This window comes from Pseudomonas sp. LPB4.O (assembly GCF_038383825.1).
GTDB classification, from domain to species: Bacteria; Pseudomonadota; Gammaproteobacteria; order Pseudomonadales; family Pseudomonadaceae; genus Aquipseudomonas; species Aquipseudomonas putida.
The window spans coordinates 4,094,531-4,209,637 of sequence record NZ_CP151298.1; the positions used below are offsets into that span (position 1 = coordinate 4,094,531).

98 protein-coding genes and 2 tRNA genes (2 of these 100 only partly in view) are annotated in these 115,107 nt (G+C 62.7%); 59 read left to right on the top strand and 41 right to left on the bottom strand.

Annotation, left to right across the window (positions count from 1 at the left end; genetic code table 11):
• Positions 1-172, top strand: the 3' end of a protein-coding gene (locus tag MRBLPB4O_RS18650) for an amidohydrolase family protein (RefSeq protein WP_341796228.1). It extends 1,046 nt beyond the left edge of the window; 172 of the gene's 1,218 nt are visible here — the last part of the coding sequence; the start codon falls outside the window, past its left edge; the stop codon is at positions 170-172.
• 188 nt (positions 173-360) lie between these two features.
• Here the strand turns inward: MRBLPB4O_RS18650 and MRBLPB4O_RS18655 are convergent, their stop codons facing one another.
• Both MRBLPB4O_RS18655 and MRBLPB4O_RS18660 read right to left on the bottom strand, forming a co-directional pair.
• Positions 361-1,239 (bottom strand): LysR family transcriptional regulator, encoded by an 879-nt coding sequence (locus MRBLPB4O_RS18655; protein WP_341796229.1) that lies wholly within the window; start codon positions 1,237-1,239, stop codon positions 361-363.
• 129 nt (positions 1,240-1,368) lie between these two features.
• Positions 1,369-3,534, bottom strand: coding sequence for a methyl-accepting chemotaxis protein (locus MRBLPB4O_RS18660; RefSeq protein WP_341796230.1), 2,166 nt, complete (start codon positions 3,532-3,534; stop codon positions 1,369-1,371).
• A 389-nt stretch (positions 3,535-3,923) separates the two neighbouring features.
• On the opposite strand from MRBLPB4O_RS18660, the gene MRBLPB4O_RS18665 reads away from it, so the two are divergent.
• Together MRBLPB4O_RS18665 and MRBLPB4O_RS18670 are read left to right on the top strand one after the other, a co-directional pair.
• A complete protein-coding gene (locus tag MRBLPB4O_RS18665; protein ID WP_010954768.1) occupies positions 3,924-4,619 on the top strand; it encodes a 3-oxoacid CoA-transferase subunit A in 696 nt (231 codons plus the stop codon).
• Between the two features lie 8 nt (positions 4,620-4,627).
• Entirely contained in the window at positions 4,628-5,269 is a 642-nt protein-coding gene (locus MRBLPB4O_RS18670; protein WP_003251131.1) for a 3-oxoacid CoA-transferase subunit B, read from the top strand.
• A 309-nt stretch (positions 5,270-5,578) separates the two neighbouring features.
• On the opposite strand, the gene MRBLPB4O_RS18675 is transcribed toward MRBLPB4O_RS18670, so the two are convergent.
• The 7 genes from MRBLPB4O_RS18675 to arfB all read right to left on the bottom strand — a co-directional run bounded on the left by MRBLPB4O_RS18675 (position 5,579) and on the right by arfB (position 14,739).
• Positions 5,579-6,304 (bottom strand): transporter substrate-binding domain-containing protein, encoded by a 726-nt coding sequence (locus MRBLPB4O_RS18675; RefSeq protein WP_341796231.1) that lies wholly within the window; start codon positions 6,302-6,304, stop codon positions 5,579-5,581.
• A gap of 20 nt (positions 6,305-6,324) precedes the next feature.
• Positions 6,325-7,578, bottom strand: coding sequence for an OprD family porin (locus tag MRBLPB4O_RS18680; protein ID WP_341796232.1), 1,254 nt, complete (start codon positions 7,576-7,578; stop codon positions 6,325-6,327).
• Positions 7,579-7,719: 141 nt separating this feature from the next.
• A complete protein-coding gene (locus MRBLPB4O_RS18685; protein ID WP_019472011.1) occupies positions 7,720-9,036 on the bottom strand; it encodes an MFS transporter in 1,317 nt (438 codons plus the stop codon).
• Between the two features lie 59 nt (positions 9,037-9,095).
• Complete coding sequence (locus MRBLPB4O_RS18690) at positions 9,096-10,148, bottom strand: lactonase family protein (protein ID WP_341798909.1); 1,053 nt, start codon at positions 10,146-10,148, stop codon at positions 9,096-9,098.
• Positions 10,149-10,403: 255 nt separating this feature from the next.
• Positions 10,404-13,082 (bottom strand): aconitate hydratase AcnA, encoded by a 2,679-nt coding sequence (gene acnA, locus MRBLPB4O_RS18695; protein ID WP_341796233.1) that lies wholly within the window; start codon positions 13,080-13,082, stop codon positions 10,404-10,406.
• Between the two features lie 150 nt (positions 13,083-13,232).
• Positions 13,233-14,120: a LysR substrate-binding domain-containing protein gene (locus tag MRBLPB4O_RS18700; protein ID WP_132841721.1), complete on the bottom strand. Its 888-nt coding sequence runs from the start codon at positions 14,118-14,120 to the stop codon at positions 13,233-13,235.
• A 205-nt stretch (positions 14,121-14,325) separates the two neighbouring features.
• Positions 14,326-14,739, bottom strand: coding sequence for an alternative ribosome rescue aminoacyl-tRNA hydrolase ArfB (gene arfB, locus MRBLPB4O_RS18705; protein WP_197898275.1), 414 nt, complete (start codon positions 14,737-14,739; stop codon positions 14,326-14,328).
• A gap of 404 nt (positions 14,740-15,143) precedes the next feature.
• Between arfB and MRBLPB4O_RS18710 the strand changes: the two genes are divergently transcribed.
• Positions 15,144-15,386: a hypothetical protein gene (locus MRBLPB4O_RS18710; protein ID WP_341796234.1), complete on the top strand. Its 243-nt coding sequence runs from the start codon at positions 15,144-15,146 to the stop codon at positions 15,384-15,386.
• Positions 15,387-15,407: 21 nt separating this feature from the next.
• Positions 15,408-15,677, top strand: coding sequence for a DUF3077 domain-containing protein (locus MRBLPB4O_RS18715; RefSeq protein WP_341796235.1), 270 nt, complete (start codon positions 15,408-15,410; stop codon positions 15,675-15,677).
• A gap of 93 nt (positions 15,678-15,770) precedes the next feature.
• On the opposite strand, the gene trbK is transcribed toward MRBLPB4O_RS18715, so the two are convergent.
• Positions 15,771-16,019, bottom strand: coding sequence for an entry exclusion lipoprotein TrbK (trbK, locus tag MRBLPB4O_RS18720; RefSeq protein ID WP_016498870.1), 249 nt, complete (start codon positions 16,017-16,019; stop codon positions 15,771-15,773).
• Between the two features lie 90 nt (positions 16,020-16,109).
• Positions 16,110-16,197: transfer RNA gene (locus MRBLPB4O_RS18725), tRNA-Ser, on the bottom strand.
• Between the two features lie 134 nt (positions 16,198-16,331).
• Between MRBLPB4O_RS18725 and MRBLPB4O_RS18730 the strand changes: the two genes are divergently transcribed.
• From MRBLPB4O_RS18730 to MRBLPB4O_RS18765, 8 genes are all read left to right on the top strand, one after another.
• Positions 16,332-17,003, top strand: coding sequence for a Bax inhibitor-1/YccA family protein (locus tag MRBLPB4O_RS18730; protein ID WP_019471940.1), 672 nt, complete (start codon positions 16,332-16,334; stop codon positions 17,001-17,003).
• A 325-nt stretch (positions 17,004-17,328) separates the two neighbouring features.
• Complete coding sequence (locus MRBLPB4O_RS18735) at positions 17,329-18,708, top strand: uracil-xanthine permease family protein (protein ID WP_061203131.1); 1,380 nt, start codon at positions 17,329-17,331, stop codon at positions 18,706-18,708.
• A gap of 175 nt (positions 18,709-18,883) precedes the next feature.
• Positions 18,884-19,276, top strand: a complete 393-nt coding sequence (tusD, locus tag MRBLPB4O_RS18740; RefSeq protein WP_016498868.1) for a sulfurtransferase complex subunit TusD — start codon at positions 18,884-18,886, stop codon at positions 19,274-19,276.
• A gap of 1 nt (position 19,277) precedes the next feature.
• Entirely contained in the window at positions 19,278-19,637 is a 360-nt protein-coding gene (gene tusC, locus MRBLPB4O_RS18745) for a sulfurtransferase complex subunit TusC (RefSeq protein ID WP_016498867.1), read from the top strand.
• Positions 19,637-19,933: a sulfurtransferase complex subunit TusB gene (gene tusB, locus MRBLPB4O_RS18750; protein ID WP_341796236.1), complete on the top strand. Its 297-nt coding sequence runs from the start codon at positions 19,637-19,639 to the stop codon at positions 19,931-19,933. The genes tusC and tusB overlap by 1 nt, the downstream gene beginning before the upstream one ends.
• Positions 19,930-20,265: a TusE/DsrC/DsvC family sulfur relay protein gene (locus MRBLPB4O_RS18755; RefSeq protein WP_016488112.1), complete on the top strand. Its 336-nt coding sequence runs from the start codon at positions 19,930-19,932 to the stop codon at positions 20,263-20,265. Before tusB ends, MRBLPB4O_RS18755 begins: the two co-directional genes overlap by 4 nt.
• 11 nt (positions 20,266-20,276) lie before the next feature.
• The gene (locus MRBLPB4O_RS18760; protein ID WP_341798910.1) at positions 20,277-21,278 is read left to right on the top strand and encodes a glycosyl transferase family protein; all 1,002 of its coding nucleotides are present in this window, start codon (positions 20,277-20,279) and stop codon (positions 21,276-21,278) included.
• A gap of 94 nt (positions 21,279-21,372) precedes the next feature.
• On the top strand, positions 21,373-22,332 hold the full coding sequence (locus tag MRBLPB4O_RS18765) for a glutathione S-transferase family protein (RefSeq protein ID WP_341796237.1): 960 nt from the start codon (positions 21,373-21,375) through the stop codon (positions 22,330-22,332).
• Positions 22,333-22,462: 130 nt separating this feature from the next.
• Here the strand turns inward: MRBLPB4O_RS18765 and cysG are convergent, their stop codons facing one another.
• From cysG to MRBLPB4O_RS18795, 6 genes are all read right to left on the bottom strand, one after another.
• On the bottom strand, positions 22,463-23,854 hold the full coding sequence (gene cysG, locus MRBLPB4O_RS18770) for a siroheme synthase CysG (RefSeq protein ID WP_341796238.1): 1,392 nt from the start codon (positions 23,852-23,854) through the stop codon (positions 22,463-22,465).
• Positions 23,855-25,135 carry a serine--tRNA ligase gene (gene serS / locus MRBLPB4O_RS18775; RefSeq protein WP_102689951.1) on the bottom strand — a complete coding sequence of 427 codons (1,281 nt, stop codon included), beginning with the start codon at positions 25,133-25,135 and terminating at the stop codon, positions 23,855-23,857. It lies immediately after the preceding gene.
• Positions 25,136-25,165: 30 nt separating this feature from the next.
• A complete protein-coding gene (gene crcB / locus MRBLPB4O_RS18780) occupies positions 25,166-25,540 on the bottom strand; it encodes a fluoride efflux transporter CrcB (RefSeq protein WP_016711494.1) in 375 nt (124 codons plus the stop codon).
• Positions 25,537-26,862, bottom strand: coding sequence for a replication-associated recombination protein A (locus MRBLPB4O_RS18785; RefSeq protein ID WP_341796239.1), 1,326 nt, complete (start codon positions 26,860-26,862; stop codon positions 25,537-25,539). Before MRBLPB4O_RS18785 ends, crcB begins: the two co-directional genes overlap by 4 nt.
• A gap of 12 nt (positions 26,863-26,874) precedes the next feature.
• Entirely contained in the window at positions 26,875-27,498 is a 624-nt protein-coding gene (lolA, locus tag MRBLPB4O_RS18790) for an outer membrane lipoprotein chaperone LolA (protein WP_341796240.1), read from the bottom strand.
• Between the two features lie 62 nt (positions 27,499-27,560).
• Positions 27,561-30,047: a DNA translocase FtsK 4TM domain-containing protein gene (locus MRBLPB4O_RS18795; RefSeq protein WP_341796241.1), complete on the bottom strand. Its 2,487-nt coding sequence runs from the start codon at positions 30,045-30,047 to the stop codon at positions 27,561-27,563.
• A gap of 479 nt (positions 30,048-30,526) precedes the next feature.
• Between MRBLPB4O_RS18795 and aat the strand changes: the two genes are divergently transcribed.
• The 3 genes from aat to infA all read left to right on the top strand — a co-directional run bounded on the left by aat (position 30,527) and on the right by infA (position 32,291).
• Positions 30,527-31,207, top strand: coding sequence for a leucyl/phenylalanyl-tRNA--protein transferase (aat, locus tag MRBLPB4O_RS18800; RefSeq protein ID WP_063422625.1), 681 nt, complete (start codon positions 30,527-30,529; stop codon positions 31,205-31,207).
• 56 nt (positions 31,208-31,263) lie between these two features.
• Positions 31,264-31,971 carry an arginyltransferase gene (locus MRBLPB4O_RS18805; RefSeq protein ID WP_341796242.1) on the top strand — a complete coding sequence of 236 codons (708 nt, stop codon included), beginning with the start codon at positions 31,264-31,266 and terminating at the stop codon, positions 31,969-31,971.
• 101 nt (positions 31,972-32,072) lie between these two features.
• Complete coding sequence (infA, locus tag MRBLPB4O_RS18810; protein WP_002553999.1) at positions 32,073-32,291, top strand: translation initiation factor IF-1; 219 nt, start codon at positions 32,073-32,075, stop codon at positions 32,289-32,291.
• A 145-nt stretch (positions 32,292-32,436) separates the two neighbouring features.
• Here the strand turns inward: infA and clpA are convergent, their stop codons facing one another.
• Both clpA and clpS read right to left on the bottom strand, forming a co-directional pair.
• Positions 32,437-34,707, bottom strand: coding sequence for an ATP-dependent Clp protease ATP-binding subunit ClpA (gene clpA, locus MRBLPB4O_RS18815; protein WP_049275337.1), 2,271 nt, complete (start codon positions 34,705-34,707; stop codon positions 32,437-32,439).
• Between the two features lie 30 nt (positions 34,708-34,737).
• The gene (gene clpS, locus MRBLPB4O_RS18820; RefSeq protein WP_016488124.1) at positions 34,738-35,100 is read right to left on the bottom strand and encodes an ATP-dependent Clp protease adapter ClpS; all 363 of its coding nucleotides are present in this window, start codon (positions 35,098-35,100) and stop codon (positions 34,738-34,740) included.
• A 230-nt stretch (positions 35,101-35,330) separates the two neighbouring features.
• On the opposite strand from clpS, the gene cspD reads away from it, so the two are divergent.
• Positions 35,331-35,597, top strand: coding sequence for a cold shock domain-containing protein CspD (cspD, locus tag MRBLPB4O_RS18825; protein ID WP_016498853.1), 267 nt, complete (start codon positions 35,331-35,333; stop codon positions 35,595-35,597).
• A gap of 70 nt (positions 35,598-35,667) precedes the next feature.
• On the opposite strand, the gene icd is transcribed toward cspD, so the two are convergent.
• A complete protein-coding gene (gene icd, locus MRBLPB4O_RS18830) occupies positions 35,668-36,924 on the bottom strand; it encodes an NADP-dependent isocitrate dehydrogenase (protein WP_341796243.1) in 1,257 nt (418 codons plus the stop codon).
• A 412-nt stretch (positions 36,925-37,336) separates the two neighbouring features.
• Between icd and MRBLPB4O_RS18835 the strand changes: the two genes are divergently transcribed.
• The 11 genes from MRBLPB4O_RS18835 (at position 37,337) to MRBLPB4O_RS18885 (ending at position 50,943) form a co-directional block, all read left to right on the top strand.
• Positions 37,337-39,562, top strand: a complete 2,226-nt coding sequence (locus MRBLPB4O_RS18835; RefSeq protein ID WP_341796244.1) for an NADP-dependent isocitrate dehydrogenase — start codon at positions 37,337-37,339, stop codon at positions 39,560-39,562.
• Between the two features lie 222 nt (positions 39,563-39,784).
• The gene (locus MRBLPB4O_RS18840; protein ID WP_341796245.1) at positions 39,785-40,225 is read left to right on the top strand and encodes an NUDIX hydrolase; all 441 of its coding nucleotides are present in this window, start codon (positions 39,785-39,787) and stop codon (positions 40,223-40,225) included.
• Between the two features lie 57 nt (positions 40,226-40,282).
• A complete protein-coding gene (mnmA, locus tag MRBLPB4O_RS18845) occupies positions 40,283-41,407 on the top strand; it encodes a tRNA 2-thiouridine(34) synthase MnmA (protein ID WP_341796246.1) in 1,125 nt (374 codons plus the stop codon).
• Positions 41,404-42,030, top strand: coding sequence for a high frequency lysogenization protein HflD (gene hflD / locus MRBLPB4O_RS18850; protein WP_063422621.1), 627 nt, complete (start codon positions 41,404-41,406; stop codon positions 42,028-42,030). Before mnmA ends, hflD begins: the two co-directional genes overlap by 4 nt.
• A 247-nt stretch (positions 42,031-42,277) precedes the next feature.
• Positions 42,278-43,648: an adenylosuccinate lyase gene (gene purB / locus MRBLPB4O_RS18855; protein ID WP_258908181.1), complete on the top strand. Its 1,371-nt coding sequence runs from the start codon at positions 42,278-42,280 to the stop codon at positions 43,646-43,648.
• Between the two features lie 81 nt (positions 43,649-43,729).
• Positions 43,730-44,896 carry a cupin domain-containing protein gene (locus tag MRBLPB4O_RS18860; RefSeq protein ID WP_341796247.1) on the top strand — a complete coding sequence of 389 codons (1,167 nt, stop codon included), beginning with the start codon at positions 43,730-43,732 and terminating at the stop codon, positions 44,894-44,896.
• A complete protein-coding gene (locus MRBLPB4O_RS18865; protein ID WP_016498845.1) occupies positions 44,889-45,317 on the top strand; it encodes a GNAT family N-acetyltransferase in 429 nt (142 codons plus the stop codon). Before MRBLPB4O_RS18860 ends, MRBLPB4O_RS18865 begins: the two co-directional genes overlap by 8 nt.
• A 201-nt stretch (positions 45,318-45,518) precedes the next feature.
• The gene (locus tag MRBLPB4O_RS18870) at positions 45,519-47,480 is read left to right on the top strand and encodes a DNA topoisomerase III (RefSeq protein ID WP_341798911.1); all 1,962 of its coding nucleotides are present in this window, start codon (positions 45,519-45,521) and stop codon (positions 47,478-47,480) included.
• A 280-nt stretch (positions 47,481-47,760) separates the two neighbouring features.
• Positions 47,761-49,050, top strand: a complete 1,290-nt coding sequence (locus tag MRBLPB4O_RS18875) for an FAD-binding oxidoreductase (RefSeq protein ID WP_341796248.1) — start codon at positions 47,761-47,763, stop codon at positions 49,048-49,050.
• A gap of 80 nt (positions 49,051-49,130) precedes the next feature.
• Positions 49,131-49,961, top strand: coding sequence for an alpha/beta hydrolase (locus tag MRBLPB4O_RS18880; RefSeq protein ID WP_341796249.1), 831 nt, complete (start codon positions 49,131-49,133; stop codon positions 49,959-49,961).
• Positions 49,962-50,163: 202 nt separating this feature from the next.
• A complete protein-coding gene (locus tag MRBLPB4O_RS18885; protein WP_016498840.1) occupies positions 50,164-50,943 on the top strand; it encodes a TSUP family transporter in 780 nt (259 codons plus the stop codon).
• Here the strand turns inward: MRBLPB4O_RS18885 and nudC are convergent.
• Positions 50,911-51,741 (bottom strand): NAD(+) diphosphatase, encoded by an 831-nt coding sequence (gene nudC / locus MRBLPB4O_RS18890; protein ID WP_341796250.1) that lies wholly within the window; start codon positions 51,739-51,741, stop codon positions 50,911-50,913. The two genes, MRBLPB4O_RS18885 and nudC, sit on opposite strands and share 33 nt — an antisense overlap.
• A 36-nt stretch (positions 51,742-51,777) precedes the next feature.
• Positions 51,778-52,590 (bottom strand): crotonase/enoyl-CoA hydratase family protein, encoded by an 813-nt coding sequence (locus MRBLPB4O_RS18895; RefSeq protein ID WP_341796251.1) that lies wholly within the window; start codon positions 52,588-52,590, stop codon positions 51,778-51,780.
• Between the two features lie 150 nt (positions 52,591-52,740).
• On the opposite strand from MRBLPB4O_RS18895, the gene nhaB reads away from it, so the two are divergent.
• The 6 genes from nhaB to MRBLPB4O_RS18925 all read left to right on the top strand — a co-directional run bounded on the left by nhaB (position 52,741) and on the right by MRBLPB4O_RS18925 (position 57,812).
• Positions 52,741-54,243 (top strand): sodium/proton antiporter NhaB, encoded by a 1,503-nt coding sequence (gene nhaB / locus MRBLPB4O_RS18900; RefSeq protein WP_016498837.1) that lies wholly within the window; start codon positions 52,741-52,743, stop codon positions 54,241-54,243.
• 258 nt (positions 54,244-54,501) lie between these two features.
• Positions 54,502-55,125, top strand: coding sequence for a dihydrofolate reductase family protein (locus MRBLPB4O_RS18905; RefSeq protein ID WP_341796252.1), 624 nt, complete (start codon positions 54,502-54,504; stop codon positions 55,123-55,125).
• 71 nt (positions 55,126-55,196) lie between these two features.
• Positions 55,197-55,742, top strand: coding sequence for a lipocalin family protein (locus tag MRBLPB4O_RS18910; protein WP_016498835.1), 546 nt, complete (start codon positions 55,197-55,199; stop codon positions 55,740-55,742).
• A 31-nt stretch (positions 55,743-55,773) separates the two neighbouring features.
• Positions 55,774-56,274, top strand: a complete 501-nt coding sequence (locus tag MRBLPB4O_RS18915; protein ID WP_241800954.1) for an NUDIX hydrolase — start codon at positions 55,774-55,776, stop codon at positions 56,272-56,274.
• A 16-nt stretch (positions 56,275-56,290) separates the two neighbouring features.
• Entirely contained in the window at positions 56,291-57,250 is a 960-nt protein-coding gene (locus MRBLPB4O_RS18920; protein ID WP_341796253.1) for a ribonuclease Z, read from the top strand.
• A 34-nt stretch (positions 57,251-57,284) separates the two neighbouring features.
• A complete protein-coding gene (locus MRBLPB4O_RS18925) occupies positions 57,285-57,812 on the top strand; it encodes an AAA family ATPase (protein ID WP_341796254.1) in 528 nt (175 codons plus the stop codon).
• 111 nt (positions 57,813-57,923) lie between these two features.
• Here the strand turns inward: MRBLPB4O_RS18925 and MRBLPB4O_RS18930 are convergent, their stop codons facing one another.
• Entirely contained in the window at positions 57,924-59,207 is a 1,284-nt protein-coding gene (locus MRBLPB4O_RS18930; RefSeq protein ID WP_341796255.1) for a Zn-dependent hydrolase, read from the bottom strand.
• A gap of 11 nt (positions 59,208-59,218) precedes the next feature.
• A complete protein-coding gene (locus MRBLPB4O_RS18935) occupies positions 59,219-60,724 on the bottom strand; it encodes an NCS1 family nucleobase:cation symporter-1 (RefSeq protein ID WP_341796256.1) in 1,506 nt (501 codons plus the stop codon).
• 344 nt (positions 60,725-61,068) lie between these two features.
• Here MRBLPB4O_RS18935 and hydA point away from each other — a divergent pair, with 344 nt between their 5' ends.
• The 3 genes from hydA (at position 61,069) to preA (ending at position 65,214) form a co-directional block, all read left to right on the top strand.
• The gene (gene hydA / locus MRBLPB4O_RS18940; protein ID WP_341796257.1) at positions 61,069-62,508 is read left to right on the top strand and encodes a dihydropyrimidinase; all 1,440 of its coding nucleotides are present in this window, start codon (positions 61,069-61,071) and stop codon (positions 62,506-62,508) included.
• 63 nt (positions 62,509-62,571) lie between these two features.
• On the top strand, positions 62,572-63,939 hold the full coding sequence (locus tag MRBLPB4O_RS18945; protein ID WP_341796258.1) for an NAD(P)-dependent oxidoreductase: 1,368 nt from the start codon (positions 62,572-62,574) through the stop codon (positions 63,937-63,939).
• On the top strand, positions 63,940-65,214 hold the full coding sequence (gene preA / locus MRBLPB4O_RS18950) for an NAD-dependent dihydropyrimidine dehydrogenase subunit PreA (RefSeq protein ID WP_049274900.1): 1,275 nt from the start codon (positions 63,940-63,942) through the stop codon (positions 65,212-65,214).
• A gap of 91 nt (positions 65,215-65,305) precedes the next feature.
• On the opposite strand, the gene MRBLPB4O_RS18955 is transcribed toward preA, so the two are convergent.
• The 5 genes from MRBLPB4O_RS18955 to gnd form a co-directional block, all read right to left on the bottom strand.
• Positions 65,306-65,926, bottom strand: a complete 621-nt coding sequence (locus MRBLPB4O_RS18955) for a TetR/AcrR family transcriptional regulator (protein ID WP_341796259.1) — start codon at positions 65,924-65,926, stop codon at positions 65,306-65,308.
• 154 nt (positions 65,927-66,080) lie between these two features.
• Positions 66,081-66,368 (bottom strand): HigA family addiction module antitoxin, encoded by a 288-nt coding sequence (locus tag MRBLPB4O_RS18960; protein ID WP_063422603.1) that lies wholly within the window; start codon positions 66,366-66,368, stop codon positions 66,081-66,083.
• 256 nt (positions 66,369-66,624) lie between these two features.
• A complete protein-coding gene (locus MRBLPB4O_RS18965) occupies positions 66,625-68,421 on the bottom strand; it encodes a glycoside hydrolase family 15 protein (RefSeq protein WP_341796260.1) in 1,797 nt (598 codons plus the stop codon).
• Between the two features lie 73 nt (positions 68,422-68,494).
• Complete coding sequence (gene zwf, locus MRBLPB4O_RS18970) at positions 68,495-70,000, bottom strand: glucose-6-phosphate dehydrogenase (RefSeq protein ID WP_341796261.1); 1,506 nt, start codon at positions 69,998-70,000, stop codon at positions 68,495-68,497.
• On the bottom strand, positions 69,997-70,980 hold the full coding sequence (gnd, locus tag MRBLPB4O_RS18975) for a phosphogluconate dehydrogenase (NAD(+)-dependent, decarboxylating) (RefSeq protein WP_341796262.1): 984 nt from the start codon (positions 70,978-70,980) through the stop codon (positions 69,997-69,999). Before gnd ends, zwf begins: the two co-directional genes overlap by 4 nt.
• 203 nt (positions 70,981-71,183) lie before the next feature.
• Here gnd and MRBLPB4O_RS18980 point away from each other — a divergent pair, with 203 nt between their 5' ends.
• The 9 genes from MRBLPB4O_RS18980 to MRBLPB4O_RS19020 all read left to right on the top strand — a co-directional run bounded on the left by MRBLPB4O_RS18980 (position 71,184) and on the right by MRBLPB4O_RS19020 (position 84,876).
• Entirely contained in the window at positions 71,184-71,351 is a 168-nt protein-coding gene (locus MRBLPB4O_RS18980) for a DUF6026 family protein (protein WP_341796263.1), read from the top strand.
• Between the two features lie 539 nt (positions 71,352-71,890).
• Complete coding sequence (gene glgA, locus MRBLPB4O_RS18985) at positions 71,891-73,450, top strand: glycogen synthase GlgA (RefSeq protein WP_341796264.1); 1,560 nt, start codon at positions 71,891-71,893, stop codon at positions 73,448-73,450.
• A gap of 14 nt (positions 73,451-73,464) precedes the next feature.
• Positions 73,465-75,207, top strand: a complete 1,743-nt coding sequence (gene treZ / locus MRBLPB4O_RS18990) for a malto-oligosyltrehalose trehalohydrolase (protein WP_341796265.1) — start codon at positions 73,465-73,467, stop codon at positions 75,205-75,207.
• On the top strand, positions 75,204-77,273 hold the full coding sequence (gene malQ, locus MRBLPB4O_RS18995; RefSeq protein WP_341796266.1) for a 4-alpha-glucanotransferase: 2,070 nt from the start codon (positions 75,204-75,206) through the stop codon (positions 77,271-77,273). Before treZ ends, malQ begins: the two co-directional genes overlap by 4 nt.
• On the top strand, positions 77,270-80,044 hold the full coding sequence (locus MRBLPB4O_RS19000; RefSeq protein WP_341796267.1) for a malto-oligosyltrehalose synthase: 2,775 nt from the start codon (positions 77,270-77,272) through the stop codon (positions 80,042-80,044). The genes malQ and MRBLPB4O_RS19000 overlap by 4 nt, the downstream gene beginning before the upstream one ends.
• A gap of 14 nt (positions 80,045-80,058) precedes the next feature.
• Positions 80,059-80,343 (top strand): DUF2934 domain-containing protein, encoded by a 285-nt coding sequence (locus MRBLPB4O_RS19005; protein ID WP_341796268.1) that lies wholly within the window; start codon positions 80,059-80,061, stop codon positions 80,341-80,343.
• A gap of 90 nt (positions 80,344-80,433) precedes the next feature.
• Positions 80,434-82,587, top strand: a complete 2,154-nt coding sequence (glgX, locus tag MRBLPB4O_RS19010; protein WP_341796269.1) for a glycogen debranching protein GlgX — start codon at positions 80,434-80,436, stop codon at positions 82,585-82,587.
• Between the two features lie 98 nt (positions 82,588-82,685).
• Positions 82,686-83,480, top strand: coding sequence for an endonuclease/exonuclease/phosphatase family protein (locus MRBLPB4O_RS19015; RefSeq protein WP_341796270.1), 795 nt, complete (start codon positions 82,686-82,688; stop codon positions 83,478-83,480).
• 319 nt (positions 83,481-83,799) lie between these two features.
• Positions 83,800-84,876 (top strand): autotransporter outer membrane beta-barrel domain-containing protein, encoded by a 1,077-nt coding sequence (locus tag MRBLPB4O_RS19020; protein ID WP_341796271.1) that lies wholly within the window; start codon positions 83,800-83,802, stop codon positions 84,874-84,876.
• Between the two features lie 101 nt (positions 84,877-84,977).
• Here the strand turns inward: MRBLPB4O_RS19020 and glgB are convergent, their stop codons facing one another.
• The 3 genes from glgB to MRBLPB4O_RS19035 all read right to left on the bottom strand — a co-directional run bounded on the left by glgB (position 84,978) and on the right by MRBLPB4O_RS19035 (position 92,686).
• On the bottom strand, positions 84,978-87,188 hold the full coding sequence (glgB, locus tag MRBLPB4O_RS19025; protein WP_341796272.1) for a 1,4-alpha-glucan branching protein GlgB: 2,211 nt from the start codon (positions 87,186-87,188) through the stop codon (positions 84,978-84,980).
• Positions 87,189-90,506, bottom strand: a complete 3,318-nt coding sequence (gene treS / locus MRBLPB4O_RS19030) for a maltose alpha-D-glucosyltransferase (protein ID WP_341796273.1) — start codon at positions 90,504-90,506, stop codon at positions 87,189-87,191.
• A 161-nt stretch (positions 90,507-90,667) separates the two neighbouring features.
• Entirely contained in the window at positions 90,668-92,686 is a 2,019-nt protein-coding gene (locus tag MRBLPB4O_RS19035; protein WP_341796274.1) for an alpha-1,4-glucan--maltose-1-phosphate maltosyltransferase, read from the bottom strand.
• Positions 92,687-92,825: 139 nt separating this feature from the next.
• Here MRBLPB4O_RS19035 and MRBLPB4O_RS19040 point away from each other — a divergent pair, with 139 nt between their 5' ends.
• Positions 92,826-92,987 (top strand): hypothetical protein, encoded by a 162-nt coding sequence (locus MRBLPB4O_RS19040; protein WP_162838450.1) that lies wholly within the window; start codon positions 92,826-92,828, stop codon positions 92,985-92,987.
• A gap of 98 nt (positions 92,988-93,085) precedes the next feature.
• The gene (locus tag MRBLPB4O_RS19045) at positions 93,086-93,322 is read left to right on the top strand and encodes a hypothetical protein (protein ID WP_341796275.1); all 237 of its coding nucleotides are present in this window, start codon (positions 93,086-93,088) and stop codon (positions 93,320-93,322) included.
• Positions 93,323-93,438: 116 nt separating this feature from the next.
• On the opposite strand, the gene MRBLPB4O_RS19050 is transcribed toward MRBLPB4O_RS19045, so the two are convergent.
• The gene (locus MRBLPB4O_RS19050) at positions 93,439-95,124 is read right to left on the bottom strand and encodes an AMP-binding protein (RefSeq protein WP_341796276.1); all 1,686 of its coding nucleotides are present in this window, start codon (positions 95,122-95,124) and stop codon (positions 93,439-93,441) included.
• Between the two features lie 236 nt (positions 95,125-95,360).
• Here MRBLPB4O_RS19050 and MRBLPB4O_RS19055 point away from each other — a divergent pair, with 236 nt between their 5' ends.
• Genes MRBLPB4O_RS19055 through MRBLPB4O_RS19070 form a run of 4 tightly spaced genes read left to right on the top strand, consistent with a single transcriptional unit; the run spans position 95,361 to position 100,919 of the window.
• Positions 95,361-96,524 carry an isovaleryl-CoA dehydrogenase gene (locus tag MRBLPB4O_RS19055; RefSeq protein ID WP_341796277.1) on the top strand — a complete coding sequence of 388 codons (1,164 nt, stop codon included), beginning with the start codon at positions 95,361-95,363 and terminating at the stop codon, positions 96,522-96,524.
• A gap of 19 nt (positions 96,525-96,543) precedes the next feature.
• A complete protein-coding gene (locus MRBLPB4O_RS19060) occupies positions 96,544-98,151 on the top strand; it encodes a carboxyl transferase domain-containing protein (RefSeq protein ID WP_016498805.1) in 1,608 nt (535 codons plus the stop codon).
• A 3-nt stretch (positions 98,152-98,154) separates the two neighbouring features.
• Entirely contained in the window at positions 98,155-98,970 is an 816-nt protein-coding gene (locus MRBLPB4O_RS19065) for a gamma-carboxygeranoyl-CoA hydratase (protein WP_341796278.1), read from the top strand.
• Complete coding sequence (locus MRBLPB4O_RS19070) at positions 98,967-100,919, top strand: acetyl/propionyl/methylcrotonyl-CoA carboxylase subunit alpha (protein WP_341796279.1); 1,953 nt, start codon at positions 98,967-98,969, stop codon at positions 100,917-100,919. The genes MRBLPB4O_RS19065 and MRBLPB4O_RS19070 overlap by 4 nt, the downstream gene beginning before the upstream one ends.
• Positions 100,920-101,237: 318 nt before the next feature.
• Here MRBLPB4O_RS19070 and MRBLPB4O_RS19075 read toward each other — a convergent pair whose 3' ends face one another.
• Positions 101,238-101,945: a LexA family transcriptional regulator gene (locus MRBLPB4O_RS19075; protein WP_341796280.1), complete on the bottom strand. Its 708-nt coding sequence runs from the start codon at positions 101,943-101,945 to the stop codon at positions 101,238-101,240.
• An 88-nt stretch (positions 101,946-102,033) separates the two neighbouring features.
• Between MRBLPB4O_RS19075 and MRBLPB4O_RS19080 the strand changes: the two genes are divergently transcribed.
• Both MRBLPB4O_RS19080 and MRBLPB4O_RS19085 read left to right on the top strand, forming a co-directional pair.
• Positions 102,034-102,345, top strand: a complete 312-nt coding sequence (locus tag MRBLPB4O_RS19080) for a hypothetical protein (RefSeq protein ID WP_341796281.1) — start codon at positions 102,034-102,036, stop codon at positions 102,343-102,345.
• A 430-nt stretch (positions 102,346-102,775) separates the two neighbouring features.
• The gene (locus tag MRBLPB4O_RS19085) at positions 102,776-103,291 is read left to right on the top strand and encodes a DUF4880 domain-containing protein (RefSeq protein WP_341796282.1); all 516 of its coding nucleotides are present in this window, start codon (positions 102,776-102,778) and stop codon (positions 103,289-103,291) included.
• A 797-nt stretch (positions 103,292-104,088) separates the two neighbouring features.
• Here MRBLPB4O_RS19085 and MRBLPB4O_RS19090 read toward each other — a convergent pair.
• Positions 104,089-104,295, bottom strand: coding sequence for a hypothetical protein (locus tag MRBLPB4O_RS19090; RefSeq protein ID WP_241799429.1), 207 nt, complete (start codon positions 104,293-104,295; stop codon positions 104,089-104,091).
• A gap of 366 nt (positions 104,296-104,661) precedes the next feature.
• Positions 104,662-105,639 (bottom strand): LysR family transcriptional regulator, encoded by a 978-nt coding sequence (locus MRBLPB4O_RS19095; protein ID WP_341796283.1) that lies wholly within the window; start codon positions 105,637-105,639, stop codon positions 104,662-104,664.
• A 155-nt stretch (positions 105,640-105,794) separates the two neighbouring features.
• Between MRBLPB4O_RS19095 and MRBLPB4O_RS19100 the strand changes: the two genes are divergently transcribed.
• The 5 genes from MRBLPB4O_RS19100 (at position 105,795) to MRBLPB4O_RS19120 (ending at position 111,374) form a co-directional block, all read left to right on the top strand.
• Positions 105,795-107,105: an MFS transporter gene (locus MRBLPB4O_RS19100; protein ID WP_341796284.1), complete on the top strand. Its 1,311-nt coding sequence runs from the start codon at positions 105,795-105,797 to the stop codon at positions 107,103-107,105.
• Positions 107,105-107,863 carry a class II aldolase/adducin family protein gene (locus MRBLPB4O_RS19105; RefSeq protein ID WP_174370010.1) on the top strand — a complete coding sequence of 253 codons (759 nt, stop codon included), beginning with the start codon at positions 107,105-107,107 and terminating at the stop codon, positions 107,861-107,863. The genes MRBLPB4O_RS19100 and MRBLPB4O_RS19105 overlap by 1 nt, the downstream gene beginning before the upstream one ends.
• A 1-nt stretch (position 107,864) precedes the next feature.
• Positions 107,865-108,797 (top strand): glyoxylate/hydroxypyruvate reductase A, encoded by a 933-nt coding sequence (locus MRBLPB4O_RS19110; protein ID WP_341796285.1) that lies wholly within the window; start codon positions 107,865-107,867, stop codon positions 108,795-108,797.
• A gap of 26 nt (positions 108,798-108,823) precedes the next feature.
• Complete coding sequence (locus tag MRBLPB4O_RS19115; protein WP_341796286.1) at positions 108,824-109,840, top strand: histone deacetylase family protein; 1,017 nt, start codon at positions 108,824-108,826, stop codon at positions 109,838-109,840.
• Between the two features lie 187 nt (positions 109,841-110,027).
• Entirely contained in the window at positions 110,028-111,374 is a 1,347-nt protein-coding gene (locus tag MRBLPB4O_RS19120; RefSeq protein ID WP_341796287.1) for an OprD family porin, read from the top strand.
• A 270-nt stretch (positions 111,375-111,644) separates the two neighbouring features.
• Here MRBLPB4O_RS19120 and MRBLPB4O_RS19125 read toward each other — a convergent pair.
• From MRBLPB4O_RS19125 to MRBLPB4O_RS19145, 5 genes are all read right to left on the bottom strand, one after another.
• Positions 111,645-111,720 (bottom strand) — tRNA-Gly (locus tag MRBLPB4O_RS19125).
• Positions 111,721-111,783: 63 nt separating this feature from the next.
• Positions 111,784-112,344 (bottom strand): CDP-diacylglycerol--glycerol-3-phosphate 3-phosphatidyltransferase, encoded by a 561-nt coding sequence (pgsA, locus tag MRBLPB4O_RS19130; RefSeq protein WP_016498771.1) that lies wholly within the window; start codon positions 112,342-112,344, stop codon positions 111,784-111,786.
• Between the two features lie 33 nt (positions 112,345-112,377).
• Entirely contained in the window at positions 112,378-114,201 is a 1,824-nt protein-coding gene (uvrC, locus tag MRBLPB4O_RS19135; protein WP_041167660.1) for an excinuclease ABC subunit UvrC, read from the bottom strand.
• Between the two features lie 6 nt (positions 114,202-114,207).
• Positions 114,208-114,846 carry a UvrY/SirA/GacA family response regulator transcription factor gene (uvrY, locus tag MRBLPB4O_RS19140; protein ID WP_023047491.1) on the bottom strand — a complete coding sequence of 213 codons (639 nt, stop codon included), beginning with the start codon at positions 114,844-114,846 and terminating at the stop codon, positions 114,208-114,210.
• A gap of 63 nt (positions 114,847-114,909) precedes the next feature.
• A protein-coding gene (locus MRBLPB4O_RS19145; RefSeq protein WP_049276675.1) for a helix-turn-helix transcriptional regulator crosses the window boundary here: on the bottom strand, positions 114,910-115,107 show its 3' portion. 192 nt of this gene lie beyond the right edge of the window; only the last 198 of its 390 coding nucleotides appear in the window; its start codon lies off the right edge, out of view; its stop codon occupies positions 114,910-114,912.

The following is a 115,107-nucleotide window of genomic DNA, read 5'->3' on the forward strand; positions in this document are numbered from 1 at the left end:
TTTGAAGGTTGGTAACGAGGCCAGCTTCGTTCTGTTCAAGGCACCCAATGCTGCTGCGGCGGTGGCGGCGGCCATTCATGAACGGGTGATCGTGCGCCACGGCGCGTTCTGGGGCGGGCCTGCGCAGTTGCAGTTGAAGGCAGTGCAGTTTGCTACCGAACTGCGCCGTTAACCTCAGGCGAAGTTCAGATCTCAGCCCTGCTCGGCCCCTGTGGGAGCGGGTTCACCCGCGAACACCGGCAGCGCCGGTGCCATACACCGCGATGTCTTCTTCGCGGGTAAACCCGCTCCCACAGGGTACGCGGCACGGTTTCGAGCTTTGTACGCTGAGCGAAGGCGCAGCCAATGGGCTGCGCAGGCTCAATCTTCCTCAGCCCGCAAGATCCCGATCAGAATTTCAGCCAGCGCCATGACCATAGGGTCCGCCGTAGGCCGATGAAAAATCGCCGCCTCAAACACCTTGATAGGCTTGAACCCCTGCTCCACCCCGAGCACTCGATGCCCACCCGTCACCACCCGCGACGGCAACAGGCTAACCCCCAACCCATTGGCCACCGCCTCCTGTATCCCCGCCAGGCTCGAACTGGTAAAAGCGATCCGCCAACTGCGCCCCATTGCCTCGACCGCACCGATCATGTCATCCCGGTACAACCCCCGCGGCGGAAAGGTCACCAGCGGAATAGGGTCTTGGGCAAAACACGGGTACTGCGCACTGTCGATCCACTCGATGCGCTCCGGCTGGCACGCATTGGCCTCCCGGCTATGGCGCCGCTGCTTGATCAGCACCAGGTCCAGTTCGCCACGGTCATACGTGCTCATCAAGTCCCGGCTAAGCCCACCGGTAATTTCCAGCTTCACCGTCGGGTTACGCCGGTTGAACGCCGCCAGCGCCTGCATCGTCTTGCCCGCGACAAAATCGTCCGGCAGGCCGATGCGCACGGTCACCGTCACCCCGCCCGACATGGCCTCGGTCAGCTGGCTGCTCACCGCCAGCAGGTGCCGCGCATACCCCAGCAGGGTTTCCCCCGCATCGGTCGGGTGCACCTCGCGGTTACTGCGGTCGAGCAGCTGCTGGCCGACCATTTCCTCCAGCCGGCGCACCTTCTGGCTGACCGTGGACTGGGTGGAGTGCAGGCGCGCGGCAGCGGTGGTGAAACTGCCGCAGTCGGCCACCATGACCACGGTGCGGAGCATGTCCAGGTCATAGATGGCACGGTTGGGTTTGATGGAGTCAGGCATCTGCGGGTTCAGCTTTTGTGGATGGGGCTGGGTACATGATGCCTGAAGCGGCAGTGCATGATGCAATGCCAGAGGGCAAGGCATACCTTGTATGCATGCACGAACCCTTTCGCGGATGCGGTCCTTTGCTCAAGCTGCAGCCGCCCCCTTCTCCTCGCCACTGACCTCGAACTGCCCCACCAGCTTCTGCAACTTGCCAGCATCCACCCGCACCTTCTGCGCGCTGCTCTGCAGCACCACCGCCGTCTGGCGCATCTCGCTGGAGGATTGGTTGACCTGGTCGATGGTCTTGCCGTATTCCACGCTACGCCGGTTGAGCTGCTGGATGATCGCGAACATGCCCTCCACGGCCTGGTGCAGCTGAACGTTCTCGGACGAGGCATCTTCGGCAAGGCGCAGGCTGTTGTCGACGTCCTGTACGCCCTGCTCCATGAAGCTGACGGCCTGGCGGGTTTCGCCCTGAAGGCTCTCGACCATGTGGCGAATGTCTTCGGCGGCGCGCGCGGTTCGCGCGGCCAGGCTGCGCACCTCGTCGGCCACCACCGCAAAGCCGCGGCCATGCTCGCCGGCACGCGCCGCCTCGATGGCAGCATTGAGCGCCAGCAGGTTGGTCTGGTTGGTGATGGCGCTGATCAACCCGGTGATGTTGTCGATCTCGACCATGCGGCTGTCGAGCCGCTGCACGCTGGAGGACGAGCGCGCCACCACATCGCGAATCGACTGGGTGCCTGCCTGCACCGCCAGAAACTGCTCGCGGGCACGGCTGACCACCTCGTCCATCGCCTGCTTCATCTGCTCGGCGCTGACCGAGGCCTGCTGCAGTTCACCAAGCTGCTCCTCCATGATGATCATCATGTGGTGCACGGCGTCCGCCACATCGGCAGAGCTCACACTCGCCTCCTGGCTGCGCCCGAGCATCATCTGGTTGGTGCTGCCGACCGTGCGACTGGCCTTCACCACCTGCCCCACTACCGCGTCCAGGCGGTCGATGAAGCTGTTGATCCAGCGCGCCATGTCGCCGCTCTCATCGTTGCCCAGGGTGCTGGTGTCCAGGCGCTGACGCAGGTTGCCTTCACCCTCGGCGATGGTGCGCAGCACGCCGCTCATGCCATTCAACCTGGCTGCCAGGCGCTTGGGCCCAAACACGCCGAACACCAGCGTGGCGCCGAGCATGCTCACGGCCAGAATCACGTCATTCAGCCCTTGCGGCAGGCCGGCATGGTGCTGCACCAGGTAGTTGCAGCCGAACAACCCGGCCATGGTCGCCACATAGGGTTTCATCAACCCATAGCTCAGCGAGCGGCGTCGGTAGACCTCCTCCAGGTCCGCCTCGCACATCATGCCCCAGCGGTCGGGCGAACCCGGTAACTGGAACGTTACGCCCTTGCCGACCACCGGCACGTGGCGGTAGTCCGAGTAGCCCGGGTAAGTCACGAACAGGTTGGCACCACGCCTGATGGTTTCCCTTACCCCCGGGTGCAGTTCGCGCGTGGAGGGGTCGGTGAAGCGCAGTTCCAGCTCGGTATGGCGCTGGACCTGCACGGTGGTCCAGGGCGTGTGCACACCACTTTTAAGGTTTTCGCCGTGGGTAAAGGTGCCGTCCTCGAAGCGCGAGCGCGACAGCGCAGTGCCGGGCTGGATGGACGGATCGAAACGCGACTGCGCCATGAACAGGTAGTTGTCGCCCGACTCGGCGAAGATATGCCCGGCCTCGCGCTGGATCAGGTCGCCCAGCACATCGTTGGGCACCCGGCCGCACAGGCAGCCGAGCACTTTGCCACCGGCCTTCACCGGCTGGTAGAACATCAGCGTTACTTCATCGTGGAAGCGTGAAGACGACGGGCCAATGCGCAGGGTCAGCGGGTCGCTGTAGGGGCCATGCAGAAACGGCGCCTTCAGGCCTTGGGCCAGCGCTGCAGTGTACTCGATACGTGGCGTACCACGTTGTGGCCAGGTGGAGGTGATGATGCTGCCGGCAGCATCGACGACAAACAACTCGGAAAAGTCTTCGGCCTGCGCCAGCTTGTCCCGCAGCAGCGTGTTGTCGGGTTGAGCGAACCCTTGCGCGAGTTGTTCCGCTAGTTCCGCCAAGTGCTCCCAGTGCTCGCACGCCCAATCATGCAACAACCGCACGCGGGTCTGGGCAATGGCTTCGAAAGTTTGCTCGATCTGCGGGTAATTTGCCCGGTTAAGGTGACATGCCCAGCCCATCCTGAGCTTTCCGGTTTTACCCAGCCAGGGCAGCCAGCCCTTTTCACTCGATGACAACTCCATGGACCCACTGGAAAGCGACATTATCTTCACCATACGCGACATCGGATGGCAATCTGATAGCAAGTCGCACGCCAACGGCGGGAGCGGTGATTAATGGGGAATTCAAGTCATTGAATGCACAGCACTTGTGCAAGAAAGGTTATGGGCAGGCCCTGAACGCACCAACGAGGCGCAAACCAGATGAAATCAGGCCCCTATCCGGAATGTGACAAATAGCCGCCAGAACTGCTCGCACATCGCACAACAGTTCGATAATCGCACAAATTCCGCTAAACCCCCTCTACTGTTGCCCTATCTTGCGGCACGCTATAGCGAAAGTCAGCAAACAATTTCAAGCGCTGACAGGCCTCATCGCTTAAACGCGCCGGCCAGCCCGACAACCATACTCCAGGAACAACCAGGAGCTCGCCTTGATCAATAAAACGTACGAGTCCATCGCCAGCGCGGTGGAAGGGATCACCGACGGTTCGACCATTATGGTCGGTGGCTTCGGCACAGCCGGCATGCCGTCCGAGCTGATCGATGGCCTGATCGCAACCGGTGCCCGCGACCTGACCATTATCAGCAACAACGCCGGCAACGGCGAGATCGGCCTGGCCGCCCTGCTCATGGCGGGCAGCGTGCGCAAGGTGGTGTGCTCGTTCCCGCGCCAGTCCGACTCCTACGTGTTCGACGAACTGTACCGCGCCGGCAAGATCGAGCTGGAAGTGGTGCCGCAAGGCAACCTGGCCGAGCGCATCCGCGCAGCGGGTTCGGGCATTGGTGCGTTCTTCTCGCCGACCGGCTACGGCACCCTGCTGGCCGAAGGCAAGGAAACCCGTGAAATCGACGGCCGCATGTACGTGCTGGAAATGCCGCTGCACGCCGACTTTGCGCTGATCAAGGCGCACAAGGGTGACCGTTGGGGCAACCTGACCTACCGCAAGGCCGCGCGCAACTTCGGCCCGATCATGGCCATGGCCGCCAAGACCGCCATCGCCCAGGTCGACCAGGTTGTCGAACTCGGTGAACTGGACCCGGAGCACATCATCACCCCGGGTATCTTCGTCCAGCGCGTGGTTGCCGTCACCGGCGCTGCCGCTTCTTCGATCGCCAAAGCTGTCTGAGGCCTGCCATGACCATCACCAAAAAGCTCTCCCGCACCGAGATGGCCCAACGCGTGGCCGCAGACATCCAGGAAGGCGCGTACGTAAACCTGGGCATTGGCGCACCGACCCTGGTGGCCAACTACCTGGGCGACAAGGAAGTATTCCTGCACAGCGAGAACGGCCTTCTGGGCATGGGCCCAAGCCCTGCGCCGGGGGAGGAAGACGATGACCTGATCAACGCCGGGAAACAGCACGTCACCCTGCTGACCGGTGGTGCCTTCTTCCACCACGCCGACTCGTTCTCGATGATGCGTGGCGGCCACCTGGACATCGCCGTATTGGGCGCCTTCCAGGTCTCGGTCAAGGGCGACCTGGCCAACTGGCACACCGGTGCCGAAGGTTCGATCCCGGCCGTAGGCGGCGCGATGGACCTCGCCACCGGCGCTCGCCAAGTGTTCGTGATGATGGACCACCTGACCAAGACCGGCGAAAGCAAGCTGGTGCCCGAGTGCACCTACCCGCTGACCGGCATTGCTTGCGTCAGCCGCATCTACACCGACCTGGCCGTACTGGAAGTGACGCCTGAAGGGCTGAAAGTGGTCGAGATTTGTGCAGATATCGACTTTGACGAGTTGCAGAAGCTGAGCGGTGTGCCGCTGATCAAGTGATCTTCCGGCTTACACAGTCTGTTGCCTTACGCGGACCTTTGTAGGAGCGGCCTTGTGCCGCGAAAGGGCTGCAAAGCAGCCCCAGCACCAGTTGATGTAACGCCAAAATCCGGGGGCCGCTTTGCGGCCCTTTCGCGGCACAAGGCCGCTCCTACAGGTTGATGCGCCAGCCTCGAAAGCTGCGCAGTACCTGTAGGAGCTGGCTTGCCTGCGATGGGCTGCACAGCAGCCCCCTATGGCCCGGATCAACAGCCGCTACCCCAGGCATCACCCCATTTCAGCCCGAGACTATCGCTTTCCTGGCACGATTCAAGGTGCGACGGTCACGTCCGCCTGGCCGCTCTGAGCCAGAGCCGCATGAATGAAACCTTCAGCTTTTTTTCGCTCAACGAATGCCCTTACGTATGCCGCGCCCGCATCCCGTCCACGTGGCACCGCCATTGCCTGGCGGATTGAGGTGAAGGCGTCTCCCAGCACGCGATAGCGCGGGTCGAGATCAGCTACCTTCTGCAAGGGTTGGCGCACGCCCGCAGCCGCATCGAGTTTTTGTTCAAGGAACAGATCAACCGCCCCTGCGGACGTGTCCGCGCGTTCAAGCTCGGCGTTCTTCAGGGTACGGGTCAGAAACAGATCGTAGGCAGCCCCCTTGCCCACTGCCAGCTTCAGCCCGGCTTGGTCCAGATCAACCACCGACTGAAAGGGGGAATCGCGCTCAACGAGGTACGTGCCTTCAATAATGACGTAGGGTTCGCTGAACGAGATCTGCGCCTCACGCACCGGATCGATAGCCAGAAACGCCAGGTTCCATACTCCCTCGTCCAACGCGGCAAAGACTTTGCCTGCGGCATCGAAAGTGCGCATTTCCAGCTTCACACCCAGTTCTTGCGCAAGGGCTTTGGCAAGTGCAACGGATACGCCTTGTGGCTCGCCATTCGGGCCACGCTGAGCGAGCACGGGGTTACCAAAGTTGATCGCAGCGTGCATGACGCCACCTGGGGCCAAGTCATCGAGTACCGCGGGGGTGATGGTTGTCATAGGGATCTCCTGAAAGGGGTTTACCAGATTGGCAAGGTATACGAAACGATCAAGCGATTCTCATCCGCGCCACGCGCAAGGTTCGCGCGGTAGGCCGCATTGCGCCAACGGATACCAACATTTTTCAATGCACCGGACTGGAATACGTATGCAATATCAGTATTGCGCTCCCACTCACGGCCTTCCCCGGCATGGGTAGCTGCATCAGCGTGATCGCCTTTGACATAGCGACTCATGAACGTCAGCCCAGGAATGCCGATGGCGGCAAAGTTGTAGTCGTAACGCAGCTGCCAGGAGCGTTCGCCAGGCTCGGCGAAATCGTTGATCTGGATATAGTTGGTGAGGTACGGATCCGTGCCATTGAGAAATGGCATCGAAGTGTCACCGTTCATTTTCTGTAGCCCGAGGCCAAATGCATGGCCGCCCAGGCTATAAGTGAACAACCCACTGAGCGCACCACTGTCGATGTTGCCAGCATTCGCGTTGCCAGCGTCGTCGCTCAGCATGTAGCGCAAATCGCTTTTGAGCTTACCGGGGCCAATGCTCCACGTGTGATTGATACCCAAAAAGTTTTGTCGGTACACGTCCTGCAGTTCGGCGTACTGGTAGCTAAGTGTCAGCCCTTTGTTAACCGCGTAATCAAATCCGCCCACCCAGTAATCATCACCTTCCACAGCACCGGTAAACCTGCGGTTCTTGTTGTTCAGGGTGATTTTCTGAGCGTCGGTCGAGTCACGATCAGTCACGCGATTGAAGCGTGCACCCGTCAGCGTGAAGCCCTCGATTTCGTTACTGGTCAGCAAGCCACCTTCGAAGGTCTGCGGCAGTATCCGCCCGGTATTGGCCTGCACGGTCGGTAGCTTAGGGATGAGTGTTCCGTAACTGAGCTCGCTTTCGGAAACCTTCACCTTGGCGGTCAGGCCGAGACGACTGAATTCATCGGCAGCGCGCCCATCGTCATGCACCGGCAGCAGGCCGGAACCGGATCGGTCAGGGCTTGAATCCAGCTTGATACCCAGCATTCCCAACGCATCAAGGCCAAAGCCCACAGTGCCTGGGGTGTAACCAGAGCGGAAATCGAAGAGGAATCCCTGGGCCCATTCTTCCCGCTTGGACTGGCCGGCACCCTCGCGAAAATCGCGATTGAAGTAGTAGTTTTGCAGTTGCAGGCTTGCCTTGCTGTCCTCGGCAAAACCTTCTGCACCGGCGGTACCGACGACCAGGCACGGGGACAGAGTGATCAGGGTGCGCAGGATGTTTTTGTTGTTGTGCATCTGGCGATTCCATTTTTTGGCATGACGCTGCCCGACCCGGAACAGGCCAGGAAGAAATTATTCGTTACGGGGATTGCTACGCGCTCTGGAACCGCCCTTACAAAGATTGGAATGCCCTGTAAGAGCGACTCTGTCAGCAGGTCAGTGGGCTGAAGCGGCCACTGGCTGATCGGGCTCTTTGTTGGTCACACGCATCAGTGCAGTCATCAGGAACGCGATGAGCAGCAGTGCGCTGAGGAACAGCAGGCCGGTAGCGGCGCTCTGGCTGTTGCCTTTAACCACACCAATCATTGAGGGGCCAACGAAGCCACCCAGGTTGCCGATGGAGTTGATTACCGCGATGGATACCGCTGCGGTAGCCCGATCAAGGAACAGCGTCGGCAGTGCCCAGAACGGGGATTTGAAGCTGTAGAGACCCGACAGTGCCACACAGATCATCGCCATTGAGGCCACAGGACTGGACAACATCCCCGCCCCCACCAGGCCCAAGGCCGCCACTGCAAGGGGGATCGCAGAATGCATCTTGCGCTCGTTTCGTCGGTCAGAGCTTCGCGACCAAATAACCATCGCAACCGTCGCAACGATATAGGGCAGCATTGCGATCAAACCGATTTGCGTGTGCGTGAGCTCGCTGGAGAAGCCTTTGATGATCTGCGGCATCCAGTAACCCACACCCAGGCTGCCGCACTGGTACACGAAATAGATGAAGGCCAGGTACAGCACCTTCTTGTTGACCATTGTCTTGAAAACACCCAATCGCTTGACGTTCTTGCGGCTCTGGCGATCACGTTCGAGCTCGGCGAGCAGCCAGTCTTTCTCCTGCTGGGTAAGCCATTTGGCCTGCTCCGGTTTGTCAGTCAGGAACAAGAAGCAGGCTATGCCAAGGAACACTGCCGGGACCCCTTCGAGGAACAGCATCCAACGCCAACCGCTCCAGTCGAGCCACTTGATGTTGTCCATGATCCAGGTCGAAAGCGGCGCGCCAATGATGTAGCTGACGGGGATTGCCGCGGTGAACAGCGCGACGGTAGTGGCCAGCTCCTTCGAGCGAAACCAGTAGGTCAGGTAGACGATCACGCCCGGAAAGAAGCCCGCCTCCGCCACGCCCAGGAAAAAGCGCAGCACGTAAAGCTGGTTGGCGGTCTGGGCGAAGGCGGTAGCGGCAGCAATCAGGCCCCAGGTCACCAGGATTCGGGCTATCCAGACCCGCGCACCGTATTTGTTGAGCATCACGTTGCTCGGCACTTCGAACAGGAAATAGCCGATGAAGAAGATCCCGGAAATGAAACCGAACGCCTCGCTGGTCAGGGCGAGTTCCTTGTTCATCTCCAGCGCGGCATAACCGATATTGGCGCGATCCAGATAGGAGACGATGTACAGCAAGAACATGAACGGGATGATCCGCAAGGTAACCTTGCGAACGACAGCCTGTTCATCGACAGTTTTGTTGTTGTTCATAAAGACCTCATCTGAGCGAACCGTAGCTCGCCTTTTAATTGTTATCGTTGCAGCAGGTATCAGGCGGAAAAGATCATGCAGACCGGGCTGCCGGTCGAAATCGAAAAATCTGTCTTGCTCAAACCACCGGTATGCGGATCGACAGCAAATGACACGATGCTGTCGCTGTCCTCATTGAGTGCAAACAGGAAACGCTGATTTGGCGTCAGGCTGAAGAAACGCGGCGTTTTCCCTTCGCTAGGCACGAAGTCGACAGGGCTCAACAGGCCGCTTCCTTGATCAATCTTGAACACAGCGATGCTGTCGTAGCCGCGATTGGAGGCATAGAGGAAACGCCCGCTGCGATCCACTTCGATCTCGGAAGCGCGGCTGTTGCCGGTATAGCTCGCCGGCAGCGACGGCAATACCTGGAACGGTTGCAGGGCACCACTGCGGAAGTCGAAACGGTAGCTGGTAACGGTTGAGTCCAGCTCGTTGATCACATAAGCGAAACCGGCTTTGGGGTGCATTGCGATATGACGCGGGCCAGAACCCTCCCGGGCAACAGCGAATGGCTGGTCGGCAGGGTGCAGCTTGCCGTTGTCAAAGCGGAAGCTGAACACTCGATCCAGGCCTTTATCCGGTACCAGAACGTAGTTCCCTGTTGCATCAAACGGGTTGAAATGCGGCTTGGCGAATGGCTGCTCAACCCGATGAGGGCCAGTGGGGCCTTCAAGCTTGAGCAATTGATTGATACCGCCCAAGGCGCCATTTTCTTCCACATTGAGCACTGCCAAGGTGCCGGTAATATGGTTGGAAACCACCAGGAACCGCTCGCTCGGGTCCAGCGCCAAATGCACCGGATTCTTGCCTTCACAGCTTTGGCGGTTGAGGAATGTCAGCTTCCCACTTGCCTTGTCGACGCTGAAGGCACTGACCTCACTGCGGTCGCCATGAACAGTGTAGAGGCGATCACCGGCGCGATTGAGGGCAAGAAACGAGGGATTCACCAAGTCGTCGACCAACTGCACCTGCTCCAGCGTGCCGGCGTCTTGATTCAACCGATAGACCGTGATGCCATCACCACGGGCATTGCGCTCCCGGGTTGTGCGCGATCCGACATAAGCGAACATTGGGGTATTACTCCCGCTTGCAGAATTGTTTGAAGACATGGCACTCGCGGCGCTGACCAACCCTGCAGGTAGCAATGAGCCCAGGATACCGAGGCCGGTGGCTGCACCTAAGTGCTTGATCAGCGTGCGACGGCATAACCCTGCGCGCGTGACGCTCGCGAGGTCAGGCGCAACAACGTTGGATTGTTCGCGATCCATGGACGAGTCCTTCTTATTGTTTTGGCCAAGTAGGGCCCCGCATGGGGCCTTTAAACATCAAGCCCGAGTGCGGGCAACAACCTTGCGGATCACGAACGGGAGCACACCACCATTGGCCAGGTAGCGCACTTCCTGCTGCGAATCCACACGCGCAATAACCTCGGCTTCATCACGACGGCCATCGGCGCGATGAACGATCAGCTTGATCAGGTTCTCGCCTACAGCCAGCTCATCAAGGCCCAGGAAATCGAACTGCTCGCTGCCATCCAAACGAAGGTCGTCAACGCTTTGGCCAGGTTTGAAGACCAGAGGCAGTACGCCCATGCCGATCAGATTGCTGCGGTGAATACGCTCGATGCTTTGCGCAACCACCGCCTTCACCCCAAGCAGGGCCTGTGCCTTCGCGGCCCAGTCACGGCTGGAGCCAGCGCCGTAGTTGATACCTGCAAAGACCACCATCGGTGTCTTGTGCAGGGCATAGCTTTTGGCGGCCTCGTACAGCGGTAAGCATTCGCTGTGGTCAGCATTCCACGCCCAGGCGCCCAGCCCTGGCTGCTGATCGCCAAGGAGACGGTTCTTAACTGATTTGTTGGTGAAGGCACCACGCAGCATCACTTCATGGTTACTGCGACGCGTGGAATACTGGTTGAGGTCCTGTGGATCCTCACCACGTTCGAGCAACCATTGGCCCGCCAAGCTATTGGCAGGGATCGCGCCTGCTGGCGAGATGTGGTCGGTGGTGACGTTGTCGCCAAGCACCATCAGCGCCCGAGCACCATTGATAGCCAGGGACGCATTGGGCTGCGCCTGGATATCCGCCAGGTATTGCGGACGACGCAGGTAGGTAGACTCGGGCCTCCAGGGAAACTGGACACTACCCTCGGCAGAAAGCGCCTGCCAATGGTGCGTACCCTCCCAGACAGTTGCCAGGCGATGCTGGAAGAACTCCGGCTTGACCACCTTGGCGACCTCATCGGCAATGTCAGCATCGCTTGGCATGAGATCCTGCAAGAATACCGGCTGGCCCCCAGCATCCGTGGCAAGCGGCTGCGAAGTCAGGTCGATATCGATGGTACCGGCGATGGCGTAGGCAACGCACAACGCCGGGGATGCCAGATAGCCTGCCGGTACTTTAGGGTTCACCCGGCCTTCGAAATTTCGGTTGCCGGACAACACGACCACGCCTTTGAGGCCTTGATCGGCGAAATGCTCAACGTGCTCTTCGAGCTTCCCCGAGTTGCCGATGCAGGTCATGCAACCGAAGCCCGCCAGATCGAAGCCCAATGCAGAAAAGTCTTCCAGCAGGTTGGCTTCAGCCAAGTAGTCTGCGACCACCTGCGAGCCAGGCGAGAGCGACGTCTTGACCCACGGCTTACGCTGAAGGCCCAGGCTCCGGGCCTTACGGGCGAGCAAACCCGCCTGGATCATCTGCGCCGGGTTTGCGGTGTTGGTACAGCTGGTAATAGCCGACATCACCACAGCGCCGTGAGTGATCGACTCACCAAAAGAAGGCTCGAAGAAGCTCTGCTCTTGCGGAGCTGTGATCAGCTTGCCGCCGCCCAGCACTTCATCCTGGAACGACGCTGCGGCCTTGGAAAGTGGCTGACGTTGGTGCGGTTGGTGTGGGCCTGCAACACTCGGCTCGATGCTCGCCAGATCAAGCTCGATGAGCTCGTCGAATTCCGGCTCGGCCAATTCGTCACGACGCCACAGCGGCTGGGCGCTCATGTAGGCGATGACTTGCTCGCGCAACTTGGCCGAACGACCGCTGAGCTCCAGGTAGGCCAACGTCTCGTTGTCGAACGGGAAGAACACAACCGTCGCCCCGTACTCGGGCGCCATGTTGGAGACTGTGCCACGTGCTGCCCAGCTAAGCGTGGAGAGGCCTGGCCCAGTGAACTCCACGAACTTGCCCACGACCGAGCGCTTACGCAGAATTTCTGCCACATGCAGGGACAAATCGGTGGCTGTTACACCTGGACGCATGGCATTGGTCACGCGGATACCAATCACTTTCGGGAAGCTGATCGGTACCGGTTCACCCACCATGGCGGCCTGCCCTTCCAGCCCACCAACGCCCCAGCCCAGCACACCAATGGCATTGATCATCGGCGTGTGGCTGTCGGTGGCGACCATGTCGTCAGGGTGGAGCAGGCGCTCCCCGTTCGCTGCGCGACTTTCCCAAACGACCTGGGCCAACGCCTCCATGTTCATCTGGTGAATGATGCCGGTACCCGGTGGGATCACACCAAAGTTGTCCAGGCTCTTCTGAGCCCATTTGATGAAACGGTAGCGCTCGCTGTTGCGGCGGAAGTCGATGTCCAGGTTCTGCTCGACCGCGTTCGCCTCGGCGTAGCGCTCGACGATTACCGAGTGGTCGATAGTCAGTACAGCGGGGATCAGCGGATTCATCGCCTGTGGATCGCCACCCAGCTCGGCGACAACATCCCGCATGCCGGCGAAGTCGGCCAAAGCAGGCAGGCAGGTGGTGTCATGGAACATCAGGCGGTTGGGCTGGAAAGGTACTTCGCAGTCCGGGCCCTGCCCGGTAGCTCTCGCCAACACTGACGGCAAGGCTTCTGGAGAGCAGCGTGCAACGTTCTCCAGCAGGATACGAATGGAATACGGCAGCTTTGCCAGCTGGCTGTGATCAAGCATCTTGCCCAGATCGACAATCGTGAACGAATCATCGTTGATTGTCAGGGGAGTAAAGAGGTCGCAGGCAGTCTCGGTCATGCTCATTTCGCTCGGCTTCTTATAGTGCTAGCAGGCATGCACGGAGCCATGCCTTAGGCGGTTGAGCCGATACTAAGAGCAGTCTGCGGGGATGAAAATTGGTCAATTACCACAACAGCGTTCTCCAAACGAGAACGCTGACGGACTGCTCTACTCTGGTAGCTTCAGGTGATCGATGAACGTTTTGAGCGTGGGGGATGCGGCTTCGTACTTTCTGACCACCAGTAACAGCGTGCGGTGTGCCCATGGCTCATCCAGGGTCACAGCCTTGAGCTTGTGGCTGCGCAGATACTGGTTGATGACACTACGAGGCAGCACAGCGATACCCAGCCCGGCAGACACCATCCTGCACATGCAGTCGAAGCTGCTAATCCGAATACGTAACTTGAGGCTCATACCCAGCTTGGCGGCCTCCGCTGTCAGCAAGGTGTGCATCGAGCTTTCAAGGTGAGGGCCAACGAATTCATGCTCCAGCACCTCCTTGAATTTGATGACCTTACGCGTGGCTAGCTCATGACCACTGGGGACCACCAAGGTCAACTCATCATGCCTGTAGGTCAGCGCCTCAAGCCCCTCTGAGGCTGTTTGTGCTGCAATGATCCCAAGATCAGCTCGCCCATCGGCCACTGCTCGGATCACCGCAGAACCCACTCGTTCCTCGATATCAAACTTGATCTGTGGGTACAACTGGGCAAAGCCGTCAACGTCCTGTGGCAAGAATTGGGACAGCGCGGAAGTGATGGCGTGGATGCGGATATGCCCCTTGACCCCGCTGGCGTAACCACTCAATTCCGTGTCGAGCTGCGCCATGGTTTGCTTGAGTTGCCTGGCATAGAACAGCAAGGACTGCCCCGCTGGCGTCAGCTCGACGCCGCGTGCATTACGCAGCAACAGAGGGGAGCCGATCTGCGCCTCAAGCTCAGTGATCCTTTTGCTGATGGCCGAGACCGCGACATGCTTGATTCGCCCTGCCCGAGTGAGGTTGCGCTCTTGAGCAACGGTGATGAAAAGGTCAAGGCTAGTGAGGTCGTAGCGCACTATTCAGTTCCTGGTAGATAGCTTTTGAAGCCCCGCGAGTGCAGTGGTCCAAAACCCATGGGGCCTGCGCCTGGCTCGTGCCGTCCCGGCGAGCCTGCAATCTGCGCTTACTCAGCTTGACGATGATCGGCCCGAAGCACAACGACCGCATTCCTTGCCAGAACGCCCGGCAACACGCAGAAACCAGCAACGTCCACCACCAGCACTAGAAATCCACCTTCCCCCTGCCCGCCTTGACAGTGCTCCGTCTGGCTTTGCCTTCGAGGCGGCGGGTCTTCGAGCCGAGGGTCGGCTTGGTGGGGCGGCGTTTCTTTTCGGTCTTGCCGGCAGCGATGATCAACTCGCCAAGACGCGCCAGTGCGTCAGCACGGTTCTGCTCCTGGGTGCGGTACTGCTGGGCCTTGATGATCAACACGCCGTCGCCGGTGATGCGACTGTCACGCAGCGCCAGCAGCCGCTCCTTGTAGAACTCGGGCAACGACGAGGCCGGGATGTCGAAGCGCAGGTGTACGGCGCTGGACACCTTGTTGACATTCTGCCCACCTGCGCCTTGCGCGCGGATATAGGTCAGTTCGATTTCGGCATCCGGCAGATGCACGTTATTGGAGATGATCAGCATGGTATGGCCCTTGTCATTGCCACCATTATCACAGCCTTAGCCGCTCCCCCCATAGAACAACACACGATTCCTTGCTATCCCCACCCAAGATGATGTCTATCTGTGTCGAAAAATCAGAATTTTTCGCTTTCTTGTAGGGCATTTCCCAAAGATACTGTTGCCGCCTATTTTCCGTTGCGGGTGCCCTTTTGGGCTCTAGTCTCGGCCTGTCGCTGCCCATCAGTGACACGGCTTTGACGGGCCGCGATGGTTTTGAGTTATGGCACCTTTTTATGGTGGCTGTACGTGCGGGCACGCTTGCGTGCGCCGGAGCTTCTCAATTCCGCCGGTCCGTCAACCCTCGTACAGCTGCCACCCTTTTGCTTGACGGCTGAGGGGTGGCAGCACTAATAGGGAATTGAACAATGCTCAAGATGGTCCCCGACCAACCCCACACGCTCCACTCCCTCGAAGATACCCTCATCCAAGCCGCGGAATATGCCGTCTGCGCGCTAGCCATTTCGCAACAAGCGATGCTGATGCAGCCCAAGTCACCTGCAGCGGTGCTGATGATGGCGACGACCCATGAACTTGAGTCCCTGCGCTCGTTACTTGAGTCCGCATTGATTCAGGCACAGACGCCGAACGAGCCGCGAATGCAGCACTGAGCCGATCAGGGAGATGGACCCATGACTACAGACAAATCGAACGAACAAACCACAGTAGGCAAGACCACGTTCTACCAGGGTGAAAACCAGACCCACCCACTGTTTCGCATCGAAGCCGGAATTCCCTGCAAAAGCGCCCGGGAGCAATCTTCGGAGTTGATGGGGTACGCGCGGGAGCTGACAATTATCGGATTGATGGAAGAGAAACGGATGATGATCTGGGCTGCTCACTATCTGAGTGCGCTGGCCAAGGCACTGATGGATGATGCCGAGCTGGGCATGATGCGCTGATTTGCCTGGCATCCGACATTGGCTCGAAAAGCGCCTACAGCCCCAACCTGATGCAACAAAGCCCCAGCATCTCTGCCGGGGCTTTGGCTGGGCTCAGAAGCTGTCAGGTGGGCTCTTTTCGAACTTCCACTTGGTCATCTTTTTGGCAGCATGGAAGCTTTTGCAGTTGGCGATGAACTCATTGCGGTCCCATTCCTTGGAGAGGCTCGCCAGGATTTGCTCATAGGTTTCACCCGAGCAATTCGCTTCGTTGGGTTCAGGCACCCTGTCTTCGGCAATGGCTGTAAGGCTCACGGCAACGCCAAGCGCTGCAACCAGACGTGCAAAAGGCACAATGGACATTCACTCACTCCTTTGAATTGACCCGCTCCAGAAGCCCGTTTTACAGGCCCCAAAAACGCAAAAAGCCCTGAATAATCAGGGCTTTGAATATGGCGGAAGCGTAGAGATTCGAACTCTAGGATAGTTGCCCATCGACGGTTTTCAAGACCGTTGCCTTAAACCACTCGGCCACGCTTCCAGCTCGTTTTGCGGCCGCCATAATACCGTAATGAAACACGCTGTCAAACTCTCTGTGTCGCGGGTTGCAGGAGCTCTGATAGACTCCTAGCATCTGAACGTCTGAAACCACAGGTTTTACCAAGGAGTGTCGCCATGCGCGAACAGGATTACGCCGTCCACCACGGCCAGCAGGTCGAGCAGCAGGAGATCAGCAAGGTCCTGCGCAACACGTACAGCCTGCTGGCGCTTACCCTCGCCTTCAGCGGTGTCATGGCATTCGTGGCCCAGCAGATGCGCGTCGGCTACCCGAACATATTTGTGGTATTGATCGGCTTCTACGGGCTGTTCTTCCTGACCAACAAGCTGCGTGATTCGGCTTGGGGCCTGGTGTCCACCTTCGCCCTCACCGGCTTCATGGGCTTCATCCTCGGCCCTATCCTCAACCGTTACCTGGGCATGGCCGGTGGCGCTGAAGTGGTCAGCTCGGCGTTTGCCATGACTGCGCTGGTGTTTGGTGGCCTGTCGGCTTATGTGCTGATCACCCGCAAGGACATGAGCTTCCTCAGCGGTTTCATCACTGCGGGCTTCTTCGTGTTGCTGGGTGCTGTCGTTGCCAGCTTCTTCTTCCAGATCAGCGGCCTGCAACTGGCGATCAGCGCTGGCTTCGTGCTGTTCTCGTCGGTCTGCATCCTGTTCCAGACCAGCGCGATCATTCATGGTGGCGAGCGTAACTACATCATGGCGACCATCAGCCTGTATGTGTCGATCTACAACCTGTTTGTCAGCCTGCTGCAGCTGTTTGGCATCATGGGTCGCGATGACTGATTGATTGCTGTGTGAGAAAGCCCGCTTCGGCGGGCTTTTTTGTGGGTTTTCGAAAGGGGACTGGGGTGCGGGGTGTACGTCGATAGAGGTTCAGTGCCTGATAAATCGACCGCCGCGCGGGCGGCGCTCGATTTCTGCCCCTCCCTATAACTCAAGGCGGACACCTGGCCCACCCTCACAACCCCGCCAACCGCAATTGCTGACCAAAAAGTCAGATAAACAAGCAAATGCTCGCCGATCATGCCGCCATCGTGCTTTTCTCTACCGCAATCCCTCTTCACCCCGTAGAATGCGCTCCTTTTTTCTTCCGGGGCAGCTTTCAGCAATGAGCTCACACGAACACAGCCCAGGCGCAGCGGCGCCTGCCAATGAACTGGTGCTTGGCCTGGAGGACAAGCCACGGCTGCTGATCGGCCTGCTGGCTGCCCTGCAGCACCTGCTGGCGATCATCGTGCCGATCGTTACCCCTGGCCTGCTGATCTGCCAGGCGCTGGGCGTTTCTGCGCGTGATACCAACCTGATCGTTTCCATGTCGCTGGTGATCTCGGGTATCGCCACCTTCGTCCAGTGCAAGCGCTTTGGCCCATTCGGCGCCGGGCTGCTGATTGTGCAGGGCACCAGTTTCAACTTTGTCGGCCCGCTGATTGCGGGCGGCGCGCTGATGGTCAAGCAAGGCACGCCGGTAGAGGGTGTGATGGCAGCCATCTTCGGCGTGGTGATTGCGGGCTCGTTCGTGGAGATGGGCGTGTCGCGCATCCTGCCGTTCGTCAAACGCCTGATCACCCCGCTGGTGACCGGTATCGTCGTGCTGATGATCGGCCTCACCTTGATCAAGGTCGGCCTGATCAGCATGGGCGGCGGCTTCGGCGCCATGGCCAATGGCACCTTTGCCAACGGCGATAACCTGCTGCTGTCGGGCGTGGTGCTGGCGATCATCGTGATCCTCAACCGCGTGCCGGTAGTGTGGATGCGCAGCTGCGCCATCGTCATTGCCCTGGCGGTTGGCTATGCACTGGCCGGCTACATGGGCCGCCTGGACTTTACCGGCATGCACGAGGCCGCGCTGTTCCAGGTGCCGACGCCGCTGCACTTCGGCCTGGGCTTCTCGTGGGCGCTGTTCATTCCGATGCTGGTGATTTACCTGGTGACTTCGCTGGAAGCCATCGGTGACGTTACCGCCACCAGCAAGGTGTCGCGCCAGCCGGTCGAAGGGCCGGTATGGATGCAGCGGATCAAGGGTGGCGTGCTGGTCAACGGTGCCAACTCGCTGCTGGCCGGTGTGTTCAATACCTTCCCCAGCTCGATCTTTGCCCAGAACAACGGGGTGATTCAGCTGACCGGCATTGCCAGCCGACATATCGGTATCTGGATCGCCGTGATGCTGGTGCTGCTGGGGCTGTTCCCGAGCGTCGCCGGGGTGATCCAGGCAGTGCCGGAGCCGGTGCTGGGTGGTGCGGCCATGGTGATGTTCGGGGCGGTTGCGGCTTCGGGGATCAATATTCTGGCCAGCACCCGGCTGGACCGCCGTGCGCTGCTGATCATTGCCGTGTCGTTGGCGCTGGGCCTGGGCGTGGCGCAGGTGCCGGAGTTCCTGGCGCATATGCCGGCGGCGATTCGCAATGTGCTGGAGTCGGGTGTGGCTACCGGGGGGATCTGTGCACTGGTGCTGAACTGGTTCTTGCCGGAGAGCAAGGAGCAGGCTTGAGTCTTGTGTGCTTCTGACAAGGCCATGGGGCTGCTTTGCAGCCCATCGCGACACAAGGCCGCTCCCACAGGGGTCGCGTAGGGCACACGGATACATAGAAAGCCCGCGCCGCTTGCACAAGCGGGCGCGGGCTTTTTTGCTTTATCATGGCGGCATTCCTTTGCATGAGTTAGCCATGAAATTCGCTATCGCGGTGTTCTCCCCGGCCCATGCGCCCTCCTCGCGGCGCGCCTTGCGCTACGCCGAGGCAGTGCTGGCCGGCGGGCATGAGATTGCCCGGCTGTTCTTTTATCAGGACGGGGTGCACAGTGCCTCGGCCAACGTGGTCGCGCCCCAGGACGAACTGGACGTGGCCAGCCAATGGCGTGCCTTTATCGAGACTCACCAGCTGGACGCCGTGGTTTGCATCGCCGCCGCCCTGCGCCGTGGCGTGCTCGACGAGGCCGAAGCCAACCGTTACCAGCGCCCGGCGGTGAACCTGCCCAAACCTTGGGAACTGTCGGGGCTTGGCCAGCTGCATGAAGCGGCGCAGGTTGCCGACCGCCTTGTCTGCTTTGGAGGCGACTGAAATGGCCAAATCCTTGTTGATCATCAGCCGTCAGGCCCCCTGGAATGGCCCATCGGCCCGCGAAGCGCTGGACATCGCCCTGGCAGGCGGGGCCTTCGACCTGCCGCTGGGCATGCTGTTCCTGGACGACGGGGTGTTCCAGCTCGCTCCCGGCCAGCAACCCACCGCCGTGCAACAGAAGAATCTGGCCGCCAACCTGCAGGCGCTGCCGATGTTCGGTGTCGAGGAGCTGTTCGCCTGCAGCCACAGCCTCACCCGCCGCGGCCTGGCAGTCGATGCCCTGGCGCTGCCGGTGCAAGTGCTGGATGACGCGGCCCTTGCCGCGCTGATCGCCCGTTTCGACCAGGTGGTAACGCTCTGATGACAACCCTGCATGTAATTGCCCACTCCCCGTTTGGCGACGAGCGCCTGGCCAGCTGCCTGCGCCTGCTCGGCACATACGACGCGTTGCTGCTGTGCGGCGATGCGGTGTATGCCCTGCGCAGCGGCAGCGAGCCGCACCGCCAGCTGCAAGCTGCCGGCCTGGCCCAGCGCCTGTTCGCCCTGGACGAGGATGTGCAAGCCCGCGCGGTCGACAACGACCTGGCCAAGGCCGTGGACTACGCCGGGTTCGTCGAACTGTCGCTGCATTACGACAAGGTCAACAGCTGGCTATGAGTACGCTCAACGTTGGCGATCAGGCGATCGCCCTGGACAAGGACGGCTTTCTGGTCGACCTGCAAGACTGGTCCCGCGCCGCCGCCGAGGCTTTGGCCGAGCGCGAGGGTATCCCATTGACGGCGGACCATTGGGAAATCCTCGAACTGCTGCGCCAGTTCTACCAGGAATACCAGCTGTCCCCGGCCACGCGCCCGCTGATCAAGTACACGGCCCTGAAGCTGGGCCCGGAAAAGGGCAACAGCCCGCACCTGAACCGCCTGTTCAATGGCACCCCCGCCAAACTTGCCGCCAAGCTGGCGGGCCTGCCCAAGCCGACCAACTGCATATGACCCAGCCCCTCTTGAATGAAGCTCGTCCCCTCACCCTGGAGACCCCCGCCGAACACCCGTTCGCTGAATTCGTGCGCATTCTTGGCAAAGGCAAGCGCGGCGCGCGCGGCCTGACCCGCGAAGAAGCCCGCGCGGCGATGACCCTGCTGCTGGAAGGCAAGGTCGAAGACACCCAGCTGGGTGCCTTCCTCATGCTGCTGCGCCACAAGGAAGAAAGCGCCGAAGAGCTGGCCGGCTTCACCGAGGCCCTGCGCGCCCACCTGCAGGCACCGAGCATTGCGGTGGACCTGGACTGGCCCACCTACGCCGGCAAGAAGCGCCACCTGCCCTGGTACCTGCTGGCGGCCAAGTGCCTGGCCGGCAATGGCGTGCGCATCCTGATGCACGGCGGCGGCGCACACACTGCCGGGCGCATGTACAGCGAGCAACTGCTCGACCTGCTGCAGATCCCGCTATGCCGCGACTGGGCCGCCGCCGGCAACGCCCTCGACCAGCACCAATTGGCGTTCTTCCCGCTGCACGACTGGGCGCCGCAGTTGCAGCGCATGATCGACCTGCGCAACACCTTGGGCCTGCGCTCGCCCATCCATTCGCTGGCCCGGGTACTCAACCCGCTGGGCGCACGCTGTGGCCTGCAAAGCATCTTCCACCCTGGCTACCAGGCCGTGCACCGTGAGGCCAGCCGCCTGTTGGGCGACCATGCTGTGGTGATCAAGGGCGATGGCGGCGAGATCGAGGTCAACCCCGATGTCATCAGCCACCTCTACGGCACCACGGCGGGCGAAGCGTGGGACGAAGAGTGGCCAGCGCTGAGCGAGCGCCGCCATGTCAAACCGGGCAGCCTGCAGGCCGAGCACCTGCGCGCGTTCTGGCGCGGTGAAGTGGAAGACAGTTATGGCGAAAAGGCCCTGATCGCGACCATGGCCTTGGCCCTGCGTGGCCTGGGGCAAGACCGCGAGCAGGCATTCGCGACAGCGCAAGGCTATTGGAATACGCGGAATAGATCGATTTAGCCGATAATAGCACCCCGATCTTTGCGCTATTTGTTCGAACGATTTGGCCTAGACTGGGCTCCAACGACAAACAACTTTGTTTCAGGAGCTCACCATGGGCCTTTTGATCGACGGCCGCTGGCACGACCAGTGGTATGAAAACGGCAAGGACGGCACGTTCAAACGCGAAAACGCCCAGCGCCGCAATCAGCTGCCCGCCCCGGAGGCTGGCCGTTACCACCTGTACGTCTCGCTGGCCTGCCCATGGGCCCACCGCACCCTGATCTTGCGTGCCCTGAAAGGCCTTGAGCCATTGATCGATGTGTCGGTGGTCAGCTGGCTGATGCAAGACAATGGCTGGACCTTCGACCAGCAGCAAGGCTCCAGCGGTGACCACCTCGACGGCCTGCAGTACCTGCACCAACGCTATACACAGGATGACCCGCATTACACCGGCCGCGTGACCGTGCCTGTGCTGTGGGACAAGCAAGAGAAACGTATCGTCAACAACGAGTCGTCGGAGATCATCCGCATCTTCAACAGCGCGTTCAACGAACTGACCGGCAATACGCTGGACCTGTACCCCGAGCCACTGCGGCCGACCATCGAGGCATTGAACGAGCGCATTTACCCGGCGGTGAACAATGGCGTGTACCGCGCAGGCTTTGCCACCACGCAAGACGCCTACGAGGCAGCGTTCGACGATGTGTTCAACGAGCTGGATCATCTGGAAGACGTGCTGAGCCGTAACCGCTACCTGGCCGGTGAGTACCTGACCGAGGCCGATGTACGCCTGTTTACCACGCTGGTGCGCTTCGATGCGGTGTACCACGGGCACTTCAAGTGCAACCTGCGCCGCCTCAGTGACTATCACAACCTGTCGAACTGGCTGCGTGAGCTGTACCAGTGGCCGGGGGTGGCGGGGACGGTGGATATGGAGCATATCCAGAAGCACTATTACATGAGCCACAAGACCATCAACCCGACCGGGATCGTGCCTAAGGGGCCTTTGCAGGACTTTGGCTTGCCGCATGATCGGGAGATGTTGGTGGGGAAAGGGATCTGGCAGGCTTGAGATAGCCGGGGCTGCTTTGCAGCCCATTCGCAGCACAAGGCTGCTCCTACAGGAATCACGCAGAGCTTCACGCGATCCCTGTAGGAGCAGCCTTGTGCTGCGAATGGGCCGCAAAGCGGCCCCGACAATTTCAGCTGTTCTGCGAACCTTCGAACCAGGCCAGCTTGTCACGCAACTGCACCACTTCCCCCACAATCACCAGGGTCGGCGCATGCACTTCATGCCGGGCCACCAGCTCTGGCAAGTCCGCCAAAGTACCGGTGAACACCCGCTGGTTACGCGTAGTCCCCTGCTGCACCAACGCCGCCGGGGTACTTGCCGCCCGGCCATGGCGAATCAGCTCGGCACAGATGGTCGGCAAACCGACCAACCCCATGTAGAACACCAACGTCTGCGCCGGCGCCACCAGGTCATTCCACGGCAGGTTGCTGGTGCCATCCTTCAGGTGCCCGGTGACGAAACGCACCGACTGGGCGTAGTCGCGGTGAGTCAGCGGTATACCGCCATAAGCGGAACAGCCACTGGCCGCAGTAATGCCCGGCACCACCTGGAACGGGATGCCATGCTCGGCCAGCTCTTCGATCTCTTCGCCACCCCGGCCGAAGATGAACGGGTCGCCACCCTTCAGGCGCAACACGCGTTTGCCCTGCTTGGCCAGGTCGACCAGCAGGCGGTTGATCTGGTCCTGGGGCACGGAATGGTCAGCACGGCGCTTGCCCACGTAGATGCGCTCGGCATCACGCCGGCACATCTCGATAATGGCAGGCGCCACCAGGCGGTCGTACAGCACCACATCGGCCTGCTGCATCAGGCGCAAGGCGCGGAAGGTGAGCAAGTCCGGGTCGCCCGGGCCAGCACCTACCAGGTACACCTCACCACCCTGCTGCACCGGCGCGCCATCCACCATCGCCTGCAACAGGCGTTCGGCCTCAGCGCCCTGCCCGGCCAGCTGGCGCTCGGCAATCGGCCCCTGGAACACGGTTTCCCAGAAGCCGCGACGCTGGTTGACGTCCGGGTACAAGGTTTTGACCTTGTGCCGGAAACGCGCAGCCAGCCCGGCCAGCTCACCATAGGCCGACGGAATCCAGGCCTCCAGCTTGGCGCGGATCAAACGCGCCAACACCGGGGCGTCACCGCCACTGGATACCGCAATCACCAGTGGTGAACGGTCGACAATCGCCGGGAAGATCACCGTGCACAGGGCCGGGGCATCCACCACGTTGACGGGCAGGCTGAGTGCCTGCGCATCCGCCGACACCTGGGCATTCAGCTCAGGGTCGTCGGTAGCCGCGATCACCAGCCGGCAACCGACCAGGTCGGCTGCCTGATAGCCACGCACCAGCACCTCACCGCCACCTTCCCGGGCCAACGCAGCCAACTGGCCGTCGACCTCCGGCGCCACCACGCGCAGCTCGCTACCGGCATCCGCCAGCAGGCGCGCCTTGCGCAAGGCGATCTCACCGCCACCGACGACCAGCACGCGGCCGCCTTGCAGCTTGTGGAACAGCGGCAGGTAATCCATTTAGCGGATGACCTCGACGCCGCCCATGTACGGCTTCAGCACGTCCGGTACACGGATAGAACCGTCGGCCTGCTGGTAGTTTTCCAGCACGGCAACCAGGGTACGGCCTACGGCCAGGCCGGAGCCGTTGAGGGTGTGCACCAGCTCTGGCTTGCCGGTTTCCGGGTTGCGCCAGCGGGCCTGCATGCGGCGTGCCTGGAAGTCGCCACAGTTGGAGCACGAGCTGATTTCGCGGTACTTGTCCTGGCTCGGTACCCACACTTCCAGGTCGTAGGTTTTCACCGCACCAAAGCCCATGTCTCCGGTGCACAGGGCCAGCACGCGGTACGGCAGCTCCAGCAGCTGCAGCACGCGCTCGGCGTTGGCGGTCAGGCCTTCCAGGGCTTCCATCGACTTGGCCGGTTCCACCACCTGCACCATCTCGACCTTGTCGAACTGGTGCTGGCGGATCATGCCGCGGGTGTCACGGCCAGAAGCACCGGCTTCACTGCGGAAGCAAGGGGTGTGGGCAACCAGTTTCAGCGGCAGCTGCTTGGCGTCGAGGATTTCACCCGCTACCAGGTTGGTCAGCGACACTTCGGCAGTCGGGATCAGGTAGAAGTCAGCTTCACCTTCGCGGGTGATCTTGAACAGGTCTTCCTCGAACTTCGGCAGCTGGCCAGTGCCCTGCAAGGCAGGCGCTTGCACCAGGTACGGGGTGTAGTGCTCCTCGTAGCCGTGCTCGCCGGTGTGCAGGTTGATCATGAACTGCGCCAGGGCGCGGTGCAGGCGGGCGATCGGGCCACGCAGCACGGCAAAGCGGGCACCAGACAGCTTGGCTGCGGCCTCGAAGTCCAGGCCACCGCTGACTTCGCCGAGGGCGACGTGGTCCTTGATTACAAAGTCAAAGGCGGTCGGCGTACCCCAACGGCGCACTTCGACGTTGTCATCCTCGCTGGCTCCGACCGGTACGCTGGCGTCCGGCAGGTTGGGGATGGTCAGCAGGATACCGTCCAGTTCGGCCTGAATGCCGTCCAGTTCGGTCTTGCCGGCAGCCAGCTCGTTAGCCATGCGCTCGACGTCGGCCATCAGTGGCGCGATGTCTTCGCCCTTGGCCTTGGCCTGGCCGATGGACTTGGAACGGGCGTTACGCTCGGCCTGCAGCTGCTCGGTACGGGTCTGCACCGCCTTGCGGCGCTCTTCCAGTGATTCGATGCGCGCGACATCCAGGCTGAAGCCACGGGAGGCCAGGCGTTGCGCCACTTCCTGAAGTTGGCCGCGTAACAGTTTGGAATCGAGCATATCGTTCTCTCGTTATAGGTAGGTGTTGGTTCAGAATCGGGTCAAAGACAGACCGGCCCAGGTCGCGAGCAGCCCGCCCACCACGCTGATACTGGTATAGCCCAAGGCAAGGGGCACTTGCCCGCTTTCCATCAGGCGCACGGTATCGAGCGAGAAAGAGGAAAAGGTTGTAAGGCCTCCGAGGAAGCCGACAATCAAGCCAGCGCGCAGCTCGACCGGCGCCAGCGGCTTGTGCAAGAACAAGCCATAGAGCAGGCCGATCAGCAGGCAGCCAACCAGGTTGACTGCCAGCGTACCGGCATAGAAGTGACGTGGCCAGTGGGCCGCTACCCAGTTGGCGGTAGCGAAGCGCAACAAGGTGCCGGCGATACCGCCCGCGCTGACGGCGGCAATGAGTGCAATCACGGTTTTCTCCGCTGGCGGGGGCTGTTGCGATCGAGGTCGGCCAGGTGGCGCAGCTTCTCGCCAATCTTCAGTTCCAGGCCACGGGGCACCGGCTGGTAGTACGGGCGTGGCTCCAGCTCATCGGGGAAGTAATCTTCACCAGCGGCGTAGGCATCGGGTTCATCGTGGGCATAACGGTACTCGTCGCCATAGCCCAGTTGTTTCATCAGCTTGGTCGGGGCGTTGCGCAGGTGCAACGGCACTTCCAGCGAGCCATGCTCGGCCGCTTCGCGCAGGGCGGTCTTGAAGCCCATGTACACCGCGTTGCTCTTTGGCGCACAGGCCAGGTAGGTAATGGCCTGGGCCACCGCCAGTTCGCCCTCGGGGCTGCCCAGGCGCTCCTGCACGTCCCAGGCCGCCAGGCACAGGCCAAGCGCGCGCGGGTCGGCGTTGCCGATGTCCTCGCTGGCCATGCGCACCACGCGGCGGGCGATATACAGCGGGTCGCAGCCGCCGTCGAGCATGCGGGCAAACCAGTACAGGGCGCCATCGGGGTTGGAGCCGCGCACCGACTTGTGCAGCGCGGAAATCTGGTCGTAGAACGCCTCGCCGCCCTTGTCGAAGCGGCGACGGCTGTCACCCAGCAGGCTCTGCAGCATCTCGACGTCGATTTCGCTGCCGTCTTCCGCCAGGTCCGAGGCGTTCTCAAGGAAATTGAGCATGCGCCGGCCATCACCGTCGGCGGCGGCCATCAGCATCTTGAAGGCGTCGTCGCCCACCCGCAGGTTGCGCTTGCCCAGGCCACGCTCTTCCGTCAGCGCACGGTTGACCAGCTTGCGCAGGGCCGCCTCGTCCAGGCTCTTGAGCACATACACCCGCGCCCGCGACAGCAGCGCGTTGTTCAGCTCGAACGACGGGTTCTCGGTGGTGGCGCCGATGAACAGCAGGGTGCCGTCTTCCACATAGGGTAAAAAGGCGTCCTGCTGCGACTTGTTGAAGCGGTGCACTTCGTCGACGAACAGGATGGTGCGCCGGCCATACTGGCCGGCCTGCTGCTTGGCTACCTCGACCGCCTGGCGAATCTCTTTGACCCCGGCCAGTACCGCCGACACCGTCTCGAAGTGCGCATCGCAGAACTGCGCCAGCAGCCGCGCCAGGGTGGTCTTGCCCACCCCAGGCGGCCCCCAGAAGATCATCGAGTGCAGCGCGCCCTGCTCCAGCGCCTCACGCAGCGGTTTGCCGCGTGCCAGCAGGTGCTCCTGGCCGACGTATTCGTCCAGGTTGGACGGGCGCAGGCGGGCGGCCAGGGGCTGGGCAACGGGTTCGCTTCGAAACAGGTCCATGACGAGCTCCGGTTACTCCTTGATCACGTCCGCGCCCTTGGGGATGTCGAACTTGAACTTGCTGTCCGGCACCGCCTGGTTGGCCTTGACGCCATTGAACAGGATATTGGTGCGCTGGCCGACGCTGTCGATCAGCTGCATGTCATTGATCAGGCCCTTGCGGAACGACACGCGCAGCGAATCGAACAGGGTGTCCTTGGTCTTCGGCTTGAGGGTGAAGTCCATTACTTCGCCCTGCTCTTTCGAGACGATGTCGAAACTCTGGCTGATCTTCGACACGTCACCGGACAATAGCAGTGCCGGGGTCTGGTTCAGGCGCACGTCGAGCTTCTTGACGGTGGCCTGTTCCAGGTCCGGGTCCCACAGGGTAACCATCTTGCCATCAGACACCACCACCTGCTCCTGCGGCGCATTGGTGTGCCAGTAGAACAGGCCGGGGCGCTTGACGGTCATCTGGCCAGCGGTTTCCTGCAGGCTGGCGCCGTCGGCACCCAAGGTCAATTGAGAGAAATTGGCCTCGATGGTCTGCGACTTTTCAAGCAGCTGGGTCAGGCGTTGTACATCTTGCTCACCGGCAAAAGCCGAAACGCTGCCCAGAGCAAGGGCAGAAACCAACAGCATGCGAATCGCGCGCATGGTAATCCTCATTGAGCATTGAAAAGGCCGGGCGCCACCGTTGGCGCCCGGCAAGGTATTCATCAGTCGCGCGGGCCGCCCGGGGCAATCACTTCCCGCGAGCCGTTGCTGTTCATCGGGGTGACCACGCCAGCCATTTCCATGGCTTCGATCATGCGGGCGGCGCGGTTGTAGCCGATCTTCAGCTTGCGTTGCACGGCCGAGATCGACGCACGGCGGCTTTCCAGCACGAATTGCACGGCCTCATCATACAGGGCGTCGCTTTCCGAATCATCGCCATCGCCACCACCGCCGCCGCCTTCAAAGCCGCTGCCGGCCTCTTCCACGCCGTTGAGGATGTCGTCGTTGTAGTCCGGCGCGCCGCGCAGCTTCCACGCTTCCACCACGCGGTGCACTTCGTCGTCGGAGACGAACGCACCGTGCACGCGGATCGGCAGGCTGGTACCCGGCGGCATGTACAGCATGTCACCGTGGCCCAGCAGCTGCTCGGCGCCACCTTGGTCGATGATGGTGCGCGAGTCGATCTTGCTCGACACCTGGAACGCCATGCGGGTCGGGATGTTGGCCTTGATCAGGCCGGTGATCACGTCCACCGACGGGCGCTGGGTGGCAAGAATCAGGTGGATACCCGCCGCCCGCGCTTTCTGGGCGATACGGGCAATCAGCTCTTCGACCTTCTTGCCGACGATCATCATCATGTCGGCGAATTCGTCGACCACCACCACGATTGTCGGCAGGGTTTTCAGCGCAGGCGGCACGTCGTCCATGCTCTCGCGGCGGAACAGCGGGTCATGGATGACCTCGCCGGCTTCCTCGGCATCCTTGATCTTGCGGTTGAAGCCGCCAAGGTTACGCACGCCCATGGCCGCCATCAGCTTGTAGCGCCGCTCCATCTCGGCCACGCTCCAGCGCAGGGCGTTGGCAGCGTCCTTCATGTCGGTAACCACCGGGCACAGCAAATGCGGGATGCCTTCGTAGATCGACAGTTCGAGCATTTTCGGGTCGATCATGATCAACCGCGCGTCTTCCGGGCCAGACTTGAACAGGATCGACAGGATCATCGCGTTCACACCCACCGACTTACCGGAGCCGGTGGTACCGGCCACCAGCAGGTGTGGCATCTTGGCCAGGTCGGTGATCACCGGCTTGCCGCCGATGTCGTGGCCCAGGGCCAGGGTGACCGGCGATTTCTGCTCCTCGAACTGCGGCGTGGCCAGCACTTCGGAGAAGCGCACCATCTGCCGGTTTTCGTTGGGGATCTCGATACCCACGGTGGTCTTGCCAGGGATTACCTCAACCACTCGCACGCTGGTCACGGCCAGCGAACGCGCCAGGTCCTTGGCCAGGTTGGCGATGCGGCTGACCTTCACGCCAGCGGCCGGCTGGATTTCATAACGGGTAATCACTGGGCCTGGGTGGATCGAGTCCACCGCCACTTCAACGCCGAATTCCTTGAGCTTGATTTCCAGCAACTGGCCGACACTGGCCAGGGATTCTGGCGAGTACTCGATCTTTTTCTGCTCGGCCGGGTCGAGAATCGAGATCGACGGCAGGGTGCCTTCGATGGCGCTGTCGACGAACAGCGGCGCCTGCTTCTCTTTCATCACGCGCTTGCTCGGCTCAGGTGCCTTGGCCGCTGCCGGTGGCACGATGGTCGGGCCCGCAGGCTGCTCGCGGGGCACCACGGCTTCACGCGCCACTACCGGCTCGCGCGGCACCACGGGCTCACGGGCAAGGGTCGGTTCGCGTTGCACAACAGGCTGGGCGGGCGTTTCTTCACGCTTGAAGATGCGCTCGCGCAACGCCGGTTTGGCCGGTTCCCGCTTGTCGGCAGCCGTCGGCGGTGCCTTGAAGACTGGCTCGTCCTCACGCAGCTGCGCCTCCAGGCGTTTGCGCTCGTTGCGCGCCTCCCACCAGCGGTTGGCGGCGCCCTGCACCAACTCGAACAGGTCGAGGGTGATCTTGCCGGTCAGGTCCATCACCTTGAACCACGACAAATCGGTGAACACGGTCAGGCCGAACAGGAACAGGGCAATGAACATCAGCGTACTGCCCTGCACGTTCAGCAGGTTGCGCGCCAGCTCGCCAAGGCTCTCGCCCAGCGCGCCACCCGCGGAAAACGGCATGCTCGCCGGCGGATGGAAGTGGATATGCGCCAGCGCTGCACCGGACAGCACCAGGAACACCAGGCCGATCAATCGCCAGGAGAACAGCCAGCCGCTCCAGTCCCACGGCTGATGGCGCTCGCGGAAGATCTGCCAGGTCTTGACCGCCAGCAACAGCGGGAAGATGTAGGCGAAGTAACCCAGCACCATGAACAGGATGTCGGCGAAGTAGGCACCGGCCCGCCCGGCGGCGTTCTGCACCTGGTCGACGTTGCTGGTGTGGCTGAAGCCTGGGTCGGAGGTGTCGTAGGTCAGCAGCGCCATCCACAGGTACAGGCACAGGGCGCCGATCGCGATCAACGCACCTTCCTTGAGGCGGTAATGCAGCTGCTGCCGCCACAGGGGCACAGGCAAAGGAGCTGGGGTTGCGGTGGATTTCTTCAAAACGCGTCTATTCCTGCGCGTGGTGCGCGTCCAATAGTGATCGGCAGCTGTGCGGCCAATGAACCACTACTTTTAACATTACTGCCCGCCAGCCGCCATGGCGGCACGCCGCATGGGGGGTTTGCCGGGGGCGACTTTCACATGGCTGCAATTTGAGCATGCATTTTCTTTTGTGACAAAGGCTTATGCTGTGTTTTTGCACAGGTGTGACCGCAAATGTAGCGGATGGTGCCGGCGTTTTCATGAATGTGCAGGAAATTGCCCAGAATTGCCGAAACTGCACTGCCTCTCTGTAGGAGCAGCCTTGTGCTGCGAAGAGGCCGGTAAGGCCATGAATCTGCTGTGGCAGCACCGGCCTCTTCGCAGCGCAAGGCTGCTCCTACAAACTGCAACGCTGGCGTTGAGGCAGCCAAAGAGATTGACCCTGCTTTTCACCCGCGCCATGCTGCCCTCTCCCCTCCCCCACCGCACGATAGACCATGCTTACCTGGCTGACCCGCGACTCGCTGACCTTCCCGCCCCTGGAAAAGGCCCTGCACGACCCCAACGGGCTGCTTGCCGCTGGCGGCGACCTGAGCCCCGAGCGCCTGGTGCAGGCCTACCGCCATGGCTGCTTCCCGTGGTACCAGGACGGCCAGCCGATCCTGTGGTGGTCACCCGACCCGCGCACGGTGCTGCTGCCCGACCAACTGCATGTTTCCCGCTCGCTGGCCAAGCTGATGCGCCAGGGCCGCTACCAGGTCAGCTTCGACACCGACTTTGCCGCCGTCATCGCTGCCTGCGCTGCACCACGCGACTACGCCGACGGCACCTGGATCACCGACACCATGCGCAACGCCTACTGCGAACTGCACCGCCGTGGCATCGCGCATTCGGTGGAGGTACGCCAGGACGGCGAGCTGGTCGGCGGCCTGTACGGCCTGGCCATGGGCCAGCTGTTCTTCGGCGAATCGATGTTCAGCCGCGCCGACAACGCCTCCAAGGTTGGCTTCGTGACCCTGGTCAACCACCTGCGCGAAGCCGGCTTCGTGCTGATCGACTGCCAGATGCCCACCAACCACCTGCACAGCCTGGGCGCCCATGCCATTAGCCGCGCCGAGTTCGCCGGCTACCTGGCACGCCACCTCGACCAGCCCAACAGCGCAACGTGGGTTGCCTAGGCGAGTTGCCATAGCTGGCTTACACTTAAAACAAAGTCTCACCGAAGGGGTTGATCATGACAGAGTTGGCGCGGTTGAAGTTTTATGCCACTCAGCCCCACTCCTGCAGCTACCTGCCTGACGAGCAGGCGACCACACTGTTCCTCGACCCCAGCCAGCCGATGGACGTGAACGTGTACGCGGACCTGTCGGAAATGGGCTTTCGGCGCAGTGGCGACCACCTGTACCGCCCCCACTGCCAGAACTGCAACGCCTGTGTGCCGGCGCGCATCCCGGCGGCGCGCTTCATTCCCAACCGCCAGCAACGGCGCATTCTCAAGCGCAACGCCGACCTGACCGTGAGCGCCGCGCGCCCGACGTTCAAGGAGGAGTACTTCGAGTTGTACCGGCGCTATATCGAAACGCGCCACGCCGACGGTGACATGTACCCGCCCAGCCGCGACCAGTTTTCTACCTTTCTGGTGCGCGACCTGCCGTTCTGCTGGTTCTACGAGTTCCGCCTGGAAGGCCGGTTGCTGGCGGTGGCAGTGTGCGACCTGCTGCCCAATGGCCTGTCGGCGGTGTACACCTTCTACGAGCCGGACGAGGAGCGACGCAGCCTTGGCCGCTTCGCCATCCTCTGGCAGATCACCGAGGCCGTGCGCCAGGGCCTGGAGGCGGTTTACCTGGGCTACTGGATCAAGAACTGCAAGAAAATGAACTACAAGACGCAGTATCGGCCCATCGAGTTGCTGATAAACCAGCGCTGGGTCACCCTCAACTGAAAGCATTGGCTTGACACGCAGATTTCCGGCATAATCGGCGCCACTTTTTTGCCCGGTGCGGATATGCGTCGGGCTAACACTGGATCCGAGGGCTCAACTGCATGTCGAAAGAAGACAGCTTCGAAATGGAAGGTACTGTCGTCGACACCCTGCCCAACACCATGTTCCGCGTGGAGTTGGAAAACGGGCACGTCGTAACCGCGCACATCTCCGGAAAGATGCGCAAAAACTACATCCGTATTCTCACTGGCGACAAGGTCCGCGTCGAGCTGACGCCGTACGACCTGAGCAAGGGCCGCATCACTTACCGTGCGCGCTAAGCTCCAGCCATGAAAAAGCCCGGCCATGTGCCGGGCTTTTTTGTGCCTGTCAGATTGCAAGGGGCTGCTTTGCAGCCCATTCGCAGCGCAAGGCTGCTCCTACAAAGGCCTTGTGCTGCGAATGGGCCGCAAAGCGGCCCCAATATCACGCCACCTCAGCCGTGGTCTCGAAGTCGAACACCAGTTCGTCATCGCGCAGGTCGATGTGCACCACACCGCCATGCTCGGCCAGTTCACCAAACAGGATCTCCTCGGCCAGCGGCCGCTTGATCTTGTCCTGGATCAACCGCGCCATCGGCCGCGCACCCATCTGCACGTCGTAGCCCGACGCCGCCAGCCAGCCGCGCGCCTCATCGCTGACTTCCAGCAGCACACGCTTGTCTTCCAGCTGCGCCTGCAGTTCGATAAGGAACTTGTCGACGATGCTTTTGATCGTTTCGTGGCTCAGGCGGCCGAACTGGATGATGGTGTCCAGGCGGTTGCGGAACTCTGGCGTGAAGCTCTTGCGGATCACTTCCATAGCATCGGAAGCATGGTCCTGATGGGTGAAGCCGATCGAGGCCCGTGCCGCGGTTTCCGCGCCAGCGTTGGTGGTCATGATCAGGATCACGTTACGGAAGTCGGCCTTGCGCCCGTTGTTGTCGGTCAGGGTCCCGTGGTCCATCACCTGCAGCAGCAAGTTGAAGACTTCCGGGTGGGCCTTCTCGATTTCATCGAGCAGCAATACGCAGTGCGGTTGCTTGGTGATCGCCTCGGTCAGCAAACCACCCTGGTCAAAGCCAACGTAACCAGGAGGCGCACCGATCAGGCGCGACACGGTGTGGCGCTCCATGTACTCGGACATGTCGAAACGCACCAGCTCCACGCCCAGCGCCTTGGCCAGCTGCCGCGCCGCTTCCGTCTTGCCGACGCCGGTAGGGCCAGCGAACAGGAACGAACCGACAGGCTTGTCTGGCGACTTGAGGCCAGCGCGGGACAGTTTGATGGCGGTAGACAGCGAATCGATGGCCTGATCCTGACCGAACACGGTCAGTTTCAGGTCACGCTCGAGGTTACGCAGCAACTCCTTGTCGGAACTGCTGACATGTTTCGGCGGAATTCGCGCGATCTTGGCGACGATGTCTTCGACCTGCGGCACATCGATACGCTTGACGCGGTTGGCCTCCGGTTGCAGGCGCTGATAGGCACCGGCTTCGTCGATCACGTCGATGGCCTTGTCCGGCATGTGCCGGTCATTGATGTAACGCGAGGCCAGTTCGGCGGCGGCGCGCAGGGCTTCGTCGCTGTACTCGATATTGTGGTGGCTTTCGAAGCGCCCCTTCAGGCCGCGCAGAATGCCCACGGTGTCTTCGACCGACGGTTCGCTGACATCCACCTTCTGGAAGCGCCGTGCCAGGGCACGATCCTTCTCGAAGATGCCGCGGAACTCCTGGAAGGTGGTCGAGCCAATGCAACGGATCTCACCAGACGACAGCAACGGCTTGAGCAGGTTGGAGGCATCCATCACCCCGCCTGACGCCGCACCCGCACCGATGATGGTGTGGATTTCGTCGATGAACAGGATCGCCTGCGGGCGTTTGCGCAGCTCACCGAGCAGCGCCTTGAAGCGCTTCTCGAAGTCGCCGCGGTACTTGGTACCCGCCAGCAGCGCGCCAAGGTCGAGGGAGTACACGACACTCTGCGCCAGCAGGTCGGGCACCTGGCCATCGACAATGCGCTTGGCCAGGCCTTCGGCGATGGCCGTCTTGCCCACGCCAGCCTCACCCACCAGCAGCGGGTTGTTCTTGCGCCGACGGGCAAGGATTTGCGCCACGCGCTCAACTTCCTGCTCGCGGCCTACCAGCGGGTCGATACGGCCGGCACGGGCCAGCTCGTTCAAGTTGCTGGCATAGGCGTCCAGCGGGTTGCTCGAAGAGGAGGTTTCACCGCCCTCATCGTCCTGCATTTCCTGGTCGCTATCAGACTGCGAGCCATGCCCCGGCACCTTGGAGATGCCATGGGCGATGTAGTTGACCACGTCGATGCGGGCTACGCTCTGCTGCTTGAGCAGGAACACGGCCTGGCTTTCCTGTTCGCTGAAGATCGCCACCAGCACGTTGGCGCCGGTCACTTCGCGCTTGCCAGAGCTCTGTACGTGGAACACGGCACGCTGCAGTACGCGCTGGAAACCCAGGGTCGGCTGGGTTTCACGGTCTTCATCGTTGACAGGAATCAACGGCGTGGTGGAATCGATGAACTCTTGCAGGTCGTGCTTGAGCTTGTCGAGATTGGCGCCACAGGCGCGCAGAACGGTCGCGGCAGCCTCATTGTCAAGGAGTGCCAGCAGCAGATGTTCGACGGTCATGAACTCATGACGTTTCGAACGGGCCTCCTTGAAGGCCAGATTGAGGGTGACTTCGAGCTCGCGGTTTAACATAGCTTCACCTCATACCCAAGTGGTCGGCGATTAACCGTCCTTCTCGATTTCACAGAGTAGCGGATGCTGGCTTTCCCTGGCGTATTGGTTGACCTGCATAGCCTTTGTTTCGGCGATGTCACGGGTAAACAATCCGCACACTGCCCGCCCTTCTGTATGGACGGTCAGCATGATCTTGGTCGCCAGCTCGCGGTTCAGACTGAAGAACGTCTCGAGCACTTCGACGACGAAATCCATTGGCGTGTAGTCATCGTTGAACAAAACCACCTTGTACATCGGTGGCGCCTGCAGGATCGGCTTGGCTTCCTGGACTGCAAGACCCGAGCCGTCGTCCTCATTCGTTTGCGGGCGATCCTGATTGAATGTTAGTCGAATCTCACTAGGTGCATGCATGGAAAGAATTTCATCATGAGCGTCAGGTTAAGGTTGTGGGTTGACGGCATAGGCCACGGCCGGCGCAGGCGCCGGGCGACCTTGACTATCGGCAAAACGGTGTTACAACCAATAAGAACCCACCGTGGTCGATAAAGATCCGCGCAGTCAACCAGATTTTTCGCAAGGTTCGTATGCGGATGAAGTGGATGATACTCCAGTGATGGAGTCCTTTGCAGAGGGACATAGGGATGGCAAGCGGTAAAGTCAAGTGGTTCAACAATGCCAAGGGCTATGGATTCATCAATGAGGAAGGTAAATCCGATGACCTGTTCGCCCATTATTCGGCCATCCGGATGGACGGATACAAAACCCTCAAGGCAGGCCAATCCGTAGTATTCGACATCGTACAGGGCCCCAAAGGTTTGCACGCCGTCGAAATCAAGGACGCTGCGGTGGCCGCGGCAGAGCCCGACAGAACCCTGGGCGAGCCGCAGAGCGAAACTGCCAAAGCCTGACTGCCTGCGCTGTGCCGGTATACGAAACAACCGGCCGCTTCTTTACAGGAGCGGCCGGTTTTATATTGCCTTACATATGCTTGATCATGGCGTCGCCAAAGCCTGAACTGCTCACCAGCGTGGCGCCGTCCATCAGGCGCTCGAAGTCGTAGGTCACGGTCTTGGCCGCAATGGCGCCGTTGGTGCCCTTGATGATCAGGTCGGCCGCCTCGGTCCAGCCCATGTGCCGCAGCATCATCTCTGCCGAGAGGATCACCGAGCCCGGGTTTACCTTGTCCTGCCCGGCATACTTGGGCGCGGTGCCGTGGGTAGCCTCGAACATGGCCACGGTGTCGGACAGGTTGGCGCCCGGCGCAATGCCGATACCCCCCACTTCCGCCGCCAGCGCATCGGACAGGTAGTCGCCGTTGAGGTTGAGGGTGGCGATCACGTCATACTCGGCCGGGCGCAGCAAAATCTGTTGCAGCATGGCGTCAGCGATGGCGTCCTTGACGATGACTTCACGGCCGCTTTTCGGGTTCTTGAACTTCATCCACGGGCCGCCATCGAGCAGTTCGGCACCAAACTCGTCACGGGCCACTTCGTATCCCCAGTCCTTGAAGGCACCCTCGGTGAACTTCATGATGTTGCCCTTGTGCACCAGGGTCAGCGACTCGCGGTCGTTGTCCACCACGTACTGCAGGGCCTTGCGCACCAGGCGCTTGGTGCCCTCGCGCGATACCGGCTTGACGCCGATGCCGCAGTCCTGGTCGAAGCGGATCTTGGTGACGCCCATTTCCTCCTTGAGGAACTTGATCACCTTGTTCGCCTCAGGCGAACCGGCCTTCCACTCGATACCGGCATAAATGTCCTCGGAGTTCTCGCGGAAGATCACCATGTCGACATCGCCGGGCTTTTTCACCGGGCTCGGCACCCCCTGGAACCACAGCACCGGGCGCAGGCACACATACAGGTCCAGTTGCTGGCGCAGGGCTACGTTGAGCGAACGGATGCCACCCCCCACCGGGGTGGTCAACGGGCCCTTGATCGACACCACGTAGTCCCGCACGGCATCGAGGGTTTCCTGCGGCAACCAGGTGTCCTGGTCGTATACCTGGGTGGCTTTTTCGCCAGCATATACCTCCATCCAGGCGATCTTGCGCTTGCCGCCGTAAGCCTTCTGAACGGCCGCATCCACCACTTTGATCATTACCGGCGAGACATCGACGCCAATCCCGTCGCCTTCGATATAAGGAATGATGGGGTTGTCAGGAACGTTGAGCGAATGGTCTGCATTGACGGTGATCTTGGTGCCGTCGGTCGGAACCTTGATTTTCTGGTATCCCATGCTTGCACTACTCCGCTGTCGGGTGTGATTGGACATCGTGCGATCCACTGAGCCTAAACCACATCTGCCGACCTGCAAGGCGTGCGACAACCCGCCACATTGCAGCTACGTCTTTGGTCTTATAAATGGGCCGATATCACTTGGCCTTGCTGATTAGCCCGAATGGTTTGGTATACTCCGCCGCGACCGTAGGGTCATCGGGGCGAATCCCAGGAAAATGCGGACCGCCCTTGGCCATGAATGGCCGAAAAGCCTGGGTTGTTACCGCAGCTCAGCATTGACGCTCGACTGATGCATCCACCATCACCGCTCGCAGCCTCTCGACTTTCCGCTCATGGCGCTGCCAGGGCGATGCGCCTACCCTGCGCACCACGAGACTCGAGCACGCTCAGCACACAGAGAGTTAACCCGCATGCCCACCCGTTCCAAGATCATCTATACCTTCACCGACGAAGCCCCCGCCCTCGCCACCTACTCGCTGCTGCCGATCGTCGAAGCCTTCACCGCTTCGGCTGACATCGCCGTCGAAACTCGCGACATCTCCCTGGCCGGCCGTATCCTTGCCGCCTTCCCGGAGCAACTGGGCGCAGAGAAGCAAGTAGGCGATCACCTGGCGGAACTGGGCCAGCTGGCTACCACCCCTGAAGCCAACATCATCAAGCTGCCGAACATCAGCGCCTCGGTACCGCAGCTCAAGGCCGCGATCAAGGAACTGCAAGGCAAGGGCTTCAACATCCCTGACTACGCCGACGAGCCGGCCACCGCGGACGAAAAAGAGTCCCGTGCCCGCTACGACCGCATCAAGGGCTCCGCCGTGAACCCGGTGCTGCGCGAAGGCAACTCCGACCGCCGCGCGCCGCTGTCGGTCAAGAACTACGCCCGCAAGCACCCGCACAAGATGGGCGCCTGGGCCGCCGACTCCAAGTCGCACGTTGCCCACATGACCCAGGGCGACTTCTACGGCAGCGAGAAGGCCGCACTGATCGAAGCTGACGACAGCCTGCGCATCGAGCTGGTCGGCAAAGACGGCACCACCACCGTCCTGAAAGAAAAGACCGCCGTCAAGGCCGCCGAAATCATCGACTGCGCCACCATGAGCCGCAAGGCCCTGAAAGCCTTCATCGCCGAGCAGATCGCCGATGCCAAGGCCGCCGGCGTGCTGCTGTCGGTACACCTGAAAGCCACCATGATGAAGGTTTCCGACCCGATCATGTTCGGCGTCATCGTCGAAGAGTTCTACAACGACGTGCTGGCCAAGCACGCCGCAGCCCTGGCCGAAGTAGGCTTCAACGCCAACAACGGTATCGGCGACCTGTACGCCCGCATCAAGGACCTGCCAGCCGACAAGCAGGCCGAGATCGAAGCTGACATCCAGGCCCTGTACGCCCAGCGCCCGGCCCTGGCCATGGTCAACTCCGACAAAGGCATCACCAACCTGCACGTGCCGAGCGACGTCATCGTCGACGCCTCGATGCCGGCCATGATCCGTGACTCGGGCAAGATGTGGAACACCGCCGGTGAACTGCAAGACGCCAAGGCCGTGATCCCGGACCGTTGCTACGCCGGTATCTACCAGGCCACCATCGAAGACTGCAAGCAGCACGGCGCCTTCGACCCGACCACCATGGGCAGCGTGCCGAACGTTGGCCTGATGGCGCAGAAAGCCGAAGAGTACGGCTCTCACGACAAGACCTTCCAGATCAGGGCCGACGGCGTCGTGCGCGTGGTCGATGGCAAGGGCAACGTTGTGCTGGAGCAGAACGTCGAAGCCGGTGACATCTTCCGCATGTGCCAGACCAAAGACGCGCCGATCCAGGACTGGGTCAAGCTGGCCGTCAACCGTGCCCGCCTGAGCAACACCCCTGCGGTGTTCTGGCTGGACCCGGCCCGCGCCCACGACGGCGTGATGATCGAGAAGGTGCAGCAGTACCTGAAGGATCACGACACCACCGGCCTGGACATCCGTGTTCTGCCCCCGGTCGACGCCATCAAGTTCTCCCTGGCCCGCATCCGCGAAGGCAAGGACACCATCTCGGTGACCGGCAACGTGCTGCGCGACTACCTGACCGACCTGTTCCCGATCATGGAGCTGGGCACCAGCGCCAAGATGCTGTCGATCGTGCCGCTGATGAACGGCGGTGGCCTGTTCGAGACCGGCGCCGGCGGTTCGGCGCCCAAGCACGTGCAGCAGCTGGTGGAAGAGAACTTCCTGCGTTGGGACTCGCTGGGTGAATTCCTGGCCCTGGCCGCTTCTCTGGAGCACCTGGGCAACACCTACGACAACCCGCGTGCCAAAGTGCTGGCCAACACCCTGGACCAGGCCACTGGCAAGTTCCTCGACACCAACAAGTCGCCTTCGCGCAAAGTTGGCGGTATCGACAACCGCGGCAGCCACTTCTACCTGACCCTGTACTGGGCCCAGGCCCTGGCTGCCCAGGCTGACGACGCTGCCCTGCAGGCACGCTTCGCCCCGCTGGCAAAAACCCTGGCCGAGAACGAGGAGACCATCGTCGCCGAGCTCAACGCCGTTCAGGGCAAGCCAGCCGACATCGGTGGCTACTACGCCCCGGATGCCGAGCTGACCGCCAAGGTGATGCGCCCAAGCCAGACCCTGAACAGCGCCATTGCTGCCCTGTAAGGTTCGCTTGAAGTAACAGCACAAACCCCGGCCACGCACCGGGGTTTTTGCTTTCTGAAAGAGCTTGCACGGCCCCCTGTAGGAGCGGCCTTGTGCCGCGAAAGGGCCGCAAAGCGGCCCCGGCGTTTTTTGCTGCGAAGCTGATTACCTCGGGCCGCTTCGCAGCCCTTTCGCGGCACAAGGCCGCTCCTACAGGGCCCGTGCCAACCATAGGAAATGCTCATGACCTGGCAACCCCACATCACCGTCGCCACCATCGTCGAGCACGAAGGCAAGTTCCTCTTCGTCGAAGAATTCAAAGCCAACCAGCACGTCTTCAACCAACCCGCCGGCCACCTCGAACCCTTTGAGACCCTGCCCCAGGCCGCCCTGCGCGAAACCCTGGAGGAAACCGCCTGGGAAGTCGAGCTCACCGGCGTGGTCGGCATCTACCTGTACACCGCCCCCAGCAACGGCGTGACCTACCAGCGCATCTGCTTCGCCGCCCGCCCGGTGAGCCACCACGCCGACCTGGCACTGGACAGCGACATCGTCCGCGCCGTGTGGCTGACCCGCGACGAGCTGCTGGCCGACCCGGCCCGCTGGCGCAGCGAGCTGGTGCCACGTTGCCTCGACGACTACCTCAATGGCCCCTTGCACAGCCTTACCCTGCTCCGCGACTGACGCGTCGCCACGGGTTTGATAGAATCGACGTTTTTCCCTTGATACACACCGGTACCCATGACCAGCCCAGCACTCAAAGACCCCGCCAAGACCCGCGTCATCGTCGGCATGTCCGGCGGCGTGGACTCTTCCGTCTCCGCCCTTCTGCTCATCGAGCAGGGCTACCAGGTGGAAGGGCTGTTCATGAAGAACTGGGAAGAAGACGACGGCACCGAATACTGCACCGCCCGTGAAGACCTGGCCGACGCCCAGGCCGTGTGCGACCGCATCGGCATCAAGCTGCACACCGCCAACTTCGCCGCCGAATACTGGGACAACGTGTTCGAGCACTTCCTTGAAGAATACAAGGCCGGCCGCACGCCCAACCCGGACATCCTCTGCAACCGCGAAATCAAGTTCAAGGCGTTCCTCGACTACGCCCTGTCGCTGGGTGCCGACCTGATTGCCACCGGCCACTACGTGCGCCGCCGCGACACCGACGGGCTTACCGAACTGCTCAAGGGCCTGGACCCGAACAAGGACCAGAGCTACTTCCTGCACGCGGTCGGCGGCAAGGAAATCGCCCGTACCCTGTTCCCGGTCGGCGAGCTGGAAAAACCGGAAGTGCGCGCCATCGCCGAAAAGCACGGCCTGGCCACCGCCAAGAAAAAGGATTCCACCGGCATCTGCTTCATTGGCGAGCGCCGCTTCAGCGACTTCCTCAAACAGTACCTGCCAGCCCAGCCGGGCGAAATCGAAACCACCGACGGTGAAGTGATCGGCCGCCACCATGGCCTGATGTATCACACCATCGGCCAGCGCCAGGGCCTGGGCATCGGCGGCCTGAAGGATGCCGGTGACGAGCCCTGGTACGTGCTGCACAAGGACCTGACCCGCAATGTGCTGGTGGTCGGCCAGGGTAACGAACACCCTTGGCTGTTCTCCCGCGCCCTGCTCGCCTCGGAAATCTTCTGGGTCAACCCCATCGACCTCAGCAGCCCGCGTCAGCTCACCGCCAAGGTACGCTACCGCCAGAGCGACCAGCAGTGCACCCTGGAACTTACGGCCAGCGGCTACCGCGCGGTGTTCGACGAGCCGCAGCGCGCCGTTACCCCAGGCCAGTCGGTGGTGTTCTACGACGGTGAAGTGTGCCTGGGCGGCGGCGTGATCGAAGCCGCCGAGCCGTGGAGCCCGCGCACATGAGCAACCTGCAGGAGCAGCTGATTGCGTTGGGTGGTGTGTTTCAGGCCGCCGTCTTGGTGGACCGCATCGCCCGCACCGGCCAGGCCAGTGAGGCCAACATCGGCTGCATGCTCGGCAGCCTGCTGGTGCGTGACCCCAAGGACACCCTCGAGGTGTTCGGCGGTGACGACCTGAACCTGCGCGACGGCTACCGCGCGCTGATCGGCGCCCTGGAGCGCGACCCCAACAGCCTGCAGCGCGAGCCACTGCGCTACGCCCTGTCGATGCTGGGCCTGGAGCGCCAGCTGAACAAGCGCGGCGACCTGCTCGATACCATCGGCAACCGCCTGCCGCAAATCCAGTCCCAGGCTGACCATTTTGGCCTGGTTCATGAAAACGTCATTGCTTCCAGTGGCGCCTTGTACCAGGACACCCTGAGTACCTTGCGTCAGCGCATTCAGGTGCATGGCGACATGCGCTTCCTGCAGCAGGCCAGCAACGCCTCGAAAATCCGCGCCCTGCTGCTGGCCGGCATCCGCGCCGCACGCTTGTGGCGCCAGCTGGGCGGTCACCGCTGGCAACTGGTGTTCAGCCGACGCAAGCTGCTGAACGAACTGTACGACATGATGCGTTCGCCTTCCTGAAAAAGCGACGCCGTGCCCTTGTAGGAGCAGCCTTGTGCTGCGAATGTGCTGCGCAGCAGCCCCGACAATCTGTGCCATGGCCAGAATCCTGGGGCTGCTGCGCAGCCCATTCGCAGCACAAGGCTGCTCCTACATAAGGACCGCGACCTGTTTTATAGGGCCGACCTTTGGTCAGCCACCCGACCTGGGCGCAATTTTCATGTATGATATGCGCCCTTCCAAAAGCCTGACTGTCCGAGAACACCCCATGCAGCTTTCTTCGCTCACTGCGGTTTCCCCTGTAGACGGCCGTTATGCCGGCAAAACCCAGGCCTTGCGCCCCATTTTCAGCGAATTCGGCCTGATCCGTTTCCGCGCCCTGGTCGAAGTGCGCTGGCTGCAGCGCCTGGCCGCCCACCCGCAGATCGGCGAAGTGCCGGCGTTCTCCGCCGAAGCCAACGCGCTGCTGGACAACCTGGCCACCGATTTCAAACTTGAGCACGCCGAGCGCGTCAAGGAAATCGAGCGCACCACCAACCACGACGTCAAGGCGATCGAATACCTCCTCAAGGAGCAGGCCGCCAAGCTGCCTGAGCTGGCCAAGGTCAGCGAGTTCATCCACTTCGCCTGCACCAGCGAGGACATCAACAACCTGTCCCACGCCCTGATGCTGCGCGCCGGCCGTGACGACGTGCTGCTGCCGCTGATGCGCCAGATCGCCGACGCCATCCGCGCCCTGGCCCACGCCCACGCCGACGTGCCGATGCTGTCGCGCACCCACGGCCAGCCGGCTTCGCCGACCACCCTGGGTAAAGAGCTGGCCAACGTCGTGTACCGCCTGGAGCGCCAGATCGCCCAGGTTGCTGCCGTACCGCTGCTGGGCAAGATCAACGGCGCCGTGGGCAACTACAACGCCCACCTGTCGGCCTACTCGCAGATCGACTGGGAAGAGAACGCCCGCGCCTTCATCGAAGACGAGCTGGGCCTGCAGTTCAACCCGTACACCACCCAGATCGAGCCGCACGACTACATCGCCGAGCTGTTCGACGCCATCGCCCGCTTCAACACCATCCTGATCGACTTCGACCGTGATGTGTGGGGCTACATTTCGCTGGGCTACTTCAAGCAGAAGACCGTTGCCGGCGAAATCGGCTCGTCGACCATGCCGCACAAGGTCAACCCGATCGACTTCGAAAACTCCGAAGGCAACCTGGGTATCGCCAATGCGCTGTTCCAGCACCTGGCCAGCAAGCTGCCGATCTCGCGCTGGCAGCGCGACCTGACCGACTCCACCGTGCTGCGCAACCTGGGCGTGGGCTTTGCCCACAGCGTCATTGCCTACGAAGCCAGCCTGAAAGGCATCGGCAAGCTGGAAGTCAACGAAGCCCGCATCGCAGCCGACCTGGACGCCTGCTGGGAAGTACTGGCCGAGCCGATCCAGACCGTAATGCGCCGCTTCAACATCGAAAACCCCTACGAGAAGCTCAAAGAGCTGACCCGTGGCAAGGGCATCACCCCGGACGCGCTGCTCACCTTCATCGACGGCCTCGACATGCCAGCCGAAGCCAAGGCCGAGCTCAAGCAGCTGACCCCCGCTACCTACATCGGTAACGCGGCAGCCCAGGCCAAACGCATCTAAGCTGACCGTCGCGTACAACGCCCGGCCTGGCCGGGCGTTTTTATTCCCGTACGAAAATTACGTTTTTTCAATAGGTTGAACATGAATCCTGATACTCCACTGCAGCTGCTCGGCGGCATCTCGGCCCGCGAATTCATGCGCGACTACTGGCAGAAGAAGCCCCTGCTGGTGCGCCAGGCCTTCCCCGACTTCATCAGCCCGATCGACCCCGACGAACTGGCTGGCCTGGCCCTGGAAGAGGAAGTCGAGTCGCGTATCGTGCTGGAGCACGGCGCCCACCCGTGGGAGCTGCGCCGCGGCCCGTTCAACGAAGATACCTTCGCCGAGCTGCCGGAAAAAGACTGGACCCTGCTGGTACAAGCGGTGGACCAGTTCGTCCCGGAAGTGGCCGAACTGCTGGAAAACTTCCGCTTCCTGCCCAGCTGGCGTATCGACGATGTAATGATCAGCTTCGCAGCCCCCGGTGGCAGCGTTGGGCCGCACTTCGACAACTACGACGTGTTCCTGCTGCAAGGCCACGGCCAGCGCAACTGGAAGATCGGCCAGATGTGCAACAGCGACAGCCCGCTGCTGGAGCACGCCGACCTGCGCATCCTTGCCGAATTCGAGCAGAGCGAAGAGTGGACCCTGGAGCCAGGTGACATGCTCTACCTGCCACCACGCCTGGCTCACTACGGCGTAGCCGTGGACGACTGCCTGACCTACTCGGTGGGCTTCCGCGCGCCAAGCGCCGCCGAAGTGCTGACCCACTTCACCGACTTCCTCGGCCAGTTCCTGCCGGACGAAGAGCGCTACAGTGACGCCGACGCCCAGCCGGTCAGCGACCCCCACCAGATCCAGCACGACGCCCTCGACCGCCTCAAGGCCCTGCTCGAGAAGCACATGGGCGACAAGGACCTGCTGCTGACCTGGTTCGGCCAGTTCATGACCGAGCCGCGCTACCCTGAGCAGATCGTTGGCGAAGAGCTGAGCGAGGAAGAGCTGGTGGACGCCCTCGAGCAAGGCGCCATCCTGATCCGCAACCCAAGCGCACGCATGGCCTGGTCGGAGTTCGAGGACGACCTGCTGTTGTTCGCCAGCGGCCGCAGCTGCCCGCTGCCAGGCAAACTGCGCGAGCTGCTGAAGCTCGTGTGCGCGGCAGACGCCCTGCACATCGACAACCTCGCAGACTGGCTGCAGGACGAAGATGGCCTTATGCTTCTACAGCAGCTGGTCAAACAAGGGAGCCTGGGATTCGCCAATGAATAAGATCAGCGTTCGCCTCGCCGACTGGCAGAAAGACAACGCCGACATCCGCCGTATCCGTGAAGCGGTGTTCGTCGCCGAGCAGCACATTCCGCCAGAGCTGGAGTTTGATTCGGAAGACCAGGACGCCCTGCACTTCCTGGCCATGGAGGGTGACTACCCGATTGGTACCGCGCGCCTGCTGGCGGACGGCACCATCGGGCGCATCTCGGTGCTCAAGGACTGGCGCGGCCTGAAAGTGGGTGACGCGCTGATGAACGCAGTGATCGTCGAAGCGCAAAACCGCGACCTGAAGCAGCAGATGCTCAGCGCCCAGGTGCACGCCACGCCGTTCTACGAGCGCCTCGGCTTTCGCATAGTCAGCGAGGAATTCCTCGAAGCCGGCATCCCGCACGTGGACATGGTGCGCGACTCGCGCGTCTGATCCATCACCTCCCCACAGGTGCCCCACACATTCTGAAAAATGTGCGGCCCCTGTGGGAGCGGGTTTACCCGCGAAAGGGCTGGTACAGGCTCAACACACTTCCCCTGACAAAAACCTGTACATCCATCCAGATAAAACTTGCCTCCGCGCCCCCGCTTGCGCATCCTAGTGCCCATCACCCCCGATGAAGCGTCCCCGGCCATGCGCCTGTTCCTCTGCGAAAAACCCTCACAGGCAAAAGACATCGCCAAAGTGCTCGGCGCCACCCGTAAGGGCGACGGCTGCTGGCAAGGCACTGACGTCTGCGTAACCTGGTGCATCGGCCATCTGCTGGAAACCGCCCCGCCCGACAGCTACGACGAACGCTACAAGCGCTGGAACCTGGCCGACCTGCCGATCATCCCCGACAAGTGGAAGATGCTGGTCAAGCCCAAGACCGCCAGCCAGTTCAAGGCGGTAAAGCGCCTGCTGGGCGAAGCGCGGGAGCTGGTGATTGCCACCGACGCCGACCGCGAAGGCGAAATGATTGCCCGCGAGCTGGTCGAGCATTGCCGCTACCGCGGCCCGGTGCAGCGCCTTTGGCTGTCGGCGCTCGACGACACCTCCATCCGCAAGGCCCTGGCACGCCTGCTGCCCGGCCACGAAACGTTCAACCTTTATCACTCGGCGCTGGGCCGCTCCCGCGCCGACTGGCTCATCGGCATGAACATGAGCCGGCTGTTCACCCTGCTTGGCCGCCAATCCGGCTACCAGGGCGTGCTGCCGGTGGGCCGGGTGCAAACCCCCACCTTGCGCCTGGTGGTCGACCGCGACCGCAGCATCGCCGACTTTGTGCCGGTGCCGTTCTGGGCCATCGACGTCCAGCTTGAACATGCAGGCCAAGCTTTCAACGCCCAGTGGCGTGCGCCCGAGGACGCCTGCGACGACCAGGGCCGCTGCCTGAACCAGAGTTTGGCGCAACAGGCCGCCGCCGCCATCGGTAACGCTGGCACGGCACGGGCCGTAAAGGTGACCACCGAGCGCGTGCGTGAAGCCGCGCCCCTGCTTTTCGACCTCGGCACCCTGCAAGAGCTGTGCTCGAAAAAGTTCGGCCTCGGCGCCCAGGAAACCCTCGACATTGCCCAGGCCCTGTACGAAACCCACAAGCTCATCACCTACCCGCGCAGCGACTGCGGCTACCTGCCGCTGAGCCAGCACGCCGAAGCACCGGCCATTCTCGCCGCCCTGCAAAGGGCCGATGCCAGCCTCGCACCGCTGCAGCCCCACCTGGAGCCGCAGCGCCGCTCGCGGGCGTGGAACGACGCCAAGGTCAGCGCCCACCACGGCATCATCCCTACTGCCGCCGCCAGCGACCCGTCGCGCCTGCCGGCCAAGCACAAGGCGGTGTACACCCTGATCCGCGCCCGCTACCTGGCGCAGTTCCTGCCCAACCACGAATATGACCGCACCCAGGCCGACTTCGACTGCGCCGGCCATGCCCTGCGCGCGGTGGGCAAGCAGATCGTCGAGCCGGGCTGGCGCCGCGCCCTGCCCGAAGCGCTGACCCCGGCCAAAGGCCGCGAAGCACCACCGGCCCAGGTGCTGCCAGCGCTGAGCGAAGGCCAGGACTGCACCGTGCAAGGCCTGCAACTGAAAGATCTGTGGACCCAGCCGCCCAAGCCGTTCACTGAAGGCGACCTGATCAAGGCGATGAAAAACGTGGCCAAGCTGGTGGATGACCCTCGGCTGAAGCAGAAACTCAAGGAAACCACCGGCATCGGCACCGAGGCCACCCGCGCCAGCATTATCCAGGGCCTGCTCGACCGCGGCTATCTCGTAAAAAACGGCAAAGCGCTGGCGGCCACACCTGCGGCCTTCAGCCTGATCGATGCCGTCCCCCGCGCCATCGCCGATCCCGGCACCACAGCGATCTGGGAGCAGGCGCTGGACATGGTGCAAAGCGGCGAGATGAGCCTGGAAGAATTCGTGGCCCGACAGTCGGCGTGGATGGGCAAGCTGGTCGAGCGTTGCAGCGGCATGCGCATGACCATCAGCGGGCCGGCAGCTGGGGCAGCGCCGCCCTGGAAGAAGAAGCGTCGCGGTGGAGGTGGGAAAAGCAAAGCAGCCGGAAGCAAATCGGCAGCAAGCAAGCCGCGTCAGCCCCGAAAAAAAGCGACAACCTGAAGCTTCTGCACTGGCATCACAGGCCCTATCGCCGGCAAGCCAGCTCCCACAAGTCTTGTACAAGAACTGAAGCCAGTGCAGGTCTTGAGAGCCTAAGTCTTACACAGGTGCTGATGCCCATTGGGTACTTGTGGGAGCTGGCTTGCCGGCGATAGGGCCAGCTAAGGCAGCACATCAATAACAGGTAAACTACCAAACCCTGCCTGACACATTGGCACCATGAAATTTCCCTGCTAAGTTTTCATGAAAATAATCACAATAATTTTCACGAGGCTTCTGCATGTTCAAACAATCCGCCCAGCACGTCGCCAGCTACTACGCCCAGACCTACCCCGCCAACATCCCGCTGCGCCCTACCCTGCAAGGCACCCACGACACCGACGTGCTGATCATCGGCGCCGGTTTCAGCGGCCTGCATACAGCCCTGCGCCTGACCCAGGCAGGCAAACGCGTAACACTGCTGGAGGCCAGCCGTGTGGCCTGGGCTGCTTCCGGGCGCAACGGTGGCCAGGCACTGCTGGGCTGGTCTTGCGACATGCCGCCACTGGAAAAGGCCTTGGGCGTGGAACGCACCCGGCGCCTGTGGGCCAGCATGTGCTGGGCCGCCGACGAGATGCGCGAACTGCCACAACGCCACGGCTTCGATATCGACTACCGGCAGGGCAGCCTGTGGACTGCGGTATTGCCGCGCCGGGTGAAAATGCTCGAAGAGGCCCTGCACGATGCAGAACACAAATGGGGCTACGACGCCCTGCGCCTGATCGGCCGCGACGAGCTGCCACAATGGATCGACAGCCCGCGCTACCAGGCTGCGCTGTATGACGCCAAAGGCGCCCACCTCAACCCGCTGAAGCTGGCCCAAGGCCTGGCCAGTACCATCGAGGCTGCCGGCGGGCAAATCTACGAACAGAGCCAGGTGCTCAGCTACCAGCAGGCTCGCGACGGCTATGTCGCCCGTACCGACCGTGGCGAAGTTCGCTGCCAGGTACTGGTGCTGGCCTGCAACGCCTACATCGACCGCCTTGACCGCAGCCTGTCGCGTCGCCTGTTACCAGTCGGTTCCTACCAGGTCGCCACCGCGCCTCTGGATGCCGACTTCGCCCATTCGTTACTACCTCGCAACAGTTGTGTGATCGACAACCAGTTCGTACCCGACTACTTTCGCCTCACCCCGGACCACCGCCTGCTGTTCGGTGGCGGCTGCACTTACCTGGGCGGCATTCCCAAGAACGTCGCCAGCACCACCCGCCCGTACCTGGAGCGGGTGTTCCCGCAACTGGCCGGGGTAGCCATCGACTATGCCTGGGGCGGCCATATTGATTGCAGCATACAACGCACCCCGGACGTCGGCCGCGAGGGCCAGCGCTACTGGCTGCAGGGTTTCTCCGGGCATGGCGTACTGCCAACCCTGGCCGCAGCGCGAGCCGTCAGCGATGCCATTCTTGGCGATGAAGACCTGTTGGCGCTGTACCAAGTCATCGACAATGGACGCTTCCCCGGCGGGGACCTGCTCGCAGCACCGCTGGAAGCCGCCGCCAAGGCCTGGTACAGAATGCGCGACACGCTCTGAAGACGGCCGGCGCTTGCTTCGCCGAAATCTGCCCTATTCTCAATAGCTCCCTTCGGTTCCTGCATACAGGAGACACGATCATGAGCCATGTAACGACGCAGGACGGCGTACAGATTTTCTACAAGGACTGGGGCCCGCGCGATGCACCGGTGATCCACTTCCACCACGGCTGGCCGCTCAGTGCCGACGACTGGGACGCGCAGATGCTGTTCTTCCTCGCCCAGGGCTATCGCGTGGTGGCCCACGACCGCCGAGGTCACGGCCGCTCCAGCCAGGTATGGGACGGCCACGACATGGACCACTACGCCGACGACGTAGCCGCCGTGGTTGCCCACCTGGGCACCCAGGGCGCCGTACATGTCGGCCACTCGACCGGGGGTGGCGAGGTGGTGCGTTACATGGCTCGGTACCCTGAGGACAACGTGGCCAAAGCCGTGCTGATCGCCGCCGTACCGCCCTTGATGGTGCAAACCCCCGGCAACCCCGGTGGCCTGCCCAAGTCGGTGTTCGATGATTTCCAGAACCAGGTGGCCAGCAACCGGGCGCAGTTTTACCGGGATGTGCCAGGCGGACCGTTCTACGGCTACAACCGACCCGGTGCCGAAGCCAGCGAAGGCATCATCGCCAACTGGTGGCGCCAAGGCATGATGGGCAGTGCCAAGGCCCATTACGATGGCATCGTGGCGTTTTCCCAGACCGATTTCACCGAGGACCTCAAAGGCATAAAACAGCCGGTACTGGTGATGCATGGGGACGATGACCAGATCGTGCCGTATGAAAACTCCGGGGTGCTGTCGGCCAAGCTGCTGCCCAATGGCACGTTGAAGACCTACAAAGGCTACCCGCATGGCATGCCGACTACTCATGCCGATGTGATCAACGCGGATTTGCTGGCGTTTATCCGTAGCTGATGTAATCACCTGTAACGGCCCTTTCGCGGGTAAACCCGCTCCCACAGGTACAGCGCTGCCCTCAGGTTCTACGCTGAACCTGTGGGAGCGGGTTTACCCGCGAAGAGGCCGGCACTGGCAACACACCCCTCCCAGGCTTACCATGTCTCCCTTATAGCGCGGCCCTTTGCCGCACCTTGCCTCCCTGCCTGCCAAGACCCCCATGCCCTTCGAACTCACCGTAGAACCCCTAACCCTGCTCATCCTGGCCCTGGTCGCCTTCGTCGCTGGTTTCATCGATGCCATCGCCGGTGGCGGGGGCCTGCTCACCACCCCGGCCTTGCTCACCGCCGGCATGCCCCCGCACCTGGTACTGGGCACCAACAAGCTCAGCTCCACCTTTGGCTCGGCCACCGCAGGTTTCACCTACTACAAGCGCAAGCTGTTCCACCCGGCGCAGTGGCGCCCGGCGTTGTTCGCCACCTTGACCGGGGCGTTGCTGGGTGCGGTCATCGCCCACTACATGCCAGCCGAGTGGTTGAACAAGATGCTGCCGGTGATCGTCTTCGCCTGTGGCATCTACCTGCTGTTCGGCGGCACACCCAAGGCGCCGCTGGATGCCGATGCGCCGATCAAGAAGAAGTGGCAAGTGCCGCAAGGCTTCACCCTGGGCTTCTACGACGGCGTGGCCGGCCCGGGTACCGGGGCGTTCTGGACGGTCAGCACCCTGCTGCTGTACCCCATCGACCTGGTCCGCGCCAGCGGCGTGGCGCGTAGCATGAACTTCGTCAGCAACATCGCGGCACTGACGGTGTTCATCATTTCCGGGCAGGTGGATTACGTCGTCGGCCTGTGCATGGGCCTGTCGGTCATGGTTGGTGCCTTTTTTGGCGCACGCACGGCGATCAGTGGCGGCAGCAAATTCATCCGCCCGGTGTTCATCACCGTGGTGCTCGCCTTGACCGTGCGCCTAGCGTGGCAGCACTGGTTCGGGCAAGCCTAAGCGCCTGGCCACATAAAGATCGATCAGGTACCGGGCAATCGACCGCCCGGCCGGCAACGGTGGCAGGTCGTGGACGCTGAACCACTGGGCGTCCTCGATCTCGTCCGGCTGCATGACGATATCGCCCCCCGCGTATTCGGCATGAAAGCCCAGCATCATCGAGTGCGGGAATGGCCAGCACTGGCTGCCGACGTACTGGATGTTCCGCACGTCCACCGCCACCTCTTCACGCACTTCGCGCACCAGGCAGTCTTCTGCCGACTCCCCCGGCTCGGCAAAGCCCGCCAAGGTGCTGTACACCCCGGTGACGAAGCGCGGCGAGCGCGCCAGCAAGATTTCATCGCCACGGGTCACCAGCACTATCATGCTCGGCGAAATACGCGGATAGCTGCGCAGGTCGCATGGCTGGCAGTACATCGCCCGCTCCCAGCGAATTTGCGTCATCGCCTGGCCGCAGCTGCCGCAGAAACGGTGCTCGCGGGCCCAGGTGCCGATCTGCGCGGCATAACCCAGTACTTTGTAGGTGTCGAAGTCGCCTTCGAGCATGAATGCCCGCAGGCCACGCCAGTGGCAACCGGGCACGTCGGTGGCGCTGCGCAGCTCCAGCAGGAACACCGGCTGGCCGTCGAAATGGCCGATGCCATGCTCGCATAACACGTCGAGGTCCTGGCGTTTGAGCCAGTCGCGGGGGAACAGCGCGCCGTTGTCGTCCACCAGAAACCCTTCCGGGCTGCGGGCCACGGCCACGCCCCCGGTGATCTGCGGGTCGAGTACTGCAGTAGTCCAGCGTGCTGACATGTCGGGGGTTCCTTGACTGCGCGTCCCCCGGCCCGATCAGTCGGCGAACGTCGGTTTCTGTTTGCTCATGTGCGCCGCCACGGCCACGCGCAGGTCTTCGGACTGCAGCATCGCGGCGTTCCAGGTGGCGATGTAATCCAGGCCATCGTCGATGCGATGGTCACGCATGTAGCTGAGCATTTCCTTGGTGCCGGCCACGGCGATCGGCGATTTTGCAGCAATCTCCCGGGCGATGGCAAAGACACCGTCCAGCAGTGCGGCCTGATCATCATAGATCCGGTTGACCAGGCCGATGCGCAGGGCCTCGTCGGCCGCAACGTTGCGCCCGGTGAAGGCCAGCTCACGCATGATGCCGTCGCCAATGATATGTGGCAAACGTTGCAGTGTGCCGACGTCGGCGGCCATGCCCATGTCGATTTCCTTGATCGAGAACTGCGCGTCGCTGCTGCAGTAACGCATGTCGCACGCCGAGATGAGGTCGATGGCGCCGCCGATACAGTAGCCCTGCACGGCCGCCAATACGGGTTTGCGGCATTTGTCCACGGCGGTGAACGAGGCCTGCAGGCGCTGGATGGTGCTACGCAGAAAGCGCGCATTGCGCCCCACGTCCTTGCCCATTTGCCCAGCCAGCGAGGCCAGCATCATGAGGTCGATGCCTGCGGAAAAATGCTTGCCTGCACCACTGATCACTACCGCCCGCACGGTATCGGTGTCGTCGATCCACTGGAAGATAGTGATGATTTCTTCCCAGAAGGCCGCGTTCATCGCGTTGACCTTTTCCGGGCGGTTGATCTGAACGTGGGCGATGTTGTCGGTCAGTTCAACCTTGAACGCACTGTACTCGTTCACGGGCGGCACTCCTGCGGGTGAAGGATTCATGGCGTGGATGTTAACCCAGCCCGATGGCCGTACTTGTGCCAAAAACGGGACTGCACGCCTTGCCTAAGACGCGCCAATCCGGCACCGTGCGCCATCGCCGAATCATAAGGATACATATTCATGTCACGCTCCCTGTCCGGCGCCCTCGCCCACGGTTTTCTGGGCCAGTCGCCGCTTTGGTACAAGGCGGTCATCTGCCTGTTCCTGGTGCTCAACCCGCTGCTGCTGGTTACCGTTGGCCCGGTTGCAGCAGGCTGGGCGCTGGTGCTCGAATTCATCTTCACCCTGGGCATGGCGCTGAAGTGCTACCCGCTGATGCCTGGCGGCCTGCTGCTGATCGAAGCCTTGCTGTTACAGATGACCACGCCACAGGCGCTGTATGAGGAACTGCAACACAACTTCCCGGTGATCCTGCTGCTGATGTTCATGGTCGCCGGTATCCATTTCATGAAGGAGCTGCTGCTGTTCCTGTTTTCGCGCATTTTGCTCGGGGTACGCTCGAAGGCAGTTCTGGCGCTGCTGTTCTGTGTGCTGTCGGCGTTTCTGTCGGCGTTTCTCGATGCGCTGACCGTGACGGCGGTGATCATCAGCGCTGCGGTCGGCTTCTACGCCGTGTACCACCGCGTCGCGTCCGGCGCCAACCCGCGCGAGGAAAGCGCGGTGGACAGCGACCAGCAGATCGCCCACCTGCACCGCGAAGACCTCGACCAGTTCCGCGACTTCCTGCGTAGCCTACTGATGCACGGCGCAGTGGGTACCGCCCTGGGTGGCGTGTGCACCTTGGTGGGCGAGCCACAGAACCTGCTGATCGGCCACGAGATGGGTTGGCACTTCGCCGACTTCTTCTTCAAGGTGGCACCTGTGTCGCTGCCAGTGCTGGGTGCCGGCCTGCTGACCTGTGTGCTGCTGGAAAAACTGCGCCTGTTCGGCTACGGCACCTTGATGCCCGAGCCGGTGCGCCAGGTGCTGGCCGCCTACGCGGCCGAGGACGACGCCGCGCGCACTCAGGCCCAGCGCATCGCGCTGTGGGTGCAAGGGTTTGCAGCGCTGATATTGATCGTCTGCCTGGGGCTGCATGTGGCTGAAGTGGGCCTGATTGGCCTGATGGTGATCGTGCTGATCACGGCGTTTACCGGTATCACCGATGAACACCGGCTGGGCCGCGCCTTCCAGGACGCCATGCCGTTCACCTCGTTGCTGGTGGTGTTCTTCGCCGTGGTCGCGGTTATCCATCAGCAGCAGCTGTTCAGCCCATTGATCAGCTGGGTGCTGACGCTGCCGGCCGAGCAGCAACCGGGCATGCTCTACCTGGCCAACGGTTTGCTGTCGGCGATCAGCGACAACGTGTTCGTCGCCACCATCTACATAACCGAGGTGAAGCAGGCGTTTCTCAATGGCAGCATGAGCCGCGAGCATTTCGAAACGCTGGCGGTGGCAATCAACACCGGCACCAACCTGCCCAGCGTGGCAACGCCGAATGGGCAGGCAGCGTTCCTGTTCCTGCTGACCTCGGCGATTGCGCCGCTGATCCGGCTGTCGTACGGGCGGATGGTGTGGATGGCGTTGCCCTATACCGTGGTGATGGGTGGGCTGGGTTGGTGGGCGGTGACCTACTGGCTGTGATGTAAACCTGCACGGGCCCCTTGTGATCGGCTAATTCAGTCTCTTGTAGGAGCAACCTTGTGTCGCGAACGGGCTGCGAAGCAGCCCCGGCAATTTGTGCATTTGCGCTGAAATCCTGGGGCAGCTTCGCAGCCCGTTCGCGGCACAAGGCCGCTCCTACACAGGAACTGCATCACTTTCGAGACCTGTGTCGATTCTGCCTGGTGCCATTCGACTACCCATTAAAGCAGCCACCGGGCTGCCAACAGGAGAGTCCCCATGCGCAAACTCATCGTAGCCGCCTTCATCAGCCTCGACGGCGTGATGCAAGCTCCCGGCGGCCCGAAGGAAGACACCAGCGGCGGTTTTGCCTACGGCGGCTGGATCGTGCCCTACGCCGAGGAAGTGTTTGGCCAGGCGATGCAGGCATTGTTCAGCCAGCCATTTGAGCTGCTGTTGGGCCGGCGCACCTACGACATTTTTGCCGGCTATTGGCCAAACATCAAAGACAACGCCGAAGACTTCTCCATCGCCAACCTGTTCAACAGCGTGCCCAAGCATGTGGCCACCCACACCCCTGCCACCCTCGACTGGCACAACAGCCACGCTCTCGGCACGGACATCGCCGCTGCGGTACGCTCGCTCAAGCAACAGGACGGCGCCAACCTGCTGACCCAGGGCAGCGCCGAACTGGTGCAGCAACTGCTGGCGGCAGACCTGGTCGATGAACTGCAACTGCTGACCCACCCGCTGCTACTCGGCCACGGCAAACGCCTGTTCGGTCATGACGCAGCAGCAGCGGCCTTTACCTTGCAGCAGTCGCAAGTCTCGCCCAAGGGTGTGATCATCAGCCGCTACGTGCGCGCAGGCCAGGTGCAGACCGGTTCATTCGACGTGGTGTAATCCCGTACAACTTTTGCCCCGCGCAGGCATCGAAACACTGGAAGCCCCTATCCGCTCCAAGGAGGTCAACCATGGCGCTGCGCACTACGCTGCTGCTTTCCTGCATGACCCTGGCGCTGCTCGGCTGCGCCGGCAACGATCAACCGGCACCACCGCACACCCAGCAGGTGGACCTGCAACGCTACCAGGGCACCTGGTATGAACTGGGCCGGCTGCCGATGTTCTTCCAGCGCAACTGCGTGCAGTCCGAGGCACACTATGGTCTGCGCCCGGATGGCCGGATCGACGTGACCAACCGCTGCAAGGAAAAGGACGGCCAGTGGAACGAAGCCAAGGGCATCGCCGAGGCCCAGCAGCCGGGCAGCACCGACAAGCTGTGGGTGCGCTTCGACAACTGGTTCAGCCGCCTGGCACCGGGCCTGACCAAGGGCGAGTACTGGGTGCTGTACCACGACAAGGACTACCGCGTGGCGTTGGTCGGCCACCCCAACCGCGAGTACCTGTGGCTGCTTTCACGCACGCCTGCGGTCACCGACCAGCAGCGCGAGCAACTGCTGACCATCGCCCGGGAGCAAGGGTATGACACCAGCAAGCTCATATGGCGGCAGGGAGACTAGCAGGCGGTCGACGGCTGGCGGCAATCCGGCTATGGTGTGCGCCCTTTCTCGCCTCGAAGGAACGAGACCGTTGAATACCAAGCCGCCGTCAGCACCCCGCATCCGTTTTCTTGCCCTGTGCGTGTTCCATCACCAGGGCAAGATTCTGGTCAACGTGTTCGATGATCCCGTCACCGGCCAGACGCTGTCCCGCCCACTGGGTGGCGGTATCGAGTTCGGAGAGCTGGGCCGCGATGCCATCGCGCGGGAAATCATGGAGGAGTTGGGCCAGCCGATCAGTGATGTCCGCCTGCTCGGCACCCTAGAAAGCCTGTTCACCTATGCCGGCAAACCGGGGCATGAGGTCGTGCAGGTGTACGATGCGCGCTTCGACGACGCCAGCCTGTACCAGCGCGCCTGGCTGGACGGCCACGAGTCCAACGGCAGCCCGTTCCGCGCCCGCTGGTGCGACAGCGCCGATTTCGAGCGCACTTGCCCGCTGGTGCCACAAGGGCTGCAGGCGTTGCTGCACGACTTGGCGCTGTTGGGTTGAAACAAGGAACCTGAGCATGGACCTGTTGTTCCTCGGCACCTGCGCCGGGGTGCCAACCAAGGCACGCAATGTCAGCGCCACGGCGGTGATCGAGGCCAATGGCAGCGGCTGGTACCTGGTCGACTGCGGCGAAGGCACGCAGCATCAGCTGCTGCGGACCCCGCTGTCGATCCGCGACCTGCGCGCCATTTTCATCACCCACGTGCACGGCGACCATTGCTTCGGCCTGCCCGGCCTGCTGGCCAGTGCCGGCATGAGCGGGCGTACCCAACCGCTGGAGCTGATCCTGCCGGCTGCGCTGCATGACTGGGTACGCCAGGGCCTGGTAGCCAGCGACACCTTCCTGCCGTTCGAACTGCGCCTGCTGGCCGTGGAAGAGTTGGTCGAATGGCGCAACGATACCCTGCAGGTGACCACCGTTCAGCTGTCACACCGCGTGCCGAGCGTCGGATTCGTGTTCACCGAACTCAACCCCGAACCGCGCCTGGACATCCCCCGCCTGGAAGCCGAAGGCATACCGCGTGGCCCGCTGTGGGGCGAGCTGGCCAAGGGTTTGACGGTACAGCATGGCGAGCAGTTGCTGAACGGCAACGACTACCTGCGCCCTTCCCGGCCACCGCGGCGGGTGATCGTCTGCGGCGACAACGATACCCCCGAGCTGCTGGCCGACGCTGCCCAAGGCGCGGATGTGCTGGTGCACGAAGCCACGTTCACCCAGGCCGTGGTCGAACGCACCGGGGTCACCTTCGGCCACAGTACCGCGGCGGCGGTGGCGCGCTTTGCCGAAAGCGCAGGCGTGCGCAACCTGGTGCTGACGCACTTCAGCGCCCGTTACCAGAACGACCCGCGGCGCAGCCCGAATATCGACAACGTGCGTGACGAAGCCCTCGCCCACTACCACGGGCAACTGATCCTGGCGCAGGACCTGCAGCGCTATCGCATTGGCCGTGATGGCTGTCTTGAGCCAGCCGGATGAATTAGCATGGCCGGTTTTCCAAAAGGACTTGGCCATGCAACGCATCGTGATTCTGGGCAACGCCGGCAGTGGCAAATCAACCCTGGCCCGCCAGATCGGCGCCCGCCTTGGGACGTCGGTGGTACACCTCGACACGTTGTTCTGGGAGGCCGGTTGGGTAGAACCGGATGCCGAGACCTTTCGCAGCCGGGTACGCGATGCGGTTAGCGGGCAAGCGTGGGTATGCGAGGGCAACTACAGCCGCCGCACCTTCGACCTGCGCTTGCCAAGGGCCGACCTGGTCATCTGGCTGGATACACCACGGCTGACATGCCTGAAGCGGGTCATCCTGCGCAGTGTGATGAACAAGCCACGGCCAGACCTGCCGGCCGGGTGCACAGAGCGGCTGGACCGGGCGTTTCTGACCTTCCTGAAGTTTGTGTGGACGTTCGACCGGGGCTATCGCCCAGGTATCGAAGCGAACCGCCAGGCAATCGGGCCGCAGGTGCCGGTTGTGCATCTGCGTGGTGAGCGGCAGATCGCGGTGTTTCTGGCGAGCCTTTCATCGCCTGTTACGGCCTGATCGCCGGCAAGCCAGCTCCCACAGGGGTATCACCGGGCCTGAGGGCGGCGCTGTACCTGTGGGAGCTGGCTTGCCGGCGATAGGGCCAGTGCAGGCAACATCAATCTCTGGCTAGGCCGCCAAGCGCCCGCTGGCAATCGCTTCCGACGCCTCCAGCATCGCCCGCAGCAACACTGCGCAGCCCGCCGCCAGGTCATCGGGCGTGGCGTTCTCGATTTCGTTGTGGCTGATGCCGTTTTCGCAGGGCACGAAAATCATCCCCGCTGGCCCTAGTTCGGCCAGGAAGATCGCGTCATGCCCCGCGCCGCTGACAATGTCCATGTGCGGCAACCCCAGCGCCTGCGCCGAGGCGCGCACGGCATCGACACAGCCTTTGTCGAAGTACAACGCCGGGAAGTCGGCCGTAGGCACCAGTTCGTGGCTCAAGCCATGCTTGGTACAGGTTGCCTCGATCACCCCGCGCACTTCGGCGATCATCGCATTCAGTTGCTCGCCCTCCAGGTGGCGGAAGTCCAGGGTCATGCGCACCTCACCCGGGATCACGTTACGCGAGCCTGGATACGCCTGCAGGCAACCCACAGTGCCACAGGCATGGGGCTGGTGGCCGAGGGCGGTACGGTTGACCGCCTCCACCACGGCGGCAGCGCCGACCAAGGCGTCCTTGCGCAAGTGCATGGGTGTCGGCCCCGCGTGGGCTTCAACGCCGCGCAAGGTCAGGTCGAACCACTTCTGCCCCAGCGCTCCGAGCACCACGCCGATGGTCTTGGCCTGGTCCTCAAGGATCGGGCCCTGTTCGATATGGGCCTCGAAATAGGCCCCGACCGGGTGACCCAGCACCGCGCGCGGGCCCGCATAGCCGATAGCGTTCAAGGCTTCACCGACGCTGACGCCCTGGGCATCACGCTTGGCCAAGGTTTCCTCTAGGGTGAACTTGCCGGCGAACACCCCTGAACCCATCATGCACGGTGCAAAGCGCGAGCCTTCTTCGTTGGTCCACACCACCACTTCCAGCGGGGCTTCGGTTTCCACGCCCAGGTCGTTCAGGGTACGGATCACCTCCAGCCCGGCCATCACCCCGAAGCAGCCATCGAACTTGCCGCCCGTGGGCTGGGTGTCGATATGGCTGCCCGTCATTACCGGGGGCAGCTTGGGGTTACGCCCCGGGCGGCGGGCGAAGATGTTGCCGACAGCGTCGATGCTGACCGTACAACCGGCGGCCTCGCACCACTGCACGAACAGGTCGCGGGCCTGGCGGTCGAGGTCGGTCAGGGCCAGGCGGCAGACGCCGCCCTTGGCGGTGGCACCGAGGCGGGCCAGGTCCATCAGCGACTGCCACAGGCGGTTGCTGTCGACATGCCGAGCAGTGGTCTTGAGGATCTCTTTGACTGGGGTCACGGGTTTCTCCTTCAGGCTTTTTTTGTTGTCGCTGCGGGCCTCTTCGCGGGTGAACCCGCGCCCACAACCAAACTGGCGAAGACGTAGTACAGCGCGCCGCCCAGCAGCGAGCCGGTAAACCAGCCGTAGTCGTAGAACCAGCTGAAACTGCTGTTGCCAATCGCCATGACCGTCAGCGCCACCGGCAAGCCGAAGGCGGCAAACCCGGGCCAGTTCCACGCCGGGTACACGTCGTCGCGGTACAACCCGGCCAGGTCCAGCTGCTGCCGACGGATCAGGAAGTAGTCCACCACCATGATCCCGGCAATCGGCCCGAGCAGGCTGGAATAGCCCAGCAGCCAGTTGGAATACACGCTCTCCAGGCTCAGGTCGGAGACGATCAGGCCAAGCTTCTTCAGCAACTCATGGCCCATCAGCACGAGGCCGATAAAGCCGGTCAGCCATACCGCGCGGGTGCGCCCGATCAGGCGTGGGGCGATGTTCTGGAAGTCGTTGGTCGGCGACACGATGTTCGCCGCCGTGTTGGTCGACAGTGTGGCAATCACGATCAGCGCCATGGCCAGGGCCACCCAGAACGGGCTGTGGATCCTGCCGATCAGGCTGACCGGGTCTGACACCGTCTCACCCACCAGCGACGCCGAGGCGGCGGTCAGCACCACCCCCAGCGAAGCGAACAGGAACATGGTCAGCGGCAGGCCGAAGATCTGCCCGAGAATCTGGTCCTTCTGGCTGCGGGCGTAGCGGCTGAAGTCGGGAATGTTCAGCGACAAGGTGGCCCAGAAGCCGACCATGGCCGTAAGCCCTGCACAGAAGTAACCGACCACACTCGCCCCTTCCGGGCGCTTGGGTGGTTGCGCCAGCAGTTCGGTCATCGACATGTGTGGCAAGGCCCAGAACAGCAGGCCGACGCCCACCGCCACCAGCAGCGGTGCCGACAGCGTTTCCAGCCACTTGATCGACTCGGCGCCGCGCAGCACCACCCAAAGGTTCAGGCACCAGAAAATCATGAAACCAATCACCTCGCCCGTGCCGGCCAAGGCCTTCCAGCCATCGAACACCGAGCCAAGGAACAGGTGAATGGCCAGCCCGCCGAACATGGTCTGGATACCAAACCAGCCACAGGCAACCACGGCCCGGATCAGGCACGGTACGTTGGAGCCGAGGATGCCGAACGACGAGCGCAGCAGCACCGGGAACGGGATGCCGTACTTGGTGCCGGGGAAAGCGTTGAGGGTAAGCGGGATCAGCACGATCACGTTGGCCAGCAGGATCGCCAGCAGCGCTTCGCCGACACTGAGGCCGAAGTAGGCGGTGAGCACGCCGCCCAGGGTGTAGGTGGGTACGCAGATGGACATGCCCACCCACAAGGCGGTGATGTGCCATTTGTTCCAGGTGCGCTGGTGCACCTTGGTCGGTGCGATGTCGTGGTTGTAGCGCGGGCTGTCGAGGACATCACTGCCCTCGGACAGCTCAAACAGGCCATCCTGCTCGACCACTTCCGATCTGCTCTGTTGCATGGGCCCTTCTCCAGATTTTCTTGTAGTTGTTTGCTCATCGGGCTAATTCGATGGCCGGAGTACACACGCGTATTTGTGCTTAGAAATCTTGACCAGAATTCCATCTTGTCAAGTCAGTCAACAACCCCTGAAAGGCCCGAAGTCAGCGGGTCTTTAAAAATTAATCCTTAAATATCAGATATTTAAAAACCATAAAATTTATAGGAAAATTTTCTTGAAGATTCCCAGATCAGCATCTAGCCTCGAATCTTGTCAGGACTGACAGGATTAACCACCCTGCCTGCCCTGCACCCGAAACAATTCCAAGAACCGGCCCAGACCGGTCAGCCTGCGAGGAAAACGGCATGTCCCTGTTGATCCGTGGCGCCACCGTGGTTACCCACGAAGAGAGTTACCCCGCCGATGTCCTGTGTGCCGATGGCCTGATCCGTGCCATCGGGCAAAACCTCGAACTGCCCACCGACTGCGAGATCCTCGACGGCAGCGGCCAGTACCTGATGCCCGGCGGCATCGACCCGCATACCCACATGCAGTTGCCATTCATGGGCACGGTGGCCAGCGAGGATTTCTTCAGTGGCACCGCTGCGGGCCTAGCCGGTGGCACCACGTCGATCATCGACTTCGTCATCCCCAACCCGCAGCAGTCGCTGCTGGAGGCCTTCCACACCTGGCGCGGCTGGGCGCAAAAGAGCGCCAGCGACTACGGCTTCCATGTGGCCATCACCTGGTGGAGTGAGCAGGTGGCTGAGGAGATGGGCGAACTGGTGACCCGGCATGGGGTGAACAGCTTCAAGCACTTCATGGCCTACAAGAATGCGATCATGGCCGCCGACGACACCTTGGTGGCCAGCTTCGAGCGCTGCCTGCAACTGGGCGCGGTGCCCACCGTGCATGCCGAGAACGGCGAGCTGGTTTACCACCTGCAGAAAAAACTGCTGGCCCAGGGCCTGACCGGGCCGGAGGCACACCCGCTTTCGCGCCCTTCGCAAGTGGAAGGTGAAGCGGCCAGCCGCGCCATCCGCATTGCCGAAACGATTGGTACGCCGCTGTATGTGGTGCACATTTCCAGCCGTGAAGCGCTGGATGAAATCACCTATGCGCGCGCCAAGGGCCAGCCGGTGTACGGCGAAGTCCTGCCCGGGCACCTGCTGCTGGACGACAGCGTCTACCGTGACCCGGACTGGGCCACTGCCGCCGGCTACGTGATGAGCCCGCCGTTCCGCCCGCGCGAACACCAGGAGGCGCTGTGGCGCGGCTTGCAGTCGGGCAACCTGCACACCACGGCCACCGACCACTGCTGCTTCTGCGCCGAGCAGAAAGCCATGGGCCGCGACGACTTCAGCCGCATCCCCAACGGCACCGCCGGCATCGAAGACCGCATGGCGGTACTGTGGGATGCCGGGGTCAACAGCGGGCGCCTGTCGATGCATGAGTTCGTTGCGTTGACCTCCACCAACACGGCGAAAATCTTCAACCTGTTCCCGCGCAAGGGCGCCATCCGCGTGGGTGCCGACGCCGACCTGGTGCTGTGGGACCCGCAGGGCACCCGCACGATCTCGGCCCAGACCCACCACCAGCGGGTGGACTTCAACATCTTCGAAGGGCGCACTGTGCGCGGTGTCCCCAGCCACACCATCAGCCAAGGCAAGGTGCTCTGGGCCGATGGCGACCTGCGCGCCGAGGCCGGTGCGGGGCGGTATGTGGAACGGCCGGCGTATCCGTCGGTGTACGAGGTGCTGGGGCGACGCGCCGAACGGCAGCGCCCGACGCCCGTTCAGCGCTGAGGCGATTGGGGCTGCTGCGCAGCCCGTTTCAAGCCAAATATAATAAAGAGAGAGGCTACAACCGTGATCGACGCCCTGAACCACTTGCCGCGCCCCCGGGCCGGTGCCGACCAGTTGGCCGAGCGCTTCAGCGACCTGGCCCCACCCCTCACCGCCCGCCAGGCCGCCGTCGAAAGTGCGCGCTGCCTGTACTGCTACGACGCCCCCTGCGTCAACGCGTGCCCCAGTGACATCGACATCCCGTCATTCATCCACCGCATCAGCGACGAAAACCTGCAAGGCGCCGCCGAGCGCATCCTCTCGGCCAACATCCTGGGAGGCAGCTGCGCCCGCGTCTGCCCCACCGAAATCCTCTGCCAGCAAGCCTGCGTGCGCAACAACGCGCAGGAATGTGCACCGGTACTGATCGGCCAGTTGCAGCGCTACGCCCTTGACAACGCCCACTTCACCGAACACCCGTTCAAGCGCTCACCGGCTACCGGCAAACGCATCGCCGTAGTCGGCGCCGGCCCTGCCGGGCTGTCCTGCGCGCACCGGCTGGCCATGCACGGGCATGACGTGGTGGTGTTCGAGGCCTGCGACAAGGCCGGCGGGCTTAACGAGTACGGCATCGCCCGCTACAAGCTGGTCGACGACTACGCCCAGCGTGAAGTGGAGTTCCTGCTGGGCATTGGCGGCATCGAAGTACGCCATGGCCAGCGCCTGGGCGGCAACCTCAGCCTGGGCGAACTGCGCGATCAGTACGACGCGGTGTTCCTCGGCCTCGGTCTGAACGCCGTGCGCCAGCTGGGCCTGCCCGATGAAGAAGCCCCGGGCGTGCTCGCCGCTACCGAATACATCCGCGAGTTGCGCCAGGCCGATGACCTGAGCCAGCTACCCTTGGCCGACCGCTGCCTGGTGATCGGTGCTGGCAATACCGCCATCGACATGGCCGTGCAGATGAGCCGCCTGGGGGCCCGCGACGTCAACCTGGTGTACCGCCGTGGCCACGCCGACATGGGCGCCACCGGCCACGAGCAGGACATCGCCAAGGCCAACCAGGTGCGCCTGCACACCTGGGCCCGCCCCGACGCCGTGCTGCTGGACGACGCCGGCAAGGTGCGCGGCATGCGCTTTGCCCGCACCGAACTGGCGGACGGCCGCCTGCGCGACACCGGCGAAACCTTCGAGCTGGCCGCCGATGCCATCTTCAAGGCCATCGGCCAGCGCTTCGACGATGCCTGCCTCGTCGACCCGGTGGCCGCACAACTGGCCCGCGAGGGTGAGCGCATTCGCGTTGACGAAACCCTGCAGACCAGCCTGCCGGGCGTGTATGCCGGCGGCGACTGCACCGCCCTGGGCCAGGACCTTACCGTCCAGGCCGTGCAGCACGGCAAGCTGGCCGCCGAAGCCATCCATGCCCAACTCATGCTCAACGTGGAGGCAGCGTAAATGGCCGACTTGTCTATCGTATTTGCCGGCATCAAGGCACCCAACCCGTTCTGGCTGGCGTCCGCACCGCCAACCGACAAGGCCTACAACGTGGTCCGCGCCTTCGAGGCCGGCTGGGGCGGCGTGGTCTGGAAAACCCTGGGCGAGGACCCGGCGGCGGTCAACGTGTCGTCGCGCTATTCGGCGCACTACGGCGCCAACCGCCTGGTGCAGGGCATCAACAACATCGAGCTGATAACCGACCGTTCGCTGGAAATCAACCTGCGCGAAATCACCCAGGTGAAGAAAGACTGGCCCGACCGAGCCTTGATCGTGTCGCTGATGGTGCCGTGCGTGGAGGACTCGTGGAAGTTCATCCTGCCGCTGGTGGAAGCCACCGGTGCCGATGGCATCGAGCTGAACTTCGGCTGCCCGCACGGCATGCCGGAACGTGGCATGGGTGCGGCAGTCGGCCAGGTGCCGGAATACGTGGAGCTGGTCACCCGCTGGTGCAAGACGTACTGCTCGCTGCCGGTGATCGTCAAGCTCACGCCGAACATCACCGACATCCGCCAGTCAGCTCGCGCTGCGCACCGCGGCGGGGCCGATGCGGTGTCGTTGATCAACACCATCAACTCCATCACCAGCGTCGACCTGGACCGCATGGTCGCCCACCCCATCGTCGGTGACCAGAGCACCCATGGCGGTTATTGCGGCTCGGCAGTGAAGCCGATTGCCCTGAACATGGTGGCGGAAATTGCCCGCGACCCGGAAACGCGCGGCTTGCCGATCTGCGGCATTGGCGGCATCGGCAACTGGCGTGATGCGGCTGAGTTCATCGCCCTGGGCAGTGGCGCCGTGCAGGTGTGCACCGCGGCGATGCTGCACGGGTTCCGTATTGTCGAGGACATGAAGGACGGCCTGGCGCGCTGGATGGACCAGCATGGGCATCACACTGTCGAAGCGTTCCGCGGGCAGGCGGTGGGGCACACCACCGACTGGAAGTACCTGGACATCAACTATAAATCGGTGGCGCACATCGATCAGGAGGCGTGCATTGGCTGTGGGCGCTGCCACATCGCCTGTGAGGATACCTCGCACCAGGCCATTGCCAGCACGCTGAAGGCAGATGGCACACATGCCTACAGCGTGATCGAAGAGGAATGCGTGGGCTGCAACCTGTGCCAGATCACCTGCCCGGTAGAAAACTGCATCGAGATGCAGGCGCAGGATACCGGCAAGCCGTACCTGAACTGGACGCAGGACCCGCGTAACCCCTACCGCGAGGCCAGTTAAGGTAGATCACTGCCTGAACCAGCAACGCGATCGGTATAGGAGCGGCCTTGTGCCGCTCCTATAATGGACCGCGTCAGGCTGGAACCTCGGGTCAGGGCTCCAGCCCGATCCCACGCAAGATCACGCTGGTCACCGTCTGCACCGCACTCTCGAACGCCATGTCCGAAAGCACCTCACCACCATTGAGCAACTGCACCTGGTAACCAAAGTCGGCATAGTGCTGGGTAGACGCCCAGATCATGTACAACAACGCCGACGGCTCCACCGGCAGAATACGCCCCTCCTCCACCCAACGGCGAATCTTGGCTTCCTTCAATTTCGCCCAGGGCACCAGGCTGTCATCCAGGTTCACCCCAAGCACCGGCGCCCCGTGCAGCATCTCTTCGGCCCAGATCTTCGAGCCCAGCGGCCGCGAGCGCGAGTGGCCCATCTTGGCCCTGATGTAGCTGGTCAGCACCACGCGCGGGTCGTCGAAGTTCTCGAAGCACAGTGCGTCCTGCTTCCACACATCCAGCAGGTCCTGCAGCACCGCACGGAACAACTCGTCCTTGGTGCTGAAGTAATAGTGCAAGTTGGAGCGTGGCAATTCGGCCTGCTCGGCGATGTCCCCCATGGAGGTGGCGCCGTAGCCTTTCTCGGCAAACACCTTTTCCGCCGCCTGCAAGATTTTCTCGATATTGCGTCGGCGAATTTCGATCTTGTGATTGGCCATCAGGCTTGGGCCGCCCAAACCGCCAAGCCACCGGTCAACCGGCCGTCACTGAACTCGATATTGTCGATTTGCCGGTCAGTACCGCGAATGCCCATGTGTGCTCCGTGCCGAAGGGGTTTGGCCTAGTCTACTCCGCTCGTTTCACACTTTTATATCAGGCGGCCTGAAACAACCGGGTAATCACGGGCTGATGGCGGTGGCGCGCCTGCCAGATATCGTAATCAGCCTGAATGGCCAACCATAGGCGGGCGGTACTGATACCCGCCATCTCCAGGCGTACAGCCAGGTCCGGAGACATTGCCGCGCGGCCATGCAGTACCCGCGAAAGCGCTTCGCGGGAAAACCCAAGGTGCGACGCGAAGGCTTTTACCGTCAGGCCAAGCGCTGGCAAAACATCTTCGCGCAAGGTTTCGCCAGGATGTGGCGGATTGTGCAAAGTCATGAACAGCTCTCCGAACTAGGTGTACGCACCTAGTGTGACCCTACACATCACACTCATACAGACAATATATGTGACGCAATGCGTCACAATTGACGGAGTACCAAGCCTATCGCGCACCTTGTGGGAGCGGGTTCACCCGCGAACACCGGCGAAGCCGGTGCCATGCTGCGCGTTGTATTCTTCGCGGGTAAACCCGCTCCCACAGGGATCTCACGCGATTCTAGATATTGAGCAAGGCAGTTGCTACGTTCATCCGCTACCCGCACCTCGCCCGGTCGCGCACCGGGCACTGTGCGCGATGAAGATTGAGTGCGGTGTTGATGATGCCGATATGGCTGAACGCCTGGGGGAAGTTGCCGAGCATGCGCTGGCCGGCCGGGTCGTATTGTTCGGCCAGCAGGCCAAGGTCGTTGGTCAGGCCGGTCAGGTGCTGGTACAGCGCTTCGGCTTCAGCCTGGCGGCCCAGCAAAACATAAACGTCTGCCAGCCAGAACGAACACACCAGGAAGGTGCCCTCCCCCGGCGTCAGGCCATCGCTGCAACTGTCAGTGTCGTAGCGCATCAGCAGGCCGTTCTTCAGCAGGCGCCGTTCGACCTGCTCCAGCGTGCGTAAAAAGCGGGGGTCATCCACCGGCAGGAAGCCGGTCAGGGCAACTTGCAACAGGCTGGCGTCCATTTCGGTAGAGCCATACGCCTGGACGAAGAACTGGCCGCTGGGGTCCAGGCCTTGCTCGCAGACTTCGCGGTGAATCTCGTCGGCCACCTGGCGGTAATGCTGCCCGCGCTCGCGGCCTTCTTCAGTGGTGTCGGCCAACCCCGCAGCACGGTCGAAGGCGACCCAGGCCATCACCTTGGAGTGGACGAACTGCTGCCGGCCGCCGCGCACTTCCCAGATGCCTTCGTCCGGCTCGCGCCAGATGCCTTCGAGATAAGGCATGATCAGGCGGGAGATGGCGGCGCTGCGCGGGTGGCGCGGCAGGCCGCCCTTGATCGCCTGGGACATGGCATCGGCCAGTTCGCCATAGATGTCCAGCTGCATCTGCTGCGATGCGGCATTGCCTACCCGCACGGGTTGCGAATGCTCGTAACCGGCCAGCCACGGCAAGGTGTATTCCTGCAGGTCGCGCTCGCCCGCCAGGCCATACATGATCTGCATTTGCTCGGGGTTGCCGGCTACCGAGCGCAGCAGCCATTCGCGCCAGGCCTGGGCCTCGTCGAAGTAGCCGAGGTTCATGAACGCCAGCAAGGTCATGGTGGCGTCGCGCAGCCAGCAGAAGCGGTAGTCCCAGTTGCGCTCCCCGCCCACACGCTCGGGCAGCGAGGTGGTGACGGCGGCGACGATGCCGCCAGTGGGGGCGTAGGTCATGGCCTTGAGGGTGAGCAACGAGCGGCGCACCAGCGGGGTATAGGGGCCTACCTGCGGGCACCGGGCAGCGAAGGCCTGCCATTGCTGGAGGGTTTGCTGCAGCGCAGCCTCGACATCGCAATCGGGCTGCACAGGCAGGTGCGAGGGTTGGTGGCGCATGCTGAACACATGGCGCTCCCCCGCACAGACGCGAAAACGTGCAACGGTGTGGTGGTCACGGGCGTGCGAGGGGACCGTGCTGCACAGGATCAGGCGGTCGGGGCCGGCCACAGCGCTCAGGGTCAGGGGGTCGAGCTTTTCTACCCAAGGCACGCTGCGCCCGTAGTCGAAACGCAGGACCAGGTCCATCTCGAAGTTGATTTCGCCAGCCAGGCCTTCGACGATGCGCACCACCGAGTTGACCTCGCCCAGGGGCATCAGGTCGAGCACCCGTGCCCGGCCAGAGGCGGTGACCCAGGTGGTTTCAAGTACCAGGGTGTCCTCCAGGTATTGCCGGCTGGTGTGCTCGACCGGGTCGCAGGGGGCCAGGCGCCAGCGGCCGTTTTCTTCATTGCCCAGCAGGGCCGCAAACACGGCGGGGGCGTCGAAGCGTGGCAGGCACAGCCAGTCAATGGAGCCATCGCGGCTGACCAGGGCGGCGCTGCGGCAATTGCCCAGCAAGGCGTAGTCTTCGATGTGGGCAGGCATTAGGTCTCCTTGATGTGATTGCCTGTGCCGGCCCTTTAGCCGCGAAAGGGCCGGCACAGGCTTTACAAAAGTCTCACCCCAAGCGGTGCCACTCGCGCTTGTCGCGGGTCAGCAATTCATTGCCGGCTTCCGGCCCGTCTTCACCAGCCGGGTACTCATGCACCTCGCTGGCCTGCGCCCACGCATCCAGAAACGGCTGCACCGCCCGCCAGCCGTTCTCGATGTTGTCGGCCCGCTGGAACAGGGTCTGGTCACCGGTCAGGCAGTCGTAGATCAGCGTCTCGTAGCCGGTCGCCGGGGTCATCTTGAAGAAGTCCTTGTAGGCAAAGCCCATCTCGACGTTCTCCATCACCAGCTCCGGGCCGGGCCGTTTGGCCTGCAGGTCAAACCACATGCCTTCGTTGGGCTGAATCTGGATTTTCAGGTAGTTGGGCTTGGGCCGCTCCAGCTCCGACTCGCGGAACTGCGCATAGGGCGCGGGCTTGAAGCAAATGGCAATTTCGGTGTCGCGCACGCTCATGCGCTTGCCGGTGCGCAAGTAGAACGGCACGCCAGCCCAACGCCAGTTGTCGATCATCACCTTAAGCGCCACGTAGGTTTCGGTCTGGCTGTCAGGCGCCACGTTGGCCTCCTGGCGGTAGCCGGGCAGCTGCTTGCGCCCCTGCTTGCCGGCACTGTACTGGCCGCGCACCGAGTTTTTCAGGGCCATTTTCGCCGACCATGGGCGAATGGCACCGACCACCTTGGCCTTTTCGCCGCGCACCGCGTCGGCGCCGAACGCGGCCGGTGGCTCCATGGCCACCATTGCCAGCAACTGGAACAGGTGGTTGGGAACCATGTCGCGCAGGGCCCCGGTGCTGTCGTAGAACGCACCACGGGTTTCGACGCCGACCGTTTCCGCAGCGGTGATCTGCACGTGGTCGATGTAGTGGTTGTTCCAGAACGATTCGAACAGGCCGTTGGAGAAGCGGCTGACCAGAATGTTCTGCACCGTCTCTTTGCCCAGGTAATGGTCGATGCGGTAGATCTGCCGTTCGCCCATCACTTTCAACAGGCAGGCGTTGAGCGCCTCGGCGCTGGCCAGGTCGGTGCCGAATGGCTTCTCGACCACGACGCGGCGGAAGCCGCCGCCAGACTCGTCGAGCAAGCCAGCCTGCCCCAGGCGCTGCGCCACCTCGGGGAAGAAGCGCGGCGAGGTGGCCAGGTAGAAGATGGCATTGCCGTGGCTGGTTTTGTCGATGCGCTTGGCCAGGGCCTGGTAAGTTGCCGGGTCGAGGAAATCGCCCGTCTGGTAATCCAGGCGCTTGGCCAGGCGTGCCCAGAGCTTTTCGTCCAGGCACTTGGCGCTGCCCTCGCCGCCTTTGTCACGCTCGAGCATGAACGCATGCAGGCGCGCGGCGAAATCCTCGGCGCTGGCCGGGTTGTGGTCGACGCCAACGATGCGCAGGTTGCGGTCCAGCAAACCGTCGCGGCTGAGGTTGTACAGCGCCGGCATCAGCAGGCGCTTGACCAGGTCGCCATTGGCGCCAAACAGGAACAGGGTACAAGGGGGGGCGGCTGGAATGGTCTGTTTGGTCATTCGCCTTTCTTCTCGACGTGGCCACCGAAGCCCAGGCGCATGGCCGAAAGGACCTTGTCACCATAAGTGCCCTGCTGCTGGCGCGAGCGGAAGCGCGCAAACAGTGCGCTGGACAGCACCGGCACCGGCACCGCCTGCTCGACGGCGGCATCGATGGTCCAGCGGCCTTCGCCACTGTCGGATACCGAGCCACTGAACTGCGACAGCTGCGGGTCGGCCACCAAGGCATCGGCGGTGAGGTCGAGCAGCCATGAGGTCACCACGCTGCCACGCCGCCACACTTCGGCGATTTCGGCCACGTTCAGGTCAAAGCGCTGGTCTTGCGGCAGCTCGTTGCCGCCTTTGCTGCGCAGGAGGTCGAAGCCTTCGGCATAGGCCTGCATCAGGCCGTACTCGATACCGTTATGCACCATTTTCACGTAGTGCCCGGCGCCCGGTGGGCCAGCGTGGATATAGCCATGCTCGGCGCGCTGGTGCTCGCCGCTGCGGCCATGCGTGCGCGGGATGTCACCCACGCCCGGGGCCAGCGCCTTGAACAGTGGCTCCAGGCGCTCGAACACGTCCTTTTCGCCGCCGATCATCATGCAATAGCCACGGTCCAGGCCCCATACGCCGCCAGAAGTGCCGACGTCCAGGTAATGCAGGCCGCGTTTTGCCAGCTCGGCAGCGCGGCGCATGTCGTCCTTGTAGAAGGTATTGCCGCCGTCGATGATCGCATCGCCCGGCTCCAGCAGCTCGGCCAGCTGCGCGATGGTCTGCTCGGTGGGCTCGCCGGCCGGCAGCATTACCCACACTGCGCGCGGCGCTTTCAGCTTTTGTACCAACGCACCGAGGTCGTGCGCGCCTTGCGCGCCCTCGCCCTCCAGCCCGGTAATGGCCTCGCGGTTGCGGTCGTGCACCACGGTGCGGTGGCCGGCGCGCATCAGGCGCCTTGCGATATTGCCGCCCATGCGGCCCAGCCCGACGATTCCCAATTGCATGAGCCGATGCTCCCTTAAGAAATGGATGACAACACAGTCCAGCGTTTCAGATTAGTCCAGCATGCCGCCCGAGGGTTCAGCGACGAACGGCAAGACCACGATAAACAAAAAAGTTCCCACCAACTGCAAAAGAATTCAGAATGCGCCCCGCGTGAAGCGTCTACGCTTTGACTTGTCACCAGCCAAAACCGCGAGGTGTGCTCATGGGTACCTTGATGCCTACAACCCCAACCCAGACCCTCTATGTCTCCGTGCGCCGTGATGAGCTGCGTAAACTGAAAGACGAACGTGACCAGCTGCGCCAACAGGTCGCCCAGTTGAACCTGCTGCTGGCGCAACAGCGCGCTGGCGACAAGGCTACAAGCCTCTAGTTTTTTCCCTCTTGTGGGGGCTGCCTGGCTCCCACTCGCCGCTTTCAAAGCTACCCATTCAACTTGTTGCGCACCATCAAGGTGCGTTACCGGTGGCGAGCCACATTTTGGCCCACCCCTCAACCACCCCGCACCACCGTCGCCCAAACCATTTCACAACCGGTCACAAACGCCAACGTTTGCGTCTATTGCGCACATAACAATAGTGACCAGTGGGTCACCTTTTTATCACTTTCTCTCCTACACTCGGTTTTCGGCCCGCCAATTGCTCAGTGGAAGAGTGACCCAAAAAAAGTCGAACTTTCAGGAAACCCGGCGGGTCATCAACATAAGCAGGCCAGACGCATCGGGCTATCCCGATCCTGAGCCCGCACACCCCAAACAGTCCAATCGCCTTCGGCCGGAATGCCGATCGCGCTGTGCCTGCGCGCACGACCCTGGGGCATGGAACGCACTAAGCAGTTTCGAATTAGAGAGAACCAACACGAAATATCTTCACGGGTGCCAGCACCCGGCCAAGCATAGGGACGGAGAGAAGTATGATCAGTGCCGCTGTCGAGCCTCACGTAGATTCATTCAAACCGGACAACCGCGAGCCGCTCACCCCGGATTTCGCCACGACAGGCAAGGCACCCGGCGCCCAGCGCCAGCACAACCCGAACATGCGCAAGATTCTGTTCGTCACCTCGGAAATCGCAGACCTGGTAAAGACCGGAGGCCTGGGCGACGTGTCCGCCGCCCTGCCCCGTGCCCTGGCCCACCTGCACGATGTACGGGTGCTGATCCCTGGCTACCGCCAGGTAATGGAAAGCGACAACCCGATCCATATCGTCGGTGAACTGGGCGGTCACGCGGCCCTGCCGCCCTGCAAGATCGGGCGCATGGACATGGCTGACGGCCTGGTCATCTATGTATTGATCTGCCCCGAGCTGTACCAGCGCGACGGCACACCCTATGGTGCCAACAACGGCCGCGACTGGCCCGACAACCACATCCGCTTCGCCCGCCTGGGCCTGGCGGCTGCCGAAATCGCGGCTGGCGAAGGCAAGATCCACTGGAAACCGGAAGTGGTTCACGCGCATGACTGGCCCGCTGGCCTGGCGCCTGCCTACATGCATTGGCGCGGGTTGAACACGCCTACCCTGTTCACCATTCACAACCTGGCGTACCAGGGGGTGTACAGCCGTGGTTGCAGCCCGGAGCTGGCAATTCCCGACCACGCCATGCAGCAGGAAGGCATGGAGTTCTACGGCAAGCTGTCGTTCCTCAAGGCTGGCCTGGCTTACTCCAGCCACATCACCACCGTCAGCGCCACCTATGCCCGGGAAATCACCACCCCGGAATTCGGCTGCGGCCTGGACGGCTTCCTCGCCAGCAAAGCCCAGCAAGGCCTGCTCGGCGGTATCCCCAACGGTATCGACGAAAGCTGGGACTCGGCCACCGACAAGCACCTGCAGCACAACTTCAGCATCAACGACTGGGAAGGCAAGGCGCGCAACACTCAGGAGGTACGCGCTCTGTTCGGTCTGCAGGATTCTGACGGACCGCTGTTCGCCGTGGTATCACGGTTGGTGTACCAGAAGGGCCTGGACCTGACCTTGGGTGTGGCCGACTACATCGTCGAACAAGGCGGGCAGATTGCGATCATCGGCCGTGGCGAGCCGGAAGAAGAACAGGCCATGCGCGAGCTGGCGCTGCGCCACCCCGGCCGCATCGGCGTGCGCATCGGTTTCAACGAAACCGACGCCCGGCGCATGTTCGCCGGCAGCGACTTCTTGCTGATGCCGTCGCGCTACGAGCCCTGCGGCCTCAGCCAGATGTACGCGCAACGCTTCGGCTCGCTGCCGGTAGCGCGCAACACTGGCGGCCTGGCCGACACCATCGAGTGCGGCGTCACGGGCTTCCTGTTCAACGAGTCGACGGTGGAGAGCTACCGGGAGGCACTCAGCCGTGCCTTCTATGTATACGGCAAGAAGGACCTGCTGAACGCCATGCGCTGCCTGTCGATGACCCAGCCATTCAACTGGTGCCAGGCGGTGGAACCCTACGCCCGCCTCTACGAGGACCTGGTCAAGCAGGCACAACTGAGCCACTACTGAGCGGGGGCTGGAAGATGCACAGGCATGGCGCACACTTACTGGACGCCACGTCGGCGCGCTTCGCCCTCTGGGCACCCGATGCGCGCAGCGTGAGCGTAGAACTGGAGCAACAGCCGGCCATCGAGCTGCTGCCCGACGACGATGGCTGGTACACCGGTGTGGCTCCGTGCCAGGCCGGTGACCGGTACCACTACCTTATCGACGGTGAGCTGCAAGTGGCCGACCCGGCCTCCCGCTACCAGCCTGAGGGCGTAAAAGGCCCGAGCCAGGTGGTGGATGTGGCCGGTTACCAGTGGCAACACCCTTGGCAAGGCCGCCCTTGGCACGAAGCAGTGATCCAGGAGCTGCATGTCGGTTTGCTTGATGGCTACGCCGGGGTTGCCAGGCAGCTGCCGCGCCTGGCCGAGCTGGGCATCAGTGCCATCGAGCTGATGCCGCTGGGGCAGTTCCCGGGCGAGCGCAACTGGGGCTACGACGGCGTGCTGCCCTACGCGCCACAAAACACCTACGGCAGCCCCGAGCAGTTGTGCGCACTGGTCGACCAGGCCCACGGCCAAGGGCTGATGGTGCTGGTGGATGTGGTGTACAACCACTTCGGCCCCGACGGCAATTACCTGCACCAGTACGCCAGCCCGTTCTTCCGCGAAGACCGGCAGACACCCTGGGGCGCGGCCATCGATTTCCGCCGCCCGCAGGTGCGCGAATACTTCATCCAGAACGCGCTGATGTGGCTGTGCGACTACCGCTGCGACGGCCTGCGCCTGGATGCCGTGCATGCCATCGACCAGCCCGATTTCCTGATCGAGCTGGCCCAGCGGGTGCGCGCCGCCGTAGAGCCGGGCCGGCATGTGTGGCTGGTGCTGGAGAATGAGCACAACCAGGCCGGCCTGCTGGAACAGGGCTTTGACGCCCAGTGGAACGACGACGGCCACAATGCCCTGCATGTACTGCTGACCGGCGAAACCGAAGGCTACTACGCCGACTACCAAAAGCGCCCCATCGACCAGCTTGCACGCTGCCTTTCTGAAGGCTTCGTGTTCCAGGGCCAGGCAAACCGCCACGGCACGCCCCGCGGTGAACCCAGCGGGCACCTGGAGCCCAGCGCCTTTGTGTTGTTCTTGCAGAACCACGACCAGGTCGGCAACCGCGCGCTTGGCGAACGCCTGACCCGCCTGTGCCCGCCGCCAGCCCTGCGTGCGGCCACCGGCCTGCTGCTATTGGCCCCCATGATTCCGCTGCTGTTCATGGGCGACGACGACGGCAGCTGCCGGCCGTTCCTGTTCTTTACCGACTTCCATGACGAATTGGCCGACGCGGTGCGCGAAGGCCGCCGTGGTGAGTTCGCCCACTTCACTGCTTTCGCCGACCCCGAGCAGCGTGAGCATATTCCCGACCCCAACGCCCAGCAGACCTTCGAGTCTTCACGCCCGCAAAACAAGGAGGTGATCGCCGGATGGCACGGCCTGTATCAGCAACTGCTGACCCTGCGCCGCCGCCACGTCATCCCGCACCTGCCCGGTAGCCGTTCACTGGGCGCCGAGGTGCACGGCGACAAAGCGCTGACCGCTCGCTGGCGGCTGGGCAATGGCAATACCCTGCGCATCGACCTGAACCTGGCGCCAACTGCGCAGGCGGTCGAACTGCCGGCTGCCGCCACCCGGCTGTTCGACACCAGCGACACCCAACACCCTGATAGCCAGCTGGCCGCGTACAGCTGCGTGGTCAGCCTGCTTCCCCCTGCCCAGGAGCGCCCATGAGCGAAACCGCCCTGCACCGCTTGGCAAACCGCGTCGGGTTGAGCCGCGACTGGATCGACGCTAATGCCCGGCCCCAGCGCGTCAGTGACGAGGTGCTGCGCACCATTCTCGAAGGCTTGGGCCACGCTGCCGCTGACGACGACGCCATCGCCATCAGCCTGCGCACGGTTGAAGCGGCCGAAGACAGCGAACACCTGCCGCCCCTGCTGACCGCAGACCTGGGCAAGCCTTTGGCGCTGGCGCGTTACTTCAGCGCCGCCAGCGTCGCCCACTGCACCCTGGAAGACCACGCCTTACTCACCCTGAAACTTGACGACCAGGCACGCCTGCCCGGTGAGCTGCCAATCGGCTACCACCAGGTGGAAATCGACAGCCGCCACTTCACCGTGGCCGTGGCCCCGCCCCGCTGCCACAGCCTCGAAGACACGGTGCAACAGCCACCACCACGCTGTTGGGGCCTGGCGGTGCAGCTGTACAGCCTGCGCCGCCCCGGCGACGGCGGCTACGGCGACTGCCTGGCGCTGGAGCAACTGGCCCGCTCGGCTGCCGAGCGCGGTGCCGATGCCTTGGCCATCAGCCCCATCCATACACTGTCGGCCATCGACCAGGAGCACTACAGCCCCTACTCGCCCTCCAGCCGCCTGTTGCTCAACACCCTGTACGCCAGCCCCGCCGCCCTGCTGGGCGAACGGGAAGTGCGCATGGCCATCGAAGCCTGCGGGCTGGAGCAACAACTGGAAGAACTTGAGCAACGCCCGCTGGTCGACTGGCCACGCGCCGCCAGCGCCCGCCTGCGCCTGCTTGAAGCGCTGTACCAGGGTTTCAGCCAGGGCGACCACCCGCTGCGCAGCGATTTTGACAGCTTCCGCGAAGCTGGCGGCCAGGCGCTGGAGCACCACTGCCGCTTCGAGGTGCTGCAAGCCCAGGCGGTGGAGCACGGCCTGGGTGCCGACTGGCGCAACTGGCCCAAGGCCTGGCACGACCCCTACCACCCGGAAGTTGAAGCCTTTGCCAATGCCTACCCGGCCAAGGTCGAGTTCCATGCCTTCTGCCAATGGCTGACCGAGCGTGGCCTGCAACGTGCCCAGGAAGCAGCCCGCGGCAACGGCATGGCAGTGGGCCTGATCGCCGACCTGGCGGTGGGTGCCGACGGTGCCGGCAGCCAGGCCTGGAGCCGCCAGGACGAATTGCTGGCGGGCCTGAAAGTAGGCGCGCCACCCGACATCCTCAACCGCGCCGGGCAGGACTGGGGCATCTGTGCGTTCTCGCCCGAAGGCCTCAAGCGCAACGGCTACCGCGCCTTCATCGAGATGCTGCGGGCCAACCTGGCCCATGCCGGTGGCTTGCGCATCGACCATGTGATGGGCCTGCGCCGGCTATGGCTGATCCCGCAGGGTGCCAAACCCAGCGAAGGCGCCTATCTCAATTACCCGCTGGACGATTTGCTGCGCCTGCTGGCGCTGGAGTCGGTGCGCCACCAGGCGATCATTCTCGGTGAAGACCTGGGCACCGTGCCCGACGGCCTGCGCGAAACACTGGCCGAGAAGGCCGTGCTGGGCATGCGCGTGCTGCCGTTCGAGCAAACTCAGCCAGGCCGGTTCAAACCGATATTGGACTGGCCGGACAACGCCCTGGCCACCACCGGCACCCACGATCTGGCACCGCTGGCCGGCTGGCTGGAAAACCGCGACATCGACTGGAGCCACCGCTTGCAACTGATCGACGCTGCCACCGAACTGCACTGGCGCCAAGGCCGCCAGATAGAACACGACGGCCTGCGCCGTACCCTGGAGACCAACTACGGTGAACTGAAGGACAACGACGCAGTGATCGATGCGGCCATCCGCTTCGTTGGCCATACCCGTGCGCCCCTGGTGCTGATACCGCTCGAAGACCTGCTGGGCTGCGACGAGCAGCCCAACCTGCCGGGCACCACCAGCGGGCACCCCAACTGGCGGCGGCGCTTCACCCGGCCGGTGACAGAACTGCTCGATGACGAGGATGCCGCGCGGCGCCTGGAGCTGCTGGCCCAGGCCCGCGAACAGGCTTGGGAGCGTGACCGATGAAGCCGCTGACCGCGACCCTGCGCCTGCAGTTTCACAGTGACTTCACCCTCGATCACGCCGTACCGCTGGTGCCGTACTTCGCCCAATTGGGCATCAGCCACCTGTATGCCTCGCCCATCCTCAAGGCCCGGGCTGGCTCGCGCCACGGCTACGATGTGGTCGACCCAACCTGCGTCAACCCCGAACTCGGCGGCGAGGCAGCACTGGAGCGGCTGGTCGCCGCGCTGCGCCCGCATGGCATGGGGCTGATCCTCGACACCGTGTCCAACCACATGGCCGTGGGCGGTGCCGACAACCCCTGGTGGCAAAGCCTGCTGGCCTGGGGCCGGCGCAGCCCGTATGCGGAGTTCTTCGATATCCAGTGGCACTCCAGCGACCCGCTGCTGGCCGGGCAACTGCTGCTGCCGTTCCTTGCCAGCGACTATGGCGTAGCGCTGAAGAATGGCGAGATACCGCTTGAATTCGACAAGCAGCACGGCACGCTGCAAATCGCCCATTACGATCACCGCTTCCCGGTGTGCCCGGTCGACTATGGCTGGATTCTCGCCCTCAGCCCGGAGCCGGCGCTCAAGACTCTGGCCGAGCACTTCACGGCATTGGCCGAATCGACCACCCCGCTGGTCGATGCCCTGCCGCTGCACACCGAACTGGCACGCCTGGTGCGCGAAGGTGCCGACCTGGAATCGGCGCTGGTGGCATTCGACAGCCGCGCCGAAAATGGCCTCAAGCGCCTGCACCTGCTGCTGGAGCGCCAGACCTACCGCCTGGCCAGTTGGCGAACCGCTGCCGACGACATCAACTGGCGGCGCTTCTTCGACATCAACGAGCTGGGTGGCCTGAGGGTGGAGCGCGCCGTGGTGTTCGAGGCCACCCACGCCAAGCTGTTCGAGCTGATCGAGCGCGGCCTGGTGGACGGCCTGCGCATCGATCACATCGACGGCCTGGCCGACCCGCGCGGCTACTGCCGCAAGCTGCGCCGTCGGGTTGATGGCCTGTTGGCGCAGCGGCCTTTGCAGGCGGCCCTGGAGCACTTCCCGATCTACGTGGAAAAAATCCTCGGCGCCGGCGAACACCTGCACCGCGACTGGCTCACCGACGGCACCACCGGCTACGAATTCATGAACCAGGTCTCGCTGCTGCAGCATGACCCAGCCGGCGAAGCGCCGCTGACCGAACTGTGGGCGAACGTCACCGAACGGCCGGGCTTCCCTGAAGAAGTGCGCCTGGCGCGGCACCTTGTGCTCAATGCCAGCCTGGCCGGTGACTGCGAATCGGTGGCCCAGGCACTGCTGCAGGTTGCGCGCAACGACCTGATGACCCGCGACCTGACCCTGGGCGCGATCCGCCGGGCGTTGCAGGCACTGGTGGCGCATTACCCGGTGTACCGCACCTACTTCAACGCCTGCGGGCGCCCCGCTGAAGATGAAGGGTTTTTCCAGCAGGCGCTGGCCAACGCCCGGCACGACCTCGGAGAAGCCGATTGGCCGTTACTGGACCATCTTGAACAATGGCTGGGCGGGCAAGCCTGGCGGCAGTTGCCACCGGGCCGCGCCCGCAAGCAACTGCGCCACGCCTGCGTGCGCTTCCAGCAACTGACCGCGCCCAGCGCCGCCAAAGCCGTGGAAGACACCACTTTCTACCGCAGCGCCCGGCTGCTGTCGCGCAACGACGTGGGCTTCGAGGCCGAGCACTTCAGCGCGCCACCCATGCACTTCCATAACGAAGCCCAGCGGCGTCTGCGCGACTTCCCCGACAACCTGCTCGCCACTGCCACCCATGACCACAAGCGCGGGGAAGACACCCGCGCGCGGCTGGCCGTGCTCAGCGAACGCGGCCCGTGGCTGGCCAGCCGGGTGGAACACTGGCGTGAACTGGCAGCGCCGCTGCGCGCACAGCTGGACGATGGCCTGGCACCCAGCCCCGGCGACGAGCTGATGCTGCTGCAAACCCTGCTTGGCAGTTGGCCGCTGGGCCTCGACCTGCACGACGACAACGCCCTGCGCCAGTACGCCGAGCGTATCCGCCAGTGGCAGCAGAAGGCCTTGCGCGAAGCCAAGTTGCGTAGCAGCTGGAGCGCGCCGAACGAGGCCTACGAAGGCGCCTGTGCCCGCTACATCGATGGCTTGCTGCTGGACAGCGAGAACCAGCAACTGCGCAAATCCGTGGCAGATGCCGCGCAACTACTCGCCTGCCCCGGCGCCCTCAATGGCTTGGTGCAGGCCCTGCTGCGCATGACCACACCCGGTGTGCCCGACCTGTACCAGGGCAACGAGTACTGGGACTTCAGCCTGGTCGACCCCGACAACCGCCGCCCCGTGGACTACGCTTTGAGGCGTCGCACCCTGGACGACGCCACGCCGCCAGCCGAGCTGCTGGCGCACTGGCGCGACGGCCGCATCAAGCAGGCCCTGATCGCCCGGGTGCTGGATTGCCGCCAGGCGCACGCCGAACTGTTCCGCCGTGGCGCCTATCTGCCGCTGACCGTGCTGGGCAAACACGCTGACAAGGTGATCGCCTTTGCCCGGTTGGGCGACGGCGAGCGGGCCGTCATCGTTGCGCCACGCCTGGCCAGTACCCTGCTCGGTGGCAACCCTACACCGTTGATCCCGGCACAGAACTGGGACGACACCCGGCTGGTACTGCCGTTTGCCTTGTCACCTGCCAACTCGACGGGACTTTTCCCCTGCGCGGCGGTCAGCTCTTCCAAGGAGTTGATGTTGAGCACCGTGCTGGCGGAGTTTCCGGTCAACGTGTTGATACAACAATCTTGAGCATCAGGAGCGTCATGATGAGTGTCGATGAAAAGCGTATTCGCGAATTTGCCTACCAGATCTGGGAATCTGAAGGTAAGCCCGTAGGGGAGGAAGAACGCCACTGGGATATGGCCCGCAAGCTGGCCGAGGCCGAGGCCCTGGCCCCCAAGGCCGAGCCACGCAAGCGGGCGCCGGCCAAGCCCAAGGCAGCCGCTGAGCCCAAGGCGCCTGCCGAGCCCAAGGTGGCTGCCCTGCCGGGGGGCAAGCCCGATGCGGCGAAAAAGCCCCGCGCGGTGAAAAAGCCTACTGCCGGGTAAGCCTGTCCCGGCCTCTTCGCGGGTAAACCCGCGAAGAGGCCAATGCAGGACACCACATTCCCCTTCCATAACGGCCATTTGAGGATCGTCATGAGCCCCCGCACCCCAAAGAAAACCCGCTCGGTCGCACCATCGCGCATCCGCGAAGGCATGCCCTTCCCCCTCGGCGCCACCTGGGATGGCCTTGGGGTCAACTTCGCCTTGTTCTCGGCCAACGCCACCAAGGTCGAGCTGTGCCTGTTCGACTCCACCGGCGAACAGGAACTCGAGCGCATCGAACTGCCCGAATACACTGACGAGATCTACCACGGCTACCTGCCCGACGCTCACCCCGGCCTGGTCTATGGCTACCGGGTGTACGGCCCCTACGAGCCGGAAAACGGTCACCGCTTCAACCCCAACAAACTGCTGATCGACCCGTATGCCAAGCAGCTGGTCGGCAGCCTGGAGTGGTCAGAGGCATTGTTCGGCTACACCATCGGCCACCCCGACGGCGACCTGTCGTTCGATGAGCGCGACAGCGCGCCCTTCGTGCCCAAATGCAAGGTGATCGACCCGGCCTTCACCTGGGGCCGCGACCAGCGTGTGTCGGTCCCCTGGGAACGCACGATCATTTATGAAGCGCACACCCGCGGCATCAGCATGCGCCACCCGGCAGTGCCGGAAAAACTGCGCGGCACCTTTGCCGGCCTGGCCAACGACGAGCTGCTCAAGCACATCAAGGAGCTGGGCGTCTCCAGCATCGAGCTGCTGCCGATTCACGCCTTCGTCAACGACCAGCACCTGCTGGACAAAGGCCTGAACAACTACTGGGGCTACAACAGCATCGCCTTTTTCGCCCCGCACCCGCGCTACCTGGCCAGCGGCAAGATTGCCGAGTTCAAGGAAATGGTCGCCCACCTTCACGACGCCGGGCTGGAGGTGATCCTCGACGTGGTCTACAACCACACCGCCGAAGGCAACGAACGTGGGCCGACCCTGTCGATGCGCGGCATCGACAACGCCTCGTACTACCGCTTGATGCCGGACGACAAGCGGTTCTACATCAACGATTCCGGCACCGGCAACACCTTGGACCTGAGCCACCCCTGCGTGCTGCAGCTGGTCACCGACTCGCTGCGGTACTGGGCCGGCGAAATGCACGTGGACGGCTTTCGCTTCGACCTGGCGACCATTCTTGGCCGCTACCACGAAGGGTACAACGAGCGCCACGGCTTCCTCGTCGCTTGCCGCCAAGACCCCATGCTGAGCCAGGTCAAGCTGATTGCCGAACCTTGGGACTGCGGGCCGGGTGGCTACCAGGTAGGCAACTTTGCCCCCGGCTGGGCCGAATGGAACGACCGCTTCCGCGATACTGCACGCGCCTTCTGGAAAGGCGACGAAGGCCAGCTGGCTGACTTCGCCGCACGCCTGACCGCCTCGGGCGACATGTTCAACAACCGCGGGCGCCGGCCTTATTCCTCGGTCAACTTCATCACCGCACACGATGGCTTCACCCTGCGCGACCTGGTGTCGTACAACCACAAGCACAACGAAGATAACGACGAGAACAACCAGGACGGCACCGACAACAACCTGTCATGGAACTGCGGTGCCGAGGGGCCGACAGACGACCCGGATATCAACGCGCTGCGCATGCGCCAGATGCGCAACTACTTTGCCACCCTGCTGCTGGCCCAAGGCACGCCGATGATCGTCGCCGGCGACGAGTTCAGCCGTACCCAGCACGGCAACAACAACGCCTACTGCCAGGACAGCGAAATCGGCTGGGTGAACTGGGACCTGGACCAGGAGGGCAAAGAGCTACTGGCCTTCGTCAAACGCCTGACCCGCCTGCGCCTGGCCTACCCGGTGCTGCGCCGCTCACGCTTCCTGGTGGGTGACTACAATGAGGCAATCGGGGTCAAGGACGTGACCTGGCTGGCACCGGATGGCAACGAAATGAGCGTGGCGCAGTGGGAAGACCCGCATGGGCGCTGCCTGGGCATGCTGATCGATGGTCGCGCGCAGGTCAGCGGCATCGCCCGGCCGGGTTCCGAGGCCACGGTATTGCTGATCGTCAATGCCCACCATGATGTTGTGCCATTCAAGTTGCCGACGGTACCTGAAGGTGATTACTGGAGCTGCCTGATCGATACCGACCGGCCAGAGTTGCGCAAGGGGCAGCACCTGCAGTTCGACAGCACGTTCGAGGTAAAGGGGCGATCGATGCTGCTGATGGTGTTGCAGCACGAGGAGGAGTGAACCTGGGGTGGCCGCGCCTGTCCGACTGTGTATGGCTGGCTTGCCGGCGATAGGGCCGGTACAGGCAACACACATGCACCTGTGATCGAGGAGGAATTGTGAACCCCGAAGCCGGCAGCACAGGTTTTGCCAGCGTCAACCAGGCCGCGGCCGTGAAGCGGCTGCGGGTACTGACGGTGAACACCCATAAGGGCTTCACCGCCTTCAACCGGCGCTTCATCCTGCCGGAACTGCGCGAGGCGGTGCGCAGCACTCAGGCCGACATCGTCTTCCTCCAGGAAGTGCTTGGCAGCCACGACCGCCACGCCGCGCGCTACCCGGGCTGGCCGCAGACCTCGCAGTACGAATTCCTCGCCGACAGTATGTGGAGCGACTTTGCCTACGGCCGCAACGCGGTCTATCCCGACGGCCACCACGGCAATGCGCTGCTGTCCAAGTACCCGATCATCGAACACCGCAACCTCGACGTGTCAATCACCGGCCCCGAGCGCCGTGGTCTGTTGCACTGCGTTCTGGATGTGCCGGGGCAAGGCCCGGTTCATGCGGTCTGCGTGCACCTGTCGTTGCTGGAGAGCCACCGGCAACAACAGCTGCTGCTGCTGCGCAAATTGCTGGACTCCCTGCCTGCCGATGCCCCGGTGATCATCGCCGGGGATTTCAACGACTGGAAAAGCCACGGCAACCGCACCCTTGCCCTGCGACGCGACCTGCATGAGGCTTTCGAGCGCCACCATGGCCACCTGGCCCGCACCTACCCTGCCCGCCTGCCGCTGTTGCCCCTGGACCGCATCTACCTGCGCAACGCCGAAAGCCATGGGCCGCGGATTCTGGGGCACAAACCTTGGTCGCACCTGTCAGACCACTTGCCGTTGGCGGTGGAGGTCAGGCTCTAGCAATCATTCTTCATAGCCACGAAGCGGGAAATAGCGAACCCCGCTATACCCTAGAGATTTTCTCGGAAAATCAAGTGCTTGAGAGAAATTACACAAACTGAACAGTTCTTTCACGCTTTCTTGACGCAAGCGGCGTCCTCTCCTTAGCTGAACATTACCAAGCATTAAAGATCTCGCGCCGGGCCTCTAGCTCGCGCCTTCGTGCGCGCTTGCAAAGGCTGGCGTGCTGGTTTGGGTCGCCCACTGTTTTTGCCGTACAGCTCGTGACAACAGGCCAGGTCCTCGGGCTGTACCCCACAAAAACAACAGGAGATCCGCCATGAAAAGCACCTCGAACCCCTTGCGCTTCGACAGCATTTTCTACGCGGTTTCCACGTCGCTGCTTCTGGCAACCCCGGTGGAAACTTTCGCGTACGAACTGCAGGGTGACCCCACCTCGCCCGGTTTTCTGCAACAGCCTGCAATGCCGCAGATGTCGCTCGACCCGGTCAGCGCCAGTGGCTTGAGCATCGGCACCCTGAGTGCGTTTTCGCAAACCATGAGCGCGCGCCACGGGCAGACAGCACCGGACCTGATCGCCAGCCAGTGGGCACAGTTTTTCCCGACCACCTCGCGCAGTGGCACGCCACCCCCAGACCAACTGGAGGCCCCCAGCCAGCAGCTGACAATTGGCCCGGACCTGTTCGTGCGTGAAACTGCAGCGGGCAATGTGCACCGCGCAGGGGTTTTCGTGGGGCATAACAACCTGCAGAGCAGCTTCAACGGCATGCGCCCGCTGCTGGGCGACAAGCAGCGCAACGCGGTGAACCTGAGCGGGGAAAGCCTGGGCGTGTACTGGAGCATGACCCATGAACAGGGCTGGCACCTGGATGCGGTGGCCATGGGCTCACGCATCGATGTAATGGGCCGGGGTGAAAACGGCCAGCGCCTTGACGAAAGCGGCCATGCGATGACGTTCTCGGTGGAAGGCGGCTACCCGATCCGCCTGGGCGGCAACTGGGTGATCGAACCCCAGGCACAGTTGATCAACCAGCAATTCTTCCCCGGCAACCAGGTGCAGGAAGAAACCCTGCAGGCCTTCGACAGCCAGCCGAGCTGGAGCGGCCGGGTCGGTGCGAAATTGTCCGGGCGCTACGACGTGCGTGGCATGCCCATCGAACCCTATGTGCGGACCAACGTGTGGTACGACTTCAGCAATCCCGACGAGGTGAAGCTGGACCAGGTCGACAAGATCTCCAGCTCGCGCTACTCAACTACGGTGGAACTGGGCTTGGGGCTGGTGGCGCGGGTGACGCCTTCGGTGGCCTTGTTTGTCAGCGCCGATTACAGCAGCGATGTGGATGACAATGACCTGAACGGGCTGATTGGCAGCCTTGGTGTGCGGATGCGGTGGTAGGCAGGCCCGGTCCTTTCGCAGCACAAGGCTGCTCCTACAAGGGAATGCGCCCACCTGTAGGAGCAGCCTTGTGCTGCGAAGAGGCCGGTACAGGCAACGTATCAAGCCGGTTTCATTACCAGCACCCCAAGCGGCGGCAAATTCAGCGCCAGCGACAGTGGCTGCCCATGGCTGGCCACGGCCTCACTGGCCACTGCCCCCAAATTGCCTACGTTGGACCCTGCATACAGCTCGGCATCGCTGTTCAGCAACTCCTGCCAGCGCTCGCCAAACGGCACACCAATGCGGTAGCCCTCGCGTGGTACCGGGGTAAAGTTGGCCACCACCAGCACCGGCTCGCCGCTGCTGCTCCAGCGCAGCCAGGCGTACACGCTGTTTTGCGCGTCGTCACCGATCAGCCACTGGAAGCCCTGCGGCTGGCAATCCTGCTCATGCAGCGCCGGCTCTTCGCGGTACAGGCGGTTGAGATCGCCCACCAGGCGCTGCACGCCTTGGTGCTCGGGGTACTGCAGCAGGTACCAGTCCAGCTCGCTGTCATGGTTCCACTCACGCCACTGGCCGAACTCGCAGCCCATGAACAGCAACTTTTTACCTGGGTGCGCCCACATGAAAGTGAGGTAGGCGCGCAGGTTGGCGAATTTCTGCCAGCGGTCGCCGGGCATCTTGTCGATCAGCGAGTGCTTGCCGTGCACCACCTCGTCGTGGGAGATGGGCAGGATGAAGTGTTCGGAATAGGCGTAGATCAGCCCGAAGCTCATCTCGTTATGGTGGTGGTTGCGATGCACCGGGTCGTTCTGGATGTAATGCAGGGTGTCGTGCATCCAGCCCATGTTCCACTTGTAGGCAAAGCCCAGGCCGCCCTGCTGGGTCGGCTGGCTGACGCCGGGCCAGGCGGTGGACTCCTCCGCGATGATCAATGCACCGGGGGCCTCGTGGGCAGCCACGCCGTTGAGGTGGCGGATGAAGTCGATGGCCTCCAGGTTCTCGCGCCCGCCGTGGCGGTTGGGCACCCATTCGCCGGCCTTGCGCGAATAGTCGCGGTACAGCATCGAGGCCACCGCATCGACCCGCAAGCCGTCGATGTGGAAGTGCTTCAGCCAGTGCAGCGCCGAGGCCATCATGAAGCCGCGCACTTCGTTGCGGCCGAGGTTGTAGATCAGTGTGTTCCAGTCCTGGTGGTAGCCCTCCAGGGGGTTGTCATATTCGTACAGGGCAGTGCCGTCGAAACGCGCCAGGCCGTGTTCGTCGGTGGGGAAATGCGCCGGCACCCAGTCCAGCAGCACGCCAATGCCGCCTTGGTGGCAGGCATCGATGAACGCGGCAAAGTCCTCGGCACTGCCATAGCGTGAGGTGGGCGCGAACATCGACAGTGGCTGATAGCCCCAGGAGCCGCCGAACGGGTGCTCCATGATCGGCAGCAATTCGATATGGGTAAAGCCCAGTTCCTGCACATAGGGCACCAGCCGCTCGGCCAGTTCACGCCAGTTGTAGTAGCGCCCGACTTCGCCTGCCTCGTCCAGCTCGCAGCGCCAGGAGCCTGGGTGCAGCTCGTAGATCGACAGGGGTGCGCTGTAGGCATGGCGCTGCGCGCGTTGTGCCATCCAGTCTTGGTCTTGCCACGCGTGGCTGAGTTCACCGGCCACCTTGGATGCGGTGCTCGGCGGCAATTCAGTGGCGCGGGCCAGCGGGTCTGCTTTCAGTGGCAGTATCCCGTCCTTGCCCAGCACCTCGTACTTGTAGGTTTCGCCCACGCCCAGGCGCGGCACGAACAGCTCCCACACCCCGGCGCTGTGGCGCAAGCGCATGGGGTGGCGGCGGCCGTCCCAGTTGTTGAAGTCACCCACCACCGACACCCGCCGGGCATTCGGCGCCCACACCGAGAAACACACGCCGTCGACGCCCTCGACCTGGATCGGTTGGGCGCCGAAGCGCCCGGACAGGTCGCGGTGGTTGCCTTCGGCGAACAGGTGCAAGTCCATGTCGCCCAGTTGCGGGCCAAAGCTGTAAGGGTCTTCGGTGACTTGCTCGCCACCGGCCCAGCCAATTTGCAGCAGATAGGCTTGTGCATCATCGAGGTGCGCCGTGAACAAGCCCGGTACTGCGCTTTGCACCATTTCGGCCAGGACGCGCCCATCATGGCGCGCCAGCACCCGTGCACTCAGCGCATTGGGCAGGAAGGCGCGGATAAACACCCCGCCTTGGCCATCGCCGTGGGGGCCTAGCACTGCGAAGGGATCGGCGTGCTCGGCGCGGGCCAGGGCATCCAGGTCCCGTTGCCGAAGGCCGCCGTTTTCACGCGTGGTTGCATTCATTTATGACTCTCCCCAAGTACTGATCAGTCCATGCAGGCCATGCAAAGGCACGGCCAGCCAGCTCGGACGGTTTTCGGCTTCATATGTGATCTCGTAGGCGGCTTTTTCCAGGCAGAACAATTCCAGTGCGGCGCGCTCGCCCTCGGCCTGTTGCCAGGCATGGGGCATGGCGGCGGTGGCCAGGCCATAGGCTTCGACAAAGGCGTGGCGCGACTGATGCAGGTACTGCCGGGCAACCCGCTGACGAGCCTGCTGCGCCGGGCCGGAAAGGTCGACCGCAGAGGCGCTGCGCAGGATCATCGCAGCAGCATAGTCGAAGGATCGCAACACGCCGCTGACATCCTTGTACGGGCTGTGCTTTGCCCGGCGTTCTTGCAGTGGACGGGACGGTTCGCCCTCGAAATCGATCAGATAGGCATCCCCCTGCACCACCAGCACCTGGCCCAGATGCAGGTCGCCGTGCACCCGCATCAGCAGGCCGCCCTCGGCCTGGCCCGCCAGGTTGGCGATGTGCTGCGCCAGGCCATCGCGCTGTTGCTGCAGGTCGTCGATCAGGGCCTGGCTGTCGTGGTCGAGGCTGTCACGGTGCTGGGCCAGCAGGTCGAGGGCGTGGGTCAGTTCGGCGCTGATCTGCGTACCCCAGCGCTGGCTGTCGTCAGCATCGCTGGGGCGTGGGCGGAAGGCCTCATCGTCGGTCGGCGCAGCCAGCAGCAGGTGCATCTCGCCCAGGCGCTGGCCGAGCAAGGCGGCAAAGCCGGTGAGCTCCAGCAAGGCATCGGTGTGTGCCTCGGCATCGCGGCTGGGTGGGGCCATCTGGTCGCGGATAGCCCGTTCCAGGGTGTTCTGGGTCCAGGCCCAGGCATCGCCCTGATTGCTCAGGTAGCCTTGGGCGATCATCAGCAGGTGTGGGGCGTTTTGCTCATCCACCCGGCTGACCCAAGCCAGCAATGGCGAGATATTGGCAAAGCCGGCAGCGGTCAGGTAGGCGCTCATTTCCAGTTCCGGGTGAATGCCCGGGTTGACCCGGCGGATCAGCTTGAGCACCACGCGGTCGCCGACCACCACCGAGCTGTTGGACTGCTCGGCGCTGAGGTAGCGCACCGCGCTTTCATCGTTCAACCCAAGGGCTGCCAGCAGGTCGGTGCATTCGAAACGCAGTTCGCCCGCGCCGCTGCCGCAGGGCAGGCGCAGGCCATCCTGGCAGGCGTGCAGCACTGCGCGGATAAACGGTTCGAGCACGAAGGCATCGGTAATCAGGCCAACCTGATGGGCACGGCGCACCCGCGACAAGGCCAGCTGCTGCGGCAGCGCTGTGTTGATCTGGTCTTCGGGCAGCAGGCCAAACGGCAGCTGGTAGTGGTTGGCCGCCCCCCCGCTGAGCACTTCGATTTCGCTGAGCAACACGGGCGTGGTAGCGGTAGCGAAGCGCACGCCGTAGCGCAGGCGCACCTCGTCAATGGGCCCCTCCTTGCCGGCGAACCAGCGCCGCTTGGGCAGGTATTGCGGCAGGATGGTGGTTTGCAGGGTGTCGCGGGCGGGTGCTTCCAGCAGTTCTTCCATGCGCTTGCGCAAAACTAGCGTGGTCAATTCGGGTAACCCCTCGGTGGCCTGGATGTGCCAGCTGGGCATGCGGTCATGGGAGGCCAGCAGGAACCAGTAGAAGGCATAGGGTGGCAGGGTGAGCAGGAACGGCAGTTGCCCGATGGGCGGGAAGGCGCTGCCGCCGAGCATCTCCACGGGTACTTTGTCGGCGTATTGTGACAATTCCAGTTCGGCAGCCTGGGCGGCGCGGGACACGTTGGCCACGCACAGGATGACCTCGGTGTTGCCATCGGCATCGGTGTACTCGCGGATATACGCGAGGATGCGCCGGTTGCTGGGCGTAAGGGTTCGCAGGGTGCCGCGGCCAAAGGCCTTCTGCTGCTTGCGTACGGCCAGCATGCGCCGGGTCCAGTTCAGCAATGAATGCGGGTCGTGGCTCTGCGCTTCTACGTTGACCGTCTGGTAGCCGTATAGCGGGTCCATGATCGGCGGCAGCACCAGGCGCTGCGGGTCGGCACGGGAAAAACCCCCGTTGCGGTCCGGCGACCACTGCATGGGCGTACGCACCCCGTCGCGGTCACCGAGGTAGATGTTGTCGCCCATGCCCAGCTCGTCACCGTAGTACAGGGTTGGTGTGCCCGGCATCGACAGTAGCAGGCTGGTCAGCAGCTCTATGCGCCGGCGGTCACGCTGCAGCAGCGGTGCCAGGCGCCGCCGGATACCCAGGTTAATGCGGGCGCGGCGGTCTTCGGCGTAGTAGTTCCACAGGTAGTCTCGCTCGCGGTCGGTGACCATTTCCAGGGTCAGCTCATCGTGGTTGCGCAGAAAGATTGCCCATTGGCAGTTGGCCGGAATTTCCGGCGTCTGGCGCAGGATGTCGGTGATCGGGAAGCGGTCCTCCATGGCCAGGGCCATGTACATGCGCGGCATCAGCGGGAAGTGGAAGGCCATGTGGCACTCGTCGCCCTCGCCTTCGCCGAAGTACGGGCGGGTGTCTTCGGGCCACTGGTTGGCCTCGGCCAGCAGCATGCGGTCGGGGTAGTTAGCGTCGATTTCAGCGCGAATGGCCTTGAGTACCGTGTGGGTCTCGGGCAGGTTTTCGTTGTTGGTGCCGTCGCGTTCGATCAGGTACGGGATGGCATCCAGGCGCAGGCCGTCGACGCCCAGGTCAAGCCAGAAGCGCATCACCTTGATCACCGCATTGAGCACCTGCGGGTTGTCGAAGTTCAGGTCTGGCTGGTGCGAGTAGAAGCGGTGCCAGAAGTACTGGCCGGCGACCGGGTCCCAGGTCCAGTTGGACTTTTCGGTGTCGAGGAAGATGATGCGCGTGCCGTCGTACTTCTGTTCGTCATCCGACCACACGTAAAAATCCCGCGCCTTGCTGCCGCGCTTGGCATGGCGCGCCCGCTGGAACCACGGATGCTGGTCGCTGGTGTGGTTGATGACCAGCTCGGTGATTACCCGCAGGCCGCGCTTGTGTGCCTCGGCGATGAAGCGGCGGGCGTCGGCCAGGCTGCCGTAGTCGGGGTGCACGGCCTTGTATTCGGCAATGTCGTAGCCGTCATCGCGCCTTGGCGAAGGGTAGAAAGGCAGCAGCCACAGGGTGTTGACGCCCAGTTCGGCAATGTAGTCGAGTTTGCTGATCAGGCCGGCGAAATCGCCGATGCCGTCGTTGTTCGCATCGAAGAACGACTTGATGTGCAACTGGTAGATGACGGCGTCCTTGTACCACAGCGGGTCATCGATGAAGGCTGCCGGGCGTGAACGCTTGGCCATGGGTGACTCCTTTCATTTTCCAGGTTGCTCTGCAAGCAACTGACTTGACCCCATACCTGTGGGAGCGGGCATGCCCGCGAATCAGCCACCGCAGTGTTTGGCACCGGCGGCGCCGGTGTTCGCGGGCACGCCCGCTCCCACAAGGAGATGTGTGCCTGGCTCTACCGGGCTGTTTCGATGCGCCAGATGCCGAACGGCTGGTGCCACGGCTCTATGCGCATCCATTGGGTCTTGCCGTACCACGACCAGCGGTGGCCGTTCATCAGGTCTTCACCATGGGTTTCGGCGTTGTCATCCAGCCCCAGCTCCCACAGTGGCAGCTCGAAATGCGCCTCCTGGGCGTTGTGCGGGTCGAGGCTGATCGCCACCAGGATGTAGTTGTCACGCTCTGGCGTGCGCTTGGCGAAGTACAGGATGTTGTCGTTCCAGCAGTTGAAAAACGCCACGCCCAGGTGGGTTTGCAAGGCGCGGTTCTGCCGGCGAATGCGGTTGAGCTGGGCGATCTCGGCAATGATGTTGCCCGGCTGGGTGAAATCGCGCGGGCGGATCTGGTATTTCTCCGAATCCAGGTATTCCTCCTTGCCTGGCAGCGGCGCGCTTTCGCATAGCTCGAAGCCGGAGTACATGCCCCACAGGCCCGAACCCATGGTGGCCAGCGCGGCGCGGATGAGGAAGCCGGCGCGACCGGAGGTGTGCAGGAAGAACGGGTTGATATCCGGCGTGTTGACGAAAAAGTTCGGCCGGTAGCACTGGCTCCACGGCGGCTGGTTGAGCTGCTCGTAGAATTCGCGCAGTTCCTGCTTGGTGTTCCGCCAAGTGAAGTAGGTATAGCTTTGCGCGTAGCCGACCTTACCCAGGCGCGCCATCATCGCGGGCTTGGTGAATGCCTCGGCAAGGAAGATCACATCCGGGTAGCGGGCGCGCACATCGGCGATCATCCATTGCCAGAACGGCAGTGGCTTGGTGTGCGGGTTGTCGACGCGGAAGGTCTTCACGCCCTCCTCTACCCAGCCGAGCACCACGTCGCGCAGCGCCAGCCACAGCGAAGGGACGGCGTCCGGGGCGTAGAAATCGACGTTGACGATGTCCTGGTACTTTTTCGGCGGGTTCTCGGCATAGCGAATGGTGCCGTCCGGGCGCCAGCTGAACCAGCCGGGATGCTCTTTGAGCCATGGGTGGTCCTGCGAGCACTGGATAGCGAAATCCAGGGCGATTTCAAGGCCATGCTCAGCGGCGGCGGCAACCAGTCGACGAAAGTCTTCCCGCGTGCCCAGCTGCGGATGGAGGGCGTCATGGCCGCCTTCGGCACTGCCGATAGCGTACGGGCTGCCAGGGTCGCCGGGTTCGGCCTTGAGGGCGTTGTTGCGGCCTTTGCGGTGCTGCGTGCCGATGGGGTGGATGGGCGGGAAGTACAGCACATCGAAGCCCATGTCACGGATCATAGGCAGGCGCTGGTGCACGTCATTGAAGGTGCCGTGGCGCTGCGGGTCATCGGTGATCGAGCGCGGGAACAGCTCATACCAACTGGCGAACTGCGCGGCCGGGCGGTCGACATCGACGGGGAACTCGCGGCTGCGGGCCAGGTAACTGCGGTGCCCCGCTTCGCTCATCAGGTGCGCAACGTCCGGGCCCAGCAACAGTGCCACCTGCCCGTCGGTATCCAGCTCCGCCAAGCGCTGCTGTAGCGCTTCGAGCTCATCGCGCACGGCACCGCTGCACAGCTCGATGCCTTTGCCCAGCATCAAGCGGCCCTCTTCCAGTTCCAGTTTTACCTCGACACCGGCGTTGTACTTTTTCTCCAGGTCATGGCTATAGGTGGCGAACGGGTCGACCCAGGCCTCGATGCTGAACAGGTGCGGGCCAAGTTCGGTGGGGGTGAACTCGGCCAACCACAGGTCGTTGCCCGCCGATTGCATCGGCACGCAATGCCAGCGCCGGCTGTTGGCCTGGCGCCAGTTGAGCATCACCGCCAGGCGGTCGTGGCCATCGCTGTAGACCTTGCTGCTGACCGCCACTGGCTGGCCGCTGATGGCCTTGGCGGCGAAGGTGCCGGCTTCGAGCGCGGGTTCGGTGTCTTCGATCACGATACGCGGCGCCAGCAGCGCCTGGGACAAGCTGATGGCCTGGTCCGGGTGATCGTTCGCCGTGGGCACGCTTTCAAAGGGCTCGTTTCGTGACATCGACCTTGCTCCCTCAGGCTGGTGGCGGTAAGGGTTCAGAGCCGGGTACAGGCGGGGGGTTCAAAATAATTGAGCGAACGGCAGCTGCCAGCGGTCAGAGCCTACAGCACCTCTTCACCCACCCACGCGAGGTCAGGCCATGAACATTCCCATTCCACCGGAAACCCCCGATCCCAATATCGACGACCCCAGCTTGCCGCCGCCCGTGCCGGAAGAAGACCCGGACGAGCTGCCGATCAAGCCAACCATGCCGCCAACGGTGGGCGACCCGCCGAGCCAGGAGCCACCGGTGAAGGCTTAAGGGTAGACCACGCTACCTGATATTTTTGCCAGTAGCGGTGCCGATGGGTTGTGCTGAAGATTGAGGCTCTCGATATCAAGCCAGGAGCCTCCTTCATCGTGGATACCGCAACCCGCCGGCAGCGTGAGGAATTCGAGCGACAAGTGGTCGATATGCTTCAGGATGCAGGTGTGGTCGACTCGGGGCCAGGTACCTTGTTGGCGCATCTGGACAGGGACAAATGCGAATTTGCGTTGATGCAGCTGGAAGCGCGTTACAGCGTTCGTTTGCGGCGTGACTACCTGAGCGTTGCCGAGGTTGCGGGCGAACTGTACAAGGCGCTGAATGAGCGTTGACCATTTCGGCCCTTTCGCGGGCTTGCCCGCTCCCACACGTACTGCGCCGTATCCTAGGTCGGCGCGGGCCCTGGAGGAGCGGGTTTACCCGCGAAAGGGCCGGTTGACCCAACACCTCAACAACCCGCAGATACCGCCGAGATCTCCGCCACACTGATTTCCCGCATGCGGAACTTCTGCACCTTGCCGGTCACCGTCATCGGGTATTCGTCAACGAAACGGATATGCCGCGGCACCTTGAAGTGGGCGATGCGTGCCTTGCACCAACCCTGCAGTTCCTCGACCGTGGCGCTATGCCCCGGGTGCAGCTTTATCCAGGCTACGATCTCTTCGCCATAGCGGCTACACGGGATGCCGATCACCTGCGCATCGGCCACCGCCGGGTGGGTGTAGAAGAACTCCTCCAGCTCACGTGGGTAAATGTTCTCGCCGCCGCGAATGATCATGTCCTTGTTCCGCCCAACGATGCGCACATAGCCCTGCTCGTCCATCACCGCCAGGTCGCCCGAATGCATCCAGCCGGCCGGGTCGATGGCATCCGCCGTGGCCTGGGGGTTGTCCCAATAGCCAAGCATGACGCTGTAGCCGCGGGTGCACAGTTCGCCGATCTCGCCGCGGGCGACGATACAGCCATCGGCGTCCACCAGCTTGTTCTCCAGCTGCGGCTGGGTGCGACCGACGGTGGTCACGCGCAGCTCCAGATCGTCGTCCGGGCCGGTTTGCAGCGACACCGGGCTGGTTTCGGTCATGCCGTAGGCGATCTGCACTTCTGCCATGTGCATCTGGTCGATGACCCGGCGCATCACCTCGATCGGGCAGGTGGCGCCGGCCATGATGCCGCTGCGCAGGGTCGACAGGTCCATCTGCGCACGCGAGGGGTGATCGAGCATCGCGATGAACATGGTCGGTACGCCGTACAGGATGCTGGCACGCTCCTCGGCCACGGCGCGCAGGGTTAGCTCGGCGTCGAAGGCGTCGTTGGGGTAGATCATGGTGCTGCCGTGGGTGATGCAGCCGAGGTTGGCCATGACCATGCCGAAGCAATGGTACAGCGGCACCGGGATCACCATACGGTCGCTGGCTGTCAGGCCAAGGCTTTCACCCACCATGAAACCGTTGTTGAGGATGTTGTAGTGACTGAGCGTGGCACCTTTGGGCGCACCGGTGGTGCCGGAGGTGTACTGGATGTTCACCGGCTGGTCGAATTGCAGGCCTTGCTGGCGGGCGGTGAAGGCCTCTAGCGTTGTCTGCCCAGCCTTTTCGGCCAGTGCATGCCAGCGCAGGAAGCCGGCAGGCGGGTTGGCGGCCAGGCTGATCACGCCGCGCAAGTCCGGCAGGCGCTCACTGACCAGTTCACCTGGCGTGGCGCAGGCCAATTCTGGCACCAGTTCCTGGACCATGGCGTGGTAATCAGACGTCTTGAAGGCATCTGCACACACCAGCCAGCGGCAGCCGGACTGACGCAACACGTATTCCAGCTCACCCACGCGATAGGCCGGGTTGATGTTGACCAGGATGGCGCCGACCTTGGCACTGGCCAGCTGCAAAATGCACCACTGGGCGCAGTTGGGCGACCAGATGCCGACACGCTCGCCGGTGTTCACGCCCAGGGCCATCAGCGCGCGGGCATGCACTTCGACCTGATCGGCCAACTGCCGCCAGCTGTAGCGCAGGCCCTGGTGGCGCGACACCAGCGCCTCGCCATCGGCACAGCGGGCCACCGTGGCATCGAAGGCCTGGCCGATGGTCTGGGTCAGCAAGGCTTGGTCCTGGCGACCGCGGGTATAGCTCGGTTGACTCATGGGTGTCCCTTCTTGTGGTTGTTCTGGGCACGACTGAAGCAAGCGGGAATACTCTGGCGCAGATTTACGTTTACGTAAAGGTGATGAGCGGATTGACAGTGACCTCATGCAGGTTTACGTTAACGTAAAGGTGATGAACGACATCCACTCGAGGCGCCACGCCGCCCCCTGTGGGAGCGGGGTGGATCCCCAAGCTGCGATGTAACCCAATTTCAAGAACAAGAAGGTGCCCCAGCATGCATTACCCCTCCCTGAACTTCGCCCTGGGCGAAACCATCGACATGCTCCGCGACCAGGTGCGCACCTTCGTTGCCGCCGAACTGGCCCCGCGGGCCGCGCAGATCGACCACGACAACCTGTTCCCCGCCGACATGTGGCGCAAGTTCGGCGACATGGGCCTGCTGGGCATCACGGTGTCGGAAGAGTATGGCGGCGCCGGCCTTGGCTACCTGGCCCACGTGGTGTCGATGGAAGAAATCAGCCGCGCCTCGGCCTCGGTGGCACTGTCCTACGGCGCCCATTCCAACCTGTGCGTTAACCAGATCAACCGCAACGGCACCCATGAACAGAAGCTCAAGTACCTGCCCAAGCTGATCAGCGGCGAGCACATCGGTGCGCTGGCCATGAGCGAGCCCAACGCCGGCTCCGACGTGGTATCGATGAAACTGCGCGCCGAAAAGCGCGGCGATTACTACGTGCTCAACGGCAGCAAGACCTGGATCACCAACGGCCCCGACGCCAACACCTACGTGATCTACGCCAAGACCGACCTGGACAAGGGCGCGCACGGCATTACCGCGTTCATCGTCGAGCGTGACTGGAAAGGTTTCAGCCGCAGCAACAAGTTCGACAAGCTGGGCATGCGCGGGTCCAACACCTGCGAGCTGTTCTTCGATGACGTGGAAGTGCCGGCAGAAAACATACTCGGCCAGCTCAACGGCGGCGTACGCGTGCTGATGAGCGGCCTGGATTACGAGCGTGTGGTGTTGTCCGGTGGCCCAACCGGCATCATGCAAAGCTGCATGGACCTGGTGGTGCCCTACATTCACGACCGCAAGCAGTTCGGCCAAAGCATCGGCGAGTTCCAGCTGATCCAGGGCAAGATTGCCGACATGTACACCCAACTGAACGCCAGCCGCGCCTACCTGTACGCCGTGGCCCAGGCCTGCGACCGTGGCGAGACCACCCGCAAGGACGCTGCCGGGGTAATCCTCTACACCGCCGAACGCGCCACGCAAATGGCCCTGGAGGCGATCCAGATTCTCGGTGGCAACGGCTACATCAACGAATTCCCGGCGGGCCGCCTACTGCGCGATGCCAAGCTGTACGAAATCGGTGCCGGCACCAGCGAAATCCGCCGGATGCTGATTGGCCGCGAACTGTTCAACGAAACCCGCTGAACATAAAGGACGGGCGCACATGGCTACCTTGCACACCCAGATCAACCCGCGTTCGGCGGAGTTCGCCGGCAACAGCGCGGCCATGCTCGAACAGGTTCAGGCCCTGCGCGGCCTGCTCGCCCAGGTGGCACAGGGCGGCGGGCCCAAAGCCCAGGAACGGCACACGTCGCGTGGCAAGCTGCTGCCGCGCGAACGCATCGACCGCCTGCTGGACCCGGGCTCGCCATTCCTCGAAATCGGCCAGCTGGCTGCGCATGAGGTATACGGCGAAGACGTGCCCGCCGCTGGCGTGATCGCCGGCATCGGCCGCGTCGAAGGCGTGGAATGCATGATCGTGGCCAACGACGCCACGGTCAAAGGCGGTTCGTACTACCCGCTGACGGTGAAGAAGCACCTGCGTGCGCAAACCATCGCCCAGCAGAACCGCCTGCCGTGCATCTACCTGGTGGATTCGGGCGGCGCCAACCTACCGCGCCAGGACGAAGTGTTCCCCGACCGCGAGCATTTCGGGCGGATCTTCTTCAACCAGGCCAACATGAGCGCCCAGGGCATCCCCCAGATCGCCGTGGTGATGGGCTCGTGCACAGCTGGCGGCGCCTACGTACCGGCCATGGCCGACGAAGCGATCATGGTGCGCCAGCAGGCGACCATCTTCCTCGCCGGGCCGCCGCTGGTAAAGGCCGCTACAGGTGAAGTGGTGAGCGCCGAAGACCTGGGTGGCGCCGATGTGCATTGCCGCACCAGCGGCGTGGCCGACCACTACGCGGATAACGACGAGCACGCCTTGGCCATCGCCCGGCGCAGCGTGGCCAACCTCAACTGGCACAAGCTGGGCAAGCTGCAGCGCCTGGCCCCGGTGGCGCCGCTGTATGCCGCCGACGAGCTGTATGGCGTGGTGCCAGCCGATGCCAAGCAACCGTTCGACGTGCGTGAAGTGATCGCGCGGCTGGTCGATGGCTCGGTGTTCGATGAGTTCAAAGCCCTGTTCGGCACCACCCTGGTGTGCGGCTTCGCCCACCTGCATGGCTACCCGGTGGCGATCCTGGCCAACAACGGCATCCTGTTCGCCGAAGCCGCGCAAAAAGGCGCGCACTTCATCGAGCTGGCCTGCCAGCGTGGCATCCCGCTGCTGTTCCTGCAAAACATCACCGGCTTCATGGTGGGCAAGAAGTACGAAGAAGGCGGCATCGCCAAGCACGGCGCCAAGCTGGTCACCGCCGTGGCCTGTGCCCAGGTGCCGAAGTTCACGGTGATCATTGGCGGCAGCTTTGGCGCCGGCAACTACGGCATGTGCGGCCGCGCCTACGACCCACGCTTCCTGTGGATGTGGCCCAACGCGCGCATTGGCGTGATGGGTGCCGAACAGGCCGCTGGCGTGCTGGCGCAGGTCAAGCGCGAGCAAAGCGAGCGCAGCGGCCAGCCCTTCAGTGCCGAGGACGAGGCCAGGCTCAAGCAACCGATCCTCGACCAGTACGAGCACCAGGGCCACCCCTACTATTCCAGCGCCCGCCTGTGGGACGACGGTGTCATCGACCCGGCACAAACCCGCGATGTACTTGGCCTGGCGTTGTCTGCCGCGCTGAACGCACCGATCGAACAGAGCCGCTTCGGCATTTTCCGGATGTGACCCATGAGCGATTTCAGCACCCTTGAAGTGATCCGTGACCCACGCGGCTTCGCCACCCTGTGGCTGAGCCGCGAGGACAAGAACAACGCCTTCAACGCACAGATGATCCGCGAGCTGATCGTGGCCATCGACCGCCTGGCCGAAGACGCCGGCCTGCGCTTTGTGCTGCTGCGCGGCCGTGGCCGGCACTTCAGCGCCGGCGCCGACCTGGCCTGGATGCAGCAGTCGGCGCAGCTGGACTTCAACACCAACCTGGATGATGCCCACGAACTGGGCGAGCTGATGTACGCCCTGCACCGCCTCAAGGCGCCTACCCTGGCCGTGGTCCAAGGTGCAGCCTTTGGCGGCGCGCTGGGCCTGATCAGCTGCTGTGACATGGCCATCGGCGCCGAAGACGCCCAGTTGTGCCTGTCGGAAGTCCGCATTGGCTTGGCGCCCGCAGTCATCAGCCCGTTCGTGGTCAAGGCGATTGGTGAACGCGCCGCGCGCCGCTATGCCCTCACTGCCGAGCGTTTCAGCGGCATACGGGCCCGCGAGCTGGGCCTGCTGGCCGAGGTGTACCCGGCCAGTGAGCTGGGCGCCCAGGTCGAAGCGTGGGTGAACAACCTGCTGCAGAACAGCCCACAAGCGTTGCGCGCCACCAAGGACTTGCTGCGCGAAGTGGACGACGGCGAACTCAGCCCGGCCCTGCGCCGCTACTGCGAGAACACCATCGCCCGCATCCGCGTCAGCGCCGAAGGCCAGGAGGGCCTGCGCGCTTTCCTGGAAAAACGCCGCCCCGCCTGGCAAACCGATGACAAGAAGGAACCGCGCCCATGAGCCGCCCCGCTTTGACCACCCTGCTGGTCGCCAACCGTGGCGAAATCGCCTGCCGGATAATGCGCACCGCCAAGGCCATGGGCCTGACCACTGTTGCCGTGCACAGCGCCACCGACCGTGACGCCCGGCACAGCCGCGAAGCGGATATCCGCGTCGACCTGGGCGGCACCAAGGCCGCCGAAAGCTACCTGCTGGTCGACAAGCTGCTGGCCGCTGCCAAGGCCAGCGGTGCCCAGGCGATTCACCCGGGCTATGGTTTTCTGTCGGAGAACGCTGGCTTCGCCCGCGCTATCGAACAGGCCGGGCTGATCTTCCTTGGCCCACCTGCCACCGCCATCGACGCCATGGGCAGCAAGTCGGCGGCCAAGGCGCTGATGGACGCCGCTGGCGTGCCGCTGGTGCCGGGCTATCACGGCGAAGCCCAGGACCTGGACACCTTCCGTGCCGCCGCCGAACGCATCGGCTACCCGGTGCTGCTCAAGGCCAGCGCCGGCGGCGGCGGCAAGGGCATGAAAGTGGTCGAGGAAGAAAGCCAGCTGGCTGACGCCCTGGCCTCGGCCCAGCGTGAGGCGCAGTCGTCGTTCGGCGATGCGCGCATGCTGGTGGAAAAGTATGTGCTCAAGCCGCGTCACGTCGAAATCCAGGTATTTGCCGACCAGCACGGCAACTGCCTGTACCTCAACGAACGCGACTGCTCGATTCAGCGCCGCCACCAGAAAGTGGTCGAAGAAGCCCCTGCCCCCGGCCTGTCGCCCGAACTGCGCCGGGCCATGGGCGAAGCGGCGGTGCGTGCGGCGCAGGCTATCGGCTATGTGGGTGCCGGCACCGTGGAGTTTCTGCTCGATGCCCGTGGCGAGTTCTTCTTCATGGAGATGAACACCCGCCTGCAAGTGGAACATCCGGTCACCGAGGCCATCACCGGCCTGGACCTGGTGGCCTGGCAGATTCGCGTGGCCTGCGGCGAGCAACTACCGCTCACCCAGGAACAGGTGCCGCTAATTGGCCATGCCATCGAAGTGCGGCTGTATGCCGAAGACCCGGCCAACGAGTTCCTGCCCGCGACCGGCACGCTTGCGCTGTACCGTGAGTCGGCGCCAGGCGAAGGCCGGCGGGTGGACAGCGGGGTCAGCGAAGGCGACGTGGTGTCGCCCTTCTACGACCCGATGCTGGGCAAGCTGATTGCCTGGGGTGAAAACCGCGAACAGGCGCGCCTGCGCTTGCTGGCCATGCTCGACGAGTTCGCCATTGGCGGGGTGAAGACCAACATTGCTTTCCTGCGCCGCATTCTCGCCCACCCGGCGTTTGTGGCGGCAGAGCTGGACACCGGCTTCATTCCCCGCCACCAGGATGTGTTGCTGCCGGCGCCCCATGCGCTGCCGGCGGGCTTCTGGGAGGCAGCGGCCGAAGCTTGGCTGCAGGGGCAGCCCGAGCATCAGCGCAATGACGACCGCAGTTCGCCGTGGGGTGCGCACAACGGCCTGCGCTTGGGCCTGCCGGCACGCAGCAGCCTGCATCTGGCAAGCGCCGGGCAGGACCAGGCGGTTGCCTTGGAGCGCAGCGCTGCGTCCACCTGGCAGCTAGCGGGTGAGCAACTGGTGCACGATCAGGCAGGCGTGCGCCGCCAGCATTTGGCAATCCGCCGCGATGGCACCCTGTACCTGCACTGGGATGGCGAGATGCACGCCATTCAGGCCTTCGACCCGATTGCCGAAGCCGAGGCCAGCCATGGTCATCAAGGCGGCCTGGGTGCGCCCATGAACGGTAGCATCGTGCGGGTTCTGGTCGAGCCGGGGCAGGTGGTTGAAGCCGGTACGGCACTGGTGGTGCTGGAGGCGATGAAGATGGAACACAGCATTCGTGCGCCGCATGGAGGGACGGTGAAGGCGTTGTTCTGCCAGGAAGGGGATATGGTCAGCGAAGGGACGGTGCTGGTCGAACTGGCTGAGTGATGTTGAGGCGGTTGGCTAGAGATTTGTAGGGGATTCAAGATCGAGCGCCGCCCGCGCGGCGCATCGCGAGCAAGCTCGCTCCTACATTTGTTTCGGGCCAGTAACGCCTGCGCAAACACGCGCGACCGCCTTGTTTGTTCCACGTGATATTGAGGTGGACGCCAAGGGGCCGCGCGCGCCTGCCTCAGGAATACCTGGCCCGAAACAGATGTAGGAGCGAGCTTGCTCGCGATGCGCCGCGCGGGCGGCGCTCGATCTTGAGGACGACACAACAACCAAGACGTGCCCCTTCAAACAACATCAATGACTCAAACCCATTCAAAAGGCCCCATGCACCCGCACGACCACACCCAGGAACTCGCAGCCCTCTTCGCACAACAGCGCCGGGTAGTTGCCGTTCAGTGCCTTCAAATAACGCTGCCCACCTTCCTCGGCCAGCTCGCGGAAAATCGCCGGCTTGCCCGGCTGACGAGCGATAACCAAGCGCCCGGCCTCAGCCTCCACACCTGGGTCGACCAGCATCCGCATGCCTTGTGGCACACTGCGACCACTGACAGCGCTCATCGCGTCATTTTCAACCGGCAACCAGAACGCCTTGCCTTGGGCCAGGTAGTCCGTCTGCTCGAACACCCCCGGCTCCTCACGCTCTGCAACACCTAGCTCATTCCAGGCAAACACCGGGTAGCGGAAACACACGATGTATTGCATCAGGTCCAGATCGTCATCGGCGTCATCCATCTGATAAACGCCACGCTCCTCGCCAACCTGCCCCTGGATGCGCAGTTGCAGACTGACGTTGTAGTGAGGCATGCCAATCTCGACGAACGTACGGTTCATCGACTCGATCTTCGGCTGACGCCGCTTGTTCACCCAATGCCCTACGCTGCCTTGAGACACGCCAACGCGCTCGGCAAGCTGCTCTTGAGTGAGCCCAAGCTCCTCCATCCGGTCACGGACGAGGGCAATCCATTTATCCATATTCATCGCTGGCACGATACGGACTGCCTTTAGCCGCTCAATAAACATTCAGTATTATTTATCAAAGGGCGCGAAAATACCCTAGGTATTATTATCGGTCGGACCCCTTCCCCTACTGGCTCTAGCAGGTATCAGGATGAAACCACCGAAAAACGACGAAACAGATCTCGACAGCGAAGCCGCCCGCCGCGCCCTCGACTACTACCTCAACCCCAAGCCGCAGCGCCCGACCCTCGACAACAAGATCTGGGCCCTGCACGAGAGCGTCACCGGCGACCAGGCCCGGGAGCACGCCATCGCCCTGCTGCGCTGCGCCGCCGCTACAGCGCAGGAAACCGCCAGCCACCAGCACGGCAGCCAGCGCGAGCTGACCTACGCGTTGATGCACATGATGGACATGGCCCGCGCCCTGCTGGAGCACAAGCGCGCCGCAGATCCGGATTTCTGAGTAAAAAGGAGGGAGAGAACGTGATGGCCGCGAACGGCAGAGGCCCCGACTGCCGGGACAAGGAAGCGCATCGGTAAAACTTTTTTACCGAATTAGCGAAAATTCATTTGACTGGCAAATGATAACGATTATTATTGCACTCAGCTGATCGCGAGATCTGCTGGATAACCTGGAGCTTAGGTCGCTCTCAGATTATCTCCTCATCAGGCTAATCACGGTTTTTGACCCGGCTTTTTGCCGGGTCTTTTTTTTGCTCTTCAGGCTAATGAAGATCGTGATGGCGCGCATGATAGCAAAGGTGTTTCAGGGCGTGAACGCTCATTACAAAACTTTGCGGAATCAGCACTTGAGAATCAATCTCGTTTCGCCTACGCTGGTCTCGCATCAAGGAAGATGCCCCCACCCCTCCCCTTCAAGCAAGGAGCTGTCCATGACCCGTCTGCTACTGCCGCTTGAACACCCAACGCCTGTTGCCGAAGACGATGCCGACCACGCCCTGCTGCATGCCCTGAAGCGGCTGCCCCGCCGCGTGCAGCAAGTATTCCTGCTCAACCGCCTCGACCAGTTGGATTTCGCCACCATCGCCGCCCGCCTCGACCTGCCCCTGGCGAGCATCGAGCGGAACATGGACCAGGCGCTGCAGGCCGGTCGCTCGCGCCGGGATGTGCTGGCGAGTGTTGCCGGGCAATGGTACGTGCGCTTGCAAAGCCCACAGGTGACGGCTTGCGAACGGATCGACTTTCGTCGCTGGCTGGATGCGGACCAAGCGAACTTGCAGGCGTTTCACGAGACAGAATTGCGCTGGCGCAGCCTGCTGGCACCGGCTATGCAGCTTGGCCATGACGGCTGGTATCGGCAAGGCCGGGCAGCGCTGTCGCTGGGCGGCTGTTCGGTTGCGGTTGGGCTTGGCGTGGCGGCGTTGGTGCTGCTTGGCTTCTGGGCCTGAGCTACGCACTTCAATTGTGAAGCGAAGCCCGTGCAGGCGATGGCCCGCCGCGCGAGCCCGATCACATCTTTGAACCGAATCCGGCTAAATTCTGCCGAGGATTAGGCAAAACTTTGGGAGGCTTACCGATGAGGCTTTCTCATAGATACACTACTTGGCGCGTCACTCAGTATGATTAAACCCTGCACTGCAGGGCTGGTTGCATGTTGGGGTCAAGCCTCTCATTCGAAGTTCTCGAGCATCCAGTCACGCAATCAACAGTAGGCGCTGTCATCTGTCTATTCGTTACCGAACAAAAAATGCGGGCTTTCTGTTTGCTCAAGCTGATTTTCAGCGGGCCTCACCAACAGCCAATGTTGCACCAGAGGATCGATCAGATAGTGCCAAACCAATGCGAGCCTCTAGTGTGCCAACGTCAACGTAATAATTGCATTTTAGCGGTTCACACTTAGGACATTGGCTAAATTACCAATGCGTGCTTTAAGGTTCAACCCACGCACTTCAAAACAGATAACTATTCGACGTGCTCTGCCACCTACGCACGTCCATAAGTGACCTTTTAAGCCCTCTAGGATTTGGACTTCCGGGTGCAGTTTCAAGTGCTGCGACGTGCAAATCGGGTATATCATATTGCACACCAGTCTGCGGCTCTGATAACTATCGCGGATCGTCGGAACCTAGCTTAGAAAGATATCCGGGCGAACCCCCGCCAAAAGCCTTGCCCCCCCGAAGCGAGTGAATTTGAACCAATGACTGATGGGCTCGTTGTGCTAGACCACCTCTATACTTTGGATCGCTCACGCCCGCAGGCGCTCTACCCCGGCTGAGATCGCCTCAGAATGGATATCAAGAGTCGCTAGCGCAGCCATGACGTTCTCATGTATGTGGACTGAGCCGCGATGGCTCACCCACAGCGAGAGCTCCTCCAGAGCTGCTCTGATGGCGACTTGGTTCAGATGCAACAGCTCAAGGGTGTCGGCTGTGGTTGAGGCTTGGTCATCCATGCGCATGCTCCAGATACGAGATTTCTAAGGGCAAATTTAGGGAAGTCCTAGCGTGTAAAGAATATACAGGACATCCGCTAGGGTGAGAATAGCCGTTTCTGCTGGCCTCGGGAGGTCTATTGAGATCGTCGGCGGGTTCAAATCCCTATCCCTAGTTGTGGCAGGATCAGTGATCCAGCTAGCGACCCCTGATCATCCTAGGTAGCGAAGTGGATGTTTCATATTAGTGCTGCATCTCGTAATCATGGGGGGCAGAGCTTCGATGCTTCCAACAAACTCATCTACTTTGCCATTGAGCTTGCGAACCTTTTCTAGGAGCGGTGTAATCGGGACCATAACGATCTACCGCACGCCTCTGTATGCCAATTAAAACCGCTCGACCGGGTCTGTGGTCATGAGCATCTGCTGGAACCGCTCCAAGAATATCGACTCGGCCTGAGTCAACTTCTGCTCGCGGTTCCAGAGCAGGTACACGTTCACATCGATCACCCCGTCCCATGGCGGCAGACGCCAGAGCTCGTTGGCCAGCACATCCGCCGCAACAATGTGCTCCGGCAGGCAGCCGATGCCATAACCAGCCCCCACCAGCCGAAGAATTTCATCCAGGCTCGGAGACGACGCGACAATGCGCCCGGTAAAGCCCTGCTGATCGCGAAACACCGTAAGCGGCGACAGGTTACCGCCCATCTGGTCACTGGTGAAGCTGACAAAGTTCTCGCCTTGAAGGTCCGCGACGGTCAGGTTCTTGCGACCAAAAAAACGATGGCGCTTGCCACAGAAAAACGCGTAGCGCTGTTCTAGCAGCACCCGTTGCTCCAGCCTTGGCTGGGGTGTGCGACACAGGCTCAAACCGAATGATGCGGTCTTCTGCAATAGGCCACTGACCACATCCGAACTGCGCAGCACATCGATTTCCAGTTCCACCTGCGGGTAGTCACTGTGAAACTGCGCCAGGAAGTCGTCGTAGGCACGGGACTGGATGCGGCTGATGCTCAGCAGGCGGATCTTGCCCGTCACTGTCTCGGCCGGGCTGTCCAGCGCAGGCCCCAGGCGCGAGACCGTGCCGTACAGCTCGGCCGCGATCTGCATCACCTCCTCCCCCGCCTGTGACAGGTTGATGCGTGGCCCACGACGTACCACCAAGGCACTGTCCAGTTGCTCCTCCAAACGCCGCAACGCCTGGCTGACGGCCGGCTGGCTCAGGTGCAGGCGTGCCGCAGCCCGGCTGATGCTGCCCTCCTGGCCGATTACCAGAAACGTCCGCAACAGGTTCCAGTCAAGGCGGTCGTTAAGGAAACGCTTGGCTTCCGGGTCTCTTGCCGGGGGCGTCGATGTCGGCGTCATTATTTGTTGGTCTTATACTTGAGTATTTAAATTAGAAGCTTTTCCTAGCATAGGACTTGGCTCAACATCTAGCAACGCACCGCCAGAGTGCCTTTGCCCTGCCCGTGCAGGGCTCTCCTTCTCCTGCCTATAACAATGACGCCCAGGAGCCTCAGATGAAGAGCAATACCCCCACCCCGCGTCGTGCCGCGGCGGCTGCCTTTATTGGCACCACCATCGAATTCTATGATTTCTACATCTACGCCTTCGCCGCAGCCCTGGTGCTCGGGCAGCTGTTCTTCCCCAGCGAAAACCCGATGCTCAGCACCATGGCCGCGTTCGGCAGCTTTGCCGTGGGCTTTATCGCACGGCCGTTCGCCGGCATGGTGTTCGGCCACCTGGGCGATCGCCTGGGGCGCAAGAAAATGCTGCTGGTCACGATTGTACTGATGGGCGTGGCCACCACCTGCATCGGCCTGCTGCCGACCTACGCACAAGCCGGTATCTGGGCCCCCATCGGCCTGATATTCCTGCGCCTGCTACAAGGCATCTCGGTCGGTGGTGAATGGGGCGGCGCGGTGCTGATGGCCAGCGAGCATGCGCCCAAGGGCCGCAAGGTGTTCTTCGCTTCGTTTGCCCAGTGGGGCAGCCCGGCGGGCCTGCTGCTGGCGCTGATCGCCTTCCGCTTCATTACTGCAATGGAGACGGAAGACCTGATGAGCTGGGGCTGGCGTATTCCGTTCCTGATGAGCGGGCTGCTGATGATCGTCGGCTTGCTGATCCGGTTCGGCGTGCCGGAGTCACCAGAATTTGCCGAGGTCAAGGACAGCGACCAGACCAGCGACAACCCAGTGCGCGAAGTGTTGCGCAACCACTGGCGGAACATCGTCTTCGCAGCCCTGGCCGTAACCATCGGCTCCGGCGGGTTCTTCTTCACCAACACCTTCATGATCACCTACGTCACCCAGTATCAGGGCATCGCCAAGACCACCATTCTCGATTGCCTGTTCGTGGTCACCATCCTGCAGTTTCTCTCACAACCCTGTTCGGCCATGCTCGCCGAGCGCCTGGGCGAAGGGCGTTTCCTGACCTGGGTCGCTGCACTGTGCATGGTGGTGCCGTACCCGATGTTCCTGCTGGTACAAACCGGCAATGTGATCTACATGACGGCCGGCATCGCCCTGGCCGTGGTCATGCTGTCGGCACTGTATGCGGTAATTGCCGGCTACATGGCCGAAGCGTTCCCGGCCCGGGTCCGTTACTCGGGCATTTCCATCGCCTACCAGTTGGGCAGCGGCCTGACCGGTGGCCTCACGCCAATGCTGGGCACGTTCGTTGCCGGCCAGTTCGCCGGGCAATGGGTACCGTTGGCGCTGTTCTTCAGCGTGCTGGCCTTGATGTCGCTGGCCGGCGTGCTGGGGCTCTCGCACCTGCGCAACGCCAGCGCCAGGCCGGTCGCCCTCTCCACTTCGCAAGGAATCGCCTGATGAGCAACAAGCCTCACGCCATGTCAGAAACCGAATGGCAAGCACGCTGCGAGCTGGCTGCGCTGTATCGCCTGATCGCCTACTACCGCATGACCGACCTGATCGACACGCACATCACCCTGCGTGTACCCGGGCCTGACCGGCACTTCCTGATCAACCGCTATGGCGTGGCATTCGAGAAGATGCGCGCCAGCGACCTGGTGCTGATCGACCTGGACGGCAACGTGGTCGACAGCCATTTCAACGGCGGCAAGGTCAATGCGGCCGGCTTCGTCATCCACTCGGCGATCCACGAGGCGCGCCCGGACCTGCACTGCATCATCCACACCCACACGGCAGCGGGCATGGCGGTGGCAGCACAACGTGACGGCCTGCTGCCACTGACCCAGCACGCGCTGAAGTTCTACGGCAACCTGGCGTATCACACCTACGAAGGCATCGCGCTGTCACTGGAGGAGCGCGAACGGCTGGTGGCCGACCTTGGCGCGCACAAGGCGATGATCCTGCGCAACCATGGGCTGCTCGCCGCAGGTAGCAACGTGGCGGCAGCGTTCCACGAAATCTATTTCCTGGAGCGCGCTTGCCAGGCTCAAATCCAGGCGATGTCTGCCGGCGTGGCGTTGAACATCCCCAGCGAGGAAGTGTGCCGGCACACCGCCGCACAGTTCGGGCGCGATGGCATCGACGGCATCATCGACATGGCCTGGCAGGCCGCGCTCAGCCTGATCGACGCGCAGCGCAGCGAGTGGTGCAGCTGACATGGCCAGCCTCGTATTGCTTTGCCAGAACCCGGCGCTGACTGACTGGCTGGCCGCGCTGTTCACCGAGCACGCCCCGCAGCTGAACGTGTTGCGCCCGGAAGATGCCGGCGCAAGGCACGCCGAAGTGGCCGTGTGCTGGTTCCCGCCCGAAGGTAGCCTTGGCCGCTTGCCGAACCTGCGCCTGGTGCACTCGATCGGCTCGGGCATCGATCACCTGGCGCAGGACAGCTCACGCGATGCGTCGCTGCCCGTGTGCCGGGTTGTCGACCCTGACCACACCCAGGGCATGAGCGAGTACGTGCATTGGGGCGTGCTGCACTTTCACCGGGGCTTCGACCGGGTGATCGCCGGCAATGCCAGCCAGCACTGGCAGCGCCCGGTGCAGCGCAAGGCGGGGGATTTCCGGGTCGGCGTGATGGGCCTGGGCGCGATTGGCGCACCGGTGGCGCAGCGGCTGGCGGCGGCGGGTTATGACGTGCGCGGCTGGGCCCGCACGCCGCGCCAGGTCGATGGCGTAGCCACCTTCGCAGGCCCGGCTTCACTGCAAGGCTTCCTCGCCGGGCTGGATGTGCTGGTCAACCTGCTGCCCCTCACCGCCAGCACGCATGGCGTACTGAACCATGCCGTATTCCGGCACATGGCAGAAGGCAGCGCGCTGATCAACTGTGGTCGTGGCCAGCACCTCAACCCGCACGACCTGCGCCAGGCGCTGGCCAGCGGGCAGTTGCGCGGCGCCTTGCTCGATGTGTTCGAACAGGAGCCGTTGCCTGCCGATTCGCCGCTGTGGCACACGCCCGGCGTGTGGGTGACACCGCACATGGCCTCGGCCGCGTCCGACCTGTGCATCGCCCGGCAAGTGGCCGACAACGTGTCGCGCCTGAGTGCCGGGCTGGGACTGAACAATCTGGTCGATCCCGAACTGGGTTATTGACCGCACGCGTTACCAAGAGGTGATTCATGAAAACGTTTTTCCATCCTGCTCAACGCCTGCACCACCCCCGCTCCTACCTGTCGCGTGGCCAGATGCGCCAACCGCAGGAAGTGCCGGCCCGCATCGACCCGCTACTGGCAGTAGTCGAAAAGCTCGGCTACCCGCTTTTCGAACCCGCCGACCACGGCCTGGCCCCGCTGGCGGCCGTGCATGGCCAGGCGTACCTGGACTACCTGGGCAGCGCCTACCAGCAGTGGCACGAAGTGCCGGAAGACTGGGGCGACGAGGTGATGTCGAACATTTACATCCGTGAAGGCAACCCCTTGCGCGGTATCCTCGGCAAGACGGCCCGCTACCTGGCCGATGGCAGCTGCCCGATCGGCGAGCACACCTGGCAGGCCGCCTACTGGTCGGCGCAGAGCGCGGTGGCCGCGGCACATGCGGTGATCGAAGGCGACCAGGCCGCTTATGCCCTGTGCCGGCCACCAGGGCACCATGCCCGCGCCGAAGCGGCAGGTGGGTTCTGCTTCCTTAACAACGCCGCAATCGCCGCCCAGGTGCTGCGTGGCAAGTTCGGCAAAGTCGCAGTGCTCGACACCGACATGCACCACGGCCAAGGCATCCAGGAAATCTTCTACGAACGGGACGATGTGTTGTACGTGTCGATTCATGGCGACCCGACCAACTTCTACCCGGTGGTCGCCGGGTTCGATGATGAGACCGGGGCTGGCGCAGGGGCTGGCTTCAACCTGAACCTGCCCATGGCCCATGGCGCCAGCGAAGCGGATTTCTTTGCCTGCATGGACAAGGCGGCAACGGCGCTGCGCGCCTTCGCCCCGGACGTGCTGGTGCTGTCGCTGGGCTTTGACATCTACGAAAACGACCCGCAGTCCAAGGTACACGTCAGCCATGAAGGGTTCCGCCTGCTGGGGCAGCGGATCAAGGCGCTGGGCCTACCTTGCGTGGTGGTCCAGGAGGGTGGCTACGACATTGCGACCCTGGATGAAAATGCCGCGCGCTTCTTTACCGGCATGACTGCCTGAGGCAAAACCCGATGTGCTCCGGGTTGCCTCGAGCAACCCGGCCTACCGAGCAATACAACAATAAAGAGCGCAACTTGCCGCACCCGCAAGTTAGCGATCAGGCCCCCGGCTGCCCGCCGCAGACGCAGGGGCAATAACAATAAATCTTCACGCTGCCGTTCTTGAATCTGGCAATAAGGAAGTCTTCATGTCGTTCAAAACTTTCACCTTGGGGATGGCAGGCGCGAGTGCCTGCCTGTTTGGCTCGATCGCCTGCGCGGCTGAATCGGACCATGGTTTTATTGAAGACAGTACCACCACGGTCGGCTTGCGAAACTTCTACTGGAACGCCGACAACCGCAACGGCAGCTACCTCAACCCGGCCGGCGAGCGGCAAAGTTATCGCCAGGAATGGGCGCAAGGTGTGCTGGCCAAGTTCAATTCCGGCTATACCCAAGGGCTGGTAGGGTTCGGCCTCGACTTGCATTACATGGGCGCAATAAAGCTCGACGGTGGCAAGGGCCGGGTTGGCGACGGTATCGGCAATGGCGGCATCGTCGCGCGCGACAACCAGGGCGATCCCAAGCATGAGTACTCCAAGGCCGGTGGCGCGGTAAAGGTGCGGGTTGGAAGCACCGAACTGGCTTATGGCGACCTGTTCCCGGATTCGCCAGTACTCAAGTACGGTGATATCCGCCTGCTGCCGCAAACGCTCCGAGGCTGGAACGTCACCGATCATACCTTCGCCGGGCTGGCCCTCAATGCAGGGCGCTTTACCTCCAGCAGCGACCGGGCAGCAACCAATCACGGCGGCAAGCTGGGTACCGCTTACGGTGGTCGCCAGGCCGACAGTGACTTTGTCAGTTATTACGGCGGTATCTACACCGGCCTCGACAATGTGAAGATCAAGCTGTTCGGGTCGGAACTTGACAATATCTGGAACCAGCAATTTGCATCGATCGAATACCGGGTGCCTTTGAAGGCGGGTGGCGTATTCAATACCGGCGCCAATTACTACCGCACGCGCGACACCGGCACCTCGCTGCTTGGCGACATACGCAACGATGCCTGGAGTGCCCGGGTGGGCTACGCACAGGGCGGGCACAAGTTCGAAGTTGCTTATACCCGCATCGACGGCGACCAGCCTTTCGACTATGTCTGGAACAGTTTCGACATCGAACTGGATGCGGCCTCACAAGGCAGCGACTTCAACAGCCCCAACGAAAGGGCCTGGAGCGCACGTTACGACCTGGACGCTGCCGTCTTTGGCGTCCCTGGGCTGAGCTTCACAGCGCGCTACATACGCGGTACCGATATCGATGGCCGCGATGCCGGGGGTGCCTATACACGGTTCGAGGCGGTGCGCGACGGGTCGCAATGGGAACGGGACCTGTGGGTGAAATACGTGGTGCAGTCAGGGCCTGCGAAAAACCTTTCCGTGCGGCTGCTGCATGCGTCGATGCGCACGGGCGGCGACTACGGCGCAATCGCCAATGACCTGGACCAGACCCGAATCATTCTGGACTACCCACTGGACCTGAACTTTCTGAAATAGCCCGGCAACCCTGCGCGGGGCTATCGGAGCAACGGTCTTGCACCATCACTCAGACTAACGCATCAACCTGTAGGAACAGCCTTGTGCTGCGAAGAGGCCGGTAAGGCTGAAGATTATCTTCGGCTGCAATGACCTCTTCGCAGCACAAGGCTGCTGCTACAGGGCTTGTGTTTGCCTTGAGAAAGGAGAACATCAATAAAATGCAGGCATAAAAAAGAGGCCCTATGGCCTCTTCTTTCTTGATCCCAGCGACGCACTGAGGATCGAATTTGGAGCGGGAAACGAGACTCGAACTCGCGACCCCGACCTTGGCAAGGTCGTGCTCTACCAACTGAGCTATTCCCGCGTCGTGATGGGTGCCATTCTAGCGATTTCTAAAACAGCGTCAACCCCTTGATTCAAAAAAAGTTTATTTCTGCTCGGAGCCTTCGCGCAGGTGCGGCCAGGCGGCCAGCAGGTAGTGCACCATCGACCACAGCGTCAGCCCCGCCGCCACCAGCAGCAGCCCGTAGCCCAGAATGACCCAGAACGTTACCGCTGGCGGGTTGGCCAGCAGGATTACCAGCGCCAGCATCTGCGCCGCGGTCTTCCACTTGCCAAGGTTGGACACCGCCACGTGCGCCCGCGCACCCAGCTCGGCCATCCACTCGCGCAGGGCCGACACCACGATTTCGCGGCCAATGATGACCGCCGCCGGCAGGGTCAGCCAGAAGTTGGCGTGGGTCTGCACCAGCAGCACCAAAGCCACCGCCACCATCAGCTTGTCGGCCACCGGGTCCAGGAACGCACCGAACGGCGTGCTCTGCTGCAGGCGACGCGCCAGGTAGCCGTCCAGCCAGTCGGTGGCGGCGGCAACGGCAAACACGCTGCTGGCTGCCATGTAGCTCCAGTGATAGGGCATGTAGAACAGCAGAATGAAGCACGGAATGAGCAGGACGCGTAGAACGGTGAGCAGGTTTGGAATATTCATCGGTACGACTGGCTGCAAGTTGAGCCCGGCATTCTACTCGCTATGCAGGCTGGCATAAATCGACTCGGCAAGCTTTTTACTGATGCCGGGGGCTTTGGCGATTTCATCGACGCTGGCGCGGTTGAGCTCCTGCAGGCCGCCGAAATGTTTCAGCAGGTCGCGCCGGCGCTTGGGCCCTACCCCGGCTACATCCTCCAGGCTGGACACCCGGCGGGCCTTGCCGCGGCGAGCGCGGTGGCCGGTAATGGCGAAACGGTGGGCTTCGTCGCGGATCTGCTGGATCAGGTGCAGGGCCGGTGAATCACCTTTCAGCGTGAACTCGTGGTGCACGTCGTTCAGGTACAGGGTTTCAAAACCGGCCTTGCGGGTTACGCCCTTGGCTACACCGAGCAAGGTCAGGTCGGTGAAGCCCAGTTCCTGCATCACATCGCGAGCCATGTTCAGCTGCCCCTTGCCGCCGTCCACCAGCAACACGTCAGGCAGCTTGCCCTCACCGTCCTTGATGCGCCCGTAACGGCGGGTCAGGGCCTGGTGCATGGCGGCGTAGTCATCGCCGGCCGTGACGCCTTCGATGTTGAAGCGGCGATAGTCGGACTTGAGCGCGCCTTCGGGGCCGAATACCACGCAGCTGGCCACGGTGGCTTCGCCACTGGAATGGCTGATGTCGTAGCACTCCAGGCGCTGCGGCACTTCGTCCAGGCCTAGGACTTCGGCCAAGGCCTCAAAGCGTGCAGCCATGTGCTGGCGGTTTGCCAGGCGGGCATTCAGCGCCTGCTCGGCATTGGTCACTGCCAGCTGCTGCCAACGGGCGCGCGTGCCGCGTACCCGGTGGCTGATGGTCAGTTCACGGCCCCGCAGCGTGTGCAGTGCTTCGGTGATGGCGTCGAAGTCTTCGTGAACAACGTTGACGATCAGCTCGCCGGGCAGTTCGCGCTCTGCGTTGCCCAGGTAGTACTGGGAGAGGAATGCGGCCATGACCTCGGCCACCTCCTCCTCGATGCCCACCTGCGGGAAGAAGTTCTTGCTGCCCAGCACCCTGCCGCCGCGGACGCTGATCAGGTGCACGCAGGCACCACCCGGGTTCACGAAAGCGGCGATGACATCGACGTCGCCGCTGCCGCCCTCGATGTACTGCTGGTCCTGCACGCGGCGCAACAGGGCAATCTGGTCGCGCAGCTCGGCGGCTTTTTCGAAATTGAGGGCCATGGCGGCCTTCTCCATCTCGGCATTCAGCTCGTTGCCCAATTGCTGGCTACGGCCTTCAAGGAACATCACCGAATGGCGCACGTCGTCGGCGTATTCCTCGGCGGTGACCAGGTCGGTGCAGGGCCCTTTGCAGCGTTTGATCTGGTACTGCAGGCACGGCCGGGTGCGGTTGGCGTAGTAGCTGTCTTCGCACTGGCGCACCGAAAAGGCCTTTTGCAGCAGGCTGAGGCTTTCGCGGATGGCCCCGGCGCTGGGGTATGGGCCAAAGTAGCGGCCCTTGGCCTTCTTCGCCCCACGGTGAATGCCCAACCGCGGGAACTCGCCGTCTGACAGGAACACGTAGGGGTAGGATTTATCGTCGCGCAGCAGGATGTTGTACGGCGGCCGCCATTCCTTGATCAGGTTCTGCTCCAGCAGCAACGCCTCGGTTTCGTTGGCGGTGATGGTGGTTTCCACCTGGGCGATACGGGCTACCAGCGCGGCGGTTTTGGGCGCCAGGCCGGTTTTGCGAAAATAGCTGGCCAGGCGTTTTTTGAGGTTCTTGGCCTTGCCCACGTAAAGCAGCCGGGCTTCGGCGTCGAACATTCGGTAAACGCCCGGGCGACCACTACAGGTCGCCAGGAATGCGCTGGCATCAAAAGCTTGGGACATGAGGTTTTACAGGCTTGCGTCGACCATACCGTGGCGAACGGCCAGCAAGGTCAGTTCGACGTCGCTGGTGACCGAGAGTTTTTCAAAGATCCGATAACGGTAAGTATTGACGGTCTTGGGCGAGAGGCACAACTTGTCAGAGATGATCTGCACTTTTTGGCAGCCGACAATCATCAGGGCAATCTGGATTTCCCGCTCCGACAATGTGTCGAACGGTGACCCCTGCGGCTGGAACGGTTTCAGCGCCAGCTGCTGGGCGATTTGCGGGCTGATGTAGCGCTGGCCGGCAAACGCCAGGCGGATGGCCTGGACCATTTCGTCAAGGCCTGCGCCTTTGGTCAGGTAACCGGCCGCACCGGCCTGCAACAGGCGCGTGGGGAACGGGTCTTCCTCGCACACGGTCACGGCCACTACTTTGATGTCCGGGTGGCTGCGCAGCAATTTGCGGGTGGCCTCCAGGCCGCCGATGCCGGGCATTTTCACGTCCATCAGCACCACGTCCGGTTTCAGCTCACGGGCCAGCTTGAGCGCGGACTCGCCCGAGTCCCCCTCACCCACCACCTGCAGGCCATCGATGTCGGCCAGCATGCGGGTGATACCGGTTCGTACCAGATCGTGATCGTCGACCACTAAGACCCTAATCAAGCACACACCTCGTCAACAGGGCGATTGGATCCCGCCACCTTAACAAAATTTTTCCAAACGGGTCTAACGCATTGCTTCTGTAAGAAACGCCTGACGCTCAACAGTGACAGGCCTCACTGTTTGCCTGGGTTTTCTATCGCTGCTCAAGCGGCCCAGCAGGTGCCAGATGGCCGCCTGGTCGTCGATGGGCAATTGCCGGAAGGCGCCCAGCAGCCCCGACTCATCCGTGCTCAGGCCCTCCAGCGGGGCCGGCGTGCGGAT

What these genes read in the sequence shown, in the direction of transcription:
- MRBLPB4O_RS18655 (WP_341796229.1), bottom strand. Translation starts at nt 1,239, where the DNA reads ATGCCTGACTCCATCAAACCCAACCGTGCCATCTATGACCTGGACATG.
- MRBLPB4O_RS18660 (WP_341796230.1), bottom strand. Translation starts at nt 3,534, where the DNA reads ATGTCGCTTTCCAGTGGGTCCATGGAGTTGTCATCGAGTGAAAAGGGC.
- MRBLPB4O_RS18670 (WP_003251131.1), top strand. Translation starts at nt 4,628, where the DNA reads ATGACCATCACCAAAAAGCTCTCCCGCACCGAGATGGCCCAACGCGTG.
- MRBLPB4O_RS18675 (WP_341796231.1), bottom strand. Translation starts at nt 6,304, where the DNA reads ATGACAACCATCACCCCCGCGGTACTCGATGACTTGGCCCCAGGTGGC.
- MRBLPB4O_RS18680 (WP_341796232.1), bottom strand. Translation starts at nt 7,578, where the DNA reads ATGCACAACAACAAAAACATCCTGCGCACCCTGATCACTCTGTCCCCG.
- MRBLPB4O_RS18685 (WP_019472011.1), bottom strand. Translation starts at nt 9,036, where the DNA reads ATGAACAACAACAAAACTGTCGATGAACAGGCTGTCGTTCGCAAGGTT.
- MRBLPB4O_RS18690 (WP_341798909.1), bottom strand. Translation starts at nt 10,148, where the DNA reads ATGTTCGCTTATGTCGGATCGCGCACAACCCGGGAGCGCAATGCCCGT.
- acnA (WP_341796233.1), bottom strand. Translation starts at nt 13,082, where the DNA reads ATGACCGAGACTGCCTGCGACCTCTTTACTCCCCTGACAATCAACGAT.
- arfB (WP_197898275.1), bottom strand. Translation starts at nt 14,739, where the DNA reads ATGCTGATCATCTCCAATAACGTGCATCTGCCGGATGCCGAAATCGAA.
- MRBLPB4O_RS18710 (WP_341796234.1), top strand. Translation starts at nt 15,144, where the DNA reads ATGCTCAAGATGGTCCCCGACCAACCCCACACGCTCCACTCCCTCGAA.
- MRBLPB4O_RS18715 (WP_341796235.1), top strand. Translation starts at nt 15,408, where the DNA reads ATGACTACAGACAAATCGAACGAACAAACCACAGTAGGCAAGACCACG.
- trbK (WP_016498870.1), bottom strand. Translation starts at nt 16,019, where the DNA reads ATGTCCATTGTGCCTTTTGCACGTCTGGTTGCAGCGCTTGGCGTTGCC.
- MRBLPB4O_RS18730 (WP_019471940.1), top strand. Translation starts at nt 16,332, where the DNA reads ATGCGCGAACAGGATTACGCCGTCCACCACGGCCAGCAGGTCGAGCAG.
- MRBLPB4O_RS18735 (WP_061203131.1), top strand. Translation starts at nt 17,329, where the DNA reads ATGAGCTCACACGAACACAGCCCAGGCGCAGCGGCGCCTGCCAATGAA.
- tusD (WP_016498868.1), top strand. Translation starts at nt 18,884, where the DNA reads ATGAAATTCGCTATCGCGGTGTTCTCCCCGGCCCATGCGCCCTCCTCG.
- tusC (WP_016498867.1), top strand. Translation starts at nt 19,278, where the DNA reads ATGGCCAAATCCTTGTTGATCATCAGCCGTCAGGCCCCCTGGAATGGC.
- tusB (WP_341796236.1), top strand. Translation starts at nt 19,637, where the DNA reads ATGACAACCCTGCATGTAATTGCCCACTCCCCGTTTGGCGACGAGCGC.
- MRBLPB4O_RS18755 (WP_016488112.1), top strand. Translation starts at nt 19,930, where the DNA reads ATGAGTACGCTCAACGTTGGCGATCAGGCGATCGCCCTGGACAAGGAC.
- MRBLPB4O_RS18765 (WP_341796237.1), top strand. Translation starts at nt 21,373, where the DNA reads ATGGGCCTTTTGATCGACGGCCGCTGGCACGACCAGTGGTATGAAAAC.
- cysG (WP_341796238.1), bottom strand. Translation starts at nt 23,854, where the DNA reads ATGGATTACCTGCCGCTGTTCCACAAGCTGCAAGGCGGCCGCGTGCTG.
- serS (WP_102689951.1), bottom strand. Translation starts at nt 25,135, where the DNA reads ATGCTCGATTCCAAACTGTTACGCGGCCAACTTCAGGAAGTGGCGCAA.
- MRBLPB4O_RS18785 (WP_341796239.1), bottom strand. Translation starts at nt 26,862, where the DNA reads ATGGACCTGTTTCGAAGCGAACCCGTTGCCCAGCCCCTGGCCGCCCGC.
- lolA (WP_341796240.1), bottom strand. Translation starts at nt 27,498, where the DNA reads ATGCGCGCGATTCGCATGCTGTTGGTTTCTGCCCTTGCTCTGGGCAGC.
- aat (WP_063422625.1), top strand. Translation starts at nt 30,527, where the DNA reads ATGCTTACCTGGCTGACCCGCGACTCGCTGACCTTCCCGCCCCTGGAA.
- MRBLPB4O_RS18805 (WP_341796242.1), top strand. Translation starts at nt 31,264, where the DNA reads ATGACAGAGTTGGCGCGGTTGAAGTTTTATGCCACTCAGCCCCACTCC.
- infA (WP_002553999.1), top strand. Translation starts at nt 32,073, where the DNA reads ATGTCGAAAGAAGACAGCTTCGAAATGGAAGGTACTGTCGTCGACACC.
- clpA (WP_049275337.1), bottom strand. Translation starts at nt 34,707, where the DNA reads ATGTTAAACCGCGAGCTCGAAGTCACCCTCAATCTGGCCTTCAAGGAG.
- clpS (WP_016488124.1), bottom strand. Translation starts at nt 35,100, where the DNA reads ATGCATGCACCTAGTGAGATTCGACTAACATTCAATCAGGATCGCCCG.
- cspD (WP_016498853.1), top strand. Translation starts at nt 35,331, where the DNA reads ATGGCAAGCGGTAAAGTCAAGTGGTTCAACAATGCCAAGGGCTATGGA.
- icd (WP_341796243.1), bottom strand. Translation starts at nt 36,924, where the DNA reads ATGGGATACCAGAAAATCAAGGTTCCGACCGACGGCACCAAGATCACC.
- MRBLPB4O_RS18835 (WP_341796244.1), top strand. Translation starts at nt 37,337, where the DNA reads ATGCCCACCCGTTCCAAGATCATCTATACCTTCACCGACGAAGCCCCC.
- MRBLPB4O_RS18840 (WP_341796245.1), top strand. Translation starts at nt 39,785, where the DNA reads ATGACCTGGCAACCCCACATCACCGTCGCCACCATCGTCGAGCACGAA.
- mnmA (WP_341796246.1), top strand. Translation starts at nt 40,283, where the DNA reads ATGACCAGCCCAGCACTCAAAGACCCCGCCAAGACCCGCGTCATCGTC.
- hflD (WP_063422621.1), top strand. Translation starts at nt 41,404, where the DNA reads ATGAGCAACCTGCAGGAGCAGCTGATTGCGTTGGGTGGTGTGTTTCAG.
- purB (WP_258908181.1), top strand. Translation starts at nt 42,278, where the DNA reads ATGCAGCTTTCTTCGCTCACTGCGGTTTCCCCTGTAGACGGCCGTTAT.
- MRBLPB4O_RS18860 (WP_341796247.1), top strand. Translation starts at nt 43,730, where the DNA reads ATGAATCCTGATACTCCACTGCAGCTGCTCGGCGGCATCTCGGCCCGC.
- MRBLPB4O_RS18865 (WP_016498845.1), top strand. Translation starts at nt 44,889, where the DNA reads ATGAATAAGATCAGCGTTCGCCTCGCCGACTGGCAGAAAGACAACGCC.
- MRBLPB4O_RS18870 (WP_341798911.1), top strand. Translation starts at nt 45,519, where the DNA reads ATGCGCCTGTTCCTCTGCGAAAAACCCTCACAGGCAAAAGACATCGCC.
- MRBLPB4O_RS18875 (WP_341796248.1), top strand. Translation starts at nt 47,761, where the DNA reads ATGTTCAAACAATCCGCCCAGCACGTCGCCAGCTACTACGCCCAGACC.
- MRBLPB4O_RS18880 (WP_341796249.1), top strand. Translation starts at nt 49,131, where the DNA reads ATGAGCCATGTAACGACGCAGGACGGCGTACAGATTTTCTACAAGGAC.
- MRBLPB4O_RS18885 (WP_016498840.1), top strand. Translation starts at nt 50,164, where the DNA reads ATGCCCTTCGAACTCACCGTAGAACCCCTAACCCTGCTCATCCTGGCC.
- nudC (WP_341796250.1), bottom strand. Translation starts at nt 51,741, where the DNA reads ATGTCAGCACGCTGGACTACTGCAGTACTCGACCCGCAGATCACCGGG.
- nhaB (WP_016498837.1), top strand. Translation starts at nt 52,741, where the DNA reads ATGTCACGCTCCCTGTCCGGCGCCCTCGCCCACGGTTTTCTGGGCCAG.
- MRBLPB4O_RS18905 (WP_341796252.1), top strand. Translation starts at nt 54,502, where the DNA reads ATGCGCAAACTCATCGTAGCCGCCTTCATCAGCCTCGACGGCGTGATG.
- MRBLPB4O_RS18910 (WP_016498835.1), top strand. Translation starts at nt 55,197, where the DNA reads ATGGCGCTGCGCACTACGCTGCTGCTTTCCTGCATGACCCTGGCGCTG.
- MRBLPB4O_RS18915 (WP_241800954.1), top strand. Translation starts at nt 55,774, where the DNA reads ATGGTGTGCGCCCTTTCTCGCCTCGAAGGAACGAGACCGTTGAATACC.
- MRBLPB4O_RS18920 (WP_341796253.1), top strand. Translation starts at nt 56,291, where the DNA reads ATGGACCTGTTGTTCCTCGGCACCTGCGCCGGGGTGCCAACCAAGGCA.
- MRBLPB4O_RS18925 (WP_341796254.1), top strand. Translation starts at nt 57,285, where the DNA reads ATGCAACGCATCGTGATTCTGGGCAACGCCGGCAGTGGCAAATCAACC.
- MRBLPB4O_RS18935 (WP_341796256.1), bottom strand. Translation starts at nt 60,724, where the DNA reads ATGCAACAGAGCAGATCGGAAGTGGTCGAGCAGGATGGCCTGTTTGAG.
- hydA (WP_341796257.1), top strand. Translation starts at nt 61,069, where the DNA reads ATGTCCCTGTTGATCCGTGGCGCCACCGTGGTTACCCACGAAGAGAGT.
- preA (WP_049274900.1), top strand. Translation starts at nt 63,940, where the DNA reads ATGGCCGACTTGTCTATCGTATTTGCCGGCATCAAGGCACCCAACCCG.
- MRBLPB4O_RS18955 (WP_341796259.1), bottom strand. Translation starts at nt 65,926, where the DNA reads ATGGCCAATCACAAGATCGAAATTCGCCGACGCAATATCGAGAAAATC.
- MRBLPB4O_RS18960 (WP_063422603.1), bottom strand. Translation starts at nt 66,368, where the DNA reads ATGACTTTGCACAATCCGCCACATCCTGGCGAAACCTTGCGCGAAGAT.
- MRBLPB4O_RS18965 (WP_341796260.1), bottom strand. Translation starts at nt 68,421, where the DNA reads ATGCCTGCCCACATCGAAGACTACGCCTTGCTGGGCAATTGCCGCAGC.
- zwf (WP_341796261.1), bottom strand. Translation starts at nt 70,000, where the DNA reads ATGACCAAACAGACCATTCCAGCCGCCCCCCCTTGTACCCTGTTCCTG.
- gnd (WP_341796262.1), bottom strand. Translation starts at nt 70,980, where the DNA reads ATGCAATTGGGAATCGTCGGGCTGGGCCGCATGGGCGGCAATATCGCA.
- MRBLPB4O_RS18980 (WP_341796263.1), top strand. Translation starts at nt 71,184, where the DNA reads ATGGGTACCTTGATGCCTACAACCCCAACCCAGACCCTCTATGTCTCC.
- glgA (WP_341796264.1), top strand. Translation starts at nt 71,891, where the DNA reads ATGATCAGTGCCGCTGTCGAGCCTCACGTAGATTCATTCAAACCGGAC.
- treZ (WP_341796265.1), top strand. Translation starts at nt 73,465, where the DNA reads ATGCACAGGCATGGCGCACACTTACTGGACGCCACGTCGGCGCGCTTC.
- malQ (WP_341796266.1), top strand. Translation starts at nt 75,204, where the DNA reads ATGAGCGAAACCGCCCTGCACCGCTTGGCAAACCGCGTCGGGTTGAGC.
- MRBLPB4O_RS19000 (WP_341796267.1), top strand. Translation starts at nt 77,270, where the DNA reads ATGAAGCCGCTGACCGCGACCCTGCGCCTGCAGTTTCACAGTGACTTC.
- MRBLPB4O_RS19005 (WP_341796268.1), top strand. Translation starts at nt 80,059, where the DNA reads ATGATGAGTGTCGATGAAAAGCGTATTCGCGAATTTGCCTACCAGATC.
- glgX (WP_341796269.1), top strand. Translation starts at nt 80,434, where the DNA reads ATGAGCCCCCGCACCCCAAAGAAAACCCGCTCGGTCGCACCATCGCGC.
- MRBLPB4O_RS19020 (WP_341796271.1), top strand. Translation starts at nt 83,800, where the DNA reads ATGAAAAGCACCTCGAACCCCTTGCGCTTCGACAGCATTTTCTACGCG.
- glgB (WP_341796272.1), bottom strand. Translation starts at nt 87,188, where the DNA reads ATGAATGCAACCACGCGTGAAAACGGCGGCCTTCGGCAACGGGACCTG.
- treS (WP_341796273.1), bottom strand. Translation starts at nt 90,506, where the DNA reads ATGGCCAAGCGTTCACGCCCGGCAGCCTTCATCGATGACCCGCTGTGG.
- MRBLPB4O_RS19035 (WP_341796274.1), bottom strand. Translation starts at nt 92,686, where the DNA reads ATGTCACGAAACGAGCCCTTTGAAAGCGTGCCCACGGCGAACGATCAC.
- MRBLPB4O_RS19040 (WP_162838450.1), top strand. Translation starts at nt 92,826, where the DNA reads ATGAACATTCCCATTCCACCGGAAACCCCCGATCCCAATATCGACGAC.
- MRBLPB4O_RS19050 (WP_341796276.1), bottom strand. Translation starts at nt 95,124, where the DNA reads ATGAGTCAACCGAGCTATACCCGCGGTCGCCAGGACCAAGCCTTGCTG.
- MRBLPB4O_RS19055 (WP_341796277.1), top strand. Translation starts at nt 95,361, where the DNA reads ATGCATTACCCCTCCCTGAACTTCGCCCTGGGCGAAACCATCGACATG.
- MRBLPB4O_RS19060 (WP_016498805.1), top strand. Translation starts at nt 96,544, where the DNA reads ATGGCTACCTTGCACACCCAGATCAACCCGCGTTCGGCGGAGTTCGCC.
- MRBLPB4O_RS19065 (WP_341796278.1), top strand. Translation starts at nt 98,155, where the DNA reads ATGAGCGATTTCAGCACCCTTGAAGTGATCCGTGACCCACGCGGCTTC.
- MRBLPB4O_RS19070 (WP_341796279.1), top strand. Translation starts at nt 98,967, where the DNA reads ATGAGCCGCCCCGCTTTGACCACCCTGCTGGTCGCCAACCGTGGCGAA.
- MRBLPB4O_RS19075 (WP_341796280.1), bottom strand. Translation starts at nt 101,945, where the DNA reads ATGTTTATTGAGCGGCTAAAGGCAGTCCGTATCGTGCCAGCGATGAAT.
- MRBLPB4O_RS19080 (WP_341796281.1), top strand. Translation starts at nt 102,034, where the DNA reads ATGAAACCACCGAAAAACGACGAAACAGATCTCGACAGCGAAGCCGCC.
- MRBLPB4O_RS19085 (WP_341796282.1), top strand. Translation starts at nt 102,776, where the DNA reads ATGACCCGTCTGCTACTGCCGCTTGAACACCCAACGCCTGTTGCCGAA.
- MRBLPB4O_RS19090 (WP_241799429.1), bottom strand. Translation starts at nt 104,295, where the DNA reads ATGGATGACCAAGCCTCAACCACAGCCGACACCCTTGAGCTGTTGCAT.
- MRBLPB4O_RS19095 (WP_341796283.1), bottom strand. Translation starts at nt 105,639, where the DNA reads ATGACGCCGACATCGACGCCCCCGGCAAGAGACCCGGAAGCCAAGCGT.
- MRBLPB4O_RS19100 (WP_341796284.1), top strand. Translation starts at nt 105,795, where the DNA reads ATGAAGAGCAATACCCCCACCCCGCGTCGTGCCGCGGCGGCTGCCTTT.
- MRBLPB4O_RS19105 (WP_174370010.1), top strand. Translation starts at nt 107,105, where the DNA reads ATGAGCAACAAGCCTCACGCCATGTCAGAAACCGAATGGCAAGCACGC.
- MRBLPB4O_RS19110 (WP_341796285.1), top strand. Translation starts at nt 107,865, where the DNA reads ATGGCCAGCCTCGTATTGCTTTGCCAGAACCCGGCGCTGACTGACTGG.
- MRBLPB4O_RS19115 (WP_341796286.1), top strand. Translation starts at nt 108,824, where the DNA reads ATGAAAACGTTTTTCCATCCTGCTCAACGCCTGCACCACCCCCGCTCC.
- MRBLPB4O_RS19120 (WP_341796287.1), top strand. Translation starts at nt 110,028, where the DNA reads ATGTCGTTCAAAACTTTCACCTTGGGGATGGCAGGCGCGAGTGCCTGC.
- pgsA (WP_016498771.1), bottom strand. Translation starts at nt 112,344, where the DNA reads ATGAATATTCCAAACCTGCTCACCGTTCTACGCGTCCTGCTCATTCCG.
- uvrC (WP_041167660.1), bottom strand. Translation starts at nt 114,201, where the DNA reads ATGTCCCAAGCTTTTGATGCCAGCGCATTCCTGGCGACCTGTAGTGGT.